The sequence below is a fragment of the Pseudomonas sp. HP_08 genome (assembly GCF_055284095.1).
The window spans coordinates 1-112,292 of the sequence record NZ_JBTOQC010000006.1 but is presented as its reverse complement, the minus strand read 5'-3'; the positions used below and the strand labels follow the sequence as shown (position 1 = coordinate 112,292).

The 112,292-nt window shown below is 62.2% G+C and carries 105 protein-coding genes, 1 tRNA gene and 1 pseudogene (1 of these 107 running past the window's edge); 36 read left to right on the top strand and 71 right to left on the bottom strand.

What is annotated here, in order from left to right:
* Positions 1–839, bottom strand: partial view of an RHS repeat-associated core domain-containing protein gene (locus tag ACYAS9_RS07490; protein WP_463567681.1) — the 5' portion only. It extends 208 nt beyond the left edge of the window; only the first 839 of its 1,047 coding nucleotides appear in the window; its start codon is at positions 837–839; the stop codon falls past the left edge of the window.
* Positions 840–999: 160 nt separating this feature from the next.
* Here ACYAS9_RS07490 and ACYAS9_RS07485 point away from each other — a divergent pair, with 160 nt between their 5' ends.
* Together ACYAS9_RS07485 and ACYAS9_RS07480 are read left to right on the top strand one after the other, a co-directional pair.
* Complete coding sequence (locus ACYAS9_RS07485) at positions 1,000–1,227, top strand: type II toxin-antitoxin system Phd/YefM family antitoxin (RefSeq protein ID WP_463567680.1); 228 nt, start codon at positions 1,000–1,002, stop codon at positions 1,225–1,227.
* A gap of 169 nt (positions 1,228–1,396) precedes the next feature.
* A complete protein-coding gene (locus tag ACYAS9_RS07480) occupies positions 1,397–1,597 on the top strand; it encodes a type II toxin-antitoxin system VapC family toxin (RefSeq protein ID WP_463567679.1) in 201 nt (66 codons plus the stop codon).
* Positions 1,598–1,673: 76 nt separating this feature from the next.
* Here ACYAS9_RS07480 and ACYAS9_RS07475 read toward each other — a convergent pair whose 3' ends face one another.
* From ACYAS9_RS07475 to ACYAS9_RS07445, 7 genes are all read right to left on the bottom strand, one after another.
* On the bottom strand, positions 1,674–2,678 hold the full coding sequence (locus ACYAS9_RS07475; RefSeq protein ID WP_463567678.1) for an ABC transporter substrate-binding protein: 1,005 nt from the start codon (positions 2,676–2,678) through the stop codon (positions 1,674–1,676).
* Positions 2,679–2,724: 46 nt separating this feature from the next.
* Positions 2,725–3,591 carry an ABC transporter permease gene (locus ACYAS9_RS07470; RefSeq protein WP_463567677.1) on the bottom strand — a complete coding sequence of 289 codons (867 nt, stop codon included), beginning with the start codon at positions 3,589–3,591 and terminating at the stop codon, positions 2,725–2,727.
* Between the two features lie 48 nt (positions 3,592–3,639).
* Entirely contained in the window at positions 3,640–4,524 is an 885-nt protein-coding gene (locus ACYAS9_RS07465) for an ABC transporter ATP-binding protein (protein WP_463567676.1), read from the bottom strand.
* Between the two features lie 16 nt (positions 4,525–4,540).
* Positions 4,541–5,437, bottom strand: coding sequence for a TauD/TfdA dioxygenase family protein (locus ACYAS9_RS07460; RefSeq protein ID WP_463567675.1), 897 nt, complete (start codon positions 5,435–5,437; stop codon positions 4,541–4,543).
* 248 nt (positions 5,438–5,685) lie between these two features.
* Positions 5,686–6,468, bottom strand: a complete 783-nt coding sequence (locus ACYAS9_RS07455) for a MetQ/NlpA family ABC transporter substrate-binding protein (protein WP_463567674.1) — start codon at positions 6,466–6,468, stop codon at positions 5,686–5,688.
* 241 nt (positions 6,469–6,709) lie between these two features.
* Positions 6,710–7,660 (bottom strand): sigma 54-interacting transcriptional regulator, encoded by a 951-nt coding sequence (locus tag ACYAS9_RS07450; protein ID WP_463567673.1) that lies wholly within the window; start codon positions 7,658–7,660, stop codon positions 6,710–6,712.
* A 70-nt stretch (positions 7,661–7,730) separates the two neighbouring features.
* On the bottom strand, positions 7,731–8,312 hold the full coding sequence (locus ACYAS9_RS07445; protein ID WP_463567672.1) for an alpha/beta hydrolase: 582 nt from the start codon (positions 8,310–8,312) through the stop codon (positions 7,731–7,733).
* 273 nt (positions 8,313–8,585) lie between these two features.
* On the opposite strand from ACYAS9_RS07445, the gene ACYAS9_RS07440 reads away from it, so the two are divergent.
* Complete coding sequence (locus tag ACYAS9_RS07440) at positions 8,586–9,560, top strand: AraC family transcriptional regulator (protein ID WP_463567671.1); 975 nt, start codon at positions 8,586–8,588, stop codon at positions 9,558–9,560.
* On the opposite strand, the gene ACYAS9_RS07435 is transcribed toward ACYAS9_RS07440, so the two are convergent.
* Positions 9,552–10,259: a Crp/Fnr family transcriptional regulator gene (locus ACYAS9_RS07435; protein ID WP_463567670.1), complete on the bottom strand. Its 708-nt coding sequence runs from the start codon at positions 10,257–10,259 to the stop codon at positions 9,552–9,554. The two genes, ACYAS9_RS07440 and ACYAS9_RS07435, sit on opposite strands and share 9 nt — an antisense overlap.
* An 85-nt stretch (positions 10,260–10,344) precedes the next feature.
* Here ACYAS9_RS07435 and ACYAS9_RS07430 point away from each other — a divergent pair, with 85 nt between their 5' ends.
* Complete coding sequence (locus tag ACYAS9_RS07430) at positions 10,345–10,839, top strand: Mpo1 family 2-hydroxy fatty acid dioxygenase (RefSeq protein WP_463567669.1); 495 nt, start codon at positions 10,345–10,347, stop codon at positions 10,837–10,839.
* A gap of 83 nt (positions 10,840–10,922) precedes the next feature.
* On the opposite strand, the gene ACYAS9_RS07425 is transcribed toward ACYAS9_RS07430, so the two are convergent.
* The 6 genes from ACYAS9_RS07425 to dibA all read right to left on the bottom strand — a co-directional run bounded on the left by ACYAS9_RS07425 (position 10,923) and on the right by dibA (position 17,194).
* Positions 10,923–11,912 carry a sulfate/molybdate ABC transporter ATP-binding protein gene (locus ACYAS9_RS07425; RefSeq protein WP_463567668.1) on the bottom strand — a complete coding sequence of 330 codons (990 nt, stop codon included), beginning with the start codon at positions 11,910–11,912 and terminating at the stop codon, positions 10,923–10,925.
* 3 nt (positions 11,913–11,915) lie between these two features.
* The gene (gene cysW / locus ACYAS9_RS07420; protein ID WP_463567667.1) at positions 11,916–12,788 is read right to left on the bottom strand and encodes a sulfate ABC transporter permease subunit CysW; all 873 of its coding nucleotides are present in this window, start codon (positions 12,786–12,788) and stop codon (positions 11,916–11,918) included.
* Positions 12,789–12,801: 13 nt separating this feature from the next.
* Positions 12,802–13,623 carry a sulfate ABC transporter permease subunit CysT gene (gene cysT, locus ACYAS9_RS07415; RefSeq protein WP_463567666.1) on the bottom strand — a complete coding sequence of 274 codons (822 nt, stop codon included), beginning with the start codon at positions 13,621–13,623 and terminating at the stop codon, positions 12,802–12,804.
* A gap of 104 nt (positions 13,624–13,727) precedes the next feature.
* The gene (locus ACYAS9_RS07410; protein ID WP_463567665.1) at positions 13,728–14,735 is read right to left on the bottom strand and encodes a sulfate ABC transporter substrate-binding protein; all 1,008 of its coding nucleotides are present in this window, start codon (positions 14,733–14,735) and stop codon (positions 13,728–13,730) included.
* Positions 14,736–14,891: 156 nt separating this feature from the next.
* Complete coding sequence (gene oscA / locus ACYAS9_RS07405; protein WP_459742630.1) at positions 14,892–15,074, bottom strand: sulfur starvation response protein OscA; 183 nt, start codon at positions 15,072–15,074, stop codon at positions 14,892–14,894.
* A 188-nt stretch (positions 15,075–15,262) separates the two neighbouring features.
* On the bottom strand, positions 15,263–17,194 hold the full coding sequence (dibA, locus tag ACYAS9_RS07400) for a phosphodiesterase DibA (protein ID WP_463567664.1): 1,932 nt from the start codon (positions 17,192–17,194) through the stop codon (positions 15,263–15,265).
* A 156-nt stretch (positions 17,195–17,350) separates the two neighbouring features.
* Between dibA and desA the strand changes: the two genes are divergently transcribed.
* Positions 17,351–18,535: a delta-9 fatty acid desaturase DesA gene (gene desA / locus ACYAS9_RS07395; RefSeq protein ID WP_463567663.1), complete on the top strand. Its 1,185-nt coding sequence runs from the start codon at positions 17,351–17,353 to the stop codon at positions 18,533–18,535.
* A 139-nt stretch (positions 18,536–18,674) separates the two neighbouring features.
* Positions 18,675–19,685 (top strand): GGDEF domain-containing protein, encoded by a 1,011-nt coding sequence (locus ACYAS9_RS07390; protein ID WP_463567662.1) that lies wholly within the window; start codon positions 18,675–18,677, stop codon positions 19,683–19,685.
* A 4-nt stretch (positions 19,686–19,689) separates the two neighbouring features.
* On the opposite strand, the gene ACYAS9_RS07385 is transcribed toward ACYAS9_RS07390, so the two are convergent.
* From ACYAS9_RS07385 to ACYAS9_RS07345, 9 genes are all read right to left on the bottom strand, one after another.
* Positions 19,690–21,060, bottom strand: coding sequence for an HDOD domain-containing protein (locus ACYAS9_RS07385; protein WP_463567661.1), 1,371 nt, complete (start codon positions 21,058–21,060; stop codon positions 19,690–19,692).
* Between the two features lie 129 nt (positions 21,061–21,189).
* Positions 21,190–22,386, bottom strand: coding sequence for a dipeptidase (locus tag ACYAS9_RS07380; protein ID WP_463567660.1), 1,197 nt, complete (start codon positions 22,384–22,386; stop codon positions 21,190–21,192).
* A gap of 50 nt (positions 22,387–22,436) precedes the next feature.
* Positions 22,437–23,828, bottom strand: coding sequence for an MmgE/PrpD family protein (locus tag ACYAS9_RS07375; RefSeq protein WP_463567659.1), 1,392 nt, complete (start codon positions 23,826–23,828; stop codon positions 22,437–22,439).
* Between the two features lie 5 nt (positions 23,829–23,833).
* The gene (locus ACYAS9_RS07370) at positions 23,834–24,556 is read right to left on the bottom strand and encodes an SDR family NAD(P)-dependent oxidoreductase (protein WP_463567658.1); all 723 of its coding nucleotides are present in this window, start codon (positions 24,554–24,556) and stop codon (positions 23,834–23,836) included.
* Positions 24,556–25,845, bottom strand: coding sequence for an FAD-dependent oxidoreductase (locus ACYAS9_RS07365; protein WP_463567657.1), 1,290 nt, complete (start codon positions 25,843–25,845; stop codon positions 24,556–24,558). The genes ACYAS9_RS07370 and ACYAS9_RS07365 overlap by 1 nt, the downstream gene beginning before the upstream one ends.
* Positions 25,842–26,591: an amino acid ABC transporter ATP-binding protein gene (locus ACYAS9_RS07360; protein WP_463567656.1), complete on the bottom strand. Its 750-nt coding sequence runs from the start codon at positions 26,589–26,591 to the stop codon at positions 25,842–25,844. Before ACYAS9_RS07360 ends, ACYAS9_RS07365 begins: the two co-directional genes overlap by 4 nt.
* A gap of 8 nt (positions 26,592–26,599) precedes the next feature.
* On the bottom strand, positions 26,600–27,277 hold the full coding sequence (locus ACYAS9_RS07355) for an amino acid ABC transporter permease (protein WP_463567655.1): 678 nt from the start codon (positions 27,275–27,277) through the stop codon (positions 26,600–26,602).
* Positions 27,274–28,872, bottom strand: a complete 1,599-nt coding sequence (locus ACYAS9_RS07350; protein ID WP_463567654.1) for an ABC transporter substrate-binding protein/permease — start codon at positions 28,870–28,872, stop codon at positions 27,274–27,276. The genes ACYAS9_RS07355 and ACYAS9_RS07350 overlap by 4 nt, the downstream gene beginning before the upstream one ends.
* Complete coding sequence (locus ACYAS9_RS07345; protein ID WP_463567653.1) at positions 28,866–31,262, bottom strand: TonB-dependent receptor plug domain-containing protein; 2,397 nt, start codon at positions 31,260–31,262, stop codon at positions 28,866–28,868. Before ACYAS9_RS07345 ends, ACYAS9_RS07350 begins: the two co-directional genes overlap by 7 nt.
* 508 nt (positions 31,263–31,770) lie before the next feature.
* Here ACYAS9_RS07345 and ACYAS9_RS07340 point away from each other — a divergent pair.
* Positions 31,771–32,661 (top strand): LysR family transcriptional regulator, encoded by an 891-nt coding sequence (locus tag ACYAS9_RS07340; protein ID WP_463567652.1) that lies wholly within the window; start codon positions 31,771–31,773, stop codon positions 32,659–32,661.
* A 67-nt stretch (positions 32,662–32,728) separates the two neighbouring features.
* Here the strand turns inward: ACYAS9_RS07340 and gabT are convergent, their stop codons facing one another.
* Both gabT and gabD read right to left on the bottom strand, forming a co-directional pair.
* Positions 32,729–34,009 (bottom strand): 4-aminobutyrate--2-oxoglutarate transaminase, encoded by a 1,281-nt coding sequence (gene gabT, locus ACYAS9_RS07335; RefSeq protein WP_459746942.1) that lies wholly within the window; start codon positions 34,007–34,009, stop codon positions 32,729–32,731.
* Positions 34,010–34,424: 415 nt separating this feature from the next.
* Positions 34,425–35,867 (bottom strand): NADP-dependent succinate-semialdehyde dehydrogenase, encoded by a 1,443-nt coding sequence (gene gabD / locus ACYAS9_RS07330; RefSeq protein ID WP_463567651.1) that lies wholly within the window; start codon positions 35,865–35,867, stop codon positions 34,425–34,427.
* Between the two features lie 337 nt (positions 35,868–36,204).
* Between gabD and ACYAS9_RS07325 the strand changes: the two genes are divergently transcribed.
* A tRNA-Arg gene (locus ACYAS9_RS07325) sits at positions 36,205–36,281 on the top strand.
* Positions 36,282–36,361: 80 nt separating this feature from the next.
* Here the strand turns inward: ACYAS9_RS07325 and ACYAS9_RS07320 are convergent.
* Positions 36,362–36,607 (bottom strand): hypothetical protein, encoded by a 246-nt coding sequence (locus ACYAS9_RS07320; RefSeq protein ID WP_459743383.1) that lies wholly within the window; start codon positions 36,605–36,607, stop codon positions 36,362–36,364.
* Positions 36,608–36,812: 205 nt separating this feature from the next.
* On the opposite strand from ACYAS9_RS07320, the gene ACYAS9_RS07315 reads away from it, so the two are divergent.
* The 3 genes from ACYAS9_RS07315 to ACYAS9_RS07305 are packed head-to-tail and all read left to right on the top strand — an operon-like array spanning position 36,813 to position 38,845.
* The gene (locus tag ACYAS9_RS07315; RefSeq protein ID WP_463567650.1) at positions 36,813–37,457 is read left to right on the top strand and encodes a hypothetical protein; all 645 of its coding nucleotides are present in this window, start codon (positions 36,813–36,815) and stop codon (positions 37,455–37,457) included.
* Positions 37,454–38,158 (top strand): hypothetical protein, encoded by a 705-nt coding sequence (locus ACYAS9_RS07310; RefSeq protein ID WP_463567649.1) that lies wholly within the window; start codon positions 37,454–37,456, stop codon positions 38,156–38,158. The genes ACYAS9_RS07315 and ACYAS9_RS07310 overlap by 4 nt, the downstream gene beginning before the upstream one ends.
* Entirely contained in the window at positions 38,159–38,845 is a 687-nt protein-coding gene (locus ACYAS9_RS07305) for a PP2C family protein-serine/threonine phosphatase (RefSeq protein ID WP_463567648.1), read from the top strand.
* A gap of 34 nt (positions 38,846–38,879) precedes the next feature.
* On the opposite strand, the gene ACYAS9_RS07300 is transcribed toward ACYAS9_RS07305, so the two are convergent.
* From ACYAS9_RS07300 to cydD, 7 genes are all read right to left on the bottom strand, one after another.
* Positions 38,880–39,203 (bottom strand): RebB family R body protein, encoded by a 324-nt coding sequence (locus tag ACYAS9_RS07300; protein ID WP_463567647.1) that lies wholly within the window; start codon positions 39,201–39,203, stop codon positions 38,880–38,882.
* Positions 39,204–39,269: 66 nt separating this feature from the next.
* The gene (locus tag ACYAS9_RS07295) at positions 39,270–40,268 is read right to left on the bottom strand and encodes a 2-hydroxyacid dehydrogenase (RefSeq protein ID WP_463567646.1); all 999 of its coding nucleotides are present in this window, start codon (positions 40,266–40,268) and stop codon (positions 39,270–39,272) included.
* A 21-nt stretch (positions 40,269–40,289) separates the two neighbouring features.
* Complete coding sequence (gene cydX / locus ACYAS9_RS07290; protein ID WP_463567645.1) at positions 40,290–40,427, bottom strand: cytochrome bd-I oxidase subunit CydX; 138 nt, start codon at positions 40,425–40,427, stop codon at positions 40,290–40,292.
* A gap of 13 nt (positions 40,428–40,440) precedes the next feature.
* Positions 40,441–41,595, bottom strand: coding sequence for a cytochrome d ubiquinol oxidase subunit II (cydB, locus tag ACYAS9_RS07285; RefSeq protein ID WP_463567644.1), 1,155 nt, complete (start codon positions 41,593–41,595; stop codon positions 40,441–40,443).
* Positions 41,596–41,599: 4 nt separating this feature from the next.
* Positions 41,600–43,204 carry a cytochrome ubiquinol oxidase subunit I gene (locus ACYAS9_RS07280; RefSeq protein ID WP_463567643.1) on the bottom strand — a complete coding sequence of 535 codons (1,605 nt, stop codon included), beginning with the start codon at positions 43,202–43,204 and terminating at the stop codon, positions 41,600–41,602.
* Positions 43,205–43,237: 33 nt separating this feature from the next.
* Complete coding sequence (gene cydC, locus ACYAS9_RS07275; RefSeq protein WP_463567642.1) at positions 43,238–44,965, bottom strand: thiol reductant ABC exporter subunit CydC; 1,728 nt, start codon at positions 44,963–44,965, stop codon at positions 43,238–43,240.
* Positions 44,962–46,596, bottom strand: coding sequence for a thiol reductant ABC exporter subunit CydD (gene cydD / locus ACYAS9_RS07270; RefSeq protein WP_463567641.1), 1,635 nt, complete (start codon positions 46,594–46,596; stop codon positions 44,962–44,964). Before cydD ends, cydC begins: the two co-directional genes overlap by 4 nt.
* Before the next feature lie 316 nt (positions 46,597–46,912).
* Between cydD and ACYAS9_RS07265 the strand changes: the two genes are divergently transcribed.
* Both ACYAS9_RS07265 and ACYAS9_RS07260 read left to right on the top strand, forming a co-directional pair.
* Positions 46,913–48,874 carry a methyl-accepting chemotaxis protein gene (locus ACYAS9_RS07265; protein WP_463567640.1) on the top strand — a complete coding sequence of 654 codons (1,962 nt, stop codon included), beginning with the start codon at positions 46,913–46,915 and terminating at the stop codon, positions 48,872–48,874.
* 85 nt (positions 48,875–48,959) lie between these two features.
* Positions 48,960–49,358 carry a DoxX family protein gene (locus ACYAS9_RS07260; RefSeq protein ID WP_463567639.1) on the top strand — a complete coding sequence of 133 codons (399 nt, stop codon included), beginning with the start codon at positions 48,960–48,962 and terminating at the stop codon, positions 49,356–49,358.
* On the opposite strand, the gene ACYAS9_RS07255 is transcribed toward ACYAS9_RS07260, so the two are convergent.
* On the bottom strand, positions 49,341–50,534 hold the full coding sequence (locus ACYAS9_RS07255) for a YbfB/YjiJ family MFS transporter (protein WP_463567638.1): 1,194 nt from the start codon (positions 50,532–50,534) through the stop codon (positions 49,341–49,343). The genes ACYAS9_RS07260 and ACYAS9_RS07255 overlap by 18 nt on opposite strands.
* A 122-nt stretch (positions 50,535–50,656) precedes the next feature.
* Here ACYAS9_RS07255 and ACYAS9_RS07250 point away from each other — a divergent pair, with 122 nt between their 5' ends.
* Positions 50,657–51,532, top strand: a complete 876-nt coding sequence (locus ACYAS9_RS07250; RefSeq protein WP_463567637.1) for a LysR family transcriptional regulator — start codon at positions 50,657–50,659, stop codon at positions 51,530–51,532.
* On the opposite strand, the gene ACYAS9_RS07245 is transcribed toward ACYAS9_RS07250, so the two are convergent.
* Positions 51,529–53,025 carry a methyl-accepting chemotaxis protein gene (locus ACYAS9_RS07245; RefSeq protein ID WP_463567636.1) on the bottom strand — a complete coding sequence of 499 codons (1,497 nt, stop codon included), beginning with the start codon at positions 53,023–53,025 and terminating at the stop codon, positions 51,529–51,531. The genes ACYAS9_RS07250 and ACYAS9_RS07245 overlap by 4 nt on opposite strands.
* A 246-nt stretch (positions 53,026–53,271) precedes the next feature.
* Here ACYAS9_RS07245 and ACYAS9_RS07240 point away from each other — a divergent pair, with 246 nt between their 5' ends.
* Positions 53,272–54,264, top strand: coding sequence for a virulence RhuM family protein (locus tag ACYAS9_RS07240; RefSeq protein WP_463567635.1), 993 nt, complete (start codon positions 53,272–53,274; stop codon positions 54,262–54,264).
* A 10-nt stretch (positions 54,265–54,274) separates the two neighbouring features.
* Here ACYAS9_RS07240 and ACYAS9_RS07235 read toward each other — a convergent pair whose 3' ends face one another.
* Complete coding sequence (locus ACYAS9_RS07235; protein ID WP_463567634.1) at positions 54,275–54,943, bottom strand: haloacid dehalogenase type II; 669 nt, start codon at positions 54,941–54,943, stop codon at positions 54,275–54,277.
* Between the two features lie 51 nt (positions 54,944–54,994).
* Here ACYAS9_RS07235 and ACYAS9_RS07230 point away from each other — a divergent pair, with 51 nt between their 5' ends.
* Positions 54,995–55,840 carry a GNAT family N-acetyltransferase gene (locus ACYAS9_RS07230; protein WP_463567633.1) on the top strand — a complete coding sequence of 282 codons (846 nt, stop codon included), beginning with the start codon at positions 54,995–54,997 and terminating at the stop codon, positions 55,838–55,840.
* A 7-nt stretch (positions 55,841–55,847) separates the two neighbouring features.
* Here the strand turns inward: ACYAS9_RS07230 and ACYAS9_RS07225 are convergent, their stop codons facing one another.
* The gene (locus tag ACYAS9_RS07225; RefSeq protein ID WP_463567632.1) at positions 55,848–56,285 is read right to left on the bottom strand and encodes a hypothetical protein; all 438 of its coding nucleotides are present in this window, start codon (positions 56,283–56,285) and stop codon (positions 55,848–55,850) included.
* A 271-nt stretch (positions 56,286–56,556) separates the two neighbouring features.
* Here ACYAS9_RS07225 and ACYAS9_RS07220 point away from each other — a divergent pair, with 271 nt between their 5' ends.
* Positions 56,557–56,877: a type II toxin-antitoxin system RelE/ParE family toxin gene (locus ACYAS9_RS07220; protein ID WP_463567631.1), complete on the top strand. Its 321-nt coding sequence runs from the start codon at positions 56,557–56,559 to the stop codon at positions 56,875–56,877.
* Positions 56,874–57,173, top strand: coding sequence for a helix-turn-helix domain-containing protein (locus ACYAS9_RS07215; RefSeq protein ID WP_463567630.1), 300 nt, complete (start codon positions 56,874–56,876; stop codon positions 57,171–57,173). The genes ACYAS9_RS07220 and ACYAS9_RS07215 overlap by 4 nt, the downstream gene beginning before the upstream one ends.
* Here the strand turns inward: ACYAS9_RS07215 and ACYAS9_RS07210 are convergent.
* The 4 genes from ACYAS9_RS07210 to ACYAS9_RS07195 form a co-directional block, all read right to left on the bottom strand.
* Entirely contained in the window at positions 57,158–57,667 is a 510-nt protein-coding gene (locus ACYAS9_RS07210) for a GNAT family N-acetyltransferase (RefSeq protein WP_463567629.1), read from the bottom strand. The two genes, ACYAS9_RS07215 and ACYAS9_RS07210, sit on opposite strands and share 16 nt — an antisense overlap.
* A gap of 205 nt (positions 57,668–57,872) precedes the next feature.
* Positions 57,873–59,417 (bottom strand): phosphoenolpyruvate carboxykinase, encoded by a 1,545-nt coding sequence (locus ACYAS9_RS07205; protein WP_463567628.1) that lies wholly within the window; start codon positions 59,415–59,417, stop codon positions 57,873–57,875.
* Positions 59,418–59,596: 179 nt separating this feature from the next.
* Positions 59,597–60,502, bottom strand: a complete 906-nt coding sequence (hslO, locus tag ACYAS9_RS07200; RefSeq protein WP_463567627.1) for an Hsp33 family molecular chaperone HslO — start codon at positions 60,500–60,502, stop codon at positions 59,597–59,599.
* 142 nt (positions 60,503–60,644) lie between these two features.
* Positions 60,645–61,052 (bottom strand): RNA-binding S4 domain-containing protein, encoded by a 408-nt coding sequence (locus ACYAS9_RS07195; RefSeq protein WP_463567626.1) that lies wholly within the window; start codon positions 61,050–61,052, stop codon positions 60,645–60,647.
* A 132-nt stretch (positions 61,053–61,184) separates the two neighbouring features.
* Here ACYAS9_RS07195 and rimA point away from each other — a divergent pair, with 132 nt between their 5' ends.
* The 3 genes from rimA to rimK are packed head-to-tail and all read left to right on the top strand — an operon-like array spanning position 61,185 to position 63,365.
* Positions 61,185–61,967 (top strand): S6 modification regulatory phosphodiesterase RimA, encoded by a 783-nt coding sequence (gene rimA, locus ACYAS9_RS07190; RefSeq protein WP_463567625.1) that lies wholly within the window; start codon positions 61,185–61,187, stop codon positions 61,965–61,967.
* A 19-nt stretch (positions 61,968–61,986) separates the two neighbouring features.
* Positions 61,987–62,463: a retropepsin-like aspartic endopeptidase RimB gene (rimB, locus tag ACYAS9_RS07185; RefSeq protein ID WP_463567624.1), complete on the top strand. Its 477-nt coding sequence runs from the start codon at positions 61,987–61,989 to the stop codon at positions 62,461–62,463.
* Positions 62,460–63,365 carry a 30S ribosomal protein S6--L-glutamate ligase gene (gene rimK / locus ACYAS9_RS07180; protein WP_056841217.1) on the top strand — a complete coding sequence of 302 codons (906 nt, stop codon included), beginning with the start codon at positions 62,460–62,462 and terminating at the stop codon, positions 63,363–63,365. The genes rimB and rimK overlap by 4 nt, the downstream gene beginning before the upstream one ends.
* Before the next feature lie 119 nt (positions 63,366–63,484).
* On the opposite strand, the gene ACYAS9_RS07175 is transcribed toward rimK, so the two are convergent.
* Entirely contained in the window at positions 63,485–64,798 is a 1,314-nt protein-coding gene (locus ACYAS9_RS07175; protein WP_463567623.1) for an ATP-binding protein, read from the bottom strand.
* 123 nt (positions 64,799–64,921) lie between these two features.
* Positions 64,922–65,662, bottom strand: a complete 741-nt coding sequence (ompR, locus tag ACYAS9_RS07170) for an osmolarity response regulator transcription factor OmpR (RefSeq protein WP_056841215.1) — start codon at positions 65,660–65,662, stop codon at positions 64,922–64,924.
* A gap of 255 nt (positions 65,663–65,917) precedes the next feature.
* Here ompR and ACYAS9_RS07165 point away from each other — a divergent pair, with 255 nt between their 5' ends.
* The 3 genes from ACYAS9_RS07165 (at position 65,918) to gshA (ending at position 70,531) form a co-directional block, all read left to right on the top strand.
* Positions 65,918–68,239 carry a Tex family protein gene (locus ACYAS9_RS07165; RefSeq protein ID WP_463567622.1) on the top strand — a complete coding sequence of 774 codons (2,322 nt, stop codon included), beginning with the start codon at positions 65,918–65,920 and terminating at the stop codon, positions 68,237–68,239.
* Positions 68,239–68,622, top strand: coding sequence for a PaaI family thioesterase (locus ACYAS9_RS07160; RefSeq protein ID WP_463567621.1), 384 nt, complete (start codon positions 68,239–68,241; stop codon positions 68,620–68,622). Before ACYAS9_RS07165 ends, ACYAS9_RS07160 begins: the two co-directional genes overlap by 1 nt.
* A 319-nt stretch (positions 68,623–68,941) precedes the next feature.
* Positions 68,942–70,531: a glutamate--cysteine ligase gene (gene gshA / locus ACYAS9_RS07155; protein WP_463567620.1), complete on the top strand. Its 1,590-nt coding sequence runs from the start codon at positions 68,942–68,944 to the stop codon at positions 70,529–70,531.
* A gap of 72 nt (positions 70,532–70,603) precedes the next feature.
* Here gshA and ACYAS9_RS07150 read toward each other — a convergent pair whose 3' ends face one another.
* From ACYAS9_RS07150 to exbB, 6 genes are all read right to left on the bottom strand, one after another.
* On the bottom strand, positions 70,604–72,001 hold the full coding sequence (locus ACYAS9_RS07150) for an aminoacyl-tRNA deacylase and HDOD domain-containing protein (RefSeq protein ID WP_463567619.1): 1,398 nt from the start codon (positions 71,999–72,001) through the stop codon (positions 70,604–70,606).
* 85 nt (positions 72,002–72,086) lie between these two features.
* Entirely contained in the window at positions 72,087–74,162 is a 2,076-nt protein-coding gene (gene recG / locus ACYAS9_RS07145) for an ATP-dependent DNA helicase RecG (protein WP_463567618.1), read from the bottom strand.
* 11 nt (positions 74,163–74,173) lie between these two features.
* Positions 74,174–75,097, bottom strand: a complete 924-nt coding sequence (locus ACYAS9_RS07140) for a hydrogen peroxide-inducible genes activator (RefSeq protein ID WP_463567617.1) — start codon at positions 75,095–75,097, stop codon at positions 74,174–74,176.
* Positions 75,098–75,191: 94 nt separating this feature from the next.
* Positions 75,192–75,938 (bottom strand): energy transducer TonB, encoded by a 747-nt coding sequence (locus tag ACYAS9_RS07135; RefSeq protein ID WP_463567616.1) that lies wholly within the window; start codon positions 75,936–75,938, stop codon positions 75,192–75,194.
* Positions 75,935–76,360 (bottom strand): TonB system transport protein ExbD, encoded by a 426-nt coding sequence (gene exbD, locus ACYAS9_RS07130; RefSeq protein WP_463567615.1) that lies wholly within the window; start codon positions 76,358–76,360, stop codon positions 75,935–75,937. Before exbD ends, ACYAS9_RS07135 begins: the two co-directional genes overlap by 4 nt.
* A 3-nt stretch (positions 76,361–76,363) precedes the next feature.
* Positions 76,364–77,347 (bottom strand): tonB-system energizer ExbB, encoded by a 984-nt coding sequence (exbB, locus tag ACYAS9_RS07125; RefSeq protein WP_463567614.1) that lies wholly within the window; start codon positions 77,345–77,347, stop codon positions 76,364–76,366.
* A 207-nt stretch (positions 77,348–77,554) separates the two neighbouring features.
* Between exbB and ACYAS9_RS07120 the strand changes: the two genes are divergently transcribed.
* Positions 77,555–78,403, top strand: a complete 849-nt coding sequence (locus ACYAS9_RS07120) for an SDR family oxidoreductase (RefSeq protein ID WP_463567613.1) — start codon at positions 77,555–77,557, stop codon at positions 78,401–78,403.
* A 12-nt stretch (positions 78,404–78,415) separates the two neighbouring features.
* Here the strand turns inward: ACYAS9_RS07120 and ACYAS9_RS07115 are convergent, their stop codons facing one another.
* The 6 genes from ACYAS9_RS07115 to ACYAS9_RS07090 form a co-directional block, all read right to left on the bottom strand.
* Positions 78,416–79,153: a hypothetical protein gene (locus ACYAS9_RS07115; RefSeq protein ID WP_463567612.1), complete on the bottom strand. Its 738-nt coding sequence runs from the start codon at positions 79,151–79,153 to the stop codon at positions 78,416–78,418.
* Positions 79,154–79,212: 59 nt separating this feature from the next.
* On the bottom strand, positions 79,213–79,593 hold the full coding sequence (locus ACYAS9_RS07110) for a RidA family protein (RefSeq protein ID WP_459746186.1): 381 nt from the start codon (positions 79,591–79,593) through the stop codon (positions 79,213–79,215).
* A gap of 26 nt (positions 79,594–79,619) precedes the next feature.
* A complete protein-coding gene (gene spoT / locus ACYAS9_RS07105; protein ID WP_463567611.1) occupies positions 79,620–81,725 on the bottom strand; it encodes a bifunctional GTP diphosphokinase/guanosine-3',5'-bis pyrophosphate 3'-pyrophosphohydrolase in 2,106 nt (701 codons plus the stop codon).
* 60 nt (positions 81,726–81,785) lie between these two features.
* Entirely contained in the window at positions 81,786–82,049 is a 264-nt protein-coding gene (gene rpoZ / locus ACYAS9_RS07100) for a DNA-directed RNA polymerase subunit omega (RefSeq protein ID WP_463567610.1), read from the bottom strand.
* A gap of 125 nt (positions 82,050–82,174) precedes the next feature.
* Entirely contained in the window at positions 82,175–82,795 is a 621-nt protein-coding gene (gene gmk / locus ACYAS9_RS07095) for a guanylate kinase (RefSeq protein ID WP_463567757.1), read from the bottom strand.
* 13 nt (positions 82,796–82,808) lie between these two features.
* A complete protein-coding gene (locus ACYAS9_RS07090) occupies positions 82,809–83,672 on the bottom strand; it encodes a YicC/YloC family endoribonuclease (RefSeq protein ID WP_463567609.1) in 864 nt (287 codons plus the stop codon).
* Between the two features lie 214 nt (positions 83,673–83,886).
* Here ACYAS9_RS07090 and rph point away from each other — a divergent pair, with 214 nt between their 5' ends.
* The gene (gene rph / locus ACYAS9_RS07085) at positions 83,887–84,609 is read left to right on the top strand and encodes a ribonuclease PH (RefSeq protein ID WP_463567608.1); all 723 of its coding nucleotides are present in this window, start codon (positions 83,887–83,889) and stop codon (positions 84,607–84,609) included.
* Between the two features lie 403 nt (positions 84,610–85,012).
* Here the strand turns inward: rph and ACYAS9_RS07080 are convergent, their stop codons facing one another.
* The gene (locus ACYAS9_RS07080) at positions 85,013–85,792 is read right to left on the bottom strand and encodes an exodeoxyribonuclease III (protein WP_463567607.1); all 780 of its coding nucleotides are present in this window, start codon (positions 85,790–85,792) and stop codon (positions 85,013–85,015) included.
* 80 nt (positions 85,793–85,872) lie between these two features.
* Here ACYAS9_RS07080 and pyrE point away from each other — a divergent pair, with 80 nt between their 5' ends.
* A complete protein-coding gene (pyrE, locus tag ACYAS9_RS07075; protein ID WP_463567606.1) occupies positions 85,873–86,514 on the top strand; it encodes an orotate phosphoribosyltransferase in 642 nt (213 codons plus the stop codon).
* A gap of 77 nt (positions 86,515–86,591) precedes the next feature.
* Entirely contained in the window at positions 86,592–87,164 is a 573-nt protein-coding gene (locus tag ACYAS9_RS07070) for a DUF4124 domain-containing protein (protein WP_463567756.1), read from the top strand.
* Positions 87,165–87,173: 9 nt separating this feature from the next.
* Here ACYAS9_RS07070 and ACYAS9_RS07065 read toward each other — a convergent pair whose 3' ends face one another.
* Together ACYAS9_RS07065 and ACYAS9_RS07060 are read right to left on the bottom strand one after the other, a co-directional pair.
* Entirely contained in the window at positions 87,174–87,896 is a 723-nt protein-coding gene (locus ACYAS9_RS07065; protein ID WP_463567755.1) for a methyl-accepting chemotaxis protein, read from the bottom strand.
* Positions 87,897–88,028: 132 nt separating this feature from the next.
* Positions 88,029–89,150, bottom strand: a pseudogene (locus ACYAS9_RS07060) (Cache 3/Cache 2 fusion domain-containing protein); the annotation flags it as partial.
* A 236-nt stretch (positions 89,151–89,386) separates the two neighbouring features.
* Between ACYAS9_RS07060 and ACYAS9_RS07055 the strand changes: the two are divergent.
* Positions 89,387–90,769, top strand: a complete 1,383-nt coding sequence (locus ACYAS9_RS07055; protein WP_463567605.1) for a NorM family multidrug efflux MATE transporter — start codon at positions 89,387–89,389, stop codon at positions 90,767–90,769.
* Here ACYAS9_RS07055 and ACYAS9_RS07050 read toward each other — a convergent pair whose 3' ends face one another.
* Positions 90,770–92,440: a putative bifunctional diguanylate cyclase/phosphodiesterase gene (locus tag ACYAS9_RS07050; RefSeq protein ID WP_463567604.1), complete on the bottom strand. Its 1,671-nt coding sequence runs from the start codon at positions 92,438–92,440 to the stop codon at positions 90,770–90,772.
* A 202-nt stretch (positions 92,441–92,642) separates the two neighbouring features.
* On the opposite strand from ACYAS9_RS07050, the gene rep reads away from it, so the two are divergent.
* Positions 92,643–94,652 (top strand): DNA helicase Rep, encoded by a 2,010-nt coding sequence (gene rep, locus ACYAS9_RS07045; RefSeq protein WP_463567603.1) that lies wholly within the window; start codon positions 92,643–92,645, stop codon positions 94,650–94,652.
* A gap of 21 nt (positions 94,653–94,673) precedes the next feature.
* On the opposite strand, the gene ACYAS9_RS07040 is transcribed toward rep, so the two are convergent.
* The 5 genes from ACYAS9_RS07040 to dadA all read right to left on the bottom strand — a co-directional run bounded on the left by ACYAS9_RS07040 (position 94,674) and on the right by dadA (position 100,244).
* Entirely contained in the window at positions 94,674–96,608 is a 1,935-nt protein-coding gene (locus tag ACYAS9_RS07040; protein WP_463567602.1) for an acetyl-CoA hydrolase/transferase C-terminal domain-containing protein, read from the bottom strand.
* Between the two features lie 89 nt (positions 96,609–96,697).
* Positions 96,698–97,114: a c-type cytochrome gene (locus ACYAS9_RS07035; RefSeq protein ID WP_463567601.1), complete on the bottom strand. Its 417-nt coding sequence runs from the start codon at positions 97,112–97,114 to the stop codon at positions 96,698–96,700.
* 89 nt (positions 97,115–97,203) lie between these two features.
* Positions 97,204–97,752, bottom strand: coding sequence for a cupin domain-containing protein (locus ACYAS9_RS07030; RefSeq protein WP_463567600.1), 549 nt, complete (start codon positions 97,750–97,752; stop codon positions 97,204–97,206).
* 88 nt (positions 97,753–97,840) lie between these two features.
* Positions 97,841–98,914 (bottom strand): alanine racemase, encoded by a 1,074-nt coding sequence (alr, locus tag ACYAS9_RS07025; protein ID WP_463567599.1) that lies wholly within the window; start codon positions 98,912–98,914, stop codon positions 97,841–97,843.
* Positions 98,915–98,942: 28 nt separating this feature from the next.
* Positions 98,943–100,244 (bottom strand): D-amino acid dehydrogenase, encoded by a 1,302-nt coding sequence (dadA, locus tag ACYAS9_RS07020; RefSeq protein WP_463567598.1) that lies wholly within the window; start codon positions 100,242–100,244, stop codon positions 98,943–98,945.
* Positions 100,245–100,400: 156 nt separating this feature from the next.
* Between dadA and ACYAS9_RS07015 the strand changes: the two genes are divergently transcribed.
* Entirely contained in the window at positions 100,401–100,889 is a 489-nt protein-coding gene (locus ACYAS9_RS07015; RefSeq protein ID WP_463567597.1) for an Lrp/AsnC ligand binding domain-containing protein, read from the top strand.
* Positions 100,890–100,999: 110 nt separating this feature from the next.
* Here ACYAS9_RS07015 and ACYAS9_RS07010 read toward each other — a convergent pair whose 3' ends face one another.
* A complete protein-coding gene (locus ACYAS9_RS07010; RefSeq protein WP_463567596.1) occupies positions 101,000–101,353 on the bottom strand; it encodes a YkgJ family cysteine cluster protein in 354 nt (117 codons plus the stop codon).
* Positions 101,354–101,470: 117 nt separating this feature from the next.
* Here ACYAS9_RS07010 and ACYAS9_RS07005 point away from each other — a divergent pair, with 117 nt between their 5' ends.
* Positions 101,471–102,754 carry an NAD(P)/FAD-dependent oxidoreductase gene (locus ACYAS9_RS07005; protein ID WP_463567595.1) on the top strand — a complete coding sequence of 428 codons (1,284 nt, stop codon included), beginning with the start codon at positions 101,471–101,473 and terminating at the stop codon, positions 102,752–102,754.
* A gap of 23 nt (positions 102,755–102,777) precedes the next feature.
* Here ACYAS9_RS07005 and ACYAS9_RS07000 read toward each other — a convergent pair whose 3' ends face one another.
* Complete coding sequence (locus ACYAS9_RS07000; RefSeq protein WP_463567594.1) at positions 102,778–103,041, bottom strand: DUF1127 domain-containing protein; 264 nt, start codon at positions 103,039–103,041, stop codon at positions 102,778–102,780.
* Positions 103,042–103,215: 174 nt separating this feature from the next.
* Here ACYAS9_RS07000 and ACYAS9_RS06995 point away from each other — a divergent pair, with 174 nt between their 5' ends.
* Positions 103,216–104,637 (top strand): aminotransferase-like domain-containing protein, encoded by a 1,422-nt coding sequence (locus ACYAS9_RS06995; RefSeq protein ID WP_463567593.1) that lies wholly within the window; start codon positions 103,216–103,218, stop codon positions 104,635–104,637.
* 102 nt (positions 104,638–104,739) lie between these two features.
* Positions 104,740–106,323 carry a phospholipase D family protein gene (locus tag ACYAS9_RS06990; RefSeq protein ID WP_463567592.1) on the top strand — a complete coding sequence of 528 codons (1,584 nt, stop codon included), beginning with the start codon at positions 104,740–104,742 and terminating at the stop codon, positions 106,321–106,323.
* Here the strand turns inward: ACYAS9_RS06990 and ACYAS9_RS06985 are convergent.
* Together ACYAS9_RS06985 and ACYAS9_RS06980 are read right to left on the bottom strand one after the other, a co-directional pair.
* Positions 106,320–107,465 carry an MFS transporter gene (locus ACYAS9_RS06985; RefSeq protein ID WP_463567591.1) on the bottom strand — a complete coding sequence of 382 codons (1,146 nt, stop codon included), beginning with the start codon at positions 107,463–107,465 and terminating at the stop codon, positions 106,320–106,322. The genes ACYAS9_RS06990 and ACYAS9_RS06985 overlap by 4 nt on opposite strands.
* A gap of 65 nt (positions 107,466–107,530) precedes the next feature.
* On the bottom strand, positions 107,531–109,024 hold the full coding sequence (locus ACYAS9_RS06980; RefSeq protein ID WP_463567590.1) for an aldehyde dehydrogenase: 1,494 nt from the start codon (positions 109,022–109,024) through the stop codon (positions 107,531–107,533).
* A gap of 225 nt (positions 109,025–109,249) precedes the next feature.
* On the opposite strand from ACYAS9_RS06980, the gene ACYAS9_RS06975 reads away from it, so the two are divergent.
* Positions 109,250–109,612 carry a cupin domain-containing protein gene (locus ACYAS9_RS06975; RefSeq protein WP_463567589.1) on the top strand — a complete coding sequence of 121 codons (363 nt, stop codon included), beginning with the start codon at positions 109,250–109,252 and terminating at the stop codon, positions 109,610–109,612.
* A 53-nt stretch (positions 109,613–109,665) separates the two neighbouring features.
* On the opposite strand, the gene rpmG is transcribed toward ACYAS9_RS06975, so the two are convergent.
* Together rpmG and rpmB are read right to left on the bottom strand one after the other, a co-directional pair.
* Positions 109,666–109,821, bottom strand: coding sequence for a 50S ribosomal protein L33 (gene rpmG, locus ACYAS9_RS06970; RefSeq protein WP_007894709.1), 156 nt, complete (start codon positions 109,819–109,821; stop codon positions 109,666–109,668).
* Positions 109,822–109,832: 11 nt separating this feature from the next.
* On the bottom strand, positions 109,833–110,066 hold the full coding sequence (gene rpmB / locus ACYAS9_RS06965; protein WP_459746230.1) for a 50S ribosomal protein L28: 234 nt from the start codon (positions 110,064–110,066) through the stop codon (positions 109,833–109,835).
* Between the two features lie 355 nt (positions 110,067–110,421).
* On the opposite strand from rpmB, the gene ACYAS9_RS06960 reads away from it, so the two are divergent.
* Positions 110,422–112,008 (top strand): ABC transporter substrate-binding protein, encoded by a 1,587-nt coding sequence (locus tag ACYAS9_RS06960; RefSeq protein WP_463567588.1) that lies wholly within the window; start codon positions 110,422–110,424, stop codon positions 112,006–112,008.
* Positions 112,009–112,292: the final 284 nt, after the last annotated feature.

Genomic DNA, 112,292 nt, shown 5'->3' with positions numbered 1-112,292 from the left:
GAAGCGGCTTGCCGAAGGACCAGAGCAGCTTCTCGTCTGCCGACATAAAACGATGAAACCCGCATACCCAACGAAGGCGCTCCAAGCGCTATTGCGCCCCACATCAGTGGCTTTGCAACAGGCGACTCAGGGTCGACAGCCACGATGACCCGGCTTGCAGTGAATGCGGAACTGGCTGCCAGTTGCCCCACTGCACCGGCGGCTGCCAGTTTGGTTGAGGCCGGAGCGCCGCCTTTGAGCACCTTGCGGATCGACGGCACAGCGAGTTTTACCCCCCAGGCGGCGCCGAAAAAACCGAGCCCGATCCAGGCAAATGAAAGCAGCAGATCCTCCACCGCATGCCCTGTCGGGTCGCTGTGATTCACCGGATCGCCAGCGCAATAGGCATACGAATTCAGTCCCCCTTCACCAAACGGACTCAGGCTGTCCGGACTGTTGAAGCGCTTCAATGCCGGGTTGTAAGCACGGTAGCCGTTGCCCAGCAGAGAGTGACCGGTCAGCGGGTCTGCTTCCTGCCCGTTAAAACCAGGCAGTAACGCTGAACTCTGACGATGGCCGTAAGGGCTATAGGCAATGTCGATTCGTTGGCCCGCACTACCGGCTGTCAGCACACTGTCCTTTTGATCGATGGCGAACAGATAACTGCGCTCGCCGGCTGCGGATACATCCTTTTGTGCCAGTAACTGCCGCTCGGTTGCCAGGATCGTTCGATGCAGATTGTCGCCAATCGCAGTCGCCAGACGGCTGGCCTGGTAGAAATGCCGGGTGGGCTCCTGCGCAGACTCCTTGCGGGCAGCCAGGCGGTCCAGCGCATCGTAGTGGTAGCGACAAGTAGGCATGACGTGCACTCCTTGCATTCATGTATGAGGCAAGGGTGCAGCATTGTGGCGGTGCGGGGTACTGGTAGAAATGACAGGGAGAGAGCAGAGCCATGGCGCACTTTACTTAGTTCACCACCAGGACCAAGGTGGTGATAAATCGACCACGGGAGGCAAGACCATGCAAACGCACAACATTCACGCGGCTAGAACTCACTTCTCGCAGCTTGTGGATGCAGCCGCAAGCGGAGAGACCATCATCATCACCAAAGCAGGAGTTCCGGTAGCCAAACTGGTTCCCATCACCTCCCCAAAGCGGCGCGGCATGCTGACCAACGTTACTTTCAATGCCGAAGCTTCTGACGCCATGGATGCTGAAATTGCAGATCTGTTTGAGGGCAAGGTTTGAAATTACTGCTCGATACTCACATTCTGATGTGGGCTGCTACTGACGACATCAGACTATCCAGAGCAGCGGCCCAGCTTATCGACGATGAAACCAACACCCTCTACTTCAGCGCAGTCAGATTTGGGGATTGACCATAAAGGGAGCCGAATGTACTGGCATCAACCCTGCCATGCTACGTAAAGAGCTGTTAGACACAGGCTACGTTGAACTACCTATCACCTCAGCCCACGGGTTGGCAGTAGGCGTTCTGCCAAACCATCATCGTGACCCGTTTGACCGCATCATGGTCGCTCAAGCAATGGCCGAGGGAATAAGCCTTGTGACACACGATAGCGCCCTGCACGCCTATCCCCACACCATCATTGTTTAACGCCATAAGCATCCATGCTTGATCTGGGCGTGTCGAAAATCGCGCTGACCGATCGGCATCAGCCCCAAGACTTCGATCAACTCCCCGGCGTGCCGTGCGCCTCTTCGAAGAAGTAATCCTTCCAGCTCGCCGCCTTGTTCTTCAACACGCCAAGCTCATTGAGTTTCTCGGCATAGATAAACGTGCGTTGCGGGGTGATCGTAAAGTCGATTTCCGGGTCAGCGACGATTTTCTCGACCAGTGCCAGCGGCAGCTTGGACTGTTCCACGCGGATGTAGGTCTGCGCCGCAGCCGGCTTGTCGGCCTTGATGATTTTCTCGGCTTCGGCCAGTGCGTCGTAGAACGCCTTGTAGGTCTTGGGGTTCTCGTCGTGGAATTTCTGCGTGGTGTACAACACATTGAATGTCGCCTGGCCACCGAGCACGTCGTACGAACTCAGCACTTTATGCACGTTGGGGTTTTCCAGCGCCTGGTACTGGAACGGCGGGCTGGAGAAGTGCGAGTTGATTTCCGAGCCGCCGGCCAGCAGCGCCGCCGTGGCGTCCGGGTGGGCGAGGCTGACGGAGATGTTGTCGAACTTCTTGTAGTTGTCGTTCCCGAATTGTCTGGCCGTTTCGATCTGCAAGGTGCGCGACTGGAAACCGACGCCGGCGGCCGGCACGGCGATGCGGTCCTTGTCGGTGAAGTCCTTGAGGGTCTTGACGTTGGGGTTGTTGGTCAGCAGGTAGTTGGGCATCGAGCCCAGCGAGGCGATGGCCTTGACGTTCTGCTTGCCCTTGGTGCGGTCCCAGACCGTCAGCATCGGCGGCACGCCGGCCGAAACCACGTCCAGAGCGCCGGCCAGCAAGCCTTCGTTCATCGCCGTGGCGCCGGAGACGCTGTTCCAGTTGACCTCGATATCGACGCCTTGCTGCTTGCCGTGTTTTTCGATCAGTTTCTGATCACGCACCACGTCCAGGATCAGGTAACCGATACCGAATTGCTGGGCGATGCTGATCTTGCCTTCGGCGTGTGCGCCGGCGCTGAACAAAAAGGTAGCCGCCAGTGCGGTGAGCGCCGGGCGCTTGAAAGAAATGCTCATGGGAATGCTCTCAAAAAGGTACAGGTCGGGATAACGCAGGCAGCGCTTAGCGCTGCATGCCCCAGCGCTTGACCGTCAGGCGCTCGATATTGGCGAACAGCAGGTTTTCGACCAGCAGGCCGATCAGGATCACCGCCGCAAGACCTGCGAAGACCTTGTCGGTGTACAGCTCGTTACGGTTCTGGAAGATGTACCAGCCCAGGCCGCCCTTGCCCGACGAGGCGCCGAATACCAGCTCGGCGGCGATCAGGGTGCGCCAGGCGAAGGCCCAGCCAATCTTCAAGCCGGCCAGAATCGACGGCAGCGCCGCCGGAATCAGGATGTGCCAGACAAAACGCAGGCCCTTGAGGCCGTAGTTGCGGCCGGCCATGCGCTGGGTTTCCGAGACGCCGAGAAAACCTGCGTAAGTGTTCAGCGCCAGCGCCCAGAGCACCGAATGCACCAGCACGAAGATCAGGCTGTTCTGGCCCAGGCCGAACCACAGCAACGCCAGCGGCAACAGCGCGATGGCTGGCAGCGGGTTGAACATCGCCGTCAGGGTACTGAGCAGGTCACGGCCCAATTGGGTCGACACCGCCAGCGTGGTCAGGCCGAACGCCAGAACGATGCCGATCACATAGCCCTGAATCAGCACGGTGAGGGAAATCCACACCTTGCCCAGCAGTTCGCCGCTGAGCAGGCCATCGTAGAAGGCCGCCGCGGTTTGCAGAAAGCTGGGCAGCAGCAGGTCGTTGTTCTGAATGCGCGCGACGATTTCCCAGAGCACGGCCAGCGCGATCATGATCACGGTCTTGCGCACCCAGCTCAGTTGCCAGATGCGTTGTGCCAGCGGAATGTCGCGGGCCAGTTCGGTTTGGGTAAAGGGTTCCAGCGTGATTTCGTACTCTTCACGCCGCACAGGAGAAAGGCTCATGGTTCGGATCTCTGCGGGCAGGCCAAGGACTGGCCTGCCGGTGAATGCTCAATACGCGATGCGTATGTCCTGGAAACCCAGCTCGCGCTCGGCCTGTTCACCACCGGATTGCTCATCGAACAGCAAGCGGTGAATGCGCTGCGCGGTGTGTTGAAAACCGACGCCGCCGAGGCTTTTCAGGTCGTACTGGTGGCTGTTGATTTCGGCACGCACCCGGCCCGGATGCGGCGACAGCAACAGAATGCGGTTGCCGACCACCAGCGCTTCTTCGATGGAGTGGGTGACGAACAACAGGGTGAAACGCACCTCTTCCCACAGCTCCAGCAGTTCTTCCTGCATCTTGCGCCGGGTCAGGGCGTCGAGGGCCGCGAACGGCTCGTCCATCAGCAGGATCTTGGGTTGCATGGCCAGTGCGCGGGCGATCGCCACGCGGGCTTTCATGCCGCCCGACAAGGTGTGCGGGTAGGCATCGGCAAAGGCGCTGAGGCCGACCTTGTCCAGGTAGTATTTGGCGCGCTCCAGCGCTTCAGGGCGCTTGAGGGTGCGCGAGGCCAGCAGCGGGAACATGACGTTCTCGATCACCGTTTTCCACGGCGGCAACTGGTCGAACTCCTGGAACACCACGATACGGTCCGGCCCCGGTTCGCTGACCTGCGTGCCGGCCAGGCGAATCTGTCCTTCGCTGGGGCGGATGAAACCGGCCACCGCCTTGAGCAACGTGGACTTGCCACAGCCCGAGGGGCCGAGCAGCACGAAGCGGTCGGAGGGATCGACCTCGAAACTCACTTGATGAGTCGCGCGCACCACGCGTTCCGGGGTGCGGTATTCGAGACTGACGTTTTGCACCTGCAACAGGGCTTCAGCAGTGGGCTGAGCGCCGGGTTGCGAGCCGCTTGTCTGGCTAGCCGTGTGGCTTTGCGCGACAGCATTCATGGGCGTGTCTCCTGAATCAAAATGGCGCATCGCCTTGAATGGTGGTGCGATGCAGACGACGGCGCAGCTCGGGCGCGCAGCCGGCAGCCAGGTGCATCAGCGAGCGGTTATCCCAGAACACCATGTCGCCGTCTTGCCACTGGTGGCGGTAGACGTTGTCGTTACCCACGCTGTGGGCGTTTATCTCGTTGAGGATCTGGCGGCTTTCGTCGTCCGGCAAACCGACGATATGGGTGGTGAAGTTCTCATTGACGAACAGCGCCTTGCGCCCGGTTTCCGGGTGGGTGCGCACCACCGGGTGGACCACCTCGACCACTTGGGCCAGTTGCTCGGGCGTCAGGGTCGGGCGCCAGTTCACAGCGTTGTGGCCATCGCGATAACGCGCGGTGTAGCTGTGTACCGCCGAACGGCCCTCGACGGCCTTGCGCAAGTGCGCAGGCAGCGTGTCCCAGGCCAGGTGCATGTCGGCAAACAGCGTGTCGCCGCCTTCGCTGGGCAATTCCTGGGCATACAGCATCGAGCCCAGGCTTGGCAGTTCCTTGTACGACAGATCGGAGTGCCAGAACTTGCCGGCATCGCCCAGGCCGATCGGCTGGCCGTCTTCAACGATGTTGGAGACGATCAGGATTTCCGGATGGTTGGCGAGCAGGAACTGCTTGAGCACATGAATCTGCAACACACCGAAACGGCGGCTGAAATCGATCTGCTGTTGCGGGGTAATGTGCTGGTCACGGAACACCACCACATGGTGGTCCAGATGCGCCTTGTGAACACGGGCGAAATCGGCGTCGTTAAGGGTTTTCGACAGATCAAGCCCGACAATCTCGGCACCGACCTTGTCGGCGAACGGACGGACATCAAAGGATTGACTGGCGGCCTGAACGGCGGATGAAGCGAGGGAGGCTGCTGGCATGAGTACTCCGTCTCCAGAAGGCTGAATGGGAGTAACTGTATAGATATAAGAAATGGAATTTAAATACCGATATTGAATATCGATATAGCCAGCATTTACACGGCCCCGTAGGAGCCCGCTTGCCGGCGACCGAGTGCAAAGCGCTCGCAATATCTCGGAAACGCCGAGAATTTACGACTGCCAACGCACACGGTCGTCGATATGCCACCCAGGGCAAGCGCGCTCCTACAGATCGCGTTTCAAATCAATCAGAACGCCGGCAATACCGCGCCGTCATACTTCTTGTTGATGTAATCCTTCACTTCCTGGCTGGTCAGCGCCTTGGACAGTTTCTGGATGGCATCGGTGTTGGCGTTGTCCTGGCGGGTGACCAGGTAGTTCACGTACGGCGAGTCGGCGCCTTCGATGATCAGTGCGTCTTTTTTCGGGCTCAGCTTGGCTTCCAGCGCGTAGTTGGTGTTAATCAGGTCCAGGTCGACCTCGTTCAGCACGCGTGGCAGCAGGGCCGATTCCAGCTCGCGGAATTTCAGTTTCTTCGGGTTGGTGGCGATGTCTTTCACGGTCGACAAGGCATTGGTCGGATCTTTCAGGGTGATCAGGCCACCTTTTTGCAACAGCAACAGGGCGCGACCGCCGTTGCTGCCTTCGTTAGGAATGGCAACGGTAGCGCCTTCAGGCAGATCGGCCAGGCTCTTGTACTTCTTCGAATAGCCGCCAAACGGTTCAACGTGTACGCCGACGCCGGTGGTCAGGGTCGCGTTCTTGCCCTTGTTGAAGCCGTCCAGGTAAGGCTTGGTCTGGAAGTAGTTGGCGTCCAGGCGTTTCTCGTTCAGTTGCACGTTCGGCTGCACGTAGTCGGTGAAGACCTTGATTTCCAGGTCCACGCCTTCTTTGGCCAGGGTCGGCTTGATTAGCTCAAGGATTTCGGCGTGCGGCACCGGGGTCGCGCCGACCACCAGTTTTTCACCGGCGTGTGCCAGGCCTACCGAGAAGGCGGCTGCGAGTGCAGCCATCAGTACTGTCTTTTTCATGAAATGCCCCTAAAGAAGATCTGTGTCGAATCGTGCTTTATCAGTATTGGGTCGCCAGCCTCGATGGCCTGCGGCGACGTGAGGCGGACATTAACGGGGTTTATTATTCCAATACAATACTTTTTAAGCAGCTTCTTATTCCATTTTTGAAATTCTCGAAACGAGCGCTCTAGCGTGCGCTTCAGACAAAAAAAGCGCCGCACCTGTCACCGGCCACGGCGCTGGAAACTTGTCTGTTCGATCAGGCCGACAGGGCTTGCAACCTTGTTGTCAGGCCTTGCAGCAGGGTTTTGAAGCTTGCCAGTTGCTCAGGGTTTGACTCGCTCAACAGCCGCTGCGCCTGGCGCTCGATCACCGACAGCGGGTCGGGGCTGCCCGGCAGGTTGAGGTGTTCGGGCTGAATCTCATCGCCGCTGCTGACCAGCAGGGCAAAGTGGATGACGTTTTCCAGCTCACGGGTATTGCCCGGCCAGTCGTGGGCCTGCAAGACCTCATGCGCGGCATCGCTGATCAGTTGCACCGGCAGGCTCAGGCGCTGGCTGTAGATGCCCACGAAATACTCGGCCAGCGGCAGGATATTGCCCGGTTGCTCGCGCAGCGCCGGCAGGTCGAGCCGGCCTTCGCCCAGATAGTGATACAAGCGCTCGTGAAACTTGCCGGCCGCCACTGCCTTGCCCAGGTCGATGCTGGTCGCTGCCACCAGGCGCACATCGACAGGACTTGGCTGTTGCGCACCGACGCGGGTGACTTCGTGGTTTTCAAGGGCCGCCAGCAGCTTGACCTGAATCGGCAGCGGCAAATCGCCGATCTCGTCCAGGTACAAGGTGCCGCCATTGGCCGAGCCGAACCAGCCGGCTCGACTGCTGACCGAGCCGCTGTGGGCGCCGGCGGCATAACCGAACAATTCGGCATCGGCGTAGGTCGGGCTGATCGCGCCGCAGTTGACCGACACGAACAAACCACCGCGATCACTGCCGCGGTGAATGTGCCGGGCCAGCAACTCTTTACCGGTGCCTGGCTCGCCGCGAATCAGGATCGGCAAGGAACCGGCGGCCAGATGCTCCATTTCGCTGCGCAACTGGCGCGAGCGCGGGTCGATGAATACCAAGGCCTTGGCACGAATGCTCAAGGGGCTTTTGTCGGCCTCGGGGAAGGTCAGCAAAGGCTGGCCTTGGGTCTCGTGAACACTCATGAAAAACTCCCGCCAGAACCTGCAAAGATCCGGGCGTTACTGAAAACGGCGAAATAAAAAAGCACAGGCCTCAGGCGCGGCGGCGCGATTGTTGCTCAAGACGATTCTGTAAACGGTACAGGTAGGCGAAACCCTGCTCCCAACGCTGGTGGCCCGACTTGACGTTGATGTGGCCGGCCTGGCTCAGAAAGCCCACTTCGGCGCCCCAATGGCGGGCCATTTCCATCGCCCGCTGGCTGCTGACCGCAGGGTCGTTGTCGGAGCTGACGATCTGGGTCGGGAACGGCAACAGGTCAGTGGGGATCGGCGCAAAATTGCGCAAGGCCGGCGAGCAATTGGGACGCTCTACATCGGCAGGCGCCACCAGCAAGGCGCCGTGTACCTGACGCAGCGATTCCAGCGGTGCCAGTTGCGCCCAGTGCGCGACGGTGATGCAGCCCAGGCTATGAGCGATCAGAATCACCGGCGAGCTGTGTGCAGCAATCATGCGCTGCAACTCGCCGACCCAGTCTTCGCGGCGTGGCTTGAGCCAGTCGGCCTGTTCCACACGCGCGCTGTTGGGCAAGCTATTCTGCCAATGAGTTTGCCAATGATCGTCAGGCGACCCTTGCCAGCCTGGCACTATCAGATAACGGATTGATTCGTTATGCATGGGGTCGCCTCCTGAAGGCTTGAGTCCATGCCGCGAGTATAGGGACGCAACATATATTCGTTAAGGAATAAGAAGCTATTTGTTAAGACCTGTATTGCATATGCCTTTGTTCTGCCCATGTGCGGCGCCGGCAAGGATTGATACCCGGAACTTGCAAATATCGGGGTCGCTTCCATGCTCTGATAACGGCGCCAGGCAATGGATCTGCCGATGTGCCTTGGCCGGATCATTTTCCGGTCCTTTTGCCCCTCGTCGACAGGAAGTAGCACGCCTATGCCAGAGCCCAGCAGCCTCACCCGATGGACCCGCGCCTTGCGCAAGCAACTCGACGCCATGGACCTGGACAGCCTCGAGCTGTGCCAGGCCGCCGGCATCGACCCGCACACGCCCCAGCCACATGAAGCGCCGGGGGCTGCCTTGCGCCTCTGGCAACTGGCCGTGCAGGCCAGCGGCGAGCCGGCGCTTGGCCTGCGGGTTTCGCGCTTTGCCAGCCCGACCAGCTTTCATGCACTGGGTTACACCCTGGTGGCCAGCGACTCGCTGCGAGAGGTCTTCGAGCGCATCGTGGGGTATCACCCCAGCAGCCCCGACGCCTTGCAACTGACCTTCCACAAGGTCGGCGAGCGCTACGAGTTCATTTTCAGCGCGCCGGCCGATTACCCGGCGCCGGTGCCGGAACTGTTCGATGCCTTTGCCGCCATCTACGTGCGCACCTGCCGCAACCGGCTCGGCCGTGGCTATGCACCGCTGGAAGTGCACCTGCAACGTCCGCGGCCCAATAATGCGCAACCCTGGCAGGAGCTGTTTCGGGCACCGCTGTTTTTTGCAGCGGCGCAGAACATGCTGGCGTTTGCCTGCGCCGACTTCGACAGCCACCTGGAAGGCGGCGCGGCGCCGTCCAGAGAGGCATCGCTGCAGGCCGGACAGCTGATCTGGGAGCCACGGGTGCGCTGCGCCATCGAGGCGCAACTGCCCGAAGGCGAACCCAGCGCCGAAAGCATTGCCCAGGCGCTCAACCTGAGCCCGCGCAGCCTGCACCGACACCTGGCCGATGAAGGCTGCCGCTATGACTTGCTGCTCAATCAGTGCCGGGAAAACCTGGCGCTGCTGCACATCAGCGACCCTGCGGCCTCGCTGAGCGAAGTCGCCTGGCTGCTGGGCTTTGCCGATGTCGACAGCTTCAGCCGTGCCTTCAAGCGCTGGACCGGCCTGACGCCTGAGCAGTACCGGTTGGGGGTATTACGCTGAAATCCGCGCCCGTGCCACGTTGGCAACCTTGCGCAACTTGTCGACGCTCAGCACCTCGATCAGGTCCGGGTCAAGGCGAATGATCTTGCGCCGCTGAAAATCCTGCAGCACCTCGACCAGCGCCTCGCGTGACAGATTCAACGTGGCGCTGGCCTCGATGGCCTCAAGGGTCAGCACGCGCCGGGCATTGCTCAGTTGGCCATAGCCCTCGCCCAGCACCAGCACGCGCCAGGCCACGCGGGCACGATCGGGCAGGCTGTGCATTTTTTCGCGGGTGGGCAGATCGAGGCCGATTTTCTGGCTGAGCAAATCGGCGAAGGCGCGTTTGTATTCGGGATGCTCTGCCAGCAGCGCGTCGATCACCGGCTGCGCAATGTGCAAGAAAATACTCTGCTGCATCGAGTAGGCGTCCAGTGTGCGTGGCAAGCCATCGAACAGCGACACCTCGCCAAACCAGAAAGGCGGCCGCACCTCAAGCGGCGCCGCCCGGCGCTGCTCATCGGCGCTGCCCATGCGCACCGCGCCCTCGACCAGGGCATACAGCCCACACGGCGCATCGCCCCTGGCAAACAGCAACTTGCCCGGCGTGATACGCCGCTGCCGCGTGGCCGCGAGCAAGGCGTCCTGCAAACCGGCCGGCAAGTTGGCGAACCAGTATTCACCCAGTAGCCGCGACCGCCATCCTGTTCCATTTGTCATGTGTGCTTCCTTGGTTTTCTATATGCAGACATCCGGCAAAGCGGCTACGTTAAACAGGCCGATCACCGAACGGACAACAATCATAATGAAAACACTGGTCGATCATCTCAGCCAATATGCTGCTTATCACCGAGATTCGCGCAATATCGTGACGCACTTCCTGGGCATACCCATGATCGTACTGGCCGTGACGATTTTTCTGTCACGTCCTGGCGTATTAGTCGATGAGACATGGTTGTCGCCAGCGACACTGGTGGCGTTGCTGTCGACACTGTTCTATCTGCGCCTGGATTACAGGCTGGGTCTGGTGATGGCGGGGTTGCTCGGGCTGTGCCTGTGGGTGAGCGCACACCTGGCGCAACAATCGACAGGAATCTGGCTGGGCTGGGGAGTCGGGCTGTTTGTGGCGGGCTGGATTATCCAGTTCATCGGCCATTATTACGAAGGCCGCAAACCGGCCTTCGTCGACGATATAACCGGGCTGATCATCGGCCCGCTGTTCGTGGTGGCGGAACTGGCGTTCCTGATCGGCCTGCGCAAACCTCTGCAACAGGCCATCGAACAGCGGTTAGCACCGTAGGACCGGCCGGGCGGCGTTGCGCTTTAGCCGGGAACGGTGGCGCCGCGGTTCCCGACTAAAGTCGGTCCTACGGTCTGCGTGTTTCAGATGCTGGGCACTTTCTGCCAGACCTTGGGCTTGAAGAACAGCACTTCGCCGCGCGCCAGGCCGGTCAGGCTGTCATGGTCCTTGACCACTTCGGCTTCGATCAGGTCGCTCTGCCCTTCGACCTTGAGGGTCACCCGGGTGGTAGCGCCCAGCGGACGGATGTCGCGCACTTCGGCGGCGTGGTGATCTTCCAGTTCATGGCGCGACAGCGACACTTCGTGCGGGCGGAACAGCAGGTGTTCACTGTCGCCCACGCTCAGCCGGTTGGAGTCGCCCAGGAAGTGGTAGACGAAATCGTTGGCCGGGTGCTCGTAGACTTCACCCGGCGAGCCGATCTGTTCGATCACGCCCTTGTTCATCACCACGATGCGGTCGGCCACTTCCATGGCTTCTTCCTGGTCGTGGGTTACGAATACCGAGGTCAGGTTGATGTCTTCGTGCAGGCGCGCCAGCCAGCGGCGCAGTTCTTTACGCACCTTGGCGTCCAGGGCACCGAACGGTTCATCGAGCAGCAGCACCTTGGGTTCTACCGCCAGGGCACGGGCCAGCGCAATACGCTGGCGCTGGCCGCCGGACAGTTGCTCCGGGTAGCGGTCGGCCAGCCAGTCGAGCTGCACCATGTTCAGCAGTTCATGGACCTTGGCCTTGATCTGGGTTTCGGTCGGGCGCTGGTTCTTGGGCTTCATGCGCAAGCCGAAGGCGACGTTGTCGAACACCGTCATGTGGCGGAACAGCGCGTAGTGCTGGAACACGAACCCGACGTTGCGATCACGCACATCGTGGCTCGACACGTCTTCGCCATGGAACACGATGCTGCCGGCATCCGGGGTTTCCAGGCCTGCAATGATGCGCAGCAGGGTGGTCTTGCCACAGCCCGACGGCCCCAGCAGGGCGACCAGTTCGCCGCTGTTGATGTCCAGGTTGATGGTGTTCAGCGCCTTGAAGGCATTGAAGTTCTTGCTGACGTTACGGACTTCGATCGACATGGCTTATTCCTCCGCCGCGTTCTGGCGCAGACGGTTAATGCGCGATTCGCTCCACTGCTTGAGCAGCAGGATGAACAGGGCGATGACCAGCAACAGGCTCGCAACCGCGAAGGCCGCGACGTGGTTATATTCGTTGTAGAGGATCTCGACGTGCAGCGGCAGCGTGTTGGTGACCCCGCGAATGTGCCCGGACACCACCGACACCGCACCGAACTCACCCATGGCGCGGGCAGTACACAGCACCACGCCGTAGATCAGACCCCATTTGATATTGGGCACGGTGACGTGCCAGAACATCTGCCAGCCGTTGGCGCCCAGCAAACGGGCGGCCTCTTCCTCTTGCGTGCCCTGCTCCTGCATCAGCGGGATCAGTTCACGGGCCACGAACGGCACGGTGACGAAGATGGTCGCCAGCACGATGCCCGGCAGGGCAAACACGATCTGGATATCACGGTCCTGCAACCACGGGCCAAAAAAGCCCTGGGCGCCGAACATCAGCACATAGACCAGACCTGCGATGACCGGCGACACCGAGAACGGCAGGTCGATCAGGGTCACCAGGATGCTCTTGCCGCGAAACGAGTATTTGCTCACGCACCAGGCGGCGCACACGCCAAAGACCAGGTTCAGCGGCACCGAGATCAAGACCGCAATGACCGTGAGCTTGAGTGCCGACAGCGCATCGGGCTCGAAAATCGCGGTAAAGAAAGCGCCCAGGCCATTTTTCAGGCCTTGGGACACCACGATGATCAACGGCAGGGCCAGAAACAGGAAAAACACCAGCCAGCCAAGGCCGATCAGCACACGGCGCGCTACAGGGCTGCCGCGCCGGGCGGCATTGGCCACGGAGGCGGCGGAAACCGACGAATGGGACATGATCGCTTGCTCCTCAGTTCGGGGTTTCGATGCGCCGCTGCAGCAGATTGATCAGCAGCAACAGGATGAAGGAAACCACCAGCATCATCACGCCGATGGCGGTGGCGCCGGTGTAGTCGTACTGGTCGAGCTTGACCATGATCAGCAGCGGCAGGATCTCGGTCTTCATCGGCATGTTGCCGGCAATGAAGATCACCGAACCGTACTCGCCCACGCCACGGGCAAAGGCCAGGGCGAAACCGGTCAGCCAGGCGGGCAGCAAGGCCGGCATCAGGATGTGCCGGAACACCTGCAAGGGACGCGCGCCCAGGCAGGCGGCGGCCTCTTCGACCTCACGCGGGATATCGGCCAGCACCGGCTGCACCGTGCGCACCACGAATGGCAGCGTCACGAAGGTCAGCGCCAGGGTGATGCCCAGCGGGGTGTAGGCGATCTTGAAGCCCAGGTCGGCGGCAAACTGGCCGACCCAGCCGTTGGGCGCGTACAGCGCCGTCAGGGCGATACCGGCCACCGCAGTGGGCAGGGCGAACGGCAGGTCGATCATCGCATCGATGATCTTGCGCCCCGGGAAGGTGTAGCGCACCAGAACCCAGGCCAGCAGCGTACCGATGATGCCGTTGATGATGGCGGCGTAGAACGCCGTGCCGAAACTCAGTTTCAGGGCCGCGATCACCCGAGGCGCGGTGATGATGGTCCAGAACTGATCCCAGGTCAGCTGGGCGGCATGCACGAACATGGCGGCCAGCGGAATTAATACAATCAAACTGAGGTACACCAAGGTGTAGCCCAGCGTCAGCCCGAAGCCGGGTATGACGGGGGAGATACGACGCGACATAAAAATCCCTGGTTTAACTTGCGCCAAACCCGGGCATGAGCCCGGGTCGTTTGATCAAACCGAAGACACCGTCAGCAATTGACGGTGCCCTCTACCGGCGCCGGTTACTGCGCCTTGTAGATCTGGTCGAATACGCCACCGTCGTTGAAGAACTTCGGCTGTGCAGTTTTCCAGCCGCCAAAGTCCTTGTCGATAGTCACCAGGTCAAGTTTCGGGAATTGCTTCTCGTACTTGGCGGCCACTTCGGCATTACGCGGGCGGTAGAAATTCTTCGCGGCAATCTCCTGGCCAGCCGGGCTGTACAGGTGCTTGAGGTATTCGGTGGCGATTTCGGTGTTGCCCTTCTTCTCGGCGTTCTTGTCGACCACGGCCACTGGCGGCTCGGCGAGGATCGACAGCGAAGGCACGATGATATCGAATTTGTCGGCACCGCCGTCCTCTTTAAGGGCCAGGAACGCTTCGTTTTCCCAGGCCAGCAACACGTCACCCTGACCGTTGTTGACGAAGGTGATGGTCGAGCCACGGGCGCCGGTGTCGAGGATCGGCACGTGCTTGAACAGTTTTTCGACGTATTCCTGCGCCTTGGCTTCGCTGCCGCCGGCTTTCAGGCCATAGGCCCAGGCCGCCAGGAAGTTCCAGCGTGCGCCACCGCTGGTTTTCGGGTTCGGGGTAATGACCGACACGCCATCCTTGATCAGGTCGTTCCAGTCCTTGATGCCTTTAGGGTTGCCCTTGCGCACCAGGAACACGATGGTCGAGGTGTACGGGGTGCTGGCATCCGGCAGGCGGGTCTGCCAGTTTTCCGGGAGGGTCTTGCCCAGTTTGGCGATTTCGTCGATGTCACCGGCCAGGGCCAGGGTCACCACGTCGGCGCGCAAGCCGTCGATCACTGCACGGCCTTGTTTGCCGGAGCCACCGTGGGACTGCTTGATTTCGACCTTGTCGTCCTTGTGAGTCGCCGTCCAGTGCTTGATGAATTCGGCGTTGTATTCCTGATACAGCTCGCGGGTCGGATCGTACGACACGTTGAGCAACTCATAATCCTTTGCAACAGCAGAACCTGCAAACACGGCGCTGGCGAGAGCGGCCAGGGCGAAACGACGAATAGACATAAATCAAGCTCCTGGAAAATCTGAGTATTGGCGTTATCGATTATTCTTGGCGCGTTAATGCCGCAAGCGGCATTGCACGTTGCTTAGAGAGGCGTATCAGGAGTCAACATGACACCCTCCGGTTGACCAGTCGGGTTAAGCAGCGCGGGGATTGATTCAGTTGGGTTTGGTGCCGGAGTTCTGCAGGCGGAACTTCTCTTTACGCTCGATCTGTACGACCTGGGCGTTGTGTACCGTGATTTCGACTGCACCAAAACGAAGATCACGCAGGGCACTCTGAATCTCACGCAGAATGGCTGCTTCGTCCTGACCGTCAACGCTACGCAGAGTGGCGCTCATATTCATAACTCCTTGGAAAGTGGCAAACCCGCCGTTACGACTGGGGGGTAACGGCTTGTGGCGTTGGGGCCATATTAGATACGCAGAGTTATTCTTAAAAAGACTATTTAAGAATGCAGATATAACCAAAAGACATTTATGGTCAGCGCAGTTGCCGGGGCGCATTGCACGCCCCGGCCTGAAGGCCGCTAAACCACTGAAAAATCGAAGCTCGGCGCTCTGGACCAGTCGATCTGAGCCGCCGGCATGGGCTTGGCAAACCAGTAGCCCTGACCCAGTTCACAGCCGCTGTCGAACAAAAAAGCCGCCTGTTCGGCGCTCTCGATGCCCTCGGCCAGCACCTTCATGCCCATGCTGCGGGCCAGCGCGATGATCGCTTGCACAATGGCGATATCGTCTTCGTCGCCGGGCAGTCCGGCGACGAAGCCCTGATCGATCTTGAGCTTCTGCACCGGCATGCGTTTGAGCCGCAGCAGGGATGAATAACCGGTGCCGAAATCATCGATGGCCAGGCTCAGGCCCAGCTCGCGCAGGCGGTGCAACTGTTCCAGCGCTTGTTCCGGGTCTTGCATCACCGCACTTTCGGTGACTTCCAGCTCCAGCAGCGCAGGGTTCAGGCCGGTGTCGCGCAAAATCGCGGCGACTTGCCGGTCCAGGTCGCCCTGAATGAACTGACGACTGGAAATGTTCACCGCGACAAAATCCAGCGGCACGCCTGCTGCCTGCCATTGGCGCATTTGCGTGCAGGCGGCGCGCAACACCCAGTCATCGATATCGCCGATCAGCCCGCTTTGCTCGGCAATCGGGATGAACTCACCGGGCGACACCATGCCGCGCACCGGATGCTCCCAGCGCACCAGCGCCTCGACCCCGCGAATACGCCGGGTCGTGAGGTCGTGCACCGGCTGGTAAAACACCCGCAGCTCGTTTTGCCTGATCGCCCGGCGCAGCTCGCTGGCCAGTTCGACCCGTTGCTGGGCGTGGGCGGTGAGCTCTTCGGTGTACAGCGCGTACGTTTCGCGCCCGCCGCGCTTGGCCTTGAATAAGGCGGCATCGGCGTTGCGCAGCAGTTGCTCGGCCGACAGCGCGTCGTTGGGGAACAGGCTGATGCCGATGCTGACGGTGATGAACAGCGCCTGGCCTTCGATCAGAAACGGCGTCTTGAACGCATCGAGCACCAGCTGCGCCAGATTCGCGGCCTGGGCCATCTGCGAGCAATCCTTGAGCAGCAGGGCAAATTCATCGCCGCCCAGGCGGGCCAGCGTCGCCTCGGCAGCGAACAGGCCTACCAGCCGCTCGGCCACCGACTTGAGCACTTGATCGCCAAGACCATGACCCAGGCTGTCATTGATGTTCTTGAAGTGATCCAGGTCCAGCAGCAACATTGCGCAGGTGCGCTTGGCCGTCCGTGCGGCGGCGACGGCCTCGGTGGCGCGGTCGGTGAACAGCAACCGGTTGGGCAAGCCGGTCAGCGCATCGTAGTGGGCCAGCTGGGCACGCTCATGCTCGGAACGCTTGATCGCCGACAGGTCGGAAAACACCGCGACAAAATGGCGGATCTGCCCGTCGGGGCCCTTGATGCCGCGAATGCTCTGCCACTGTGGATACACCTCGCCACTTTTGCGGCGGTTCCAGATCTCGCCGTTCCATTCACCTTCGCGGTGGATAGCCTGGTACATCTGCCCGTAGAAATCGGCGCCGTGGCGGCCGGATTTGAATTTGCTGGGGTTCTGGCCCAGCACCTCATCGGGCTGGTAACCGGTGATGTCGACAAAGGCGCGATTGACGTGAACGATCTGCGCCTTGTCGTTGGTCACCAGCACGCCCTCGCGGGTGCTGTCGAACACTGCCGACGCCAGCCGCAGGCGGTCATGGTCTTCACGATGCTGGCGCAACAGGTGCGCACCACCCAGCCAGCCCAGCAGGCGATGGCGGGACAAGAACAGGGTCAGGGTGCCGAGCACCACCCAGAGATAACCGCTCGTCTGCTGCCATTCGTCGAGCCGTACCGGGTCGTGAACCCATAACGGCAGTAGAGAGCGGCTTGCCAGCCACCATAGAAACGTCAGGAAGCCATAGAAAATGGCGGTCCCGAGCGCTTTTCGCGTTAAATCCGTCATGAGAAAGCACACATCCCTACGTGGACTCGCGATTATAAAACAAGAAACATCCCGAGACGCTTCTTCACAGTCGCATCTGGTTTTCTGGTGCCGCTCAGAGATAATGCGGGCTGTTCGTTTTTCACCCACCCGCCACCTGTGAGGGCCCAGCAGCCTATGTGGTACAACGGTTTACTCGATTTGTCCGTCTGGCAACTGATTGCCGTCACCCTGGTCATGACCCACGTGACCATTATTGGCGTGACTGTCTACCTGCACCGCTATTCGGCCCACCGCTCGCTGGAGATGCACGCGGGGCTGAAACACTTCTTCCGCTTCTGGCTGTGGCTGACCACGGCGCAGAACACCCGCGAGTGGACGGCCATCCACCGCAAACACCACGCCAAATGCGAAACCGTCGACGACCCGCACAGCCCGGTGATCAAGGGCCTGTCGACCGTGCTGCGCAAGGGCGCCGAGCTGTACCGCGCCGAAGCCGGCAACCCCGACACGCTGCGCATCTACGGCAAGCACTGCCCCGAAGACTGGATCGAGCGCAATCTGTACTCGCGCTACAAGCTGCTGGGCATCGCGCTGATGGCGGTGATCGATCTTGCGCTGTTCGGCGTGCTGGGCATCACCGTGTGGGCCGTGCAGATGATGTGGATTCCATTCTGGGCCGCCGGCGTGGTCAACGGCCTGGGCCATGCGGTGGGCTATCGCAACTTCGAATGCAAGGATGCGGCGACCAACCTGGTGCCGTGGGGCATCGTCATTGGTGGCGAAGAGCTGCACAACAACCACCACACCTACCCCAACTCGGCCAAGCTGTCGGTCAAGCCTTGGGAGTTCGACATGGGCTGGGCCTGGATCAAGGTGTTCAGCGCCCTGCGCCTGGCCAAGGTCCAGCGTGTGGCGCCGGTGGCCCATCGGATCGAAGGCAAGCGGCACCTGGACATGGACACCGCCATGGCGATTCTCAACAACCGTTTCCAGATCATGGCCCAGTACCGAAAACTGGTCATCGGCCCGCTGGTGACCCAGGAACTGGCGCGTGCCGATGCCTCGGTCCGCCATCAGTTCCGCCGTGCCAAACGCCTGCTCTCGCGTGAGACCAGCCTGCTCGACGACCATCACCACCGGCGCATCCAGAGCATGCTCGAACACAGCCAGGCGCTTAAAGTGATCTACGAAAAACGCCTGGCCCTGCAGCAGATCTGGCTCAAGACCAGCAGCAACAGCCAGGACCTGCTGGCGGCCATGAAAGACTGGATTCACGAGGCTGAAAGCAGTGGCATCCAGTCGCTGCGCGACTTCGCCGACCAGCTCAAAACCTACACCATGCGCCCCTCCTACGCTTGATACCGTTGATCGGTGCGCCCCATGATGGCGCACCGATATCGGAACTTCCCCGCAAAAAAGCCCTCGAATCCGTTAATCCATTGCCCTACCTATTACGTAGCGACGCGATCAAATTCGTGCCGCCCGAGAAGCCGTGCCCATGGAAAAAACGACCCCTGCTGCTGCGCCTGTGCCGCCGCACAAAGAGCCGCTGAGCAGCATGCCTGTCGCCGCCGAAACCTTGATGGCCCTGATGCATGCCCAGGCCGAAGTTGCCCGTCTAAGCGAGCGTGAGCAGTTGTTCAGTTCCTTGCTGGTCAGCGTCAACGCCGTGTTGTGGGCGTTCGACTGGGAGACCCAACGCATGATCTACGTCAGCCCCGCCTACGAGCGCGTCTTCGGGCGCTCCGTGGGCCTGGTATTGGCCGACTTTGCGCAGTGGCGCGACAGCATCTACCCCGACGACCTGAATTATGCCGAGCGCAGCCTCAGCGAAGTCATCGAGAAAGGCGCCGTCGAAGACCGCGAATACCGCATCATCCGTGCCGACGGTGAAGTGCGCTGGCTCAGCGACAAGTGCTTCGTCAGCCACCGCACCGACCCGAACCAGCGCCTGGTGGTGGTCGGCATGGCTGAAGACATCACTGAAAAGAAGCATCTGGAAGACGAGCTACAGCGCTTGGCCACCACCGACGTGCTGACCCAGAGCAGCAACCGCCGGCATTTTTTCGAGTGCGCCCAGCGCGAATTTGAACTGGCGCGCCTGCAAGGCACGCCGCTGTCGTTCCTGCTGCTGGACATCGACGACTTCAAGAAAATCAACGACACCTTCGGCCACCAGGTGGGCGATGGCGTGTTGCAGCGCATCGCCGAAAGTGGCCGCACCACGCTGCGTCGCGGCGATCTGTTCGGGCGGATCGGCGGTGAAGAGTTCGCCGCCATCTTCCCCGGCTGTGCCTCGGAGATGGCCCTGCAAATCGCCGAACGCCTGCAACGTGAAATCCAGCGCCAGCACTTCCAGAGCGATCAACAGGCGTTTGGCATTACCGCCAGCCAGGGCCTGACCTGCCTGACCGACGAAGACCAGACCCTGGAAGCCCTGTACGCCCGCGCCGACGCGGCCATGTACCAGGCCAAGCGCCAAGGCAAGAACCAGATCGTGCTGGGGTAAGCGGTTACGAGACCGGGGGCTCTGGCGCAGGCTCTTCTTCCATCGAGCGCTCGGGCTCCGGGGTCAGGTCGAGCAGGTCCGGCAGGTCATCTTCGGCCTCGGCCTCAACCGCTGGCGTCTCTTCGAGTGGCTCCCGGGTCAGCGCCATCAAGCTGGGGTCGGTCACGCCGGTGAGTTTCTTGCGCAGGCGTTGCAGGGCGTCCACGTCGAGTTTGAGCAGGCGCGCGGGTTTCGACTTGAGCAACACATTGACGCTTTGCTCATCGCTGAGCCGCGCCATTTCGCCGGCCAGGTTCATGGCCAGCACTTCGCGGGTGAAAACCCCGGTGTTGTACTGGTAGAGCGCGGCAATCAGCTCGCGCAGCTCCAGCGGCAGGCGCCAGCGGGTACGCAGGGCCGAGCCGTAGGCGGCCGAGTATTGCTCCAGCATCTGCGTGATGGTGTTGTCGTCCAGCTTGCCGCCGTTGAGCAACCACTCTTGCAGGCAACCGATCACCGCCAGATCGCCCAGCGACTGCAACAGCCCGGCGGTGAAACAGCGCTCCTGATTCAACTCAAGCATGCGCGCCAGGATGCGCGCGTAGTCGCCGGTGCGCTGCGACATCAGCCACAGCTCGCTGGCCTTGGCCAGCAAACCGTCATGGGTCAGCACGGCAATACGCTTTTTACTCAGGTTGGTGGCGATCTGCGCGCTCTGAACCGCGCCCAATGTGGCCAGCGCGCCGCCCAGGCTATGGATCGGCTTGCCCAGATGCTGGGCAGCGGTGTTGGCGGCGGCAATCAGCACCGCGGTAATGTGCGGGTCGTTGCGCAGCTCTTGCTCAAGCAAATGCACATCCAGGCCTTTTGGCCCCTGGCTAAGCCCCAGCGCCGATTCGACATCGACGAACAGCGGCGCACCATCGGCGGTGTCGCGACGGGCATCGAGAAACTTGTTCAGGGTCATGCCCGGCACCTTGACCGGGCCGTCGGTCGAGCACTCGACCAACAACGTGCGCAGCCGTTGGCGCAGGCCCTCGCTGTTGAGCGGTTTGGTCAGGTAGGCGGTGGGCGCCAGCGGCAACACTTCGCGCACACTGGCGGCGTCGTTGCGGCTGCTGAGCAGGATGAACGGGATCGGCGGCTGGCGGCGCAGCTTGCGCACCCCGCGCAACAGGCTCAGGCCGTCGATGGACGGCAGTTCACGGGCCGCAATGATCAGATCGGGCAAATGGCCTTTCATCCACTCGACGGCCTGTCGGCCATCGGTGCACATCTCCAGCTCGACATCGGCACGTACGCTCAGGACCAGATCACTGAGGGTCTCGCGAATCCAGGGGTCGGACTCTGCGATCAATACGCGCGGTACGCCAAGCAAATCTACAGCAGCCATCATCACTCTCCGACATCGATGCCTTCACCTTAGCCAATGCCATCGCCGGTATATAGCCATCAGCCGAAAAAAGACCGCCAAGGGTATGAAAAAACCCGCCGCGGCGGGTTGTTGTTCAGGCCGCCCTCTGGCTCACGGAGCGGCTTGAACGCACTGGTTATCAGCACGCGCGGCAAACGCCTGGGCCTGATCCAGCACGCGCAGCAGGTTTTCGCCCCAGATCGCCGCAATGTTCTGCTCGCTGTAACCAGCCTGTAACAGACGCTCGGTGATGCGCGGCAATTGCGCCACATCCGCAAGGTCGGCCAGCCCGCCGCCACCGTCCCAGTCGGCACCGATTCCGACATGTTCAGGCCCCACCAGTTCCAGTACATGCAACAGGTGCTGCATGAAGTCGTCGAGGCTGGCCTGCGGTTTGGGGTACTGGCGCTCGACCTCGGCGATCTGTACGGCCAGCTCACTGAACTCAGGCTGAGTCAGCGCGGCCATCTGCCGCAAACGGGTGTACAGCGGGCGCAAGGCGATGTCGCGGCGTGGGTCGGCCTTTTGCGCCGACAGGTAGCTGCTGTAGGTATTGACCTGAATGACCCCGCCGCGCGCCGCGAGTCGCAACAGCCGCTGATCGTCGATATTGCGCGGATGAGGGTTGATAGCCCGGCTGGACGAGTGCGAAAGAATGATCGGCGCCTGCGACAGTTCAAGCATCTGATCGAATGCCTGGTCCGACGCATGGGAGGCATCGAGCAGCACGCCCAGGCAGTTGGCGCGCTGCACCAGTTCGCGGCCCGTCGGGCTCAGCCCATGCCATTCGCCGATGGCGGTGGCCGAGTCGGCCAGGTCGCTGTTGCTGCTGTGCACCAGCCCGAGCATGCGCAGGCCTTGACGCTGATAGGTGGCCAGCAACGCCGGATCGGCCGCCAGTGGCTGGGCATTTTCCATGCTGATGAACACCACGCGCTTGCCGGCAGCGGCAATGCGCCGGGCATCGTCTGCGCTCAGCGCCAGGCCGAACTGGTGTGGATAACGTTCGGTCAGGTCGCGCAGGCGCAGCAATTGCGACAAGCCATAGGCGGCATCCTGCGCACGCCCTGCCACGCTGCGCTCGTTCTGCGGCGTATAGATGGCCCAGAAGCCGCCATCCAGTCCGCCTTCCAGCATGCGCGGCAAGTCGACCTGCGACAGGTCGCTGGCAACGTCATGCCGTTGCCGAATGTCCCAGCCCGGCCGCACCAGTTGCCGCGCGGTGTCCATGTGGCTGTCGAGCACCAGCAAGCGCTGATGCAACGCCAGCGCCTGTTCGGAAACCGGCGCGGCCTGTGCGTCTGCCATACCCGACAGCGCACACAACCACACCCCGGTCGCCAGCCAGGCGCGGCACCTCACAGGGCGCGCCCAAACAGCTGCGCGATAGTCTGGGGCGCGCTAAGCAGCCCAAGCAATTGCTCGCGCAACGGTGCCTCGCACAGCTGCTGCAATTTGTCTTCGAACCGCGCCTGCCGTGCCTCGGCATCCAGGCCATCGAACGGCCCGGAGCGGCTGAGCCGCGCCACTTCACGCTCGCCCTGATAAAACACCAGCACGGCCGGAAAGCCGCCGGTCGCCTGTTGCTGCGCGGTCAGTTCGGGGCTGGCGACCACCTCGATACGCGGCATGAACGCCAGCACCTGCGCGTCCTCAATCGCTGCCGGCTCGAAGTCCTCCAGCACCGAACGCTGGCGCACCAGCGCGCTGGCCACCGCGTACGGCAGGCTGAAGCGCGCCGCCAGGTGATTGCCGATGACGCGGGTCGACAGCGAACTGGCGCTGCCCTGATTGACCTCCACGCGCACGCGGGTGACTTGCGCCAGGTCCAGCGCGGCGCCGCCTTCCAGTGCGGCGCGGATCGCCGACTGGCAACCGAAGCAGGCCGGGTAGGCCTTGATCGCATAGGCCGCAAGGTCCACCGCCAACGGATCGATCAACAGTTGCTCAGGTTGCGCCGAATCGAACCCGAAGCTGGCCAGCCAGCCATGTTCGCCGGTCAACGGCGTCTTCGGCCCGGTCGCGCCGGCCTCGGCCAGCAGCACCGATTGCAGGGCATTGCGTGCGCTGAGGCCCACGGCCAGGTCCTTGTCGAGGCTGTAGCTACCGACCTTGGGCGACAGGGCCGAGAGCAATCCTGCGCTCAAGGTCGTGGCGGTGATCGCGGCGGCATGCAGGGCCAGCGCGTGATCGTCGCTGATCAAGGCCGCCGCGCCGAGGCTGGCGGCAATCGGTGCGATCAGTGAGGTGGTGCGAAAGCCGGCCTGCCCGGTGCGGTGCGAACGGCCCAGGGCCTGCGCCAGGCTGACATTGGCCGCAAAGGCGATCCACAACGCACGCAGCAAGCGCTCGCCGCCGATACCGCGCTGCTCGGCCAGGGCCAGCAGCGCCGGCACGATGACCACCGCCGCATGGCCGTTATTGCGCGGATTGATCAGCACCTCCTGAAAATCCAGCGCCTCGGCCGCGCAACCATTGAGAAACGCAGCCTCGCTGGCGCTGGCCGTAAAGTCCGCGCCCCATACCAAGCAGCCGGCGGTTTGTGCCTGCACCAGCGCCTGGTCCACCTGCGTGCCGCCCAGTTGCTTGCGCCGGGCATGGCTGGCAATCGCCACGGTGTCGGCCACCAGCAGGCCGAGAATGGCCGCCGTCTGCGCCGGCAGCGGCGCCGCCAGCAGGGCCAGATGATTGTCGGTCCACTGCTGGTCTGTCGTTTTCCGGTCTGTCGTTTGCCCATCTATCGTTGCCATCGCCATTAATCCACACCGTTTGCCATGATGCCGCCGTCGATCACAAAGTCGCTGCCGTTGGCGTATTGAAAAGCAGGATCGGCCAGGGCACGTACCGCCCGGCCGATTTCGTTCGGTTGCGCCAGGCGCCGCGCCGGAATGCGCGACAGCAGATGTTGCTCATCGAGCCGCCCGGCCTGCAGCGCCCTGTCGACCATGTCGGTGCGCGTGTAACCGGGGCTGACCGACAGGGCGCGAATGCCGGACTCGGCAAAGTCCAGCGCCAGCACCTGGGTCATCGCGACCACGCCGGCCTTGCTCGCCACATAACTGGCACGGCCAGGGCCGGCACGATGGGCGACAAACGAGCCGATATTGATGATCAGCCCGTCGCCGGACGCCTTGAGTGCGGGAAACGCGGCCTGGCAAGCGTAAAACGTGCCGCTCAGGTTGGTGTCGATCACCGCCTGCCAGTCCTCGACCGACAAGGTCGCCGCATGCCCGCGCCGGGCAATGCCGGCGCAATTGACCAATACATCAAGGCGCTCCAGCCCGACCGCAGCACGCCGCAGCGCGTCCGGGTCGCGGATATCGACGCTATGGACCGGGTATTCACTGACCGACCCGGACTCCAGGTCCCAACCGATCACCTCGCTGCCTTGTTCAAGAAACGCCAGGGCCACGGCGCGGCCAATGCCGCTGGCGGCGCCGGTGACCAGTACCCGGCGCACCGGGCTGTCGTGCGTCATCACAGGATCGCTCCTTGTTCCAGTAAGGTGGTTTTGATCGCCGCCAGCGGCGCACGCTGCGCCAGACCGCAGGACAAGGCCGCCGCGACGCCGGCCGCATGCCCGGTGGCAAAGGCGCAGCCCATGACCCGTATCGAGCCGAAAGCCTCGTCGTCGGCGCCGATGCAACTGCCGGCCAGCCACAGGTTGCAGCAGCCGTCGGGAATCAGCGCGCCGTAGGGCACGTGAAACCAGCCGTCGCCGGCAATCGGTTGGTATTCGGTGACGCCAGGGCACGGGTGCAGTTCGCAGGGCCAGCCGGAACGGGCAATGCCATCGGCGCGGCGCCGCGCTTCGAGCAGGTCGCAGGCGCGTACGTCCTGCTGCGAGCGCACACTGCGGGTGCCGCGAATGCCCAGGCGCGGGCCGCTGACTTCCAGTTGCGCCTTGGCAAAACCGGGCACTACGCGGCGCAGGGAATCAAGGTAATCGTGGGCAATCGCCCGGGCTTCGGTTTCGGCACGACTGAGGCTGGGGCTGGTGCAGTCGGGTAAATCGACATCGACCATCATTGCCCAGTAACTGTTGGACCACGGCAGGCGCACAAAGAAGCCGCCATTGGCCCGCGCCAACGGATGGCCGGTACGTTGCCGGTAATCGGCAGCCGCCGCTTGCAGGTCGCTGCGGGTCCATTGGCAGGCGGTATCGACCGAGGTGATGCGCGCGGTCAGCGTGGCGGCCTGAATGCGCGGGCGCACGCTTTGCGGGGCGATCATGGCGGCGATGTTGGCATTGCCGGTGGCATCGACCACCGAGCGCGCCTCGACCTGAAACAGCCCGTCGGGGTCGCTGCACAGCAACGTCTGGATCTTGCCGCCTTGCAAATCGGTGGCCACCACCCGGCAATGCAGCAGGCTGCGAATGCCGGCGTCTTCGACCAGACGATCCAGCACCCGCTTCAGGCGTTCGGGGTCGAGCAGGATGATCCAGTTGCCAGAGCTTTGCTGCACCGGGGCGATGTCCAGGCCCATGGCCTGCAAGCCATCGAGCACGCGCTGGCCCATGCCGGCGACCACTTGCTCGGGCGCGTCCCCGCGGGTGTAGAAGCCGCAATAGGACTGCACGCCGGCCACGGTCGCGGTGCCGCCGAGAAAACCGTAATCCTCGATCAACGCCACCGTGCGCCCGCACTCGGCGGCCGCCAATGCTGCGGCCACGCCCGCCGCGCCACCGCCGACCACCGCGACATCGACCCGCAATGCCGGTCGGCCACCGGTCTGCAAGCGCTGGCCCAGCAAGGCCTGGCTCATAGCACTTTGTCCAGAAAGGCCTGCGTGCGCGGGTCCTGCGGGCGATCAAACAGGCTTTCGGCGTCGGCATGCTCGACCACGCGGCCCTGATCCATGAAGAACACGTAATCAGCGGCCTGGCGGGCAAAGCGCATCTCGTGGGTGACCAGCAGGCAGGTCATGCCCTCGGCGGCAATCTCCTGAATCACCGTCAGCACTTCCTTGACCGTCTCCGGGTCCAGCGCGGCGGTGACTTCGTCGAACAGCATGACCTCGGGCTGCATGCACAGGCTGCGAGCAATCGCCACGCGCTGCTGCTGGCCGCCGGACAGTTCGCCGGGGTAGGCGTTCTCCTTGCCGTCCAGGCGCACCTTGGCCAGCAGCGCACGGGCCTGAACCTCGACCTCGCCGCGCTCGCGGCCCAGCACCTGAATGGGCGCCATCATCACGTTTTGCAGCACGGTGCGGTGCGGGAACAGGTTGTAGCCCTGAAACACGATGCCGACCCGACGGCGCAGCGCCTGCGCGTCCAGCCGGCGGTCGTCGACGCGCACTCCGGCCACCTGGATCGAGCCGCTGTCGAGTGCGGTCAAGGCATTGATGCAGCGCAGCACCGTGCTTTTACCGGAGCCGGACGGACCGATGATGCAGGCCACTTCGCTGCGCCCCACGGCCAGGTCCACGCCCTGCAATACCGGCGTGCGGCCAAAAGACTTGGTCACGCCCTGCAGCTTGATGAACGGGTCATTCAAGAGTCGTTTGTTCAACACGTCACCTACCAGCGGGCCCAGCGGCGCTCCAGAGCGCGCGCCAGCAACGAAAGGGGAAAGATGTAGAAAAAGAACGCGGCCAGCACCACACCGTAGACCGGCAGCAGCAAATCGGTACGCGCCTCGGCGGCGAGAATCTCGCGGGCCACCGCCAGCGCCTCGCCGACACCGACCAGGCTGGCCAGCGCGGTGGACATGGTGACCACGCAATACAGGCCCAGCGCCGGCGGCAGAATCTGTCGCAACGCTTGAGGCAAAATGACCTGACGCAAACGCGCCAGCGGTCCATAACCCAGCGCGGTAGCCGCTTCCCATTGCGCCAGCGGAATGGCCCGCAGGCCGCCGCGAACGATTTCCGCCAGGTTGCCGGTGGCCGGCAGCGCCAGCGCCACGACCGCCTTGAGCCAGCCGGGAATCGCCAGCCGCGCGTCAAACACCCGCAGCTCATACGGCAGCAGGTGCATGACAAAGAACATCACCACCAGCCACGGCGAATTGCGCAGCAACTGGGTCAGCACCCTGGCCGGTACACGCAGCCAGGCCATCGGCGCCAGTTGCGCGGCGCCCAGCGCAATACCGGCCAGGCATGCCAGCAACATCGCCGCCACGCCCATGCCCAGATTCACCACAAAGCCACGGCCGAGCATCGGCAACCACGGCAGCAGATCGGCAAACACACTCACAGGCTCACCCCCGGCAGGCGCAAGCGCCGCTCCAGGCGGTCGAGCAGCAAGGCCAGTATCGCCATCAACGCCAGGTAGGTCGCCAGCACCAGCAGCATCATTTCCACCACGTTATTGCGTTCGTTCCACAGCTCCTGCGCGCTGTAGAGCACCTCGGGCACGGCCACGGCGTAAGCAATCGAGGTGCCCTTGATCAGTTGCACCATGTTGTTGCCCAACGCCGGCAGGCTGGCGCGCAAGGCAATCGGCAACTGCACATGCCACATGCGTCCCCAGCGGCCATAACCCAGGGCCAGCGCCGCCTCGCGGGTGGTCTCGGGCACAGCCTTGAAGCCGGCGCGGAAGATTTCGACGGCAAAGGCGCCGTAATGCAGGCTGATGCACAGCACCGCCAGGCCGAATGCATCGGCGTACCAGGGCAATTGCGCGCCGGGCAGGCCGTCGCGCAGTAGCGTGCCGATGCCGAAATACAGAAAGTACAACTGCGCGAGACTCGGCGTGTTGCGCAACAGTTCGACATAGCCCTGTACCGTCCAGCGCAGCACGCGCGGGCCGCGCATGGCCAGCGCACCGAGCAGGCCGATCAGGCACGAGGTGACGATGCAGATCAGCGCCAGTTTCAGGGTCAGGCCGATGCCGTTAATGAATTGCTGCGCCGACCAGCCCTCGTAGAACACCGGAAAATTCCAGCCGGTGTCACGGTTGAGCTGGCGAAAGTCCTCGGCGATGCGCTGGAACATCAGCGGCACGCCCTGCTCGTCCAGGCCGATCGCAACCGGTGCGGCCACTGCCAGCACCGGCTTGTGCGGCAAGCCATAGCGGTTCTCCAGCGCCTCGATCAGCCCTTCTTCGCGCCAGGCGCGGGCATAGCCGTCGAGCATTGCACGAAATTCCGGGTCGCCATGGGCGATGGCCATGCTCCACGGCGACTCCAGAATGGTCGGCAGCTTGATCTCGTAATCCGCCCACTCGCGCTGATTGAGCAGCCGCAAGCGCGCCACGGCTTCGTCCATGACCTGACCGACGCAACGCTGGTCACGCAGCGCCTGGGCACTTTCGGTCAGCCCGGCAAACGCCAGAATGCGCACGCCATAACGCTCGGCCACCGCCTGGTTGTAGGTCGAGCCGTGGCTGCTGCACACCGCCTGACCGCGAAGGCTTTCCCAGCTACTGACGTTGCGGTCCTTGCGCGCCAGCAACACGGCACCAGAGCTGTAGAAGTTGGGTTCGATAAAGTCCACCAGCCGCTGCCGCGCCGGCGTCACGCTGTAGCCGGTGATGATCAGGTCGCATTTGCCCTGATCGAGAAACGGCACCCGGTTGGCACCGCTGGTCGCGACGGTCTCGCGGCGCAGCGGGCGTTGCAGATCGGCCGACAGCCGCACGCGGATGTCTTCGGCCAGATCGAGATTGAAACCTGTCGCCTGCCCCGAAGGGCTTAGATACGCGAACGGGCGGTTCTCGACGTTACTGCACACCGTCAGCACACCGCGCTCGGCGATGCGCTGCAACACCGGGCCTGCATGGGCCGGCAAACTGACGGCCAGGGCCAGCAGCACGCTGGCTGCCAGCCCGGCCAAGGTGCTTCTTACCACTGGTACGAAGCCTTCACGTAATAGAACGCCCCATTCATGCCGAAAGGCGAATACGAGATGTAGTTGACGTTCTGATGGCCCGGGTTGTTGAGGCTGTTGCGTTTGTCCGGGTAAGCGTCGGTGACGTTGTCGCCGCCCACGGTGAACAGCCAGTCCTGCATGCGGTAGCTGGTCGACAGGTCGAGCACCCACTTGGCCGCATAACGCTGGTCGAACTCAGGGCCGCTGTTGCTGACCGCCACGAAGCTGCCGTAGCGCACCAGATTGCTGTGAAAGCTCCAGTCGCCCAGGCTGTAGTCGTTGCTCAGCGACAGCTTGCTGCGCGGCGCGCTGTCGGTGAGCACGCCATAGCGGTCGCGACGGTCGATGCGCTCAAGGTTCAGGCCGTTCTGGCTGAGCACCGCCGGGTTTTCCTTGACGTCGGTGACGCGGGTCTGGCTGTAGGAATAGCCGACCGAGCTGTTCAAACGGCCGCCGTTATCGAAGCGCCAGCGGTACTGCCCGGACACATCGACACCGCGCGTGGTGGTGTCGACCGCGTTGGTGAAGTAGCGCACCGACTGATACAGGTCACGCTGCACACCGTTGGCCACCAGGAAGTTCTGCGCGGCGGCGTTCTGTACGTTGAGGTTGCTCGACAGGGTGATCCGGTCGTCGATGGCAATGTGGTAGAAGTCTACGGTCGCGGTGAAGTCATCGAACGGTTGCAGCACCAGACCGGCGCTGATGTTCTGCGACTTCTCGGGCTTGAGGTCTTCGGCCCCGAGCAGGCGCGCCACCGGGTCGTCGACCGAGGCGGTGCGCTGGTCCTGATAGGCGTTGATCGAGGTGTTCAGCGCGCTGGTGGTCGCCGAATAATGCTGCTGGGCCAGCGATGGCGCACGGTAGCCGGTGGACAGGCTGCCACGCACGGCGACTTGCGGGGTGAAGTCGTAGCGGCTCGACAGGGAGCCGGTGGTCGCGCCGCCAAAGTCATTCGAGCTGTCGTGACGCAGGGCCACCGAGGCGCGCCATTTCTCGGTCAGGTTGGTTTCCAGGTCGATGTACTGGCCGACCAGATCGCGGCGATAGCTGCCGCTGTCGGTGTCGCGGAAACCGGAAAAGCCTTCGGCGCCGGTGCCGTAATACGACGACGCTTCGCCGCTGCTTTCCTTGTAGGTCTGGTGCTGGTATTCGACACCGAACGCCACCGACAGCGGGTTGGGCAGCAGGCCGGTGTCGATTTCCTTGCTGAAGTCGAGCTGGTAGACCGCCTGGCTGCTCTTGAGCGTGCCATCGTAGAAATCGCTCTGGCGGCTGCCGGTGTCACGGAAGAGGTAACGGTTGAGGCTGTCGCGGGTATAGAACTCCATCTCGTTCTGCCCGTAGTTGACGCTGGCGTCCCAGTTCCAGCCGACCACCTGGCCTTTGAGGCCGAGCAACAGCGTCTGGTCTTCGGATTCCGAATGCAGGGTCGGGCGGTAGCCATTGGCGTAGGCCTGCGCGTCGTACACCGAGGCGCGGCCGTTGCGGTAGGCATCCCAGGTGCTGCCGTCGGCGCGGTTGTAGGACGCCACACCGTAGGCGGTCAGCTCATCGGTCAGGTTGTAATCGGCATTGATCAACAGCTTGCCGTTCTTGACCTCTGGATCGCCCAACCGATAGGTGGTGTCGCCATAACCCGGTGCGCCGGGGTTACGCAGGTCACGTCCGGCGCGGCTGGTGAAATCGTTGGAATTGCCATCGAAACTCAGGTGCAAGGCGCCCTGCTCGCCAAGGGCGAAACCGGCATCGGCGTCCAGGTGACGCTGGATACCGTCGCCCTTGGTGGTCTGGCCGAGGCTGGTGGTGGCCTGGCCGCCGTAGGCTTCGTTCTTGAGGATGATGTTGATCACACCGGCGATGGCATCGGAGCCATAACGCGCCGAGGCGCCGTCGCTGAGCACTTCGACATGATCGATGGCCGACACCGGAATGGTGTTGAGGTCCACCGGCGCCGAGCCGCGGCCCTGGGTGACGTTGGTATTAAGCAGCGCGCTGGTGTGGCGGCGCTTGCCGTTCACCAGCACCAGCACCTGATCCGGCGCCAGGCCGCGCATTTGCGCAGGCCGGGTGATGCCACTGAACCCGGAGCTGGCCGGACGCGGGAAGTTGAGCGACGGAATCAGCCGCGACAACGCCTCGCCCAGCTCGCTGCTGCCGCTGTCTTGCAGGGCCTTGGCCGAGACCACCTGAATAGGCTGCATCGACTCGGCTTCGGTGCGGTTATCGGCGCGGGTGCCGGTCACGACTACGGCACTCAGCTGGTTATCCTGATCGACAGGCTCGGCCGCGTGCACATTCAGGCTGGCAACAACGCCGAAAATAGCCACTGACAACGGGCTTACAACAAAACGGTTCTTGGTTTTCATGAAGACAGCACCTGACATGGCACGGCCTGCCCGCAGGGCTCGGCTGTGGGTGAGACACACCTGAATGAAGGTTGAAAAATGGCGAGCGGGCCAGTCCCTGGCGCCATGCGTGCGATAAATCTTCCGGATCTGTTGCAGAGCGTGCCAGCCGGGTGCGTGCAATCTACTGGCGCGCGGCCAGTCTATAAATTGAATATTTGAAGGCCACCATTAACCTTTGCTCAAGGCTATATAAAGGCATATGGATATTCTTTTTTTGCATATATGGATTTCAAGAAAACCACCACCTGTAGGAGCGCGCTTGCCCGCGACTGGGCGCGGAGCGGCCATAAAAATTGATGAACCGCCAAAAATTTACGACTGCTAACGCAGCCGGTCGCGGTGGTCCGGCATTCCGGTAAACGCGCTCCTACGCCGAGGTCGTGTTTGCATCACGGTGCATGTCGGTCAGTTGCGTTCCCGGGTAAACTCCAGCGTCGCTTGATCCCCTGTCGTCCCGGGACACCGTATGAATCTTCGTCAAATGGAAGTGTTTCGCGCCATCATGCTCACTGGCAGCATTGCAGGCGCTGCCGAGTTGCTGCATATCTCGCAATCGGCCGTGAGCAAGATGCTCAGTCATACCCAGCAGCGCACCGGTTTGAAGCTGTTCGAGCTGGTCAAGGGCCGGCTGGTCGCCACCACTGAAGCGCGGCAGTTGTATGAGGAGGTTGATCGGCTGTGGCGCAATGTCGAGAAAGTCCACGCGCTGTCCAAAGAGCTGGCCAACCCGGACAAGGGCAACCTGTACATCGCCGCCTCGCCCAGCCTGGGCATGACCGTGGTGCCGCAAAGCGTGGCCGACACGGTCAAGGAACGGCCCGAACTGCAGGTCAAGGTCATCCTGCCGCTGCCCGCCGGCATGATCGATGCGGTGGCAGAAAAGATCGTCGACATCGGCATCACCACCTTTGAGGTCAACCACCCGAGCATCACCGTGCATGCCCGTTTCAGTTGCCCGCTGGTGTGCATCATGTCGCCGTCGCACCCACTGGCCAGCCATGCCTCGATCACCCCGCACGACCTGATCGGCCACCGGCTGATTTCAGTGCCGCTACAAGAGCTGTACGGCATCAGCGAAGAAAAGGTCTATGGCGAGGCGTTGCCGCACTTGAACATCGGCCTTGAAGTGCGCTCCGGGCTGATCGCCAGCCTCTTCAGCCGTGCCAGCGGCGAAGTCGCTGTGGTCGACGCCATCGCCATCTCCGACAACCTGATCCCAGAGCTACAGGTCAGGCCGTTTGTGACCAGCGAAAGCATTGATATCGCGGTGATCCACAACAGCTACAAACCCCTGTCGCCGCAAGCCTTGCGGTTTCGGGAATTGCTGATGTGCCGGTTGCAGGCGCTGTCGGCCTGACGTGCCTGTATAGGACGCGCCTGTAAAAAAACCCGCCGAAGCGGGTTTTTTATTCAAGCGTCAGGCATCAAGCCAGTTCGTCGAAGCACTCGGCGACCAGGGCAATGCCTTTTTCCAGTTGCTCGTCAGGAATGGTGACAGGCATCAGGAAGCGGATCACGTTGTAGTACGTGCCGCACGACAGCAGGATCACGCCTTTTTCGCGCGCACGGGCCACGACCTTGCCGACCAGTTCGGCCGCCGGCTTGCTGTGGTCGCCGTTTTCGAACAGCTCGATGGCAACCATCGAACCCAGGCCACGCACATCGCCGATGACCTTGTGCTTTTCAGCGATCTGGCGCAGGCGGGCTTTCAGGGTTTCGCCGACTGCGTTGGAGCGCGCCAGCAGGTTTTCTTCGTCGAACACTTTCAGCACGGCCAGGGCCGCGGCACAGGCAATCGGGCTGCCGGCATAGGTGCCGCCCAGGCCGCCTGGAGCGATGGTGTCCATGATCTCGGCCTTGCCGCACACGCCGGAGATCGGGAAGCCACCGCCGACCGATTTGGCGAAGGTGGTCAGGTCCGGGACAACGCCCAGTTGTTCAGTGGCGAAGAAGGTACCGGTACGACCGGCGCCGGTCTGCACTTCGTCGGCGATCAACAGAATGCCGTGCTGGTCGCACAGGGCGCGCAGGCGGCCCATGAACGCTGGTGAGTTGACGTAGAAACCGCCTTCGCCCTGCACCGGCTCGATGATGATCGCAGCGATGTCTTGTGGCTGGGCATCGTTCTTGAAGATGCGCTCGATGCTGGCGATCGACTCGTCTTCACTCACGCCGTGCAGCTCGCACGGTGCCAGGGCGCGGAACACGCCAGCAGGCATCAAGCCCATGCCAGCGGAGTACGGCACGACCTTGCCGGTTAGCGACAGGGTCATCATGGTGCGGCCGTGGTAAGCGCCGGTGAACGCGATCACGCCGGTACGGCCAGTGGCAGCACGGGCGATCTTGACGGCGTTTTCAACAGCTTCCGAGCCCGAGGTCACCAGCAGGGTTTTCTTGGCGAAGTCGCCCGGCACGCGCTTGGCGATTTCTTCGCACAGCTCGATGTACGGCTCATAGGCCAGCACCTGGAAGCAGGTGTGGGTCAGCTTGGTCAGCTGTTCCTGAACGGCGGCGATCACTTTAGGGTGCAGGTGACCGGTGTTCAGCACCGCAATGCCGCCCGCGAAGTCGATGTATTCACGGCCTTCGACGTCCCATACGGTGGCGTTTTCAGCGCGCTCGGCGACGATCGGGTGGATCTGGCCTACGCCACGCGGGACAGCGGCGGCACGGCGTTGCAGCAGGGATTCGTTGGTCTTGCTCATGAGTTCCTCATTCGCCGTTCATCGTCGGCGTGGTTCAAGGATTCAGCGGCGGGAGACAACCGGGCCAGCATGCGATGATCGACTGGCGCGGCCTTCCGGCCACCATATTTAGGGTCTGTTACCGTTTCATCACAACCGCGCCGAGGCCTGCTTTGTCGAAAACAAAAGAGTAAGACTCGATAGCAGCATGCGACAAAACAGTCACGGCCCTGCGGGTTGCGCGCAAAATCGCGCCATGCTGCGTTGCAGAACTTGAAAATGGAGTGACCATTTTCTTCGTCCTGCGCCTTGCCTGACACGATTTTGCGCGGCAACGCGATCTGCGCTGAAACGGCAACAGACCCTACGTGTACAACGCAAAAACCGATGAAGCGTCGCTCTCGCGCCCCATCGGTTGTGAAGCACTCGGCCGCGGTTAAACCGACAGGCAGAGGTATTTGATTTCCAGGTAGTCTTCGATGCCGTACTTGGAGCCTTCACGGCCCAGGCCCGAGGACTTGATGCCGCCAAACGGCGCCACTTCGTTGGAGATCAGGCCGGTGTTGATACCCACCATGCCGTATTCCAGCGCTTCAGCCACACGGAACACACGGCTCATGTTCTGCGCGTAGAAGTACGACGCCAGACCGAACTCGGTGTCGTTGGCCAAGGCAATCACTTCGGCCTCGTCCTTGAAGCTGAACAGCGGCGCCAGCGGGCCGAAGGTCTCTTCTTTGGCAACCGCGGCGTTCTTCGGCACGTTGACCAGAATGGTCGGCTCAAAGAACGTGCCTTCCAGGCTGTTACCGCCCGACAGCACTTTCGCGCCTTTGCTCAGGGCATCGGCGATGTGTTCCTTGACCTTGGCCACGGCTTTTTCATCGATCAGCGGACCGGTGGTAATGCCCTCTTCCAGACCGTTACCGATCTTGAGTTTGGCCACAGCGACTTTGAGCTTCTCGGCGAACGCCTCGTACACGCCTTCCTGCACATAGATGCGGTTGGCGCAGACGCAGGTCTGACCGTTGTTGCGGTATTTGGAGATGATCGCGCCCTCAACTGCCTTGTCCAGGTCGGCATCGTCGAACACGATGAAAGGCGCGTTGCCGCCCAGCTCCAGCGACACTTTCTTGATGTCGTTGGCGCATTCGGCCATCAACTGGCGACCGATCTCGGTGGAGCCGGTGAACGACAGCTTGCGCACGATCGGGTTACCGGTCAGCTCGCTGCCCACTTCGCCCGCGCTGCCAGTGATCACGCTGAACACGCCAGCCGGAATGCCGGCACGCTCGGCCAGCTCAGCCAGGGCCAGCGCGGAATACGGAGTCTGCGAAGCAGGCTTGAGCACCATGGTGCAACCGGCGGCCAGCGCAGGACCGGCCTTGCGGGTGATCATCGCGGCAGGGAAGTTCCACGGGGTAATCGCGGCGGTGACACCGATCGGCTGCTTGAGCACGATCAGGCGCTTGTCCGGCTGGTGGCCCGGGATCACATCACCGTAGACGCGCTTGGCTTCTTCAGCGAACCACTCGATGAACGAGGCGGCATAAGCGATCTCGCCCTTGGCCTCAGCCAGCGGCTTGCCCTGCTCCAGGGTCATCAGGCGAGCCAGGTCGTCCTGGTTCTCGATCATCAGCTCGTACCAGCGACGCAGCTTGGCACCACGTTCCTTGGCGGTCAGTGCACGCCAGGCCGGCAGCGCCTTGTCGGCGGCTTCGATGGCACGACGAGTCTCGGCAGCGCCCATCTTCGGCACGGTGCCCAGCACTTCGTTGGTGGCCGGGTTGTTGACCTTGATGGTCTGGCCACCGTCTGCGTCCAGCCAGGCACCATTGATATAGGCTTGCTGGCGGAACAGTTTGGAATCCTTGAGCTGCATGTCGGCCTCCTGAATAGCACCGCGCAGACGCGGAGCGGGCTGATATAGAAATGGCGCCGTCACAGGGCACCACTAAGGTTTTTTATTCGCCGTATCCTGGCGCACGAAGCTTAACAGGCAGGAAGGCTGAACAGGAGCGTTTGAAATCTCAAACGAATCCTAGGGATTGTGGCAGTAAAGGACAATAGGGCGTTCAGAAAAAAGAACGGATTGGCAGCGATGGGCAGGCGCTTTGGGGATGAATGGCAGGTTCAGGCAAGAAAGTGTGCGAAATTGACAACGCATGCTCGCCAGCATGGACGCACGGGCCATTGATGAGTATTATGGCGCCCGCATTGCACCTGTAGCTCAGCTGGATAGAGTACTGCCCTCCGAAGGCAGGGGTCATGGGTTCGAATCCCGTCAGGTGCGCCACATATGTGAAAAAAGGCCCAGGTGAAAACCTGGGCCTTTTTTGTTTGCGTGCATTCAGAAAACGAATAAATCCATCAGACTCACGCAGCGTCCAGCTTCTTGGCCTCATCAACGCCAGCACTGGTCAGCTTGATCGGAAACTCCAGCGCCGAGGTTTTCGGATCGACCGGGGTGCCGTGAATGAAATTCTCGTGCTGGAAACGCCTGATCACTTCCACCACCGCCTTTTCGCCCCGGTAGTTATCCAGGATTTCCTTTCCCAGACCACTGGGATGGGCATGCAGCAGGCGGGTCAGTACTTCGCGTTCCAGTTCTTGATGTTCCATACGTACCTCTGAGTCTGGTGTAGGTATTCGTTGGAAATCTCACAGGCCTTCAAGTGCAGTTTGGCAGACGAACGGTCATTACAAGAGGATTGTCGTGTGGGATTGGCGCGAAATCACACTCCTGAAGTATTTGACAGATGGAGCACATACGCGCCTAGACTGTCCTCAGTCCCAGGACAGCGGACAGCGCCTAGCCGAGATAGAAATGAAGAGTCAAGACGTTCTGTTGTTGATTAAACTGATCTGCCTTGAGCAGGGCGAACGCTTGCAACGCAAACGTGACAACGAAACGCGAGAACTGCTCAAGGATAACGATCCGTATACAGCCGTAAGGTGGCAGGGCTGGGAGGATCAATCAGACCCGGATCCTCTCGTGCATCACGACAGTTATTCCGTTCGAGCGCTGCAAGCTTCACTGGGCATCAGCAAAAGCGAGATTGCCGCTGCACTCAAGCGCTGCCAGCAAATCGGCTTGCTGAGAACAGACCCGCACACCCACTTACCACGGGTCAACAGTAAAGCGCTGCTGGGCTTTATTGAGCATGGCTTGCGCTATGTATTTCCAGTCAAGCCCGCAGAAATTGTCCGCGGCATTCCGACGGGCTTTTCAGCACCGGTCCTGCAGGACAAATTGATGAGCGCCGGTGAGTTGATCCCTGTCTGGCCGGATGCCTACGGTAACCGCAAAGGCCAATCGATTGTCCCGCTGTTCAAGACCGTACCCGGTGCGGTCAAGAAAGATCCGCGACTTTATGAGTATCTGGCACTGATAGACGCGATCCGTCTGGGTAATGCCAGGGAAGCCAACCTGGCCAATAAGATTCTGCGCGAGAAGGTTTTGCAGCCATGAGCTATGCACAAAATATTCAAATGCTTGAAGTCGTTGCTCAGACACTCGGCCCGGAACTTTGCCAGGAAGTCGCCTTCGTAGGCGGCTGTACGACAGCCTTGTTGCTGACCGACGAACTCAGCCGGGAAGACGTGCGTCACACTGACGATGTCGATCTGGTCGTTCATCTGACCGGGTACCCGGAGTGGCAAAAACTGGTCGAACAACTACGACAAAAAGGCTTTCGACAATCGCCGCAGGACGATGTTATCTGCCGCATGCGTCTGGGCGAACTGAAGGTCGACTTCATGCCCGAGGATGCAGACACCGCCAATCTACTAGGCTGCAACAACCGCTGGTTCAAGGACGGACTGGCTACAGCCCAATGGCATGCCCTCCCGAATGAGTGTCGAATCCGCTTGTTCACACCCCCTTATTTCCTCGGCAGCAAGCTGGAAGCCTACAACGGGCGAGGGGCACAGAATCCCCTGGCCAGCCAGGATCTTGAAGATATCCTCAATCTGGTCAACGGCCGTGAGGAACTGCCGGAGGAAGTCGACAGCACGGCTGTCGAGCTGCGCAGCTATCTGGCCAACACATTGGCGCCTCTGCTGGACAACAATGATTTCGGCTACCTGGTGCAAGATGTTGCTCGCGGTGATCCGGAGCGTGAAGAGATTATCTGGCAGCGCTTGCGCCATATCGCCCAAGTGAAAGTCTGAATGCGTGCAGCTCTGCAATGGCATACACGCACGGGCAGCATAACGGCCGACAACCGTGATGCCTTTGCCTGTCTCGAGCTCGAACACGCCAGTCTTTATCTGATCGCCGATGGCAGCAGCAGCCATCCCCAGAGCGGCGAATTGGCTCGCGCCTTACTCGCCTGTCTCATTCAGGAATTCAGCCGATTACCCCTCGCTACTTTGGGCACAGAGCCTCTGACCGCCGCCCTCGTTGACATGATCAGTGCATGTCGGAACACATTACGTGACCAATACCCCACAGCCGCCTGCAGTTATCTGTTGCTGTGCCTGATGGGCGACACCGCTTTCAGCATTCATGAAGGCGACTGCTGTCTTGGGCTTATAACAACTGACAACACGGTCAACTGGCTCAATAACATCCACTGCGAAGCCAACTGGCAGGGCAACCTCAGTCATGCAGAAATTGTTAGGGCACCCTCACGGCACAGGCTGACACGCTGCTTTAGCGCCCGACGGTCTAGCGATCCAGAGATCAGTCACTGGCCTGTCCATCCAACTCAACAGTGGTTGCTGGCAACTGACGGGTTCTGGGCCACCCTTGACGCACAACAGCAACTGCACTTTTTACTCAACGGCGATCTGACCGATCAATACACCGATGACATTAGTTGCTTGAGCGTTATAACCCCAACCGTACAGCCTTGACCCAAGCGCGTTCATCAAATGACCGACAGCTGATTCATTTCGGCGCCTGACCAAACGCCTTGAGCACCGTCAACAAACTGGTCAGGTTATCGGCAATACCCGCTTGCGCCACTGTCTCGGTGCCCTTGGCTCCGGCGCTGGTGTCCAGGTTATAGATCTGCATCACGCCTTGATTGGCCGCGGCCTGGGCCAAGGTGTTCTGTTGCTGCTGCGCCGTGACCGCGTTCTGGAACATGATCGAGGTCGCGTGGGAAACGGACTGGTACAGCGGGCTGAGCGCCATGGCCGGGGCTTCGCTCACGACCTTGACGTTGGACTGGGTAACGGCGTCAGTGATTTGCGGATTTACAGGCTCCATGAATCAAACTCCTCGGCTGCGCAGCTCAATGGATATCCACGTTTGCAAGCGTAGACCTTTTCCCGATCAAACCAACGCGTTCTCACACGCCAGACCCTGCGCAAAACACTGCAAATTATCCAGCGTAATCCCGGCAATCTGCTCCAGTGCTTCAACGGTAAAGAACCCCTGATGCCCGGTAATCAGCACATTGGGAAATGTGGTCAGGCGCAGGAAAACCTCATCGTCAATGTGGTCGCTGGAACGGTCCTTGAAGAACAACTGGCTTTCCTGTTCATAGACGTCGATGGCCAGTGCGCCAAGTTGCCGGGACTTGAGCGCTTCGATCACCGCCAGGGTGTCGATCAGTGCGCCGCGTGAGGTGTTGACCAGCATCGCGCCGGGCTTCATTACGCCCAGGGTTTCGCTGCGAATCAGGTGGCGGGTGTTTTCGGTCAGCGGGCAATGCAGGCTGACGATGTCCGATGCAGCCAGCAAATACTCAAGCGTCACGTACTCGCCCAGTGCCTTGAAAGCCTCGGCCTCGAACGGGTCGAAACCCAGCACCCGACAGCCGAAGCCTTTGAAGATCCGCGCCGTGGCCAGGCCGATCTGGCCGGTGCCGATCAGCCCGACGATCTTGCCGTGCAGGTTGAAACCCAGCAAGCCGTCGAGCATGAAGTTGCCTTCGCGCACGCGGTTGTAGGCACGGTGGGTGTGGCGGTTGAGGGTCATCACCAGGGCCAGCGTGTGCTCGGCCACCGCTTCCGGTGAATAACCGGGCACACGGGCGACGAACAGGCCCAGGCGTCTGGCGGCGTCCAGATCGACGTTGTTGAAGCCTGCACAACGCAACAGGATCGCGCCGACGCCATAGGCCTTGAGCGCTTCGAGTACGGTGACGTCGAGCTGATCGTTGACGAACACGCAAATGGCGTCAAAGCCCTGAGCCAGGGCGACGGTGTCGGCGCACAGGCTCGGGGCGAGGTAAGCGAGCTGAAAGCCCGAGTGTGAAAAATCCCGTTGCAAGGCCTGGTCGAAAAAGCGCCGGTCGTAGGCTTGGGCACTGAACAGGGCAATTTTCATGGGGCAGCTCCGGGTATGGGTTCAACGGTCGTTGTCAGGAATATCACCCAGTAACGAACGGCGCACATCGTTATCTTCAGTCATCTCGAACCACATGCCGTTGAGCACGGCAAAGGCGGCGGCCAGCGGCAGGCCGAGTAGCCAGGCGAAATACCACATACGTCATCTCCTCTTAATAAGCGTGCTTGCTGGGGTCTTCGATACCGGCCACATCGACCTTGCCCCACAGCACTTTGTAGACCCAGGTGGTGTAGGCCACGATCAGCGGCAGGAAGATCGCAGTGCTGACCAGCATGATGAACAGGGTCATATGGCTGCTTGATGAGTCCCAGACGGTCAGGCTGAAGCGTGCATCGACGGTCGACGGCAGGATGAACGGGAACATCGAGGCGCCCACTGAAACGATGATGCCGGCAATGCCCAGGCCGCTGGCCAGGATCGTCAGGTTGTCGCGCCGCGCACGCATCAGCACGAAGGCCAGCAGCATGCCGATAAAGCCCAGCGCCGGCGCAATCAAGGTCCAGCCGTGTTGAGCATAGTTGTGAAACCACACGCCTTCGGCCACCACCGCCGTCTTGTACAGCGGGTTCGACGGGCCGGTCGGGTTGATGCTCGAGGTGATGCTGTAGCCGTCGATCCATTGCCACAACGCCAGGCCCGCCACGGCGTAAAGCACCACGGTCAGCAGCGCGCTGACGCTGCCCACGGCGCGGGCGCGGGCGGCGACGGCGCCATCGGTCTTGATCCGCAGCCAGGCAGCGCCGTGGGTCACCAGCATGCTCACCGACACCAGCCCGCACAGCACCGCAAACGGATTGAGCAGGCCGAAGAAGGTGCCGTCGTAGTGGATGTGCATTTCAGGGGTCAGACGAAACGGCACGCCGATCAGCACGTTGCCCACCGCCACGCCGCAAATCAGCGCCGGCACGAAGCCGCCGACGAACAGCGCCCAGTCCCAGGCGTTGCGCCAGGTTTTCGACTCGCGCTTGCTGCGGTATTTGAACGCGACCGGGCGCAGGATCAGCGCCACCAGAATCACGAACATCGCCAGATAAAAGCCGGAGAATGACACCGCATACAACTGCGGCCAGGCGGCGAAGATCGCGCCGCCGCCGAGCACCAGCCAGACCTGATTGCCTTCCCAGGTCGGGCCGACGGCGTTGATGATCGTGCGCCGCTCGATGTCGGTCTTGCCAATGAACGGCAGCAGCGCGCCGGTGCCCAGGTCGAAGCCGTCCATCACGGCAAAGCCGACCAGCAGCAGGCCGAGCAGCACCCACCAGATGACACGCAAGGTGTCGTAGTTCAGCAACTCATGGAGGATCATGGGTTTACTCCGCAGGCTTGAAGACAGGTTGACGGGTGGCCACCGAGGCCAGGCTCGGCCTGGCGCTGTGCAGCTGTTCCGGCTCAAGGTCCGGGCCGTGTTTGATCGCCTTGATCATCAATTTGAGCTCGATCACCAGCAGCACGCTGTAGATCGCGACAAAGCCTGCGATGGTCAGCAACAGGGTCTTGACCCCAAGATTGGAGACCGCCACGGCGGTGGGCAGCACGCCTTCGATGACCCACGGCTGACGACCGTATTCAGCCACCAGCCAGCCGGCCTCGATGGCCACCCACGGCAGCGGAATCGCGCACACCGCCAGCTTCAGCAACCAGCGATGCTGCTCCAGGCGATGACGCGCCGACAGCCAGAAGAACACCGCCGTCAGCACAATGAAAAACATGCCCAGCGCAACCATGACCCGGAACGACCAGAACAGCGGCGCCACTTGCGGCACGGTGTCCCAGGCGGCCTTGGCAATCTGTGCATCGCTGGCCTGGCGTGGATCGTCGACATAACGCTTGAGCAGCAAGGCGTAGCCCAGCTCGCTGCCGTTGGCCTCGAAGGCCTCTTTAAGCGCCGGTGAAATGGTGGTGGTCGAGCCTTCGGCGCGGATGTTTTCCAGCGCGTCGTAGGCCAGGATGCCACGACGGATACGCGCCTCGGCGCTGACCACCAGCTCCTTGATGCCCGGCATTTCAGTGTCGAGCGAACGGGTGCCGATCAGGCCCATGACCCACGGAATGTGAATCGCGTAATGGGTTTCCCGCGCGTCCTGGTCAGGGAAACCGATGGCGGTAAACGCGGCCGGCGCAGGCTCGGTTTCCCACATGGCTTCGATGGCGGCCAGCTTCATTTTCTGGTGTTCGCTGGACAGGTAGCCGCTCTCGTCACCCAGCACCACCACCGACAACGAAGCGGCCAGGCCGAAGGAGGCGGCCACGGTCATCGAGCGCTTGGCCAGATCGACGTGCCGGCCCTTGAGCAGGTACAGCGCCGAGATGCCCAGCACGAAGATCGCGCCGCAGACATAACCGGCCGACACGGTGTGGACGAACTTGGCCTGGCCGACCGGGTTGGTCAGCACGGCATAGAAATCGCTGACTTCCATGCGCATGGTCTGCGGGTTGAAGGCGGCACCCACCGGGTTCTGCATCCAGCCGTTGGCGATCAGAATCCACAGTGCCGAGAGGTTGGTACCCAGCGCCATCAGCCAGGTCACGACCAGATGCTTGACCCGGCTCAGCTTGTCCCAGCCGAAGAAAAACAGACCGATGAAGGTCGCCTCGAGAAAGAACGCCATCAGCCCTTCGATGGCCAGCGGCGCGCCGAAGATGTCGCCGACATAGTGGCTGTAATAGCTCCAGTTCATGCCGAACTGAAACTCCATGACCAGCCCGGTGGACACGCCGATGGCGAAGTTGATGCCGAACAGCGTGCCCCAGAAGCGGGTCATCTGCCGCCAGATCACCCGGCCGGTCATCACGTAGATGGTTTCCATGATCGCCAGCAGGATCGACAGCCCCAACGTCAGCGGCACGAATAAAAAGTGATAGAGCGCGGTCAGCGCGAACTGCAATCGCGACAGACTGACGATGTCCAGGTCCATGCCATTTTCCTCTAAGGGGTTACATTCAAATCATCAAAAACGGGTTGTTGAGTCGGGACACTCAGTCGGGCGTAGCCCGGCCAGTACGGCGTTGTATCCACCACTGCCGCGTGGCCACTGGGCGACGATGCGTCCGCCGTGCAGCACCAGCAGGCGGTCGGCCAGCCTGGCCTCGCGGCGCAAATGTGTGGCCAGCAACCAGGCGCGGCCCTTGCCCTGGCGGCTCAGTTGATCGAGCACCTCGCGGGCGGTGTCGGCGTCGAGCCCTTCGCTGGGTTCGTCGAGCAGCCACAGCGGTGCCTCGCGCAACAGCAGCCGCGCCAGCGCCAGACGCCGGGCCTGACCGCCGGACAGGCCAAGGCCACCCTCGCCCAGCGGCGTATCGAGGCCATCGGGCCAGGCGCGCAGGGCATCGGCCAGCCCGGCGTTGCGCAGGGCCTGCCAGAGTTGTTCATCGCAGGCATCCGGGCAGGCCAGCAGCAGGTTGTCGCGCACGCTGTCCTGAAATAATTCCGTGCGCTGGGTCAGCCAGCCGTGGGCACCGTTGACCCGCAAGGTGCCGGTACGCGGTTGCAGTTCGCCGGTCAGCAAAGCCATCAGCGATGACTTGCCCGCGCCGCTGCTGCCCACCAGCGCCACCCGCTCGCCGGCCCGAATGTGCAGATCAATGCCGTGCAGGCAGTCGTGCGCCGCGCCCGGATGGCGGACCTGAACCTGCTGCAGTTGCACCTGGCACTCGGCGGCCTGCGGCTCGCAGGGCGTTGTCGTTTGCAAGCCGGCATTCAGTTGCGGGCCGATGCGGCGGGCCGCCAGCGTGGTGCGGCCCAGTTCCAGCGCGCCACGACGCAGGGCGGCCAGCGGCTCGGTCATGGTCAGCGCGACCAGCACCGCCAACACGGCGACCGGCACCTCAATGACGTTGATCGACACCAGCCAGCCGCTGACCAGCAAGGTCAACGCCAGCAACACGTTGCCCAGCAGGCCGAAGGCGACTGCGGCGCGGTTGTCCAGGCGGTTGAGCCGGTCATCGAAGTCCGCCAGGCGCGCATCGGTGTGCTGGATCAGCTGGCACTGCGCAGCCAGTCGTCCAGCCATCAGCAAGTCGGTCTGCCCCGCCACCAGGTCGGCGGTCTGCGCGCGCAAGGTCTCAGTGGCACGCGCCCGTGCCTGCGCCGGGCGCAACGAACCCAGCCAGGTGCTGCGCAGCACGATGAATGTGGTCAGGCTCATCAACAGCAGCACGGCAAGGCCGAGCCCGGCATGGATCAGCCCCAGTGCGAGGGCCGCAGCCAGCGTCGCGGCGAGCGCCGCCAGCAGCGGCACCAGCACGCGCAAGTACAAGGCGTCCAGTGCATCGATATCGCACGTTAGCCGGAACAACAAACGCGCCGGGCGCAGGGCCAGTTCCCGCGCGGCCTGCGGCTGCGCCCAGCCCAGAAACAGCCGCACGCGCAACGCCGCCAGTACCGCCAGGGTCGCATCGTGGGTCGCCAGCCGTTCGCCGTAACGGGCGACGGTGCGCCCCAGGGTGAACAGGCGAATACCTGCCGAGGGCATGAACACATCGAACGCCAGCGCGGTGGCCACGCTCAGGCCGGCAATCGCCGTGGCGCTGATAAACCAGCCCGACAAACCCAGCAAGGCCATGCCGAACAACACCGTGACGGCGGCCAGCGCCGCACCGGCCAGCAGCAGGCCGCCGCGCTCAAGCCAGAACAGCCGCGCGATCGGCAACAACGTCTTGAGCGGGCGAAGGCTCATGGCAGCACCTCATCAAGTTGCAGAGCCGGTCGAACCGGCTGACTTAGCGCCCGCATCGACACCTGACGCTGCATCGCGGCCGTCAGCAACGGGTCGTGGGTGGCGACAATCAGCGTGCGGCCCTGCGCCAGTTGCAACAGTGCCTGAGTGACTTCAAGTGCGGTCTGGCGGTCCAGGTGCGCGGTGGGTTCATCGGCCAGGATCAGGCGGATCGACGGATCAGCCGCGACCCGCGCCAATGACAGGCGCAGCGCTTCGCCACCCGATAGGCCGAGCCCGCCCTCGCCCAGCGTCTGGCCTGCGCGGGCCTGCTCGACCTGCGCAAGACACGCCTGGGCCAGCGCGGCATCGACGGCCTCGCGCCCCACACCGGGGCGTCCCAGCGCCACGTTGTGTTGCACAGACCCTGCAAAGATATGTGGCTTCTGGCCGATCCAGCCCACGTAACCTGACGCGACGTTGAGACTCAGGCGGCCGGCCTGCAAGGGCAACAGCTCGGCCATCGCCGCCAGCAACGTCGACTTGCCACTGCCGCTGGGCCCGGTGATCGCCAGGTGTTCGCCCTTGGCCACCCGCAACGACAGATGCTCGAACGCAGGCGCCGCCGCCCCCGCATGGCTGACGCTGGCATCCTGCAAACAGACCATCAACGCAGGCGTTTGCAGGTCGGCCGGCGCGCTGGGCGGCAAGGCGGTACCGCGCTCGCTCAGCTCACGCAGTGCCTGCAAGGCGGTCTCCCCGGCGGCGCGGTCGTGCCAGACCGCCGACAGGTCGCGCAACGGCTCGAAAAAGCTCGGCGCCAGCAGCAGCACAAACAGACTCTGGCCCAGGCTCAAGGTCTGGCCCCAGGCACCGAACGGCAGATAACCCAGCAGATGAAAACCGATGTACACCGCCACCAGCGCCACGCCCAGTGCCGAGAACAGCTCCAGCACCGCCGAGGATAGAAAGGCGATGCGCAGCACGCGCATCGTGCGCTGACGCAGCGACAGCGCCGAGGCCTGCAAGCGCTCGGCGGTGGCATCGACGGCGTCGAAGGCGCGCAAGGTGGTCAGCCCGCGCAAGCGATCAAGCAGAAAAGCATTCATGCCGCCCATCTCGACCCACTGCGCCTCGCTGGCAGCCTTGGCGCGCCAGCCCACCAGGGCCATGAACAGCGGAATCAGCGGTGCGGCCAGCAGCAAGACCAATGCGGCGACCCAGCTGTACCAGGCCACGACCAGTACGATCACCAGAGGCAAGGTCATCAGCCGCTGCCGCACCGGCAGGTAGCGCAGCAGGTAAGGCAACAGCGCTTCGGCCTGCTCGGCCAGCACGCTGGCCGCCAGCCCCGACGGCGCGCGCCGGGTGTCCAGCGGCGAACGACTGGCCAGCGCAGTGACCGCCTGCTGGCGCAAGGCGCTCAGGTACCGGCGCGCGGTGCGGTACAGCAAGCGCCCGCCCCAGGCATCGCTCAGCGTGCGCAACACGCCCAGCACCAACAGCGCTGCGGCCGCCGGCCAGACCACCGCCATGCCGCGCCCGTCGAGCAACCCTTGCACCGTCCACGCCAGCACGCCGGCCTGCACCAGCCACAGCAGCCCGGCCAGGGTTTGCAAGCCCGCGCCCCAGCGGCTGGGCTGGTAATCCATCCAACTGTTGCTCGGTCGGGCGTTGGAAGTACCGCGAGGGCTGGCAGTTTTCACAAGTGGCCACTGGGTTGACTGAAGAAGGTGCAGGCGACGCCGGACAGGCCGGTCGCTGCTGCACGCATGCTAAGCCAGCGGGGTTTATCGATTACTGATCCAGGTCAATGGCGAATTGCCAGCCAGCATTGCAGACTGCGCCGCCTGTCGCGCCGGGCGGCGATCGTGCGGGCATGCTTATCGCATCCTGCAATGCAACACCCGGCAATCGTTAGATTCTCTTCAAGCACGCAATGCGTACGCACCAAAAGGCGACACACCCATGCTCAGGAATGCACCGTTACGCACCAAGCTGCTGTTGATCCTCCTTTTGCCGCTGCTGGGTTTCCTGTGGCTGGCCACGTTGTTTGTGGTCGATAACTACAAGACCCTGCGCGACATGAACAGCACCGTGACCGCCAGCACCACGGCGCATCAGATCAGCCGCCTGATCACCTCGCTGCAACGCGAGCGCGGCGCCAGCGGTGTGTACCTGAGCAGCAAGGGCCGCTCGATGGCCGACCGGCTCAAGAGCATTCGCCAGGAAACCGATCAGGCATTCAAGGCCACCCAGGCGCTGGCCAACAGCGACAGCGCAGCACTCGACAAGGCGCTGGGCGCGCTGCAAAACCTGGCCGACACGCGCCAGCAGATCGATGTACTGAGCATGACCAGCACCGATTCCGGCGCCCGTTATACCCAGACCATCCAGACCCTGGTCGGTTATACCCACTCGCTGGAAGCGAGCATCAATGAGCCGTCGATCATTCATGCCCTGAGCGCGCTCAACCAGTTCATCGAGATGAAAGAGCGCGCCGGCCGCGAGCGGGTAATCCTCGGTCTGGTGTTCAGCCAGGATCACTTCGATGCCGCGCTGCTGTCACGCTTCAGCCGCAACCTGGGCGAATTCACCGCCTACGCAGAAAACTTCCGGCGCAAATCCCCCGCCGACCTGCTGCGCCAGCTCGATGCCAGCCTGCAAGACCCCAGCGCCCTGGAAGTGGCGCGGCTGCAGCGCCTGGCCTTCGAGTTGCCGCTGGGCCAGCCCTTGGGCATCAAGGCCGAAACCTGGTTCGAAACCGCGACCAAACGCATCGACCTGATGAGTGAGGTGGAAGAAGCGCTGGGCAATAACGTCGGCGAACTGGCCGCACACGAACGCGACCAGGCCAGCCGCGCCTTGTGGCTGACGCTGGGCGCCGTGCTGTTTGCGTTGCTCGCCTTGACGGTGCTGTCGTACCTGATCATCCGCATGATCAACGTCGCCGTCAGTGACGTGAACGGCGTGCTGCTCAACCTGTCGCAACGCGACCTGACCGCACGGGCGAGTTACCAGAGCCGCGACGAATTCGGGCAGATCTGCACCAACCTCAATCGCATGGCCGAGGAAATCACCGGCATCGTTCAGGAAATCAGCAACGCCACCGCGCAAGTGGCGACGGCGGCCGAAGAGTCCTCGGCGGTCACCGTGCAGACCAGCCGCAGCGTCGAGCAACAGCGCCAGAGCACCGAACTGGTGGCCACCGCAATCACCGAAATGAGCACCACGGTGCGCGATGTGGCCCGCAGCACCGGCGATGCGGCGCAGCTGTCGCAGCAACTCAACCAGAACACCGCACAAGGCAGCAGCGAAGTGCAAAACACCATCGAACTGATTCACCAATTGTCCAGCCAGGCGCAAGACACGGCGAAGATCATCGGCGAGCTCAAGCAAGAGAGCGACTCGATTTCCTCGGTGCTGGATGTGATTCGCGGTATCGCCGAGCAGACCAACCTGCTGGCCTTGAACGCCGCCATCGAAGCCGCCCGCGCCGGCGATCACGGCCGCGGCTTTGCCGTGGTCGCCTCGGAGGTGCGCACCCTGGCGCAGAAGACCCAGGAGTCCACCGGCAATATCCAGCAGATGATCACCCGGCTGCAGACCGGCTCCGACCGCGCCACCAGCTCCATGCAGGACACCCTCGACAAGGCCCAGGCCGGCGCCCGCAACATCGGCCGCGCCGGCGACCTGCTGGCCGAAATCGCCGAAGGCGTGTCGAGCATCAGCGACCGCAACATCCAGATCGCCTCGGCCGCCGAAGAACAAAGCGCGGTGGCCGACGACATCAGCCGCAACGTCAACGAGATCAACGACCTGGTGATCCAGGTCAGCGCCGGCGCACAACAGACCGCCGTCACCAGCCAGGAACTGGCGCGCCTGGCCGAGTACCAGCAAGAGCTGGTGGGACGGTTCAAGATCGGCTGAGTCGGCTGCGACAGCACATGCGCTCAATCATTGCCCCGCCGCTCACCGCCATAGTCCAGCGCTCATTCACTCATGAGCGCCTGCCATGTTTCCCACACGATCTCTGGCCCCTGGCCTGTTGTTCATGCGCGTCAGTGCCGCGTTGCTGATGTTCAAGCTGCACGGTCTGCCGAAACTGCTCAACTGGAGCAACGAGCTGCAGAATATCGACGACCCTTTGGGCCTGGGCCCACACATCACGTTGCTGGCGGCGCTGTTCGCGCAGATTCTGTGCCCGTTGCTGATCATCCTCGGCATCGCCACGCGCCTGGCCTGTGTGCCGATTCTGTTTCTGTTGCTGGTGGCGCTGTTGGTGGTGCATCCGGACTGGAGCCTGGAGCAAGGCCAGTTCGGCTGGCTGTTCATCGTGTTGTTTGCCAGCATCGCCCTGACCGGCCCAGGCCCATGGGTGATCAAGCAGCCCGCCTCATGGCGCAGGCTTTGACAGAAAATCGATCAGCAAGGCCAGGACGATGGCAGCCGTGGCCACGCCGAACAGCGTGCTGTAGTGGCCGCCGCTGAAGGCGAACAGCGCCGAGTAGCCATACCCTGCCAGCGCCTGAAAGCTGGCGAACGACACGGTGGCACGGCTCCAGGTGGCGTTCTGTGCCTGATGGCCAGGCACCAGTTGGTGTACCCGCGCCAGGGCCAGCGGCACGATGCCCGGCGGGAACGAGCCGATCACCAGCGCCGCAGCGCCCAGCCAGTGCAACCCGGTGCTATTGAGCAAGACGCCCAGCGCGACCAGCTGCGCCAGCAACACCAGACGAATGCCCCGGCGCGCGCCGAGCCGGTCAGCCAGCAGCCCGTACAACACCGGCCCCAGAATCGCGCCGACGCCGTACAGCGACCAGATCACCGCCGCGCTGTGCGTGCCGGCACCCAGGCCACGGCTGATGTAGTCGACCAGGAACATCATCGGCGCGACCAGCGAGGCGGCCATCAGCGCGTATTGCGCGAACAGCACTTTGACGTTGGTCGGGGTGCGAGAGGCGGCCGCCGCGCTGGCAGGCCGGGCATGGGTTTCGCTGTGCGCAGGCTCTTGTGGCCAGCCGGACCAACTGCTCAGGCTCAGCAACAAGGCCACGATGCCCAGCCCGATCCAGGTCTGCGCCAAGCCAAAGGACAACAGCCACGGCACCAGCGAACCGGCGCCGGCAATGCCGACACCGATGCCGAGAAAGATCGCGCCACTGGCCAGGCCCCGGCGTTGCGGCGCCACATGCGGCAGGATGGTGCTGGCCGCCAGGACCATGATGATCCCGCCGGCAATGCCGGACATCAGCCGCCAGGCGAAGAACCAGACCACCGACAGCGGCAGCGCACAGGCAAAGAACGCCAGCGTGACCAGCACCATCATGGCCCGCAACACGGTGGTACTCGACCACCTGGCCGCCAACGGGCGACCGGCCAGCGCGCCGATCAGGTAACCGGCGAGGTTAGCGGCGCCCAGATACACCACCGCAGATGCAGAAAACCAGTGCGCCTCGATCAGCGCCGGAATCAGCGGCGTGTAGGCAAAACGGGCCAGGCCGATGCCGACCAGGCTGGCGCACAGCCCGGCCCAGATCGGTAACCATAAGGGCCCTTGTGCAGCGTGATGAGTGGTGGATGAGTGCATGACAGCCTCTTGCCCGCAGGCAACCAATTAACGTAATGAGACGATCATACCGCTGGCTTTCGATGAAATAATGCAGCGATTTTCAACGCTTTATCTGCAAATTTGCATCAGGAGAAAACCCCATGAATTGGGACGATGCGCGCATCTTTCTGGCCCTGTGCCGCGAGCACACCCTGCGGGGGGCGGCACGGGTGCTGGCGGTGGATCAGGCCACCGTCGGCCGGCGCCTGACTTCGCTGGAACAGGCACTGGGCGCCACGCTGTTTCTGCGTATCAGCGGCGGCTACAGCCTGACGCCGGCCGGCGAAGCGGCGCAGACCACGGCGCTGGCCATGGAGGCGGCCACTGCCGACCTGCAGCGGCGCATCATGGGCATGGACCAGCGCATGAGCGGCGTGGTGCGGGTAACCACCACCGACTCGTTCGCCAGCGACTTCATCATTGCCGCGCTGGCACGTTTGCATCAGGTGCATCCTGGTATCGAGGTGCAATTACAGACCTCGCCGCAAGTCATGGACCTGACCAAGCGCGAAGCCGACATTGCGGTGCGCCCGATCAAGCCGCAAAACCCCGACCTGGTGGCGCGGCGCATCGTGCGCTGGGGCAGCGCGCTGTTTGCCTCTGCCGATTACCTTCAGGCGCGGGGCACGCCGGAGCCGGGCAGCGCATTCGCCGGCCACGACCTGGTGGTGTATCAACCGTATCTGGACAGTGGCCGGGAAGTGACCTTGAGCGGCGAACCGATCACCCACGGGCGCATCGCGATGACCTGCACCTCTGGGCTGATGGTCCGCCAGGCGCTCGCCGCCGGCCTCGGTATCGGCGAGTTGCCCATGCCGCTCGCCCTTAACGCCGGGCTACAACCGGTGTGGCCTCAGCGCGAGCCGCTGCCCTACGAGGTCTGGCTGGTGACCCATCAGGACTTGCGGCACACCGCGCGGGTAAAAATGGTCATCGACGCCATGGTTGCCGCGTTCATCGACCACCCTGAAACCTAACGGTGGAAGGTCTGCCCCAGCGTCTCCAGGCGCATGGCCAATGGCGGCAGGCGCTGGCTGCTCTGGGCCAGGACTTCGATGTTGGCCGCGGTGTGTTCGGCGATGCTCTGTACCGATCCCAACTGCTCGGCGATGGTTTGATTGAGGCAGGAATGCTCATCGGTGGTCGCGGCGATGCGCCCGTTAAGCTCGGTGATCGAACCGATGCCGGTGCCCACCGCCTTGAGTGAGGCCGAGGCGCGCTGGCTGTCCTGCACGCAGCGGCCGACGCCCTCGCGGCTGTCATGCATGGCCGTGGCGGCCTGGCGACTGCCCTGTTGCAAGGCATCGATGATGGTATGGATTTCCCGGGTCGACACGGCGGTACGCTGGGCCAGGTTGCGCACCTCATCGGCGACCACGGCAAAACCCCGGCCCTGCTCGCCGGCACGCGCGGCTTCGATGGCCGCATTGAGGGCCAGCAGGTTGGTCTGGTCGGCAATGCTGCTGATCACTTCCAGCACCTTGCCGATCTGCTCGGACTGACTGGCCAGCGACTGCACGGTCTCGTCGGTGAGATTGATCGACGCCGCCAGCCGGCCGATTTCCTCTTGCGCCCGCTCGACACTGGCGCGGCCATGGGTGACCTGCTCATGGGCGGCGCTGGCCTGTTCCACGGCCTGGGCAACATGGCTGGAAATTTGCCGCATGCCCTCGCCCATCAGTTGCATGGCGTCGGTCACCTGAGCAATCTGGGCCAGTTGCTGACGGGCACCGGTTTCCAGCGTGGTACTGGCCTGGGCCAGATCGTTGCCCAGCTTGCCCAGGCCACGGGTGTCGCGCACCACGCCGTCGACCAGCCCGGTGATTTGCTGCAAGAAGCTTTCGAAACGCTGCACCAGCGGCACGTGCAGGCGGTTGCGCGACTCACCGGAATCCCCGGTGGTCAGCCGCGAGGCGGTCGCCAGCATCTTGTCGAGCATGTCCTGGTTTTCCACAGCCTCGGCCTGGTTGTGCCAGGCGAGGTACATGAGAATCGCCGTTTCGACCACGACATACAGGGCATGCACCACCACCACGCCCCAGCCGCCGCCGTGGTGCATGACGTACACCGGAAAACCGGCGTTATGCAGGGCATGGAAGGTCACGTGATGAACCGCGATCACCAGCGCCGCGATCAGGATCGGCAACCAGTCACGATAAAAGGTCAGCACCGCGAGCAGCACGAAGATGCCGAAGTGAATCTCGATCATTCCGCGCGCCTGGTTGATGTGCAACGCCGCCATGATCATCAGGCCGACAGCAAAGCCACAGCGCGTCAGGCGGCTGCCGGCACTGCTGCGGTACAACGCACTGAGCACCAGCGCCGTGCCACCGCCCACGACGATGGCCTGACCGAACGTGTCGTACCAGAAAGCCAGCCCCAACGCCGTGAGAAACGACAACCAGATCAGGCTGAGCATGATGCGGTCAGCCTTGCAGTAATGTTCGTGAAAACGTGGAGCCGAATTCATCAGTGCACTCCCTGCGATCAACCGGAAACAAGGCCTGCGTCTATTGCGCAGTGGTTCAGCGACGTAACAGCTGGAGCAGAATGGCGAGCATAGTGCATCGCGCAAGGTTGAGCATGGCAAGGTGCTATGAATTATGGAAGAGGCCATGGACAAAGACATTGCGGTACATAGCTATCGTGCTGTAGCGCATCACTGGCAGTAATATGACGATCCACAGACCGATGGCTAGGAGATCTTGACTTGAGCATGGCCAATGAACTGATTCTCTACAGCACCGAGGACGGTCTGGCGCAGCTCACCTTGCGTCAGATGCAAGGGCAGATCTGGCTGACACAGCTGGAAATGGCTGAGTTGTATCAGACCAGCAAGCAGAATATCGGCAAACACGTCCAAGCGGTGATCGCTGATGGCGAATTGATTACAGCGGCAGTTGTAAACCAGAAGTTTACAACTGCCGCTGATGGCAAGGATTATCTGACCCAACTCTACGCACTTCCCATGATTATCGCCGTCGGCTATCGGGTACGCTCCACCCGTGGCACCCAATTTCGCAAATGGGCAACGCGCACCCTCAGCGAATATTTGCACAAAGGGTTTGTGATGGACGATGCGCGACTCAAGGAACCTCGTTGGGACTACTTCGATGAGCTGCTTGAGCGTATTCGCGACATACGCGCATCGGAAAAACGCTTCTACCAGAAAGTACGTGATCTTTTGGCCCTGACCGAGGATTACCGGGCCAATGAACAGGACACCACACAACTGTTTGCCGAAGTTCAGAACAAACTGTTTTTCGCCGTTACCGGGCGTACGGCAGCCGAACTGATCGTCGAACGCAGCGATGCCAACGCACCGAACATGAATCTGCAGAGCTTCAAAGGTTCGCGTGTACGCAAGGCTGATGTGGTGGTGGCCAAGAACTATCTTAATGCCGAAGAGTTGGATCAGCTCAACCGGCTGGTCAGCTTGTTCCTGGATTTCGCCGAGTTACGCGCACGGCAACGCGAGCATTTGCAATTAAGCGACTGGAGGCAGTACATCGACAAATTCATGGCTTTCAATGAGCAGCCACTGTTGAGTTCGGCCGGCAGCATCAGTCATGAGCAAATGAAAGAACAGGCTCATGAGCGCTACGAGCAGTTCGATCGACAGCGTCGTAGCGTTGAATCCAAAGAAGCTGACCTCCATGAGCTAGCTGAGCTCGAGCGCCTGGAAAAGCGTCTGCGCGACCGTACCTGACCTCCCGTACTTACAACCCCACTAACCCCGGCAAGCCGCCGATATCGCTGATCTGCCGGTAGCCGTAAACGCTGTTGGCCGGCTGTTCATGCCCACGGGCGACGAACACCTTGTGGGTGATGTTCATGTCATGGGCCGGGAACAGGTCGTAGCGAAAGCTGGACGACACATGCAGGATGTCTTGCGGGCCGCAGCCGAGGTTGTCGAGCATGTATTCGAAGGCTGCCAGGCGCGGCTTGTAGGCGCGGGCCTGTTCGGCGGTGAAGACCTTGTGGAACGGTGCGCCGAGTTTTTCGACGTTGAACAGAATCTGGCTGTCGCTGGCGTTGGAGAAGATCACCAGCGGGATCCTGTCGGCAATCCTGGCCAGGCCCGCCGGCACATCCGGGTGCGGGCCCCACTCGGGTATGGCGTCATACAGCGCCTGGCCTTCGCCACGGTACTCGATGCCCCAGCGCTTGCAGGTGCGGGCCAGGGCTTGCTTGATGATCTGGTCGTAAGGTATCCAGTCACCCTTGACCTGATCGAGCCGGTAGGCGGCAAAATCCTTGATAAAGGCGTCCATGCGCGACACCGTTACCCGGTCGGCAAACAGCTCGCGGGTCATCGGGCTCATGTGAAAGCGGGTCAAGGTGCCGTAGCAGTCGAAGGTGATGAACTTGGGGCGTAGAACGCTCATGGCGGCTCCTGAGTCATTGAAAACAATTGCCCATGCTAGAAGAAATCAACCATGCCTGCTGCTGTAGCCGTACGTCCCATGACCCTCGCCGACCTTGAGCAAGCGCATGCGTTGTCGCAAGCATTGAACTGGCCGCACCGCCTGCAAGACTGGGCCTTGCTGCAGCGCGTGGCGCAGGGTTTTGTTGCCGAGCATGACGGCCAGGTGATCGGCAGCGCCTTTGCCTGCCATCAGGGCGATTTTTCGAGCATTGGCCTGGTGATCATTGATCCGCACTGGCAAGGCCAGGGGCTGGGCCGACGCTTGATGCAACAGGCCGTGGCCGGCGCCGCACCGCGCACGGCCATCCTCAATGCCACGCCAGAAGGCGTGCCACTGTACACGCGCATGGGCTTTACCGCGTTTGGCGAAGTGAGCCAGTTTCAGGGGCCGGCGCAGCGGCCTGCCTGGCCGGCGCTGCAAGCGAGCGAGACATGCCGCGATGTGCATGAAACGGACTGGCCCGCCGTGCTGGCGCTGGCCAATGCCGGCAGCGGCCTGGTGCGCAACGCGGTGCTTGACGCGCTAAAGCCGGATATTCGCCATGCGCTGGTGATTGAGCGCGACGCTCGATTGCAGGCTTTCGCCCTGTTGCGCACCTTTGGCCGCGGCCTGTGCCTGGGGCCTGTGATCGCGCAAAACACCGATCAGGCACGGCACCTGATTGGCCGCTTGCTGGCCAGCGTCCCGGGCGCGTTCGTGCGCATCGACATTCTCGGCGACACCGGGCTGGCCGACTGGCTGCCAAGCGCAGGCCTGAGCCAGGTCGACCACACCGTCTCGATGAGCAACGGCCGCATCCCTCAGCCGAAACCAGGTGTGCGGCCGTTTGCCGTGATCACCCAGGCGCTGGGCTAAAGCGTGGTTACTTGGCAGGCTGCTGCAAGTAATCGGTCAGAAAGTGCTGGGCATTGCCCTCGCTGGACAGCGCTTCGTCATAGCTCAGCGAAATCATCTGCGGCTCGCCGGGCACATACAGCTCGCCGTGATTGCCCTGGATGATCATCGCCACGTACGGCTTGCCGTCGACTTCGGTGGAGTAGCGGGTATCCTTGCTGGTCTTGGCGACGCTCATCTTCTGAATACGTTTGTTCCAGTCGGCATCGACGCCATTGATCTCGACCAGCGCCTGATTGGCCGAGCGCTCGTCATAACGCAGCGTCCAGACCTTCACGCCTTGCGTGCCCGAGTAAGCGACAACCCGATCGCCAACCGGCGGACGCGGCGCTTCGGTTTCGGCCAGCGCGCCGGTTGTCATGCACAGGCCCAGAATCAGCGCCGCCCAGTTCCTTTTTACCAACATCGTATGGTCCTTTTTTGATCGAAGGTGCCCGGTCAGGGTTTGAAGGAGTAGGACCGGATTGAGGAAGGAAAAATCCACCTCAAGAGGAATGCGTATCAAAAAAGAGAATTCCCCCACAGAAAGTAGCGCGTCGTCTCATTTTTACCTTGGCCGAACCCTCTTAAAGTGGCGCCCTCACTCAGGTAGTCAGTGCTTTGCAGCCAAGAAACTGAATACATCCCTCTCACTCAGACGACATTTTAAATAGTGCGTCAGAGGCGTACACTCGACCATGATTTTCATCGAGACACCAGTGTTTACCAAGCGCGTAAAAGAGCTGCTTGAAGAAGACGCCTACAGCTCCCTGCTTGAAGAGTTAGTAAAAAATCCAGCAAGGGGAGTCGTAATTGAAGGTACAGGCGGTGTCCGTAAAATTCGAATTGCATCGAGTGGTCATGGGAAACGCGGTGGCGCGAGAGTGATTTACTACCACTTCGTGTCAGCCTCGCAAATCGCGATGCTCATGATTTATCAAAAAAGTGAAAAACATGATCTGACCGCTGACGAACGCAAGTCATTGAAGGTCATGATCGAGAGATGGAGTCAACCATGAGCAAGTTTTTTGAAGATCTGATGGAGAGCGTTCAGCAGATGGATGAAATCGTTCGTGGCGAGCGTCAGCCCTCGCGCGAATTCACGGTAGATGCCCTGCAAGTAAAAGGGATCCGCCAATCGACAGGCCTGTCGCAGGCAAGATTCGCTGCGATGATTGACGTTCAGGTGGGTACGTTGCGCAACTGGGAACAAGGGCGTAGAGAACCGGCAGGCCCTGCCCGAGCACTGCTCAAAGCCATTCACAATGATCCTGAAAATGTTCTCAAAGCCTTAGCGGGTCAATCCATTGGCTGATCCAGCTGCAAAATATAGAACTTGCTGTCCACCGCCATCAGCGGAAAGCTGGCCGGCAGATCAGCCTTGGGCACTTCGATAAAGCCGTGCTTTTCATAGAAGCGATGAGCCGCGAGGAATTTGTCGGTGGTGCCGAGCAGGATCTCCCGGACGCCTTTGCTTCTGGCGTCTTCGAGCAGACGGCCCAGCAGTTGCGCGGCCACGCCATATTCGCGGCCGCGAAAGGCCGCTGCGACGAACATCTTGCGCAGCGCCGCCTGGCCGTTACCGATGTCTTTCAGGCCAATGGTGCCAACCACTGTTTTGCCCTGCCGGGCGACCCAGAAATCCCCGGTGCCGTGCTGGTAGAAATCGGGAATGGCTTTAAGGTCCGGTTGATCATCGGCGGTGATGGCGATGCCGAACTCTTCACGCTGGATCGGCACGATTACTTCGATGACGCCTGCCTGGTCGGCCGGTTCGAAGCGCTGGATGTAAATCACAGAAGTGTGCAAGAGGCTGTCCTCAGGGCTCGCTGAATGAGTGCCGGGCATTGTTCCAGACAGGTCGGGGAGTCGACAAGATGAAGCTGGCCTGCGTGTTTACAGGCCTGTCTGGCGCAGGTTGTTTAATTACAACGCCCGTTTGGCCTGCCAGGCCACCGCTGTCGCACCCAATAAAAAACCGCTCCGAAGAGCGGTTTTTTTCAGCCAGCTGAAATTACAGCTGTGGACCGGCTGCCTTGATGGCGTCGCTCACGTCGAACTTCTTGAAGTTCTCGGTGAACAGGCCAGCCAGGCCTTTGGCCGCTGCGTCGTAGGCCGCTTTGTCTTCCCAGGTGTTGCGTGGGTTGAGCAGAACGGTGTCGACGCCCGGAACGGCTTTCGGCACGTCCAGGTTGATGATGTCCAGGTGCTCGGTCTCGGCACCGATCAGCGCGCCGCTCTGGATCGCTGCGATCACGCCACGGGTGGTCGGGATGTTGAAGCGCTTGCCGACGCCGTAGCCACCGCCGGTCCAGCCGGTGTTGACCAGGTAGACCTTGGAGTTGAAGCCACGGATACGCTTGATCAGCAGTTCTGCGTAAACGCCCGCAGGACGTGGGAAGAACGGTGCGCCGAAGCAGGTGGAGAAGGTCGACTTGATGCCTGGGCCCGAGCCCATTTCAGTCGAACCGACCAGTGCGGTGTAACCCGACAGGAAGTGGTAAGCCGCTTGTTCTTCGCTGAGGATCGACACAGGCGGCAGGACGCCGGTCAGGTCGCAGGTCAGGAAGATCACAGCGTTTGGCTCGCCGCCGAGGTTTTTCGGCGCGCGTTTTTCGATCAGTTCGCGTGGGTAGGCCGCGCGGCTGTTCTGGGTCAGGCTGTCGTCGGCGTAGTCGGCTTGCTTGGTGGCCGGGTCCAGTACGACGTTTTCCAGTACGGCGCCGTGCTGGATGGCTTTCCAGATCACAGGCTCGTTCTTCTCGGACAGGTCGATGCACTTGGCATAGCAACCGCCTTCGATGTTGAACACCACGCCTTCGCCCCAGCCGTGTTCGTCATCACCGATCAGGTAACGGCTTTCATCGGCCGACAGGGTGGTCTTGCCGGTGCCCGACAGACCGAAGAACAGGGTGACGTCGCCTTCTTCGCCCATGTTGGCGGCGCAGTGCATTGGCAGCACGTCGACGGCAGGCAGCAGGAAGTTTTGTACCGAGAACATCGCTTTCTTCATTTCGCCGGCGTAACGCATGCCTGCGATCAGCACTTTCTTGGCGGCGAAGTTGATGATCACGGTGCCGTCGGAGTTGGTGCCGTCACGCTCAGGCTCGCAGACGAACCATGGCGCGTTGAAGATCTGCCACTCGTCCTTGGCGCCTTCGTTGTAGGTCTCGGGATTGATGAACAGGCAACGGCCGAACAGGTTGTGCCAGGCGGTCTCGGTGGTCATCTTGACCGGCAGGTAGTGAGCAGGGTCGGAACCGACATGCACGTGGGAGACAAAACGCTCGCGTTCGGCCAGATAGGCGCCGACGCGGTCCCACAGGGCGTCGAACTTGTCGGCCGGGAACTTGCGGTTGATCGGGCCCCAGGCGATGGCGTCCTGAGTGCCGGCTTCTTCAACAATGAAACGATCCACCGGAGAACGGCCGGTACGATGGCCGGTTCTCACCACCAGGGCGCCAGTGTCGGCAAGTTCGCCTTCGCCACGGGCAAGGGCTTCCTTGACCAGGTCGTCGATGCTCAGGTCGGTGTACACAGCGTTGTTGGTTTGCGTCATGAGGGTCCCCGTCGGCCTGAGGCCGAGTGCTCCAAACGGTTTTGTAGTAAAAAAACAACCACTACTACAGCCAAAAGTGGGCCGGATTATGCCAGAAATGCCCGGAAATGATAGAACCCTCCTGTCAGAACAGTATTACCGTAGTGCGAGGGTTCAATCAGCGGCAAAGCAATAAGGAATCAGTGGCGAGTGCTGGATGGCGTGTCGACGCCGCCGCCTGCGAACAGCTGGGCGACATCGGTGCTGTCGAACAGATAGCGCTCGTTGCAGAACTGACAATCGACTTCTACAGACCCGCCATGCTCGGCCACCAGCAGTTGGGCATCTTCCAGGCCCAGGCTGACTAGCGCGTTGCCCGAACGCTCACGCGAGCAGCTGCAACGAAAGCAGATCGGCTGAATATCGAACAGGCGCACCGGGTCCTGGTGGTAGAGGCGGTGCAGCAGGGTTTCGTTGTCCAGGCTCAGCAGTTCTTCGGTGCTCAGGGTGTCGGCCAGGGTCACCACGTGCTCCCAACTGGCGGCACGCTCGTCGGCGTCGGGAATACGCGCCACAGGCAGTTGTTGCAGCAGCAGGCCGCGCGCGCGCTGGCCGTCGGCCTTGAGCCAGAAGCGGGTACCCAGTTGCTCGGACATCACGAAGTAGTTGGACAGGCTTTCCGAGAGGTCGGCGCCGTCCAGATCAACGATGCCCTGGTAACGCTTGCCCTGGCGCGGGTCGATGGTCAGCGCCAGCGAGCCGTCGGGCATCAGTTCTTGCAGGCCGGCATTGTCGTCGCCGATCAGGTCTTCGTCGTAGCGGGCGATGCCGCGCAGCTCACGCTCGCTGGAGCACTCGACCATCAGCAACGGCACCGCACCGCTGGAGCGCGCCTGCAGGATCAGCAGGCCGTCGAACTTGAGGGTACCGACCAGCAAGGCCGCCGCCGCCATCAGCTCGCCCAGCAGGCGCGCGACCGGCGCAGGATAGGGATGGCGGGCCAGCACTTCGGCGTAGCTTTGGTCCAGGCCGACCAGTTCGCCGCGCGCATCGTTCTCGTCGAAGAGGAAACGCTGGGTGAAATCGATGTTCGGTAAATCTTGCATAAGAAAATGATCTTCGATGAAAAGAGGGAATGCCGCACGGTTCAACGCCGTCGCTGCACAATGAGGGCATTTTAGGGGCTGCGCGGCGCGGGCGTCAGCTCAATTGAATTAATGTTGTTTATCGATGCCGGCGGCGTCCGGTTCATTCGCTGGACTGACCATCGCGAAACTCGAAGAACTGACGGCGCTGCTTCTTGGTCGGACGCCCGTCGGTGGTCACGCCCTGGTGGCCGGCCTTGCGCAGCGCGGCTGCGGCCTCACGGCTGGCGATGCTCTGCGGGGTTTCGCTGTACAGCGTTTGCGCCTCCGGAGCGCCACGGCGCACTGCCGAAAGCGCCTCGACCACCACCGTACGTTCGTCAAAGCCGGTGCGGATCTTGAACTCGTCGCCGATGCGCGGTTCTTTACCGGGCTTGCAGCGTTCGCCGCGCCAGTGCACCTTGCCACTCTCGATGGCAGCTTTTGCCAGCGCCCGGGTCTTGTAGAATCGCGCTGCCCACAGCCATTTATCCAGTCTGATCTTGTCGTCTTCTTCAGGCTTTTGTGCCATATGAATTCCTTTTGTGCGTGACAGTCTGAACGCTAGAGCGTCCTGTGTTATCGGGAACATGAAGCAACCGAACACAAACTGTCAAAACCAGCCATCCGGAATTTGCCAGCCTGCCCACCCTGGAGGTGCCCCATGACCGATTTTCCAGCTTCACTGACGACCCCGAAAGCGGGCTGCCAGGGATGCACGGGTAGCCCTGCTCTGGATTTTTCATTCGAGTACGCCTACCAACCCATCGTTGATTTACGTGATAACTCGATTTTTGCCCATGAAGCGCTGGTGCGCGGCCCTCACGGCGAAGGCGCACACACGGTGCTGAGCCAGGTCAACGACCAGAACCGCTACCGCTTCGACCAGGCTTGCCGCGTGGCAGCCATCGAGGGCGCGGCGCAACTGGGCATGACCGAGCGCTTGTCGATCAACTTTTTGCCCAATGCCGTGTATCGTCCCGAGCTGTGCATCCGCAGCACGCTGGAAGCAGCCCGGCAGCATGACTTTCCGATTGAACGATTAATATTTGAAACAGTAGAGGGCGAATATCTCGCCGACGTCGGGCACTTGCAGAATATCCTGCGCCAATACCGCGAGTTCGGCTTCATGACCGCCATCGACGATTTCGGTGCCGGCTATTCCGGGCTCACGTTGCTGGCAAATTTTCAGCCGGACCTGATAAAGCTCGACATGGCGCTGATTCGCGATATCCACCGTGATCGCGCGCGTCAGGCTATCGTTCGCGCAGTGGTGCAGATGTGCAGCGACCTGGGCGTCACGGTGATTGCCGAGGGCATAGAACACAGTGAAGAACGGGATTTTCTCGCCGATTGCGGCATTTTTCTGATGCAGGGTTACTGGTTCGCCAGACCTGCATTCAAAGCCTTGGCCAAGGTTGCGCCTGGCGCCTGGCAAACGTCCTGAGCCGTACGGAATCGCGCCTTTGAAAACATTCGATCATCTGACAGTTATCGGCCTGCGCGAGTGGGTGGCGCTGCCCACATTGGGGGTCGCCGGCCTGCGGGCCAAGATCGACACCGGGGCAAGCACTTCAAGCCTGCATGCCACCGAGATCGAGCCGTTTGAACGCGACGGTGAAACGTGGGTGCGCTTCAATGCGCACTTGGGCACCGTGGTGCAGTTGCGGCACCGCCGCTGTGAAGCGCTGCTGGTGGCGCGCAAGACCATCAAAAGCTCCAACGGCCATGCGCAGGTCCGCTATGTCATACGGACTGCCCTGGCGTTGGGCGATCGCGTCTGGCCGGTGGAATTCACCCTGGCCTGCCGCAAGTCGATGCGCTATCGGCTGCTATTGGGTTCAAAAGCTCTGGTGGACGGCCAGCTGGTGGTCAATCCGGGCATTAAATACGTACAAGACAAGCCGGTGTTCCCGGCCTCTAATCCCTCAGGTGTGTCATGAAGATCGCTGTGCTTTCGCGGAATCCGCGTCTGTATTCCACCCGCCGGCTGGTCGAAGCCGGTATTGAGCGTGGCCATGAGATGGTGGTGATCGACACCTTGCGCGCCTATATGAACATCGCCAGCCACAAGCCGCAGATTCACTATCGCGGCAAACCGCTGTCGGGCTTCGATGCAGTAATTCCGCGTATTGGTGCCTCGGTGACGTTTTATGGCTGCGCGGTGCTGCGCCAGTTCGAGATGATGGGCGTGTTTCCGCTCAACGAATCGGTGGCCATTGCCCGCTCACGCGATAAATTGCGCTCGCTGCAGTTGCTGTCGCGGCGCGGCATCGGTTTGCCGGTGACCGGCTTTGCCCACTCGCCGGACGATATTCCCGACCTGATCCAGATGGTCAACGGCGCGCCTCTGGTGATCAAGGTGCTGGAAGGCACCCAGGGCATCGGTGTGGTGCTGTGCGAGACCGTCTCGGCGGCGGAATCGGTGATCGAGGCGTTCATGGGCCTCAAGCAGGACATCATGGTTCAGGAGTACATCAAGGAAGCCGGAGGCGCGGACATTCGCTGCTTTGTGGTCGGCGACAAGGTGATCGCCTCAATGATGCGCCAGGCCAAGCCGGGAGAGTTCCGCTCCAACCTGCACCGTGGCGGCACCGCCAGCCTGATCAAGATTACCCCGGAAGAGCGCATGACCGCCCTGCGCGCCGCCAAGGTCATGGGCCTTGCCGTGGCGGGCGTGGACATCCTGCGCTCCAATCACGGCCCGCTGGTGATGGAGGTCAACTCCTCGCCGGGCCTGGAAGGCATCGAGACCACCACCGGCAAGGACGTTGCGGGGATGATCATCGAGCATCTGGAAAAGAACGGCGGGCCAAACATGACCCGAACCAAAGGCAAAGGATAGAGAAGCAGCTGCAAGCTTGTAGCTTGAAGCTGCAAGGAAGATCAAAGGCAGGTCGCGGTGCTGCGGATAACGCGACCTGCCCTTGCTTGCCGCTTGAAGCTTGCAGCCTGTAACTGCTTTTAAACTGCATCGCGCGGCAGCATCAGGCCCAGTGGCAGGCGTACACGGGCTTCCAGACCGCCGCCTGAGCGGTTACGCAGTTCGACGTTGCCACCGTGCATGGCGGCGATGCGTTTGACGATCGCAAGCCCCAGCCCCGTGCCCTTGCCGCTGCGGGCGCGGTCGCCGCGGATGAAGGGGTTGAAGATCAGCTCCAGCTCGCCGGGGTCGATGCCCGCGCCCCGGTCCAGCACGCTGAGCACCACGTACGGCGCGCTGGTGTCGCCCGACACATAGGCGGCCACCTCGATGCCGGTGCCGGCATGGTAGGTGGCATTGCCGATCAGGTTGGTCAGCAGGCGCTTCATCGACACCCGGCGCAGCGGGAACGGCGGGATCGGCTCCAGGCACAGGCGGATCTGGTCCTCGGCACTGTTGAACGGTGCAACGACCTCACGAACCAGATCACCGAGGTCGACCTCTTCGATCTGCTCGTCGCGACCATCGCGAATGAACGCCAGGAACTGATCGAGAATGGCGTCCATGTCTTCGATGTCGCGCACCATGCCTTCGGTGAACTCGTTCTTGTCGCTCATCAGTTCCAGCGACAGGCGCAGGCGCGTCAGCGGCGTGCGCAGGTCGTGGGACACGCCGGCGAGCATCAGTTCGCGCTCCTGACCGGCCTGCTCGACGTCCTCGGCCATCTGGTTGAAGGCGCGGTACACCTCGGTCATTTCGCTGGGCGTGTCGCTGATCGGCAGGCGCACGCTACGCCCCTGACCCAGCTGGCGAGCGGCAAAGACCAGGCGTTTGAGCGGCTGGTTGAGCTGACTGACAAAGATCCATGCCGAGGCTGTGGATAACAGCCCGATGGCCAGGAACCAGCCCAGCACGCTCCAGATCTTCTGGCCGCGCAGCGGGTGCGGGTACAACGGCACTTTCAGCCAGCCATCGCCCAGGCTCGGGGCACGTACCCACAAGGCCGGCGGCGCATGCACACGCAGGCGCACTTCGGTGTCGGCGCCCAGCTCGGCCTGCATCTGGCGCTGATAGATCTCGCTGTACGGCCAGTGCTGCTCGCCCTCGGGCACACCGCCACCCACCACCCGAATCAGCCCGGCGGCCTCGGCGATGGTCTCACGGTCATTCTCGTTGGCTGCCCAATAGGCACGCAGGGTCAGGGCCACGCCGTGGCTGTACTGGCGGTCGACCAGCACGTCCTCGTTCATCAGCAGGTAAACCAGCGTCAGCGCCTTGGAAAACAGCACGACGATCAGCACCAGCCACAGGGTGCGCGAGAAAAAGCTTTGCGGGAACCAGAGCGGAGTCTTCATAAATGCAGCTTTTTACGCTTTGCAAGGCGAGCCGGGCTCGCGGTTTCACAACACCAAAACGCCGATAACCCCTTGCGGGACTATCGGCGCTTCAGCCGCGATGGCGGGTCCCGCGGCGAGCCGTCAGCGACCGCCGGCACCATCGGGAACGAATACATAACCCACGCCCCAGACGGTCTGGATATAACGCGGCTTGGACGGGTCGGGCTCGATCAGGCGACGCAGACGGGAAATCTGTACGTCGATGGAGCGCTCCAGCGCGTCCCACTCGCGACCACGGGCCAGGTTCATCAGCTTGTCGCGGGTCAGCGGCTCACGGGCGTGCATGACCAGCGCCTTGAGCACAGCGAATTCGCCGGTGGTCAGCATGTGGACTTCATCGCCACGCTTGAGCTCGCGAGTGGCCAGCGACAGCTCGTAGTCGCCGAAGGTGACCGACTCGTCTTCACTGCCGGGTGCGCCGGGCACCGAAGGCGCCTGACGACGCAGCACAGCCTTGACCCGGGCCATCAGTTCGTCGGGGTTGAACGGCTTGGCCAGGTAGTCATCGGCGCCCAGTTCAAGGCCCTTGATCCGGCTCAGCTCGTCGCCCTTGGCGGTCAGCATGATGATCGGCACCTGATTATTGGCCGCGCGCAGTCGGCGACAGGCCGACAGGCCGTCTTCGCCGGGCAGCATCAGGTCCAGGACCACGAGGTTGAAGACTTCGCGGGACAACAGGCGATCCATTTGCTCGACATTGGCCACCGCGCGGGCACGATAGCCCTTGCTGGTGAAAAAACGCTCAAGCAGGCTGCTCAACCCCGGGTCGTCATCGACGATCAGGATTTTTTCGCCTTCGGCATTAAGTGCAGTGCTGCTCATCAGAGGCTCCTTTATTCACGGGGCGCATTATGGCCTACCCAAGGTGATGCGCATCGTACGCATTGTTAGCAGATTTTACCGGGCACGGCACAAACCTCTGCCGCCGATCACGGCCACGGTCACGTTGCATCGCGCAAATCCCCTAACAAGGTGAGGCTGGTTATAATGCGCGACCCTTACAGTCAGGCAACGCCGGATGACGTTTTGTTTCGGCAAAACGATGGCAATTCGCTAGTTTTTTGCTCAGGTGGTTTTATGGACAGCATCAACAGCCGCATCGCCGAAGAACTCGGTGTCCGCCCGCAACAGGTCGAAGCGGCCGTCGCACTACTGGATGAAGGCTCGACCGTGCCCTTCATCGCCCGTTACCGCAAAGAAGTGACCGGCAGCCTCGATGACACCCAGTTGCGTCATCTCGAAGAGCGCCTGCGTTATCTGCGCGAGCTCGACGAGCGCCGTGTCAGCATCCTTGCCAGCATCGAAGAGCAAGGCAAGCTGACCCCGGAACTGGCCCGCGACATCAAGCTGGCCGACACCAAGACGCGCCTTGAAGACTTGTACCTGCCCTACAAGCAGAAACGCCGCACCAAGGGCCAGATCGCCCTGGAAGCCGGCTTGGGCGATCTGGCCGACGGCCTGTTCAACGACCCGGGCCTGACCCCGGAAGCCGAAGCTGCACGCTTTGTCGACGCCGAAAAAGGCGTGGCCGACACCAAGGCGGCGCTGGAAGGCGCCAAGTACATCCTCATGGAACGCTTCGCCGAAGACGCCAGCCTGCTCGACAAGCTGCGCGGCTTTCTCAAGCAAGAGTCGGTGCTCAGCGCCCGCGTGGTGCCGGGCAAGGAAGAGGAAGGCGCGAAGTTTCGCGATTACTTCGAACATGACGAGCCGCTCAAGAGCATGCCGTCGCACCGTGCCCTGGCGATTTTCCGTGGCCGTAACGAAGGCATCCTCAGCAGCGCGCTGAAGGTCGGCGAAGAACTGCCCGGCAGCCTGCACCCGTGCGAGTTGATGATCGGTGAGCGTTTCGGCCTGAGCAATCAGAACCGTCCAGCCGACAAGTGGCTGGGCGAAGTGGTGCGCTGGACCTGGAAGGTCAAGCTGTACAACCACCTCGAAACCGACCTGCTGGGCGAACTGCGCGACGCCGCCGAAGCCGAGGCGATCAACGTGTTCGCCCATAACCTGCATGACCTGCTGCTGGCCGCACCGGCCGGCCCTCGCGCCACCCTGGGCCTGGACCCGGGCCTGCGCACCGGCTGCAAGGTCGCGGTGGTCGACGCCACCGGCAAATTGCTCGACTACGCCACCGTCTACCCGCACGTGCCGAAAAACCAGTGGGACCAGACCCTCGCCGTGCTGGGCGCGCTGTGCATCAAGCATTCGGTGGACCTGATCGCCATTGGCAACGGTACCGCCAGCCGCGAAACCGACAAGCTGGCCATCGACCTGATCAAAAAGTATCCAGCCCTGAAAATGACCAAGGTCATGGTCTCCGAGGCCGGCGCTTCGGTGTATTCGGCGTCGGAACTGGCCGCACGCGAGTTCCCGGACCTGGACGTGTCGATCCGTGGCGCGGTGTCCATCGCCCGCCGCTTGCAGGACCCGCTGGCCGAACTGGTCAAGATCGACCCGAAATCCATCGGTGTCGGCCAGTACCAGCACGATGTGTCGCAGCTCAAGCTGGCGCGCGGCCTGGATGCGGTCGTGGAAGATTGCGTGAACGCCGTGGGCGTCGACGTCAATACCGCCTCGGTGGCGTTGCTGGCGCGTATCTCGGGCCTGAACAGCACGCTGGCGCAGAATATCGTGGCGCACCGCGATGCCAACGGCGCGTTCAAGACCCGTGCGGAATTGAAGAAAGTCAGCCGCCTGGGCGAAAAAACCTACGAGCAGGCCGCCGGTTTCTTGCGCGTGATGAACGGCGACAACCCGCTGGACGCCTCGGCGGTACACCCGGAAGCCTACCCGCTGGTCAAGCGCATCGCGACCCAGACCGACCGTGACATTCGCTCGCTGATCGGCGACAGCGGCTTTCTCAAGCGCCTGGACCCGAAAAAATTCACCGACGACACCTTCGGCCTGCCGACCGTGACCGACATCCTCAGCGAGCTGGACAAGCCCGGCCGCGACCCGCGCCCGGAGTTCAAGACCGCCGAGTTCCAGGAAGGTGTCGAGGACCTCAAGGACCTGCAATTGGGCATGATCCTCGAAGGCGTGGTCACCAACGTGACCAACTTCGGTGCTTTCGTCGACATTGGCGTGCATCAGGACGGTCTGGTGCACATCTCGGCGCTGTCGGAGAAGTTCATCAAGGACCCGCGTGAGGCGGTCAAGGCCGGCGATGTGGTGAAGGTCAAGGTCATGGAAGTCGACATCCCGCGCAAACGCGTCGGCCTGTCGATGCGCATGAGCGATACACCGGGCGAGAAGATCGACGGCGCCCGTGGTGCACGTCCGGGCTCATCGCCACGCCAGCAGAACAGCGCGCCGCGTAAAGAAGCCAGCACGCCAGCGCCGGCCAACAACGCCATGGCATCGCTGTTCGCCAATGCCAAACAGTTGAAGAAACGTTGATGGATATTCCTGACGCGCTGACCCAAAGCCCCTACTTCAAGATGCTGGGCTGCGAGATTCGCAGCCTGGACAACGGCGTTGCCCATGTTGCGCTGCCGCTGGAGGCGCACCTGCGCAACCGCGGCAACGTGATGCACGGCGGGGCGATCTTCAGCCTGGTCGACATCGGCATGGGCCTGGCCTGCTCCAGTGCCCATGGCTTCGACCAGCGCAGCGTGACCATCGAGTGCAAGATCAACTATGTGCGCGGCGTCAGCGATGGCGAGGTGCTGTGCATCGCCAAAGTGCTGCACGCCGGACGCCGCACGCTGGTGGTCGAAGCCGAAGTGGTCCAGGGCGACAAGCTGGTGGCCAAGGCCCAGGGCACCTTCGCGGTGCTTTGACAGGCCTTATAACGCAAGTTGTCAGACCTCACCGGCACACCCCGACAAGTGCCGGTGCAGGTATGGCAAACCGCTCCAGGCTGACGTTTTTTAGCAACCAAAGAGCGTAGCCGATCTAGCTGAACCCACCTTCTTTGCGGTATTTTCGCGCTAATCTTGTTAGAGATGCCGTCCTGTTCGGCAGTAAGGCAAGTAACCGTGAATCTTGAACCGGCGTTAAAGACCCCAACCAGGCGACAACGCCAGTTCCTTTCTTCACCCTTGTAGACCGTCAAGTCCACCCCCATATCGGGGCGACCGATGTGTGAAGGAAACCACCTTGAGCGAATTTCTCAACCGCCGCCTGTCCGTGTTCGGCGAGCGCAGCAACCTCCCGCTGCTGGCGCAGTGCCTGCACGGGATCGAGCGCGAATGCCTGCGCGTGACCGGTGATGCTCAACTGGCCCGGACACCGCACCCGCACGCGCTGGGTTCGGCACTGACCAACGAGCAGATCACCACCGACTATTCCGAGTCGCTCCTGGAGTTCATCACACCGGCGCTGAAAGACCCTGTCGACACGCTGGCCAGCCTGGAAACGATCCATCGCTTCGTCTACAGCAAGCTGGACAACGAGCTGCTGTGGAGCCCGTCGATGCCGTGCCCGCTGCCGGCCGAAGAAGACATTCCGCTGGCGTATTACGGCACCTCCAATATCGGCAAGCTCAAGTACGTGTACCGCAAGGGCCTGGCCCTGCGCTACGGGCGCACCATGCAGTGCATCGCCGGCATTCACTACAATTTCTCGCTGCCAGAGCCCGCCTGGGCGCTGCTCAAGCAGACCGAGGATTTCGACGGCGATGCCCGCGATTACCAGTCGCACTCGTACATCGCGCTGATCCGCAACTTCCGCCGCTACAGCTGGCTGCTGATGTACCTGTTCGGCGCCTCCCCGGCCCTGGACGCCGGCTTCCTGCGTGGCCGTGCCCACCAGCTGGAACAGTTCGACGCCGATACCCTGTACCTGCCCTATGCCACCAGTCTGCGCATGAGCGACCTGGGCTACCAGAGCAAGGCCCAGGCCGACCTGACCCCTTGCTACAACGACCTGCAAAGCTACACCGACAGCCTGCGCCGCGCGGTGGCCACGCCTTACGCGCCGTATGTCGAGGTCGGCACCCACAACGCCGAAGGCGAATGGGTGCAGCTCAACACCAACGTGTTGCAGATCGAAAACGAGTACTACTCCAACATTCGTCCAAAGCGGGTGACCTACACCGGCGAGCGGCCGATCCAGGCGCTGGTCGCGCGTGGCGTGCAGTACGTCGAGGTGCGCTGCCTGGACATCAACCCGTTCCTGCCGACCGGCATCGATCTGGAGCAGGCGCGTTTCATCGACGCGTTCATCCTGTATTGCGCGCTGGAAAAAAGCCCGCAACTGTCCGGCAACGAATGCAGCCATGCCGGCAGCAACTTCCTCAGCGTGGTCAAGGAAGGCCGTCGTCCGGGCCTGCAATTGCAGCGCAACGGCGAGCCGGTCGAACTCAAGGTCTGGGCCAGCGAACTGCTGGAAAAAATCGCTCCGCTGTCGCGCCTGCTCGACCAGGCCAACGGCGGCGACGAGCACACCCGCGCGCTGGCCGCTCAACAGGCCAGGGTCGACGATTCGTCACTGACCCCTTCGGCGCAGATTCTTGAGCGCATGCGCGAACACAACGAAGGCTTCACCGCGTTCTCGCTGCGTCAAAGCAAGGCTCACGCCGAATACTTCCGCCGCAATGCGCTGGATACTGAAAAGCAGGCGCGCTTTGAAGACCTGGCGCAGACCTCGCTGACCGAGCAGGCACAGCTGGAAGCCAGCGAAGAAGTGGTGGATTTCGACACCTTTGTCGGGGCCTACCAGGCGAGCATTCTGTCGATCAGTAACTGACAGGCTGCCGCAACTGAAAACGCCCCCGACAAGTGCTTGTCGGGGGCGTTTTTATTAGTGGCGGCAGGCGGATCAGTGAGCGAATTGCGAAGCCAGTTCGCGCAGCATCACTTCAGCGTCCAGAACTTTTCTGACCGCGTCCTGAGCTTTTTCGCGGCTCAGATTCAGGCGTTCAAAGAGTTCGTCCGGGATGTCCTGAGCCGGCCCCGAGCCAATACCGTTGTTGCGCAGCAGTTGCACCGCCAGATACACCAGGTTGGCGTACTCGCAATACTCGCCGGTGTAGTACGGGTCATGCTGGAAACGCAGGGCCGTGGACAGCTCGTCGGGCATATCCCAAGAGCGCATCAGCCAGGCGCCGATCTGCTCGCGGCTGATGCCCAGCAGGTGCTGCTCGACAAAGCTGTGGTGCAGGTGCGGGTTGACCTCCAGCTGGCGGCAGATCAGCGAGAAATGCGGCGGGAAGACGTGCGCCAGCAGCAGGTAGCCGAAGTTGTGCAGCAGGCCGGCCAGATAGGTCAGGCCGCCTTCGGGGCGTTTGGCGCGCGGCATGGCGCGGGTCAGGCCTTCGATGACCGCTGCGGTGTAGATCGACTGCTGCCAGTACGGCGTGGTCTGTTGCGGGTGATCCTTGGGCAGGCTCAGGGTCTTGCCCAGCGCCAGGCCCAGCGCCAGGTTGATCACCAGGTCGAAGCCCAGCACGCGCACGATGGCGTCTTCCACAGAGCGGATCTTGCCGGTCGAGGCGTAATACGGCGACGCGGCCCAGCTGACCACTTGCGCGGCCAGCGCGGGGTCGGTTTCGACCACGCCGGTGATGTCGTCGATGGTCGCGTCAGGGTCAACACGCAGCTTGATGATTTTTTGTGCCGTGCTGGCCAGCGGCGGAATTTCCAGGGTCGCTTCCAGGCGCTGCTGGATACGCCGCGCGGTGAAGGCGTGAACGGCCTGGGTGATTTCTTCGCGGTCGTCATCCGGGCGGTCGAGGTTGGGCTTGACCTGGCTGACCAGTTGGCCGAAATGCGCGGCGCTGGCCTTGCTGAGCATGCTCTTGAAGTCATCGCTGGAGATTTCCAGCAACAGGCCCGGTTCGCCGGAACCGACCAGCAGGCTCGGCTCTTTCAGCAGACGATCATCGTACAGGCACGGTGAACTGGTCAGCGCTGGCAATCCCGGCAGGCTCTGCAGATTGTGCTTGAGCAACATGCGCGACAGACGCTCGAACGACACCGCCTTGAGTTCGCGGCCGGTCAGTTCGGCGATCCGGTTCAGGTCCAGCAACTGGCTTTGCGGGAACAGAATCAGCAGAGCGCCCACGGCGTCTTCGACCAGGACGGCCTGAACCTTGCGCGCGGCCGGCAGGCTCGGGTGGTCCGAGACCTCCTGATAGCTGATAGCCAGCTTTTCAAGCAACTGCCGAATCACGGACGGGGCATGGTGAGCATCATTGAGGTGAGCTACTTCTGTCATGGTCTGAGTCCATTTCCTACAATGTGCGCAGTATAACCACCTTATTCAAATTGGGTTCCGCCAGCTTCGCAAAGCGTTGCCTGGATCACACCTGACCGTACTGCTGGCCATGGCGCAACCAGCGCTCCAGCAACGGGTTGACGTGGTGCGGCCAGCGCTCCAGCAGCGCCTGTGCGGCGTCGCGGACGGCCGGTAGCAAATCGGCGTCGCGCATCAGGTCGGCGACCTTGAATTGCAGCAGGCCCGTTTGTCGTGTGCCGAGCATTTCTCCGGGGCCGCGCAGCTCCAGGTCCTTTTCGGCGATGACAAAGCCGTCGTTGGTTTCACGCATGATGCCCAACCGTTGCCGGCCGATCTGCGACAGCGGCGGGTGGTAGAGCAGCACGCAATAACTCACCGCACTGCCGCGCCCTACCCGACCGCGCAACTGGTGCAACTGGGCCAGCCCCAGGCGCTCGGGGTTTTCGATGATCATCAGGCTGGAGTTGGGCACATCGACGCCGACCTCGATGACCGTGGTCGCGACCAGCAATTGCAAGGCACCCTGCTTGAACTCGGCCATGATCGCGGCCTTTTCTGCAGGCTTCATGCGCCCGTGGATCAGCCCGACGCGCAGCTCGCCCAGGGCCATGCTCAGCTCTTCGAACGAGGTCTCTGCGGCCTTGCAGGTCAGCTCTTCGGACTCTTCGATCAGGGTGCAGACCCAATAAGCCTGGCGCCCCTCGGCGCAGGCGGCGCGCACCCGCTCGATGACTTCGACGCGCCGGCTGTCGGCCACCAGCACGGTGCTGACCGGCGTACGTCCGGGCGGCAGTTCGTCGAGAATCGAGGTGTCGAGGTCGGCGTAGGCGCTCATCGCCAGCGTGCGCGGGATCGGCGTGGCGGTCATGATCAACTGGTGCGGGCTCATCACGCCGCCGACGCCCTTGCTGCGCAGCGCCAGGCGTTGCTGCACGCCGAAGCGATGCTGCTCGTCGATGATGGCCAGAGCCAGATTCTTGAATTTCACCTCTTCCTGAAACAACGCATGGGTACCGACCACCATGCGCGCGCCGTCGGCAATCTGTTGCAGGGCGCTGACCCGCGCCTTGCCCTTGAGCTTGCCGGCCAGCCAGGCGACTTCCACGCCCAGCGGCTCCAGCCAGCGCTGGAAGTTGATGTAATGCTGCTCGGCGAGAATCTCGGTGGGCGCCATCAAGGCCACCTGATAACCGGCCTCGATGGCCTGCAGCGCAGCCAGCGCCGCGACCACGGTCTTGCCCGCGCCGACATCGCCCTGCACCAGGCGCAGCATGGGCTCGTGCTGGCTGAGGTCGTAGGCCACCTCTTTGCCGACGCGCTGCTGGGCACCGGTCGGGGTGAAGCCTAGATTGGCCAGAAACTGCCCGGGCAGCCGTTTTGCCAGTGGCAAGGACGGCGCACGCTGGGCGCGCTGGCTTTCACGCAGGCGCTGCTGGGACAACTGATGGGTCAGCAGTTCTTCGAACGCCAGACGGTGCTGGGCCCAGTGATGCCCCAGCGCCAGTTCGTCGACATCGGCATCGGCCGGCGGGTGATGCAGATAGCGGATTGCGTCGTCGAGTGGCGCCAGCTGGTAATCGCGGATCAATTCGGCTGGCAGCCAGTCGGGCAGGCTCTTGGGGCCGAGCATGGCCAGGCTCTGCTGGCTCAACTGGCGCAGGCGTTGCTGGGTCAGGCCTTCGGTGGTCGGGTAGATGGGCGTCAGGGTCTGTTCGACCGGCGCCGGTTCATCACCGGTCAGGGCGCGGTATTCGGGGTGATAGATTTCCAGCCCCGAGGCGCCGGGCCTCGCCTCGCCAAAGCAACGCAGGTGCGTGCCGCGCTTCAGCCCGTCTTTCTGCGCGTTGCTGAAATGATAGAAACGCAAGCTGACCACACCGCTGCCATCGCCCAGCCGGACCAGCAGGCTGCGGCGCTTGCCCATCACCACATCCTGGCCGCTGACCACGCCTTCGATCACGGCATCCTGCCCCGGGCGCAATTGGCCGATGGGCACGACGCGGGTACGGTCCTGATAGCGCAGCGGCAGGTGAAACAGCACGTCCTGAAGGTTTTCAAGACCGACCTTGGCCAGCTTCTCGGCCATGGCTTCGCCAACGCCCTTGAGGGCGGTGACCGAAACGTGGGAAAGCTCGCTCATGTCACTCCTGCCTAGCTCGCCTGTACCTTGGGACGGGCTACCGAACACAAGCGTACGGAGTCAGCGAGGATCTCGATGGCCTTGGGCCGCGGAAAGCTGGCACGCCAGGCGATGGCCACGGTCCGGAACGGTGCGGGCGCCGTCAGGGGACGCACTTCGATCACACCGGGCGCGTAATGATGGCTGTCGACCGCCGAGAACGGCAGGATCGACACGCCCAGCCCCGAGGCAACCATATGTCGAATGGTCTCCAGCGAGCTGGATTCCACCGTGGTGTGCCTGGCCGCTTCGCTGCCTTTGGCCAGCGTCGGGCAGGCTTCCAGCACCTGGTCGCGGAAACAGTGACCCTCGCCGAGCAACAGCAGGCTCTTGTCGTTCAGGGCGGAGGCATCGATGGTCTGCTTGCGGGTCCAGGGATGATCGGCCGGCATCAGCACATAGAACGGTTCGTCGTACAGCGGCAGGGTCAGCACATCGGCTTCGTTGAACGGCAGCGCGATGATGATCGCATCCAGCTCACCGTTGCGCAGCTTGTCGCGCAGTACGTGGGTGAAGTTTTCTTCGATATACAACGGCATCTGCGGGGCGACCCGGTGCAGTTGTGGAATCAGGTGGGGGAACAGGTACGGGCCGACAGTGTAGATGGCACCGACTTTCAAGGGCGCGGTCAGCTGGTTCTTGCCAGCCTGGGCCAGCTCGCGGATGCCCTGGGCCTGCTCGAGGACTTTCTGCGCCTGGGCGACGATGCCTTCGCCGACCGGGGTCAGGCGTACGGCACTCTTGCTGCGCTCGAAGATCAGGACGCCCAGTTCGTCTTCAAGTTTCTTGACGCCGACCGACAGGGTCGGCTGGCTGACATGGCAGCGTTCGGCGGCGTGGCCGAAGTGTTGCTCCTGGGCGAGCGTAACGATATAGCGCAATTCTGTGAGGGTCATAACGTGCGTCCATGTAGTTGCGCCCCAGCATAGCGGCTGCAATCAATAGACGCACGTTATCAGAGGCGCACCTGCGTATCAAAAAACTGATTTATCAACGTTTATCCAGCGAATACACAAACGGCGCCAGAATTTCGATCGATCCGTTGTTCAAGACTTCGGCCGGCGGCTTGGGCACCGGCTGCGCACGACGGATCATCTCCATGGTGGCGCGGTCCAGTGACGGGCTGCCCGAGGTGCTGGCAATCGAGTAGGAAAGCACATTGCCTTCCGCGTCGACCACAAAGCGCAGTCGTGCCACGCCTTGCATGCCACGACGACGGGCATCCTCAGGGTACTTCTTGTACTTGGCCAGGTGACGCAGCAAGTCGCCTTGCCAGCTCGGCAACGCGGTGCTTGGTGGCGACGGCGGGCTTTGCGGTGCAGTCGGTGCGGCGGCCTTCTCGACCTTCGGCGCGGGCGGCGCCTCTACCGGCTTCTCGTCAACAGGCTGTTCCTTGGGCGGCTCAGGCTTCTTCTCGATCGGTTTCTTCGGTTGAGGTTTCGGCTTGGGCTTTTCGACCTTTTTGGGGACGACGATTTCCGGCTTCGGTGCTTCGGCAACCTCCGGCATGGGAATTTCTTCCTCGGGCGCAGGCGGCGTCGGCGGCTGCACGACCGCAGGTGGCGGCGGCATGGGCTCAGGCAACGGCGGCAGTTCGATCATCATGGCGGGCGGCGGCAATTCGATTGCCTGAGATGCCGGCCAGCGCAGTGCAAGCAGCACCGCGATGGCATGCACAGCCAGCACCAACAACAGACTACCGCTATAGCGCGTCAGTGTTTGGCGCATGGTGATCATTTTTTCCCAACCGTCTCAAGGCCCACCAGTCCGACTTTCAGGTAGCCGGCGGCACGCAAGGTGTTCATGACTTCCATCAGGTCGCCGTAGTCCACGCCCTTGTCGGCCTGGAAGAAGATCGTGGTGTCCTTCTTGCCGTGGGTCCGGGCATCGAGCACCTGGCCGATCTGTTCGCGGGCAACCATGTCGTTGCCCAGGTACAGGTTCTTGTCGGCCTTGACGCTGAGGAACACCGGCTTCTCGGGTCTGGGCTGCGGTTGCGCCGTGGACGCTGGCAGGTCGACCTTGATGTCGACAGTGGCCAATGGCGCGGCCACCATGAAGATGATCAGCAACACCAGCATGACGTCGATGAACGGCGTGACGTTGATTTCGTGGTTCTCGGCGAGATCGTCGCCGCCTTCGTTAAGATGCAGGCCCACGTGTTAGCCCACCTTGCCCAGATGCGGTTGTTGTTGGCTGCGCTCGCTCGGCTCTGGCAGATGGTCCAGGTCGCGGCTGACCAGCAGCAGCACTTGAGCCGAGGCGTCAGAGACCTGAGCCTTGTAGCCGGCGATGGAGCGGGCGAAGACGTTGTAGATGATCACCGCTGGAATCGCAGCCACCAGGCCCAGTGCGGTGGCCAGCAGGGCTTCGGCGATACCGGGTGCAACCACCGCCAGGTTGGTGGTCTGGGTTTTGGCGATGCCGATGAAGCTGTTCATGATGCCCCACACGGTACCGAACAGACCTACGAACGGTGCGGTCGAACCGATGGTCGCCAGCACGCCGGTGCCGATGCTCATGTTACGGCCGCTGTTGGCGACCAGGCGCTCCAGACGGAAGCTGACGCGCTCCTTGATGCCTTCACGCTCGCGGCTGTTGGCCGACAGGCGCATTTCTTCGAGTGCGTCATGCACCAGCAGGTGCGACAGGGTGCCTTCCTTGGTGTTGCTGGCACTGGCCTCGTTCAGGGTGCGGGCCTTCTTCAGGCTGGCGACTTCAGTGCGCAGACGGCGCTTGGCGCCCAGCAGCTCGAAGCCCTTGGCGATCCAGATGGTCCAGGTGATGATCGAGGCGATGGCCAGGCCGATCATGACCGCTTTGACCACCACGTCGGCGTTCTGGTACATGCCCCACGGCGACAGGTCGTGGGACGACATGCCCAGGCTGTTTTCGCCGGCCAGCGCTTCAGGGTCGGCAGGAGCGTCGGCATTCAGTGGTGCGGCAGGCGTCAGCGGCGCAGCGGCGGCAGGCGCAGGAGCCGGCACGACAGCGGCAGGTGCTGCGGTGTTGCCCGAAGCAGGCGCGGCCTGGTCGGCGAAGGCAGGGGTGAGCATCAGGCTCAGCACGATGGCGGCAACGGCGCGCCAGGCGCGAGTCAAGCTGGGGAGCGTGTTTGGCGAGGCGGGTGTTGGATTGCGAGTCATGCTGGCCGGACCTGAAGTGTATATATAAGGACAGTTGCGTCGCCGCATGGGCGCCGGACGCAGGTGCGTTAACAAAGGCGGGCATTATTGCAAATCGTTCTTGTTAACTGAAGTAATACTGTATCTTTTTTCAAAGAAATTACGTTTAAACGGTAAAGTCCCGGTAAAGATAATGGCTTTTGATTTCGTTATATGAGGAGAGACGTAATGCCTGCACCCTCGTTATTGATCGCCGGCTGCGGCGATATCGGCTCGCGTCTGGCCCTGCAATTGCTGCCTTCAGGCTGGATCGTGCACGGCCTGCGGCGCACTGTTTCAGCACTGCCGCAAGGCGTGGCCGGCATCGCGGGCGATCTGTTCGACGCGCAAAAGCCCAAGGACTGGCCGACCGGCGGTATCGATTACCTGGTGTATTGCGCCACCCCGTCCGAGCGCGACGAAGCGGGCTATCGGCAAGCGTACGTCGAGGGGCTGGAGCATGTGCTTGCCTGGCTGCGTCAGTCCGGCCAGTCGCCACGCCGGGTGATTTTCGTTTCAAGCAGCAGCGTGTATGGCCAGCAACAGGGCGAATGGGTCGATGAAACCTCCGCCACCGAGGCCAGTGGTTTCTCCGGCAAGGTACTTCTGGAAGCCGAGCAACTGGCGCTGAACAGTGGCTGGCCGGCCAGCGTGGTGCGCCTGACCGGTATCTATGGACCGGGGCGCAGCGACTTGTCCAGCCGGGTGCGCCAGGGCTATAGCGTGGCCGTCGACCCGCCGGTGTATGCCAATCGCATTCATGCCGATGATGCCGCCGGATTGCTCGCACACCTGCTCAAGGCTGATGCCGATGGCGTGGCGCTTCAGGACTGCTATCTGGGCGTCGACGATGCACCGGTGCCGCTGGCCGAGGTCGTGGCGTGGATGCGCGATTATCTGGGGGTTACCGAGTGGTCGGCGCAAGCCAGCCTGCGCCGCGCCGGCAGCAAGCGCTGCAGCAACGCCCGCGCCCGGGCACTGGGCTGGGCGCCGCGTTATGCCGATTACCGGGCGGGGTATGCAGCGCTGCTGGGGTAAACCCCGCCAGGTTTACTGCTTCTCGAGCACCCAGCGGCTTGGGCCGGGACGCAGTTGCGGCATTTCGTCGGTGGCGGCGGTATTGAGCGCCTGGAAAATTTCCAGGCGTTTGCCTTGGCGCACAAAGATCCACGGCGCGCCCTGCTCGGCCCTTTCGAGCCACATGCTGTCGTATTCGCCGCTCATGGCTGCGCAATCGCCAGCCAGACACAGCGCGTAGCGATCGTTGTCACCCAGACCCTGCACGGCGCCGTTAGGCATGAACTGCACGGTCGAACCCTGGCCTTCGCCGCTGACGATGGTCCATTTGCCCCCCATGAACGCGCCGTACAGCGCGCTTTCGAAGCTGCTGCCCGGCGGTGCGTCGGCAGGTGTCGGGCTTTTGGGCTTGACGAAGTGCTGCTCGGGGCCGGATTCGCTGAGCGCCTGGATCAGCTCACCGTCGTCGACATGCAGGTTTTCAATGAAGTTGCCGTAGAAGTCGACACGCAGCTTGCCGTCGGTGGCGCTGGTGATCTTGCCTTCACCTAGCTCGAAACCGTTGGAATAGGAGGCCTGGCTGGCCTTGGTGTTGACTTGCCATTCCAGGTTCGGACCATTGGCCAACAGAGCCTGGCGCAGGTTGCCATCCTTGACGGCGGCATCGATGGCGATCTGGTTGATCCAGGTGCCATCCGGATTACGGTCGACGTGGCTGGCGCAGCCAGTGACGAGTGCGGCCAACAGCGACAGGGCGAGCGCACGGCGCATAACAGAGTCCTTCCTTTACTGGGTGGACGCAGCGCCAGGCGCTACGCCCGGGAGAGTTTTTATTCGATGACCAGAATGGCGTCCATCTCGACCTGCGAGCCGCGTGGCAAGGCCGCAACACCAATGGCAGCACGCGCAGGATAAGGCTGCTCGAAGTAGGTGCCCATGATCTCGTTGACCTTGGCGAAGTGACCCAGGTCGGTCAGGAAGATGTTCAGCTTGACGATGTCCTTGAACGAACCGCCCGCCGCTTCAGCCACCGACTTGAGGTTCTCGAACACCTGGGTGATCTGCGCTTCGATACCGTCGACCAGTTCCATGGTCTTGGGGTCCAGCGGGATCTGCCCCGACATGTAGACGGTGTTGCCCGCCTTGATCGCCTGGGAGTAGGTGCCGATGGCGGCGGGTGCCTTGTCGCTGGTGATGACGGTCTTGGACATGAGAACTCCTGATAACGGGGTGGTGGCTAGGCGCGCATGCGGGTGATGCGGGTCACGCCCGGCAGCGCGCGCAGCTTCTTGATGACGCGGGCCAGGTGCACGCGGTCGTGTACGCTGACCACCAGTTGGACCACGCTGATACGACCATCGCGCTCATCCATGCTGATTTTCTCGATGTTGCCGTCGGCGGCGTTGACGCTGCTGGCCAGCAGCGCGATCAGGCCGCGCTGGTGCTCAAGCTCGACGCGCAGCTCGACATTGAATTCGCCGGTGACATCCTTGGCCCACGACAATTGCAGGCACTTTTCCGGGTTGTGGCGGATTTCGCTGATGTTGCGGCAGTTCTCCAGGTGCACGACCATGCCCTTGCCTGCCGACAGGTGGCCGACAATCGGGTCGCCCGGGATCGGCGTACAACACTTGGCGTAGCTGAGCACCAGACCCTCGGTGCCGCGAATCGCCAGCGGACCTTCGGCGTTGGGCAACTGCTCGCCCTCGCCCAGCAACCGGCGCGCCACGACATAGGCCATGCGGTTTCCCAGGCCGATGTCTTCGAGCAGATCTTCGAGCACCTGGGCGCGGTATTCGGTGAGTGCGGCCTGGACGCGCTCGGCGGCGATCTTGTCCAGACTGGTCTCGAAGCCGTTCAGCACCTTGTTGAGCAGGCGCTCACCGAGGCTGATCGACTCGGAACGGCGTTGCAGCTTCAAGGCATGGCGAATATGCGTGCGCGCCTTGCCGGTGACCACAAAGTTGAGCCAGGCAGGGTTGGGGCGTGCGCCCGGCGCACTGACGATCTCGACCGTCGAGCCACTTTGCAGCGGTTCGGACAGCGGCGCCAGACGGCGGTTGATGCGGCAGGCGATGCAGCTGTTACCCACGTCGGTGTGTACCGCGTAGGCAAAGTCCACGGCCGTGGAGCCTTTGGGCAACTCCATGATCCGGCCCTTGGGCGTAAAGACATAGACCTCGTCCGGGAACAGGTCGATCTTGACGCTTTCAATGAACTCCAGCGAGTTGCCGGCGCGCTGCTGCATTTCAAGCACGCCCTTGACCCATTGCCGGGCACGGGCGTGGGAGCCCTTGGGCTGCTCGTCGTCGCTGGATTTATACAGCCAGTGGGCAGCGATGCCGTTGTTGGCCATCTCTTCCATTTCGCGGGTGCGAATCTGGATTTCGATCGGCACACCATGCATGCCGAACAGCGTGGTGTGCAGCGACTGGTAGCCGTTGGCCTTGGGGATTGCGATGTAATCCTTGAAGCGCCCCGGCAGCGGCTTGTACAGGTTGTGCACCGCACCCAGCACCCGGTAACAGGTGTCGACCTTGTCGACGATGATGCGAAACGCATACACGTCCATGATCTCGTTGAAGGCGCGGCGCTTGCCGCGCATCTTCTTGTAGATGCCATAGAGGTGTTTCTGCCGTCCGCTGACATCGCCTTCGATGCCGTCCACGGCCAGGCAATGGCTCAGCGACTCTTCGATCTTGTTGACCAGCTCTTTGCGGTTGCCGCGCGCGCGCTTGACCGCCTGACCGATGCGCGAAGAACGCATGGGGTACATGGCCTTGAAGCCCAGGTCCTCGAATTCGATACGCACGCTGTGCATCCCCAGGCGATTGGCGATGGGGGCGTAGATTTCAAGGGTTTCCTTGGCGATGCGCCGGCGTTTTTCGCCGGACAGCACTTCAAGGGTGCGCATGTTGTGCAGGCGGTCGGCGAGCTTGACCAGGATCACGCGAATGTCGCGGGCCATGGCCATGGCCATTTTCTGGAAGTTTTCAGCCTGCGCTTCGGCTTTGGTCTCGAAGTTCATCTGGGTCAGTTTGCTGACCCCGTCGACCAGATCGGCCACGGTTTCACCGAACTGCGCGCTAAGCGCTTCTTTGGCAATACCGGTGTCTTCGATCACGTCATGCAGCATCGCGGCCATCAGGCTCTGATGGTCCATGTGCATGTCGGCAAGAATATTGGCAACGGCCAGAGGATGGGTAACGTAGGCTTCGCCGCTGCGCCGGCGCTGGCCGTCGTGGGCTTGCTCGGCGTAAAAGTACGCCCGGCGGACCAGATTGACCTGGTCCTTGCTGAGGTAGGCTGAGAGGCGTTCGGCGAGGGCGTCTATGCTCGGCAAAGCGCTACCTCCTGCCGATGGCCTGTGCCCTGCGCCGCACTACGTCGACCCGGCATAGGCTTATACGGCCTCGCTGGACTCGTCCTCGAACGCTGCAAACAACGGTTCGTCTTCGACGATGTCAGCTTCAGCGATAACGCTGTAGTCGATCAGGCCAGCGGCGATTTCGCGCAGGGCCAGAACGGTAGGCTTGTCGTTTTCCCAGGCGAGCTTGGGTTCTTTGCCGCCGGTGGCGAGCTGACGCGAACGCTTGGTGGCGAGCATGACCAGCTCGAAGCGGTTATCGACGTGTTCCAGGCAGTCTTCAACAGTCACGCGGGCCATGGTATTCCTCGTAGCAAATGCGTATGCGCGTTGCCCGGATGGGCGAGCGGACTTGGTAGTGTACTAGCGCGCAGGGGCAAGCTTCAAGCGTCAAGCCACACGCGTTGCCCCGACGTGCCACGGATTCAGCCCAGCAACTGGCTGAGCAGGTCCTGATGTTGTTGCTGTTGATACGTCTGGGTCAGGCGATTGGCGCGAAAGATTGCCTTGAGGTCTTTCAGGGCCTGCTCGAAATCGTCGTTGATAATCAGGTAGTCGTAGGCGGCGTAATGACTCATTTCGCTGACCGCTTCGCGCATCCGGCCTTCGATGATCTCGTCGCTGTCCTGGCCGCGGTTGTTCAGGCGGTGACGCAGCGCTTCCTGGCTCGGGGGCAGGATGAAGATCGAGCGGGCATCGGGCATCAGGTTACGAACCTGTTCGGCGCCCTGCCAGTCGATCTCCAGGATCAGGTCATGACCCTCGTCGAGAATCTGCTGCAGGCTGCTCTGCGAGGTGCCGTACAGGTTGCCGAAGACTTCGGCCTGCTCGAGAAAGTCACCTTTCTCGATCATGGCCAGAAATTCGGCGCGCTCGACGAAGTGATAGTTCACCCCGTTCACTTCGCCCGGGCGCTTGGCACGGGTGGTGTGCGAAACGGACAGCCGGATTTGCGGCCGATCCTTGATCAAGGCCGAAACCAGACTGGTCTTGCCTGCGCCAGAGGGCGCGGAAACGATATACAGGGTGCCGGTGCTGTGGGTCATGTCGGGTTCAGCCTTACTCAATGTTCTGCACTTGTTCGCGCATCTGCTCAATCAACACTTTCAGGTTGACCGCCGCTTGGGTGCTGCGTGGATCGAAGGCCTTGGAGCCCAGTGTGTTGGCTTCGCGGTTGAGTTCCTGCATCAGGAAATCCAGGCGGCGCCCGGCCTGACCGCCAGCCTTGAGCACCCGGCGCACCTCGGTAACATGGGTGCTCAGGCGGTCGAGTTCTTCGGCAACGTCGCTTTTCTGCGCCAGCAGGACCAGTTCCTGCTCCAGACGCTGCGGGTCCAGCTCGGCCTTCATGTCGGTGAAACGGTCGAGAATCTTCTGCCGCTGGGCAGCCAGCATGTGCGGCACCAGGCCGCGCAGGGTGGTGACTTCCAGGGTAATGGCGTCCAGCCGCTCGTTGAGCAGCGTGGCCAGGCCTGCGCCCTCACGACCACGGCCGGTCTTGAGCTCGTCCAGGCCCTGATTGAACAGCGCCAGCGCTTCGTTGTTCAGCGCTTGCGGGTCGCTGGCGTCGACCACCAGCACACCCGGCCAGGCCAGCACTTCCAGCGGATTGAGCGGCGCGGGCTGCTTGATCAGGCTGGCGACCTGCTCGGCGGCGGCGACCAGCTGGGCGGCGCGCTCGCGGTCGACCTGCAACGATTTGCCGGCGTTTTCTTCGACGAAGCGCAAGGTGCACTCGACCTTGCCGCGCGACAGCCCCTGGCGCAGGGCCTCACGAATGGCGCCCTCCAGATCGCGAAAAGCGTCGGGCAGGCGCAGGTGCGGCTCGAGGTAGCGATGGTTGACCGAGCGCAGTTCCCAGCTCAGGGTGCCCTGGGCACCAGCCCGTTCGACTCGGGCAAAGGCGGTCATGCTGTGCACCATGGGGTGTACCTCCTCATTAAGGCGCAGGATTGTAACCCAGTGCACGGCCGGCCCCCAAACCGCCGATGCGCCAGGCGCTGTCTGGCCTGCGCAAGGCCTGCGCCAGAGGCCTCGCGTCGCTTTGAACGGCCGGCCGGACTTTTAGGTGTGCCCTGCGCCGCCCATGGGCTTTATACTGCTGGGCAGTTTTCCGTCCCTGTACAGGTATTGCCAGATGAAACGTCCAAGTGGTCGCGCTGCCGATCAGCTGCGCCCGATCCGTATCACCCGCAACTACACCAAACATGCCGAAGGCTCTGTGCTGGTCGAGTTCGGTGACACCAAGGTCATCTGCACGGTCAGCGTCGAAAACGGCGTCCCGCGCTTTCTCAAGGGCCAGGGCCAGGGTTGGTTGACCGCCGAGTACGGCATGCTGCCGCGCGCCACCGGCGAGCGTAACCAGCGTGAAGCCAGCCGTGGCAAGCAAGGCGGCCGCACCCTGGAAATCCAGCGCCTGATCGGCCGCTCGCTGCGCGCAGCGCTGGACATGTCCAAGCTGGGCGACATCACCCTGTACGTCGATTGCGACGTGATCCAGGCCGATGGCGGCACCCGCACCGCATCGATCACAGGCTCCATGGTGGCGCTGATCGATGCGCTCAAACTGATCAAGAAGCGCGGCGGCCTGAAGGCTGGCGATCCGCTCAAGCAGATGGTCGGTGCCGTTTCGGTCGGCATCTACAAGGGCGAGCCGGTGCTGGACCTCGACTACCTCGAAGATTCCTCGGCCGAAACCGACCTGAACGTGGTGATGACCAGCGCAGGCGGCTTCATCGAGGTGCAAGGCACCGCTGAAGGTGCGCCGTTCCAGCCTGAAGAACTCACAGCGATGCTCGCCCTGGCGCGCAAGGGCATGGACGAGATCTTCGAACTGCAACGTGCGGCACTGGCCGACTGATACGCCGTATTCGGCACGCTCCCTTGCAGGAGCGCGCTTGCCCGCGATTGAGTGCGAAGCGCTCACAAGAATTTGTGAACCGCTGAAAACTTACGGCTGCTAACGCAGCCGGTCGTCCGAATGCGGCCCAGGGACAAGCGCGCTCCTACAGAGTTTGTGTCGTACTCAGTATCAAGGCCTGCCCAAAATCCGCAGGAGCGAGCGCCAGTTCGCGAAGGCGAAGGTCAGCCATCGAAAATGTGCTGATTTCACTGGCCCTTTCGCGAGCTATGCTCACTCCTACGCAATTTTTGTCGTACTCAGTATCAAGGCCGGAATGCGCGAAGCTTTGAAGGCTGATGCGCATTTGGCTTGAGAACACGTTGCTACGGGGCTTTTTGTCGAATAGCCACTGACCCCGAGGTCAGATCGTCAGTGTCCAGTCGTAATCCACGATCAACGGCGCATGCTGCGAGAAGCGCGGCTGGCGCGGCAGGCGAGCGCTGCGCACGAAGCGCCGCAGGCCAGGCGTCAGGATCTGGTAGTCGAAGCGCCAGCCCAGATTGAGCATCTCGGCCTGTTCGCTGTCCGGCCACCAGCTGTACTGGTCGCCTTCGCGATTGACTTCGCGCAGGGCATCGACATAACCCATGTTGCCGACAATCTCGTCCATCCAGGCACGTTCCGGCGCCAGGAAGCCGGGCGACTGCTGGCTGTCGCGCCAGTTCTTGATGTCCAGTTTCTGTTGCGCAACGTATAACGAACCGCAATAGATATATTCGCGACGCTTGCGGCGTTGCTTGTCCAGGTACTTGCCGAAGTCGTCCATGAGCTTGAACTTCTGATTCAAGTCTTCATCGCCGTTCATGCCCGAAGGCAACAACAGGCTGGCAATACTGACCTTGTCGAAATCGGCCTGCAGGTAACGCCCATAGCGGTCGGCTGTTTCAAAGCCCAGGCCGCTGATGACCGCCTTTGGTTGCAAGCGAGAGTAAAGCGCCACACCGCCCTGTGCGGGGACTTCGGCTTCGCATGCGTAAAGGAAGTAGCCATCCAGCTGATAGGCTGGATCATCCAGTTCAAAGGTGGAGGCGCGGGTGTCCTGTAGACAGATGACGTCGGCATTCTGGGCTTGCAGCCAACTGAGCAAACCACGCTCGACTGCAGCCTGAATGCCATTTACGTTCACACTGATGATCCGCATAAATGGCCCCAAAAATCACGTGCGTGTATGATACCCGAGGTCAAGTCAATTAGCTAAATCCGTGCTTTCGGGGCTTTTTCATGCAAGCGTATCAACGCGATTTCATTCGTTTTGCCATCGATCGCGGTGTACTGCGCTTCGGTGAGTTCACTCTCAAGTCCGGGCGTACCAGCCCATACTTCTTCAATGCCGGCCTGTTCAACAGTGGTTCGGCCCTGGCGCGCCTTGGACGTTACTACGCCGCCGCCGTGGTCGACAGCGGTTTGTCCTTCGATGTGCTGTTCGGTCCTGCGTATAAAGGCATTCCGCTGGCCGCCGCTACAGCTGTCGCGCTGGCCGAGCATCATGACCTTGACCTGCCGTGGTGCTTCAACCGCAAGGAAGCCAAGGATCACGGCGAAGGCGGCAGCCTGGTCGGCGCCCCGCTGAGCGGCAATGTGCTGATCATCGACGACGTGATCACCGCCGGCACCGCGATTCGTGAAGTCATGCAGATCATCAAGGCCCAGCAGGCCACGGCCGCGGGCGTGCTGATCGCGCTCAACCGTCAGGAACGCGGCAACGGCGAGCTGTCGGCGATCCAGGAAGTGGAACGCGACTTCGGCATTCCGGTGGTCAGCATCGTGTCGCTGAATCAGGTCCTGGAATTCCTGGCCGACGACCCGCAGCTCAAGCAATACCTGCCGGCCGTTGAAGACTATCGGGCCCAGTTCGGGATCTAAGGCGGCCTATGGCGGTGGGGGCAAGGCACTTGAAAACGACGCCGGCGCGCCACCGCAGCCTCAACGCTGCGGGCCTGCTGCTATGGCTCGGTTTGTTTGTACAGGCGCCTGCTTTCGCGGCCGATCAGCCTGAAATCCTGCTCTACCGCTATATCGACAGCCGTGGCGTGACCGTAATGGACCGCCAGGGCGTGCCGGCCGAATACATCGGCAAGGGCTATCAGGTGCTCAATTCCCGTGGCCGGGTGATACAGACCGTGCCGCCGGCGCCCACCGCACAGGAAATTCGCCAGGCCGAAGCGCTCAAGGCGCAGGCCAGTGCCGATGCACAGCTATTGCAGCAATATCGCAGCCTCGACGAGGTGGACCGTGCCAGGGCGCGCAAGCTGGCCGAGCTCGATGCGCTGATCGGCGTGGCCCAGGGCAATATCCAGGGTTTGTCTGCCCAACAGGCCAGCTTGCAAGGCCAGGCCGCCGACCAGGAACGCGCCGGCAGGCCGGTGCCGCAATCGTTGCTCGATCAGCTCAAGGACCTGCGCGACCAGCAACTGGACCTGCAGGCCACCGTCCTGCGCCACCAACAGGCCCGCCAGGAAGCCGAAACGGGCTTTGCCCAGGATCGGCTACGGGTGCAAAAGCTGTTGCAGTAATGCCGCGCCTCACCTGAACCGGTCAACCTCCGCCAGCAACTCTGCCGCCAGGGCATTGAGTTCGCGCGCCGTCACCGCCAGATTGGCAACGACTTCGCGCTGTTCGCTGTTGGTCATGGCAATGCTTTGCAGGTTGCCGCTCAATGCCGTGGCGGTGCTGCTCTGTTCCTGAGCGGCGGTGGTGATCACGGTGAACTGCTGGCCGGCCGAGCGGCTTTGTTCGTCGATCTGGGCCAGTGCCTGGGCGACCTTGGTGTTGAGCGACAGGCCTTCCTGCATCAAGGCGTTGCCCTGTTGCATGGTGCTGATCGCGTTGCCGGTTTCCTGCTGGATGCTGGCAATCATCGTCGAGATTTCGTCGGTGGCCTGACGGGTGCGCGAGGCCAGGCTGCGCACTTCGTCGGCAACCACGGCAAAGCCGCGTCCCTGCTCACCGGCACGGGCCGCTTCGATGGCGGCATTGAGTGCCAGCAGGTTGGTCTGCTCGGCAATCGAGGTAATCACGCCGACGATGCTGCCGATTTCCTGCGAACGCTGGCCCAGGGTGTCGACCACTGTGGCGGTGCTGTTCAGCGAAGCGGCGATCTGTTGCAGCGAGCTGGAGGCTTCTTCCATCGACGAACGACCGATGCGGGTCTGACGCGCATTTTCCTGCGCCAGACGCTCGGTGTCCTGCATGTTGTCGGCGATATTCATCGAGGTGGCGCTGAACTCCTCGACCGCGCCGGCCATGCTGGTGATTTCGCCGGACTGCTGTTCCATGCCGGCATGTGCACCGCTCGACAGCCCCGACAGCGCATGGGCGCGGTCGCTGACCTGGCGGGACGCGGTACGAATGTGTTCGACCATGGTCGACAAGGCTTCGCTCATGGCATTGAAGCTGCCGGCCAGCTGGCCGATCTCATCGTGGCTGGTGACCGGCAAGCGCACGCTGAGGTTACCGGCGCCCAGCGCTTCGGCCTGTTGCACCAGTTCCGACAGCGGCCGCAGCTTGCTGCGCAGCAACCAGATCGCGCCGCCCACCGCAATCAGCATCGCCAGCAGGCTGCCGATGGCCAGCTGCGTGCCGACGCTCCAGGTCACTGAGCTGATTTCTTCCTGCGGCATGCTCGCCACCACCGTCCACGGGCCACCGGCGAACGGCATGCCGACGCTGTAGAAGTTCTCGTCGCCGTCCTTCCAGAACTGGCCCTTGCCTGATTGCGCAACGGCAGCGGCCACGGCGGTGGCGGCCTGGGTGGCGTCCTTGACGCCGGCCGGAGCGACCAGCCATTTGTTCTGTTCATCGAGCAACGCCAGCGAGCCGGTCTTGCCGATGCGGAAGCTCTTGAGGTTTTCGAACTGGGCGTTCTGCGCATCGGTGTAATCAAAGCCGACGAACAGCGCGGCAATAATCTGACCGCTGGCGTCGCGCACCGGGCTGTACTGGGTCATGTAGTTGCGCTCGAACAACAGCGCCTTGCCGACGTAAGCCTGGCCCGCCATCAATTTTGCGTAAGCCTGGCCCTTGCGATCGAGCACGGTGCCGATGGCCCGCGAACCGTCCTGCTTGGTCAGCGAGGTGCTGACGCGGATGAAGTCATCGCCGCTGCGCACGAAGACCGTCGCGACGCCGGCGGTGAGATTACGGAATTCATCGACCTCGCTGAACTCGTTGTTCAGCGCCTGGCCTTCCAGAAACAGACCGGGAGTCGGCGTGCCCGCCACCGTGAAGCTGGTCCCGGTCTGCACGCTCAGGCCCGTGGCAAAGCGCTTCTCGAACAGGTTGGCCAGGCGCTGGGTACTGTCGCGCAGGGTGGTGTGAAAGGTGTTGAGCTGGTCAGCGAGCAGGCGCGCTTCGCTGGCCATGTGTTCTTCGCGGATGACCAGGTTAGCAGCATCGAGCGAGCGCAGGGCAAAAAGGGTACTGCTGCCAATCACGACCGCCAGAATGACGGCCAGAGCAATACCAAGCTGAGAGGCAATCCGGGCACGGGGCTTGGACATGACGACTCCAGGCTGGGTGGTTCGATGACCCGCCAAGGGGCTCGCCAGCCAGCAACGTTATATGTAGGGAAGTTCGAAGCGCCGCAAGGCACGATTCTATCCAGTGGAGTCGGCATGAGCGGCACATACTTGAGTGTCATGCATGGATATTGATGGCACTTATTTAACGCTTTGTATCCAGCCATCCAAATAGCCAGAATAGGCGGCTGATTTTCCCCACTTCGAGCCTTAAAAACATGCAGTCCGCCGCCCTCAAGGAACTCTGGATCATCTTGCGCCTGGCAGGGCCGCTGATCGCCTCGCAACTGGCGCATATGCTGATGGTGTTCACCGACACGGTGATGATGGGCCGGCTCGGTCCCGAGTCGCTGGCCGGCGGCGGGCTGGGGGCGGCCACGTATGGGTTTGTGTCGTTCTTCTGCATCGGCGTGATGGCGGCGGTCGGCACGCTGGTTTCGATTCGCCAGGGCGCGGGCGATACCGAGGGCGCCACGCGCCTGACCCAGGCCGGGCTATGGCTGGCGTGGGGCATGGCGATTCTGGCCGCCGCCTTGCTGTGGAGCCTTGAGCCGGTGCTGCTGCACCTGGGCCAGGACCCGCGCAACGTACACATGGCGATGCAGTTTCTCACCACCCTGCCGCTGGCCCTGCCCGGCCTGCTCACGTTCATGGCGCTGCGCGGTTTCACCAGCGCACTGGGACGCGCAACGCCGGTCATGATCATCAGTCTGGTGGGCGCGCTGGCCAACTTCATTCTTAACTATGCACTCCTCGAAGGCTGGCTGGGCTTGCCGGCGCTGGGCCTGTACGGCATCGGCCTGGTCACCGCCGTGGTCACCAACTGCATGGCCCTGGCACTGGCGCTGCACATTCGTCGCCACCCGGCGTACACCGCCTACCCGATTCGCCAGGGCCTGATGCAGCTGTCGCGCAGCCACCTGGGCGAGTTATGGCGGCTGGGCCTGCCGATCGGTGGCACCTATGCGGTGGAAGTCGGCCTGTTCACCTTTGCGGCGTTTTGCATGGGCGCGCTGGGCACCGCACAAATGGCCGCGCACCAGATCTCGCTGCAAACGGTGTCGATGGCCTTCATGATTCCGGTGGGCATTTCTTACGCGGTAACCATGCGCATCGGCCAGCATTATGGTGCCGGCAACCTGCACATGGTGCGCCTGACAGGCCGGCTCGGGATCGGTTTCGGCGGCGCGCTGATGCTGCTGTTTGCCCTGTTGTTCTGGCTGGCACCGCGGCAGATCATCAATCTGTTTCTGGACATCGACGATCCTGCGCTCAACGACATCGTGGTGCTGGCAGTCAAGCTGCTGGCCATCGCCGCCTGGTTCGAGCTGTTCGACGGCGTGCAGACCATCGCCATGGGCGCGATTCGCGGCCTGAAAGACGCCAAGATCACCTTTCTGATCGGCCTGGCCTGCTATTGGCTGGTGGCGGCGCCGGCCGCCTGGTTGCTGGCGTTCCAGACACCGGCCGCCGCGCAAGGGGTGTGGTGGGGGCTAGCGCTGGGGCTGCTGTGCGCGGCGGTGACGCTGACCTGGGCCTTCGAGCGGCGCGTGGCGCGCCTGATACGCAAGGCCGGTCAGCCGGTCACATTGCAGGCCTGATCAGCCGTCCTGAGAACTCGGCACCTGCACATTGTCCTGTGTCAGGTACTGGACCAGCTCTTTCATCGGCAAGGGCCGACGGATCAGATAACCCTGCGCCTGATCGCAACCGTATTCGCGCAGCAAGGCCAGCTGGCCCTCGGTTTCGATGCCCTCGGCCACCACTTCCAGGCCCAGGTTGTGTGCCAGGTTGATCATGGCGTGGACCAGCTGGCGGTTTTCAGGGCGCTGCTCCATCTCGCCGACAAAGCTCTTGTCGATCTTCAGCAACGCAATCGGCAGGCTGTTGAGGTGCACGAACGATGAGAAACCGGTGCCGAAGTCGTCCAGCGAGAAACGCACACCCAAGGCACGCAAGGCATCCATGGTCTGGCTCACCAGGTCGCTGCGGCGCATGACCGCGGTTTCGGTCAGTTCGAATTCCAGCCAGTTGGCGTCCACGCCCTGCTCGTTGATCAGCCGGCTGAGGGTGGCCAACAACTGGTTGTCCTGGAACTGGCGGAACGACAGGTTGATCGCCATGTGCAACGGCGCGATGCCCTGCTCGCGCAAGGCGCGCATGTCGCGCAGCGCGCGGAAAATCACCCAATAGCCCAAGGGCACGATCAGGCCGCTTTGCTCGGCCAGCGGCACGAACTCGCTGGGCGGCAGCAGGCCGCGCTCCTGATGGCGCCAGCGCACCAGCGCTTCGAGCCCGACGATGGCGCCGCTGCTCATACACAGCCGCGGCTGGTAATGCAGCTCCAGCTCATCGCGGCGCAGCGCCCGGCGCAGCTCGCCTTCAAGGTCGGCCAGGCTGCGGGCATTGCGGTTGATACGTGCATCGAACAGGTGCCAGGTGCAGCCCTGAATGCTCTTGGCCTGGCGCATGGCGATGTGCGCGTGCCACATCAATGGGTCGGCGCCGGCCTGTGCGTGAGCATGCGCGACGCCCAGGCTGCAACCGAGCAACAGGCTTTCACCGTCGATCCAGTACGCCTCGGACATCGCCTCGATGATGCGCTCGGCCACCTCGGTGGCACGCTGCGGTGCATCGCGGGTATCGATCAGCAGGGCGAATTCGTCACTGCCCAGGCGGGCGATCTGGTCGTTGACATCGAGCTGGCGCTTGAGCCGCGCCACCACTTGCAGGATCAGCCGGTCGCCGCCCTGGTGACCCAAGGCATCGTTGGCCCGGCGAAAGTTGTCCAGGTCCAGATGCCCCAACGCCAGGCCGACACCGTCGTGCTCGGCCAGGCGCGCCGCCAGCAGGGTCTGAAATCCCTGGCGATTGGCGATGCCGGTCAACGGATCCTGTTCGGCCAGGCGGTGCAGGGTGTGTTCCAGATGCCCGCGCTCGCGCACATGGCGCAGGCAGCGGCGCAGGATGTCGGGGGTCAGGCTACCGCGCACCAGCCAGTCGCTAGCACCGGCCGGGCCGGCATCGGGCTCGGCCTCCAGCAGCATCACAATCGGCAAACTGCAACTGCCGGCCTGTGGCTGCAGTTCAGGGGTGACCAACAGCACAGTGTTGCGCTCGCCGGCGTAAGGCCTGCCGTCGGTTTCCCAGTCGTTGATGCAGTGCAGCGTGATCCCTGCTGGCAGCGTCGCCATGCAGCGTTGCAGTTGCGTCAGCCATGCAGGCTCATAGGCCAGCAGCAATAACCGCGAGGCTTCGACAGGCGTTGGCAAGCTGACTCCCTAAATCCAGAGGAAAAATACAGGGCTGGTACCTCAAATGAGGTAACGAAAAAGATGTAAATGAGTACGGTGTGCAAATGTAACAAAACCAAGAAATTTAGATAGCGGTTACTGAGAAAGGGACGAAGGTCACTGCATGCTGCCGCGAGCCTGTTAAAATGCCCGCCTTCTTTCGTACACGACGCCTCTCTTCATGTCCCGACTCAATCCCCGGCAGCAGGAAGCCGTGAACTACGTCGGCGGCCCGCTCCTGGTGCTCGCCGGTGCAGGCTCCGGCAAAACCAGCGTGATCACCCGCAAGATCGCCCACCTGATCCAGAATTGCGGCATCCGCGCCCAGCACATCGTGGCCATGACCTTCACCAACAAGGCCGCCCGCGAGATGAAAGAGCGCGTCGGCAGCCTGCTGCGCGGGGCCGAAGGCCGTGGCCTGACGGTCTCGACCTTCCACAACCTTGGGCTGAACATCATCCGCAAGGAGCATGTGCGGCTGGGCTACAAGCCGGGCTTTTCGATCTTCGATGAGGGCGATATCAAGTCCCTGCTCACCGACATCATGCAAAAGGAGTACTCGGGCGACGACGGCGTCGACGAGATCAAGGGCTACATCGGCTCCTGGAAAAACGACCTTATCCTGCCCGAAGAAGCCCTGGCCAACGCGCGCGGCCCCAAAGAGCAGACCGCCGCCATCGTCTACACCCACTACCAGCGCACCCTCAAGGCCTACAACGCGCTGGACTTCGACGACCTGATCCTGCTGCCGGTCAAGCTGTTCCTTGAACACGCCGACATCCTCGAAAAGTGGCAGAACCGTGTGCGCTACCTGCTGGTCGACGAATACCAGGACACCAACGCCAGCCAGTATCTGCTGGTAAAACTGCTGATCGGCAACCGCAACCAGTTCACCGTGGTCGGCGACGATGATCAGTCGATTTATGCCTGGCGCGGCGCACGGCCGGAAAACCTGATGCTGCTCAAGGACGACTACCCGTCGCTCAAAGTGGTGATGCTGGAGCAGAACTACCGCTCCACCAGCCGCATCCTGCGCTGCGCCAACGTGCTGATCGCCAACAACCCGCACGATTTCGAAAAACAGCTGTGGTCGGAAATGGGCCACGGCGACGAGATCCGCGTGATTCGTTGCCGCAACGAAGAGGCCGAGGCCGAGCGGGTGGCGATGGAAATCCTCACCTTGCACCTGCGCACCGACCGGCCATACAGCGATTTTGCGATCCTGTATCGCGGCAACTACCAGGCCAAGCTGATCGAGCTGAAGCTGCAACATCACCAGATTCCGTATCGGCTGTCGGGCGGCACCAGCTTTTTCAGCCGTCAGGAAGTGAAGGACTTGATGTCCTACTTGCGCCTGCTGGTAAACCCGGACGACGACAACGCCTTCTTGCGGGTGATCAACGTGCCACGCCGCGAGATCGGCTCCACGACCCTCGAAAAGCTCGGTAACTATGCCTCCGAGCGCAAGGTGTCGATGTACGCCGCCAGTGAAGAACTGGGCCTGGGCGAACACCTCGACAGCCGTTACACCGAGCGCCTGCAACGCTTCAAGCGCTGGATGGACGGCGTGCGCCAGCAATGCGCGCAGAACGACCCGATTGCCGCCCTGCGCAGCATGGTCATGGACATCGACTACGAGAACTGGATTCGCACCAACAGCTCCAGCGACAAGGCCGCCGACTACCGCATGAGCAACGTCTGGTTTCTCATCGAGGCGTTGAAAAACACCCTGGAGAAAGACGAAGAAGGCGGCATGACCATCGAGGAGGCCATCGGCAAGCTGGTCTTGCGCGACATGCTCGAACGTCAGCAGGAAGAGGAAGACGGCGCCGAAGGCGTGCAGATGATGACCCTGCATGCCTCCAAGGGCCTGGAGTTTCCATACGTGTTCATCATGGGCATGGAAGAGGAAATCCTGCCGCACCGTTCCAGCATCGAAGCCGACACTATCGAAGAAGAACGCCGCCTGGCCTACGTCGGCATCACCCGCGCGCGCCAGACCCTGGCCTTCACCTTTGCCGCCAAGCGCAAGCAGTACGGCGAGATCATCGACTGCGCGCCCAGCCGCTTTCTCGATGAGCTGCCGCCCGACGACCTGGCCTGGGAAGGCAACGACGACGCCCCGGTCGAGGTCAAGGCCGCACGCGGCAACAACGCCCTGGCGGATATCAGGGCGATGCTCAAGCGTTGAGGTGAATGCGCTGCCGCTGTGTCAGGGCAAGAGCGTGGGTTGTGTCGCGTGCAACCCGGCCAGCAGCAACCGCTGATACAGCTCTTCACGCAAGCCGTCGGGCTTGTCCAGGCCCATGCGCTCAAGGTGCGCCGGATAAGCCTCGGGGTCCGGTGCGTCCATCGTCGCCTTGCCCAGTTCAAGCATCTCGGTGAGTTTGAGCTTGCTCTTGATCCAGTTCAGCGCCCGCAGCAGGTCGCGTTCTTCGCTACTGAAATCGGAACCCAGCGGGTATTCGCTGAACAGCTCCGGGTAACCGGCCACCAGCGCTTTCAGCCGGTCGGGGACGTTGTCGGTAAAACGCGGGTCCAGTTGAAAGTCGTCGGGCAGCTTGCCGGCCTTTTGCGCCTGTTCGATCAGGCCGGGCTGGAAGCGTGAGTCGCTGATATTGAGCAAACGCTCGATCACCGTCGCGTCGGTCTGGCCGCGCAGGTCGGCGATGCCGTATTCGGTCACCACGATGTCGCGCAAATGCCGGGGAATGGTGGTGTGCTCATACGACCAGACGATATTGGAGCTGATCTCGCCGCCCGACTCGCGCCAGCTGCGCAAAATCAGGATGGAGCGGGCGTCTTCCAGCGCATGCGCCTGGGCCACGAAGTTGTACTGCCCGCCGACCCCGCTGAGCACGCGCCCGTCGGCCAGCTGGTCGGAGACCGCAGCGCCGAGCAAGGTCACGGTGAACGCACTGTTGATAAAGCGCGCATCGCGGCGCTGCAGGCGCTTGAGCTGTTCATCGCCATACAGTTCGTTGATGAAACTGATGGCGGTCATGTTGAATTGCGCCAGCCGCTCGCTCGGCAGTTCGCGCAAGCGCTGGTAAAAACTGCCCGGCCCGAGAAAGAATCCGCCATGCACCACCACGCCATCGGCCTGCTGGCTCTCGTCCAGCGCATTCTGGTTGGCGAGCAATTGCAGCCCGGCGTCGGCATAGACCTTGCGCCGCACAATGCCGGCATCGGCCAGCACCAGCAGGCCGTTGACGAACATTTCGCTACAACCGTACAGGCCGCTATTGAAAGGCTCGGTGCCGCCTTCGCGGTCGATCAGGGTCTGCCAGTTGCTCATGTTCAGCTCGCCGAGCAGGCCGAGGTAATTCTGGTTATCGGCCTGACGCGCCAACAGCGCGGCGGTCAGCGCATCGCCCATCGAACCGATGCCGATCTGCAAGGTGCCGCCATCGCGCACCAGCGTACTGGTGTGCAGCCCGATCAGATGATCCTGAAAACCGACCGGCATATTGGGGGTGGAAAACAGCGTGGCGGTTTCGGGCTCATCGATCAGCAGGTCGAAGGCCACCTCATCCAGCTCACTGTCGCCCGGCATATAGGGCAATTCGGCATGCACCTGACCGAGGATCAGGATGGTTTCGCCAGCAGTGCGGCGCCTGGCGATCATCGGCAGCAGGTCAAGGGTCACATCCGGGTTGCAACTCAGGCTCAGGCGCCCCGGATACTGCGGGTCGCTGGCAACCAGTTGCGCCACCAGGTTCAGGCCCTTGGCGTTGATGTCGCGGGCGGCATGGCTGTAGTTGCTGCTGACGTAGTCCTGCTGGGCCGGCACGCTGTCGAGCAGGCTGCCGGGCTGCATGAAAAACTGCTCGACGCGGATATTGGCCGGCAACGCGTCGCGGCGCAGGTCGCGCAGGTATTCAAGCTCTTGGTAGTCGCCAAACACCCGCTCTAGAAACGGCTCGAGAAAGCGCGCCTGCAAGCCCTCGCCCGGCGTCGGGCGGCCCAGGCTCAAGGCGGTGTAGATCGTCAGCCGGCGCTCGGGCAAGTCACGAATGCGCGCATACAGCGCGTTGACGAAACGATTGGGCTTGCCCAGCCCGAGCGGCATGCCCAGATGGATGTGCTCAGGCAACTGCGCCAACACTTGCTCGACGGCGCGCTCGATGGAACAGGACTGCGGCATCCGGGCTCTCCTGAAATGTCCTGGGATGCAGGTTGGACTGTTTTCAGAAGGTAATTGCTGCATGGCCTTGTTGCGCGATGCGTCTGTGCCTACAAACCCGACATCGTCTGTATTGCGGCCTTCAATTCGTCGTCGGTGCAATCGCCGCAGGTGCCCTTGGGCGGCATGGTGTTGAGGCCGGTAATGGCCTTGGCCAGCAGGCCGTCGAGGCCGCCCTCTTTGTCGGCGCGGGTTTTCCAGGCGGCGGTGTCGCCGATTTTCGGCGCGTCCATCAGGCCAATGCTGTGACAGGCAATGCAATGCTTGTCGATGATGGCCTGCCCCGCGCGTGCTGCGCCACCGGCCACAGTGGCCACGGTCACGCCCTGGCATTCCTGGCCCTTGATGCAGACCTTGCCGACCGGCTCCAGACGCTGGGCGATTTCTTCGCTGGAAGCGGCCATCAGGCCCAAGGGCGCCAGCAGCATGGCCGCCGCCATGGCCAGGCACAGTTTTATCGGATTCACGGGTTCACCCTCGTCGAGGCTGCGGCTATTACCTTGTCATGGATCGGCGGACGGGCCAGCCTCCGGTGGTCGGGGGCTGGCGCAGTCCGTCAGAAATTGGCCGGGGTCGCGGCGCTGATCAGGCGTGCCGGCAGGTCGAAGGGGTTGCGGAAGCGGTGCGGGCGGGTGCTTTCAAAGTAATAGCTGTCGCCGGCTTCGAGCAGATAGGTGTCGGGGCCGACGATCAGTTCAAGCCGTCCCTCGATGAGGATGCCGGTCTCCTCGCCTTCGTGAACCAGCATTTCTTCGCCGGTGTCGGCGCCTGGCGGGTAGGTTTCGGTCAGAAAGGCAATCGTCCGGCCCGGGTGCGATTTGCCCACCAGCTTCATGGTCATCGCGCCGTCGGAGATATCCAGCAGCTCGTTGGCCTTGTACACCACCTGGGTGGTGTTCGCAGGCTCCAGCTCTTCGGAAAAGAACTCGACCATGGACATCGGAATGCCGCCCAGCACCTTGCGCAGTGAACTGATCGACGGGCTGACGCTGTTTTTCTCGATCATGGAGATGGTGCTGTTGGTCACGCCGGCCCGCTTGGCGAGTTCGCGCTGGGACAGCCCCTTGAGCTTACGGATGTATTGCAGTCGCTCACCGACGTCCAATGCGGCAGTCCTCCAGGTAAAGTCGAGACGCAGGCATGATGGCAACAGCGTTCGATATTTACAACAGACGGACGGACCGCTAGCGGCGTCAGTTATCGCTATACAGGCGCGGTACGCGCTTGAGATTGCAGAACAGCTGGTACGGGATGGTGCCGGCCTGGGCGGCCACTTCGCTGGCGGCGACGTTCGGTCCCCAGAACTCGACCCGGCTGCCAAGCCCGGCCTGAGGCAGGTCGGTCAAATCGATACAAAGCATGTCCATCGACACCCGACCGAGCAAACGACCCGGCTGGCCGTCGATGCTTACCGGAGTGCCGGTAGGGGCATGGCGCGGATAACCGTCGGCATAACCCATCGCGACCACGCCGATGCGGCTGGGCCGTTCGGTGATGAAGGCGGCGCCGTAGCCCACCGGCTCTCCGGCGGGCAGTTCACGCACGTTGATGACCTTCGACTCCAGGGTCATCACCGCTTGCAACTGGTCGGCCAGCGGGTGCGGCCGGTCGAACGGCGTGGCGCCGTAGAGCATGATCCCCGGCCGTACCCAGTCGCTGGTGATCTGCGGCCAGCCCAGCAGGGCCGGCGAGTTGTTCAGGCTGGTCGGCGCTTGCAGCCCCTGACGGGCGGCATTGAATACCGCCAGTTGCTCTTCACTGCGCGGGCAATCCAGCTCGTCGGCGCGGGCAAAGTGGGTCATCAGCACGATGTCGGCGACCTTGCCGCTGCCCTGCAGCCGCTGGTACGCCGCCTGGTAATCGGCCGGAAAGATCCCGACCCGGTGCATGCCGCTGTCGAGCTTGAGCCAGACATTCAGCGGCTTGCCCACCGCCGTGCGCTCGATGGCGTCCAGTTGCCACAGCGAATGCACCACGAACCACAGGTCGTGCTCGGCGATCAACTCCAGTTCCTGGGCCTCGAAAAACCCTTCAAGCAGCAGGATCGGCCCGCGAATACCGGCAGCACGCAGCTCCAGCGCTTCTTCGATGCAGGCCACGGCAAAACCGTCGGCCTCGGCTTGCAGCGCCTGCGCCACGCGCACCGCGCCATGGCCGTAGGCATCGGCCTTGATCACCGCAAGCGCTTTGGCGCCCGCGTGCTGGCGAGCCAGCCGGTAATTGTGGCGCAGGGCTTGAAGGTCAATCAGGGCACGGGCTGGACGCATGGTCGGTTATCTTTTTTGATAAAACAGGTTATTGGTGTGCGGGCGCCGTATTGACAGGTCGTGCGGACTCGCGGGTGTTGCCATAACGGGAAATATCCAGGCCAGCGGCGCTGATCTGCGGGGTCTTGCGCGCGATCAGGTCGGCCAGCAAACGGCCCGAACCACAGGCCATGGTCCAGCCCAGCGTGCCATGACCGGTATTGAGAAACAGGTTGTTGTACGCGGTGGCGCCTACGATCGGTGTTCCGTCCGGCGTGGTCGGGCGCAAACCGGTCCAGAAACTGGCCTGGCGCAGATCGCCGCCGTGAGGATAAAGATCGTTGACGATCATCTCCAGCGTTTCACGCCGACGCGGGTTGAGCGACAGGTCGAAACCTGCGATTTCAGCCATGCCGCCGACGCGGATGCGGTTGTCGAAACGGGTGATCGCGACCTTGTAGGTCTCGTCGAGAATGGTCGAGGTCGGTGCCATGTCGCCACGGGTGATCGGCACGGTCAGCGAGTAGCCCTTGAGGGGATACACCGGCGCCTTGATGCCCAGCGGCTTGAGCAATTGCGGCGAGTAGCTGCCCAGCGCCAGCACATAGCGGTCGGCGGTTTCCAGCGTGCCGTCGATCCACACGCCATTGATGCGGTCGCCGGCAAACTCCAGGCGCTCGATATTCTGCCCGTAGCGAAATTCGACGCCCAGATCGACGGCCATTTCTGCCAGGCGCGTGGTGAACAACTGGCAGTCGCCGGTCTGGTCGTTGGGCAGGCGCAGCGCACCGCTGAGAATACCGGTAACGCCCGCCAGCGCCGGCTCGACGCGGGCAATGCCGGCGCGGTCGAGCAACTCATACGGCACGCCAGATTGCTTCAAGACCGCGATGTCCTTGGCGGCGTTGTCCAGTTGCTCCTGGGTACGGAACAACTGGGTGGTGCCCAGTTGCCGCGCCTCGTAGGCAATGCCGGTTTCGGCGCGCAATTCATCGAGGCAATCGCGGCTGTACTCGGACAACCGCACCATGCGCTCTTTGTTTACCGCATAACGGCTGGCCGTGCAGTTGCGCAGCATCTGCGCTATCCACAGGTATTGGTCGAGGCTGGTGGTGGCCTTGATCGCCAGCGGCGCATGGCGCTGCAACAGCCACTTCATGGCCTTGAGCGGCACACCCGGCGCGGCCCAGGGCGAGGCATAACCGGGCGAAACCTGGCCGGCATTGGCGAAGCTGGTCTCCATGGCCGCGGCCGGCTGACGATCGACCACCGTCACCTGAAAACCTTCACGCGCCAGATAGTAGGCCGTCGTTGTACCGATGACACCACTGCCGAGAACCAGAACGCGCATATCGAGTACCTCATCGCGGATATCCGCTGACGTTGTGCAGAATGAGTAAGGAATGTGCGCAGTATAAAAAGGTTCAGGCAGTGCTTTTCACTATATAAAAAGCTATATTCGAGGCGTTTTCTCGGCAAACGGCGCTTAGACAGAGGGAGATTACCCATGCGTACCCAGCATCAGTCCCGGCGTGAACTGGACAAGATCGATCGTAATATCCTGCGCATTCTGCAAAGTGACGGGCGTATCTCGTTCACCGAGCTGGGCGAGCGGGTCGGGCTGTCGACCACGCCCTGCACCGAGCGGGTCCGGCGCCTGGAGCGCGAGGGCATCATCATGGGCTACAACGCTCGCCTCAACCCGCAGAACCTCAAGGCCAGCCTGCTGGTGTTCGTCGAAATCAGCCTGGACTACAAGTCCGGCGACACCTTCGACGAATTTCGCCGCGCCATCCTTAAACTGCCACACGTGCTGGAGTGCCATCTGGTGTCCGGCGACTTCGACTATCTGGTCAAGGCGCGGATTTCAGAGATGGCCTCGTACCGCAAACTGCTGGGCGACATCCTGCTCAAGCTGCCGCACGTGCGCGAGTCCAAGAGCTATATCGTGATGGAAGAAGTGAAAGAGAGCCTGAGCCTGCCTATAGCGGAGTGAGCTGCAAGCTGTCAGCTACAAGCGGCAAGTGGGTTGGTGCTGGAACATCAATCTCGTAACCACCACTGCTTTTTCTTGCAGCTTGCAGCTCACCACTTGCAGCTTGGTTTTTACACCAGCACCTGGCGGGTGCTGCTCATGTAGTCGTGAATCTGCGCTTCCACCCGTGGATGGATCATCTGTTCCGGGCGCCGGCCATTGGGGCACGGCAGGGTCGGCGTGGTGCCGAACAGGCGGCAGATCAGCGGGCGCTCTTCATACACCGTGCAGCCATTGGGGCCCAGGTGTACACAGTTCAGTTCTTCAAGCGCGGCCTCTTGCTCGTCGCGGCTTTTACGCGGCAGGCGCGACATTTCTTCCGGTGAGGTGGTCACCGGCCCACAACAGTCATGACAACCGGGTACACATTCGAACGAAGGAATCTGGCGCCGCAGGGTGCGGACTTTTTCTCGATTACAGCTCATTGATCTATTTACCTGACACAACGCGGCGATTGTGCCGCAGTTGGCAGGTCCGTGACAGCGGCTTATCCTCGGCGGCTGTTTGCGCATCACCTGCTTGCGGATAACCAAGGACACCTCATGAACGCCCACGCCAACTCTTACTACGCCGCCAGCAGCCATCCGCAGCCGGATCATCCGCCTCTGCAAGGCGCGCTGAAGGTTGATGTGTGCGTGGTCGGCGGCGGCTTTTCCGGGCTGAACACCGCCATCGAACTGGCCGAACGCGGCCTGAGCGTGGCCTTGCTGGAAGCCCGGCGCATCGGCTGGGGCGCCAGCGGGCGCAATGGCGGGCAACTGATTCGCGGTGTCGGCCACGGCCTGGAACAGTTTGAGCCGGTGCTTGGCCGTGAAGGCGTGCACCAGCTCAAGCTGATGGGTTTCGAGGCCGTGGAAATCGTCCGCCAGCGCATCGAGCGTCATGGCATCGACTGTGACCTGAAATGGGGCTATTGCGACCTGGCCAACAAACCCAAGGACCTGCAAGGCTTTGCCGAAGACCTCGAAGAACTGCGCAGCCTGGGTTATCGCCATGAACTGCGACTACTGCAACCCGAGCAGATGCATGAAGTCGTGGGTTCGGACCGCTATGTCGGCGGCCTGATCGACATGGGCTCGGGGCATCTGCACCCGCTGAATCTCGCTATTGGCGAGGCGGCCGTGGCCCGCACACTGGGCGTGCAGGTGTTCGAACAATCGCCGGTCACCCGTATCGAGTACGGCCCGCAGGTCAAGGTGCACACCGCTCAGGGCAGTGTGCAGGCGAACTTTCTGGTGCTGGGCTGCAATGCCTACCTCAACGACCTGAACCCGGAACTGGGCGGCAAGGTGTTGCCGGCGGGCAGTTACATCATCGCCACCGAGCCGCTGAGCGCCGAGCAGGCCAGCCAGTTGCTGCCCCGCGACATGGCGGTGTGTGACCAGCGCGTGGCGCTGGATTACTACCGGTTGTCTGCCGACCGCCGCTTGCTGTTCGGCGGCGCCTGCCATTATTCAGGCCGCGACCCGCAGGACATCGCCGCCTACATGCAGCCCAAGATGCTCAAGGTGTTCCCGCAACTGGCCGGCGTGCGCATCGATTATCAATGGGGCGGCATGATCGGCATCGGCGCCAACCGCCTGCCGCAGATCGGCCGGTTGCCCAAACAGCCCAACGTGTTTTATGCGCAGGCTTATTCCGGTCACGGCCTCAATGCCACGCACCTGGCCGGCAAGCTGCTGGCCGAAGCCATCGCCGGCCAGCACAGCGCAGGCTTCGAGCTGTTCGCCAACGTGCCGCACATGACCTTCCCCGGTGGCAAACACCTGCGCTCACCGCTGCTGGCGCTGGGCATGCTCTGGCACCGGCTGAAAGAACTGGGCTGAAAGAACTGGCCTGGACGACAGGCTCAGTCACGCCAGAACGGTTTGGCGGCCTCGCGCCGGGCCTGTGAATAATCCAGGCCGATGTCGCGCAGTTCGTCGTCGGTCAGTTCCAGCAAGGCGCGGCGCGATGTCCAGCGATGACGATACAGCGCCCAGCGCCCTGACACGGGCTGCGGCTGCGCCAGCGCGGCCGGCGGATGGTTTGCACGCTTCTCGCTGACGACCGGTTGGCGCGTATCCCGTTCGCGGCCTTGCAGCACCGATTGCACATCACTGAACCCGTTCATGCTCGCTCCCTCCTTGCAGGATTGCGTGAGGAAGATGATGGCGAAAATGCGCACGACGATACAGATGCAAAAACTTCTTATATTTTCCGTACAGAAGACTTGCCGATTGCTCTGAATGCTTTATTTTTGCGCTATCTGTATTGGAATCTGTGCGCGAGCCGCCGGGAGTATGCCGTGACCCTGTATGTCAATCTGGCCGAGCTGTTGGGCTCGCGCATTGAAAACGGTTTTTACCGCCCTGGCGACCGGCTGCCGTCGGTGCGGGCCCTGAGCCTGGAACATGGCGTCAGCCTGAGCACCGTGCAGCAGGCTTATCGGGTACTGGAAGACAACGGCCTGGCGACGCCGCGGCCCAAGTCCGGCTACTTCGTGCCCGCCAGCCGCAAGGCACCGGCGTTGCCGGGCGTGGGGCGGCCGACCCAGCGGCCGGTGGATATTTCCCAGTGGGAACAGGTGCTGGACCTGATCCGCTTTTCACCCGCCAAAGACTTTGTCCAGCTGGGCCGCGGCATGCCGGATGTCAGCAGCCCGACACTGCGCCCGCTGCTGCGCTCGTTGAGCCAGCTCAGCCGCCACCAGGACATGCCCGGCCTGTATTACGGCGATATTCATGGCGCTGAAGTCCTGCGCGAGCAAATCGCCCGCCTGCTGCTGGACTCGGGCTGCAACCTCAGTGCCCGCGACCTGATCATTACCACCGGCTGCCACGAAGCGATGTCGGCGAGCATTCGTGCGCTGTGTTCGCCAGGCGATGTCGTCGCGGTCGACTCGCCGAGCTTTTTCGGTGCCATGCAAACGCTCAAGGGCCTGGGCATGAAGGCCCTGGAAATCCCCACCGACCCGCTGACCGGCATCAGCCTCGAAGCCCTGGAACTGGCGCTGGAACAGTGGCCGATCAAGGCCATCCAGCTGACCCCCAGTTGCAACAACCCGCTGGGCTACGTGATGCCCGAGGAGCGCAAGCGCGCCTTGTTGCGCCTCGCACAGCGCTTCGATGTGCCGATCATCGAGGACGATGTGTATGGCGACCTGGCCTACAGCTACCCACGCCCGCGCACCATCAAGTCGTTCGACGAAGACGGCCGCGTGCTGCTGTGCAGCTCGTTTTCCAAGACCCTGGCGCCAGGCTTGCGCATCGGCTGGGTAGCGCCGGGACGTTATCTGGAGCAAGTGCTGCACATGAAATACATCGGCACTGGCTCCACCGCGCCGCAGCCGCAACTGGCGATTGCCGAGTTTCTGCAGGGCGGCCATTACGAACCGCACCTGCGGCGCATGCGCAGCCAGTACCAGCGTTGCCGCGACCAGATGATCGACTGGGTGATGCGCTATTTTCCCGAAGGCACCCGCGCCAGCCGCCCGCAAGGCAGCTTCATGCTGTGGGTCGAGCTGGACGAGAATTTCGACACCCTGCGCCTGAACCGCGCCCTGCTCGAACACAAGGTGCAGGTCGCTGTGGGAAGCATTTTTTCGGCCTCCGGCAAGTACCGCAATTGCCTGCGCATGAATTATTCAGCGCGCCCGACACCCGAGATCGAAGCGGCCGTGCGCACGGTGGGCGAGACGATCAAACGGTTGATGGCGCAGGACGCGTAGCGCTCCATTAAACGGCACGCATAGCGTTCGATTAAACGGCACGCGTAACTTTTACCCGTCTGTGGCGGTCATATCGCCAAATCGAGTTCGCAGGTACAGCACTTGAACAGACGATGGCTCTTGCCCTTATGCCTGTGCACCGCCCTTGGGCTGGGCGGTTGTGCGCAGCGCAGCGTGCATGATGAACCCAGCCAGGCGCTGCCGGCAGCGAAGTCGAGTTTCGGGCGTTCGATCCAGGCGCTGGCGCAGCCCCATGAAGGCCGTTCCGGCTTTCGCTTGCTGTCCAACAGCAGCGAGGCGTTCAGCGCGCGTGCAGAACTGATCCGCATGGCCCAGACCAGCCTCGACCTGCAGTACTACATCGTCCATGACGGCCTGAGTACCCGCACGCTGGTCGAAGAATTGCTCAAGGCCGCCGACCGTGGCGTGCGCGTGCGCATCCTGCTCGACGACACCACCACCGACGGCCAGGACCAGACCATCGCCACCCTGGCAGCGCACTCGCAGATCCAGATCCGGGTGTTCAATCCGCAGGAACTGGGCCGCGAAACCGGCGTGACGCGCAGTGTCGGGCGCTTGCTCAACCTGTCGCGCCAGCACCGGCGCATGCACAACAAGCTGTGGCTGGCCGACAACAGCGTCGGCATCGTTGGCGGGCGCAACCTGGGCGACGAGTACTTCGATGCCGAGCCCACCCTGAATTTCACCGACATCGACCTGCTCAGCGCGGGGCCGGTCGCCGAGCAGCTCGGGCACAGTTTCGACCAGTACTGGAACAGCCGCCTGAGCAAACCGATCGACGACTTCATGTATTTTTTGCCCAGCCATCACGACCTGAACAAGGCCCGGCGCAAGCTGGCCACCTCGCTTGCGCAGGCGCATCAACAGCACAAGCAGCTGTATGAGCGACTGATGACCTACAAGACCCAGCCTGTGTTGTCGACCTGGCTCAAGCAACTGACCTGGGCTCACAGCCAGGTGCTGTGGGATGCGCCGACCAAGGTGCTGTCACAGGGCGAGCCGGACCCGCACTTGCTGCTGACCACCCAGCTCGCCCCGGAGCTGGTCAACGTCAAACAGGAGTTGATGCTGATCTCGGCCTATTTCGTGCCGGGCCAGGAAGGCCAGAAATACCTGACCGGGCGCGCCGACGCCGGCGTGGCGGTCAGCCTGTTGACCAATTCGCTGGAAGCCACCGATGTGCCTGCCGTGCATGGCGGCTACGCGCCCTATCGCCAGGCCTTGCTGGAGCACGGTGTGAAACTGTTCGAGATGCGCCGCCAGCCTGGCGACCCGTCGTCCATGGGGCGACGCAGCTCCGATCTGTTCGCCAAGCCGTCCTTGATCAGCAGCGGCTCGGACTCCAGCCTGCACAGCAAGGCGATGATCTTCGACCGCCAGAAAATGTTCGTCGGCTCGTTCAACTTCGATCCGCGCTCGGTGCTGTGGAACACCGAAATCGGCATTCTGGTCGACAGCAAGCCGCTGGCCGAACAGCTGCGCGGGCTGACCCTGGAAGGCATGTCGCCAGAGCGCAGCTACCAGGTGCGCCTGGAAAACGGCCAGATCGTCTGGGTCACCGAAGACAACGGCCAGATGCATACCTTGCACAAGGAACCGGGCGACTGGTGGCGACGCTTCAATGCCTGGATGAGCAAGGCCATCGGCCTGGAGCGCATGCTCTAGGCGGCGGCCTTTGCATCACCAAACGCGCCCTGGCGCAGCAACAGCACCACCAGGCCAAACGCGCCGGCGGCCATCAGCCACGGCAAGGTGTGCCCGCTGACCCACTGGCTGCCCGCCCCGGCCACCAACGGCCCGAGCAGGCAGCCGATGCCCCACAGCTGCGCGACGTGGGCATTGGCGCGTACCAGCGCGTCGTCGCGAAAGCGCTCGCCGATCAGGATCAGCGACAGGGTAAACAGCCCGCCGGCACTGGCGCCGAACAGCACCCACAGCGGCCAGATCAGCACGGTGTGGATAAACACCGGCACCAGCAGGCTGGAAATCAGCAGCATCACCGCGCAGCCGGTGAACAGGGTGCGCCGTGACATGCGGTCGGCCAGCAGGCCGATCGGCAGTTGCAGCAGCGCATCGCCGACCACCACGGTGCTGACCATCAGCAAGGCGATATCGGCGCTAAAGCCCTGGCGCAGGCAGTACACCGGCAACAGGGTCAGGATCATCGCCTCAAAGGCTGCAAACAGCGAAACCGCCCAGGCAATCGCCGGAATGTTGCGGCAGAAGGCGAACAGGTCGACAAAGCTCACGTGGCAGGCTTCGGTGCTCGGCGCGCCGCTGCGGCCCAGCAACAGCAACGGCGAGCAGACCAGCAGGCCCACGCCGATCCAGAAACCGTAGTCGGCCTCGGTGCCGATCCAGCCGAGCAGCAGCGGCCCGCTGAGCTGGCTCAGGGCGTAGGTGCTGCCGTACAGCGCCACCAGCCGCCCGCGCAGGCGTTCGATCACCAACTGGTTGATCCAGCTCTCGCCCAGCACAAAGACAATGGTCAGGATCAACCCGAGCATCAGGCGCAGCACCAGCCACACCGGGTAATACGGCAGCAGCGCCAGCAAGCCGACCGACAGCGCGCCGCACCACAGGCACAGGCGCATCAGGTTCGGCGTCCCGAAGTACGCCGCCAGCCGGCTGGCCAGCCCCGCACCGACCAGTACGCCAATCGCCGGCATGGCCGCCATGACGCCGATGGCAAAGCTGCCATAGCCCCAGCTTTCCAGGCGCAGCGACACCAGCGGCATGCTCACGCCAATCGCCAGACCGACGCTCAGCACCGAGGCCAGCACGGCGAAATAGGTACCCCAACGCATTTACCGCTCCACAGACAAAAAAACGCCCGGCCCGCACAGCCTGTGCGGGCCGGGCATGGGTGAAATTACAGCTTGATCCAGGTCGCTTTCAGCTCGGTGTACTTGTCGAACGCATGCAGCGACTTGTCGCGGCCGTTGCCCGATTGCTTGAAGCCACCGAATGGCGCGGTCATGTCGCCGCCATCGTACTGGTTGACCCACACGCTGCCGGCACGCAGTGCCTTGGCGGTCAGGTGCGCCTTGGACAGGTCCGAGGTCCACACCGCCGCCGCCAGGCCGTACTGGGTGTCGTTGGCGATGCGGATGGCTTCTTCGGCACTGTCGAAGGTGATCACCGACAGGACCGGGCCGAAGATTTCTTCCTGGGCGATCTTCATGGCGTTGTTCACGCCGTCGAAGATGGTCGGCTCGACATAGGTGCCGCCGGTTTCTTCCAGGATGCGCTTGCCGCCGGCCACCAGCCTGGCGCCATCGGCATGCCCGGCTTCGATGTACGACAGCACGGTGTTCATCTGCTGGGTGTCGACCAGCGCGCCGATGGTGGTCGCAGGGTCCAGCGGGTTGCCCGGCTTCCAGCCCTGGAGCGCTTCGATCACCAGTGGCAGGAACTGGTCCTTGATCGAGCGCTCGACCAGCAGCCGCGAGCCGGCGGTGCAGACCTCGCCCTGGTTGAAGGCGATGGCGCTGGCCGCAGCTTCGGCGGCGGCCTGCAGGTTCGGCGCGTCGGCGAAGACGATGTTCGGGCTCTTGCCGCCGGCTTCCAGCCAGACCCGCTTCATGTTCGACTCGCCGGAATAGATCAGCAATTGCTTGGCGATCTTGGTCGAACCGGTGAACACCACGGTGTCGACATCGTTGTGCAGCGCCAGCGCCTTGCCCACGGTGTGGCCATGGCCGGGCAGCACGTTGAGGACGCCAGCCGGAATGCCGGCCTCGATGGCCAGTTGCGCAATGCGGATGGCGGTCAGCGGCGATTTTTCCGACGGCTTGAGGATCACCGAGTTACCGGTCGACAGCGCAGGCCCCAGCTTCCAGCAGGCCATCAGCAGCGGGAAGTTCCACGGCACGATGGCGGCCACCACACCAACCGGCTCGCGGGTTACCAGGCCCAGCTGGTTATGTGGGGTGGCGGCGACTTCGTCATACAGCTTGTCGATGGCCTCGCCGCTCCAGCTCAGCGCTTGGGCGGCGCCGGGAATGTCGATACCGGAGGAGTCGCCGATCGGCTTGCCCATGTCGAGGGTTTCAAGCAGGGCGAGTTCTTCGACATGCTGGCGGATCAGGCCGGCAAAGCGGATCATGGTGGCCTTGCGCTTGGCCGGTGCCAGGCGCGACCAGCTGCCGGACTCGAATACCTTGCGGGCACTCTCGACCGCTTGCTGCGCGTCTTCGCTGTCGCAGCTGGCGACCTTGGCCAGCAGCCGGCCGTCGACCGGGCTGATGCAATCAAAGGTGGCGCCGCCCGCGGCATCGGTATATTGGCCCTGGATGAACGCACGGCCTTCGATCTTCAGATCGCGGGCGCGCTGTTCCCAGTCAGCAAGCGTCAGGGTGGTCATACGCATGTCCTCTTACTGTTCGATGATGGTCTGGCTGTGGATCGGCAACAGCCATAAAGGTTCGCCACCCTAAACCAGCGCCCGGGAAAAAAGCCAATATATTTGACAAAAACGGTAACAAAAGCCTCATGTGTTTAATTTATTGAACGATCACATGAGCAGGCATCATCCGTTGCTTCGTAACGCATCAATCAACTGCCTGTCACTCTTGCCGAGGGAATCTGCATGACCATCAACACCATCGTCGATTTCAGTGAAGCCGGCACCGCAGCCGAGCGTTATCGCCCTGCCCCGGAAAAAATTCTAAAGGGCGACCCGCAGCAGACCGTCTACAACCATTACAACAGCCCGTGCGCGCAGTTCAGCGCCGGCGTGTGGGAAGGCGAGCCGGGCCAGTGGCAGGTGAACTACACCGAACACGAATATTGCGAGATCGTTCACGGCGTCTCGGTACTGCGCGATGAGGCGGGACAGGCCAAGACCCTGCGCGCCGGCGACCGCTTCGTGATTCCGGCAGGCTTCAAGGGCACCTGGGAGGTGCTGGAAACCTGCCGCAAGATTTATGTGGTGTTCGAAGCCAAGGCATAAAAAAAAGGCCCGTATCTCGCGATACGGGCCTTTTTTGTGAAAGCCAAAATCAATTACTTGATTTTGCCTTCCTTGTAGATCACGTGCTTGCGAACAACCGGATCAAATTTCTTGATCTCGATCTTGTCCGGAGTAGTACGCTTGTTTTTGTCGGTAGTGTAGAAGTGACCAGTACCGGCGCTCGAAATCAAACGAATCAATTCACGCATGATCAGTCTCCTTAGATCTTGCCGTCGCGACGCAGGTCAACCAGGACCGCATCGATACCGCGTTTGTCGATGATACGCATGCCCTTGGCGGAAACGCGCAGGCGAACGAAACGTTTTTCACTCTCAACCCAGAAGCGGTGATGCTGCAGGTTTGGCAGGAAACGACGACGGGTTTTGTTGTTTGCGTGGGAAATGTTATTCCCGGTTACCGGACCCTTACCGGTAACTTGACAGACTCTCGACATGCCTCAGCCCTCTAAAACCACATGCCCAACCCGGCATGGGTTGGCCGCTTAATCTCTCAGTCATTCGGCGCATGATGCGCCGCGTTTCTTCAAGGGTCTTACCGACCTCACCTACTGGGTAAGGAGCCGGGCCCTAGAAAAGAGCGCTGCTTTATACCAGAAACCCCAGCAGTCAACAACAAGCAAAGTACTTTCCGATGGACTTACAGGCGTGGCGCCCTTGCCCGCCGAGGTCATACACAGCCGACCACTCGTCGCATCGCACTGATTGTTCTGCGCTATTACATCGTCTAGGGTTACATCCCTCACCAGACTGCACCGGCAGATGGGGCCTTATCTGAACAGGAATATAGCCATGCGCTTAGCTGCACTCCCTATTTTGCTTGCCCCGTTGCTGTTTCCGGCCATCAGCCAGGCCGCCAACCTCGTCGTGTGTACCGAAGCCAGCCCCGAGGGCTTCGACGTGGTGCAATACAACTCGCTGACCACCACCAACGCCTCCGCCGATGTGCTGATGAACCGCCTGGTGGATTTCGATGCGCAAAGCGCCAAGCTGGTGCCGAGCCTGGCCGAAAGCTGGACCGTATCGGCCGATGGCCTAACCTACGACTTCAAGCTGCGCAACGGGGTCAAATTCCACAGCACCGAGTACTTCAAGCCCACGCGCGAATTGAACGCCGACGATGTGCTGTTCAGTTTCAATCGCATGCTCGATGTGCAGAACCCGTGGCACAAGATTGCCCAGAGTGGCTTCCCGCATGCGCAATCGATGCAGTTGCCCTCACTGATCAAGAAGATCGAAGCGCCTGACCCGCACACGGTACGCTTTGTCCTGAGCCGCGCCGATGCCACTTTCCTGGCAACGTTGAGCATGGGCTTTGCCTCGATCTACTCGGCTGAATACAGCGACCAGCTGCTCAAGGCCGGCACGCCGGAAAAACTCAACACCCAGCCAATCGGCACCGGGCCGTTCGTGTTCAAGCGCTTCCAGAAGGACGCCGTGGTGCGCTACAGCGGCAACCCGGATTACTTTGCCGGCAAACCGGTCATCGACACCCTGGTCTATGCCATTACCCCGGACGCCAACGTACGTCTGCAAAAGATCCGCCGCAATGAATGCCAGGTGGCCCTGTCGCCCAAGCCGCTGGACATCAAGGCCGCCAGCGAAGACTCCAACCTCAAGATCGAGAAGACCGAAGCCTTCATGACCGCTTTCGTGGCGATCAACACCCAGCATCCGCCGTTCGACAAACCCGAAGTGCGTCAGGCCGTGAACCTGGCCTTCGACAAGGCCAACTACCTCAAGGCGGTGTTCGAAGGCACGGCTGAAAGCGCGTCTGGCCCGTTTCCGGCCACCACCTGGAGTTACGCCAAAGACTTGCCGGGCTATGCCCACGATGTCGCCAAGGCCAAGGCACTGGTGGCCAAGGCTGGCGTGAAGGAAGGCACCAAGACCACGATCTGGACCCGGCCGTCGAGCAGCCTGCTCAACCCCAATCCGGGGCTGGGCGCGCAACTGCTGCAAGCCGACCTCAAGCAGATCGGTATCGATGCCGAGATCAAGGTCATCGAATGGGGCGAACTGATCCGCCGCGCCAAGGCCGGCGAGCATGACCTGCTGTTCATGGGCTGGGCTGGCGATAACGGTGACCCGGATAACTTCCTGACCCCGCAATTCTCCTGCGCGGCCGTGCAGTCGGGCACTAACTTCGCCCGCTACTGCGACAAAGGCCTGGACAAGCTGATCAGCGACGGCAAATCGACCAGCGACCAGGCCGCCCGCAGCAAGCTCTATCAGCAGGCCCAGACGCAGATTCAGCAACAGGCGCTGTGGCTGCCCCTGGCCCACCCGACCGCGGCCGTGCTGACCCGCAAGGAAGTCAGCGGCTACCAGGTCAATCCGTTCGGGCGCCAGGACTTCTACAAAGTGGATGTGAAATAACGACGACCGATCAGAACCCGGTGCGCACCGTCAGCGACAGACTACGCGGGTCGCCGCAAATGGCGCCAGCGTAGAAGCCGTAACCTGTAGGAGCCCGCTCGCCGGCGACCGGCTGCGTTAGCAGTCGTAAAATGTCAGCGTTTCATAGATTTCTGTGAGCGCTGCGCACTCAATCGCGGGCAAGCGCGCTCCTACAAGGCCAGGGTTTGCTGCGCGATAGCGCTTTGCACCAAGCGTTGTCTTCTCCGATCAGAACCCGGTGCGCACCGTCAGCGACAGGCTGC

What these genes read in the sequence shown, in the direction of transcription:
- ACYAS9_RS07485 (WP_463567680.1), top strand. Translation starts at nt 1,000, where the DNA reads ATGCAAACGCACAACATTCACGCGGCTAGAACTCACTTCTCGCAGCTT.
- ACYAS9_RS07480 (WP_463567679.1), top strand. Translation starts at nt 1,397, where the DNA reads ATGCTACGTAAAGAGCTGTTAGACACAGGCTACGTTGAACTACCTATC.
- ACYAS9_RS07475 (WP_463567678.1), bottom strand. Translation starts at nt 2,678, where the DNA reads ATGAGCATTTCTTTCAAGCGCCCGGCGCTCACCGCACTGGCGGCTACC.
- ACYAS9_RS07470 (WP_463567677.1), bottom strand. Translation starts at nt 3,591, where the DNA reads ATGAGCCTTTCTCCTGTGCGGCGTGAAGAGTACGAAATCACGCTGGAA.
- ACYAS9_RS07465 (WP_463567676.1), bottom strand. Translation starts at nt 4,524, where the DNA reads ATGAATGCTGTCGCGCAAAGCCACACGGCTAGCCAGACAAGCGGCTCG.
- ACYAS9_RS07460 (WP_463567675.1), bottom strand. Translation starts at nt 5,437, where the DNA reads ATGCCAGCAGCCTCCCTCGCTTCATCCGCCGTTCAGGCCGCCAGTCAA.
- ACYAS9_RS07455 (WP_463567674.1), bottom strand. Translation starts at nt 6,468, where the DNA reads ATGAAAAAGACAGTACTGATGGCTGCACTCGCAGCCGCCTTCTCGGTA.
- ACYAS9_RS07450 (WP_463567673.1), bottom strand. Translation starts at nt 7,660, where the DNA reads ATGAGTGTTCACGAGACCCAAGGCCAGCCTTTGCTGACCTTCCCCGAG.
- ACYAS9_RS07445 (WP_463567672.1), bottom strand. Translation starts at nt 8,312, where the DNA reads ATGCATAACGAATCAATCCGTTATCTGATAGTGCCAGGCTGGCAAGGG.
- ACYAS9_RS07440 (WP_463567671.1), top strand. Translation starts at nt 8,586, where the DNA reads ATGCCAGAGCCCAGCAGCCTCACCCGATGGACCCGCGCCTTGCGCAAG.
- ACYAS9_RS07435 (WP_463567670.1), bottom strand. Translation starts at nt 10,259, where the DNA reads ATGACAAATGGAACAGGATGGCGGTCGCGGCTACTGGGTGAATACTGG.
- ACYAS9_RS07430 (WP_463567669.1), top strand. Translation starts at nt 10,345, where the DNA reads ATGAAAACACTGGTCGATCATCTCAGCCAATATGCTGCTTATCACCGA.
- ACYAS9_RS07425 (WP_463567668.1), bottom strand. Translation starts at nt 11,912, where the DNA reads ATGTCGATCGAAGTCCGTAACGTCAGCAAGAACTTCAATGCCTTCAAG.
- cysW (WP_463567667.1), bottom strand. Translation starts at nt 12,788, where the DNA reads ATGTCCCATTCGTCGGTTTCCGCCGCCTCCGTGGCCAATGCCGCCCGG.
- cysT (WP_463567666.1), bottom strand. Translation starts at nt 13,623, where the DNA reads ATGTCGCGTCGTATCTCCCCCGTCATACCCGGCTTCGGGCTGACGCTG.
- ACYAS9_RS07410 (WP_463567665.1), bottom strand. Translation starts at nt 14,735, where the DNA reads ATGTCTATTCGTCGTTTCGCCCTGGCCGCTCTCGCCAGCGCCGTGTTT.
- oscA (WP_459742630.1), bottom strand. Translation starts at nt 15,074, where the DNA reads ATGAGCGCCACTCTGCGTAGCGTTGACGGTCAGGACGAAGCAGCCATT.
- dibA (WP_463567664.1), bottom strand. Translation starts at nt 17,194, where the DNA reads ATGACGGATTTAACGCGAAAAGCGCTCGGGACCGCCATTTTCTATGGC.
- desA (WP_463567663.1), top strand. Translation starts at nt 17,351, where the DNA reads ATGTGGTACAACGGTTTACTCGATTTGTCCGTCTGGCAACTGATTGCC.
- ACYAS9_RS07390 (WP_463567662.1), top strand. Translation starts at nt 18,675, where the DNA reads ATGGAAAAAACGACCCCTGCTGCTGCGCCTGTGCCGCCGCACAAAGAG.
- ACYAS9_RS07385 (WP_463567661.1), bottom strand. Translation starts at nt 21,060, where the DNA reads ATGATGGCTGCTGTAGATTTGCTTGGCGTACCGCGCGTATTGATCGCA.
- ACYAS9_RS07380 (WP_463567660.1), bottom strand. Translation starts at nt 22,386, where the DNA reads ATGGCAGACGCACAGGCCGCGCCGGTTTCCGAACAGGCGCTGGCGTTG.
- ACYAS9_RS07375 (WP_463567659.1), bottom strand. Translation starts at nt 23,828, where the DNA reads ATGGCAACGATAGATGGGCAAACGACAGACCGGAAAACGACAGACCAG.
- ACYAS9_RS07370 (WP_463567658.1), bottom strand. Translation starts at nt 24,556, where the DNA reads ATGACGCACGACAGCCCGGTGCGCCGGGTACTGGTCACCGGCGCCGCC.
- ACYAS9_RS07365 (WP_463567657.1), bottom strand. Translation starts at nt 25,845, where the DNA reads ATGAGCCAGGCCTTGCTGGGCCAGCGCTTGCAGACCGGTGGCCGACCG.
- ACYAS9_RS07345 (WP_463567653.1), bottom strand. Translation starts at nt 31,262, where the DNA reads ATGAAAACCAAGAACCGTTTTGTTGTAAGCCCGTTGTCAGTGGCTATT.
- ACYAS9_RS07340 (WP_463567652.1), top strand. Translation starts at nt 31,771, where the DNA reads ATGAATCTTCGTCAAATGGAAGTGTTTCGCGCCATCATGCTCACTGGC.
- gabT (WP_459746942.1), bottom strand. Translation starts at nt 34,009, where the DNA reads ATGAGCAAGACCAACGAATCCCTGCTGCAACGCCGTGCCGCCGCTGTC.
- gabD (WP_463567651.1), bottom strand. Translation starts at nt 35,867, where the DNA reads ATGCAGCTCAAGGATTCCAAACTGTTCCGCCAGCAAGCCTATATCAAT.
- ACYAS9_RS07320 (WP_459743383.1), bottom strand. Translation starts at nt 36,607, where the DNA reads ATGGAACATCAAGAACTGGAACGCGAAGTACTGACCCGCCTGCTGCAT.
- ACYAS9_RS07315 (WP_463567650.1), top strand. Translation starts at nt 36,813, where the DNA reads ATGAAGAGTCAAGACGTTCTGTTGTTGATTAAACTGATCTGCCTTGAG.
- ACYAS9_RS07310 (WP_463567649.1), top strand. Translation starts at nt 37,454, where the DNA reads ATGAGCTATGCACAAAATATTCAAATGCTTGAAGTCGTTGCTCAGACA.
- ACYAS9_RS07305 (WP_463567648.1), top strand. Translation starts at nt 38,159, where the DNA reads ATGCGTGCAGCTCTGCAATGGCATACACGCACGGGCAGCATAACGGCC.
- ACYAS9_RS07300 (WP_463567647.1), bottom strand. Translation starts at nt 39,203, where the DNA reads ATGGAGCCTGTAAATCCGCAAATCACTGACGCCGTTACCCAGTCCAAC.
- ACYAS9_RS07295 (WP_463567646.1), bottom strand. Translation starts at nt 40,268, where the DNA reads ATGAAAATTGCCCTGTTCAGTGCCCAAGCCTACGACCGGCGCTTTTTC.
- cydX (WP_463567645.1), bottom strand. Translation starts at nt 40,427, where the DNA reads ATGTGGTATTTCGCCTGGCTACTCGGCCTGCCGCTGGCCGCCGCCTTT.
- cydB (WP_463567644.1), bottom strand. Translation starts at nt 41,595, where the DNA reads ATGATCCTCCATGAGTTGCTGAACTACGACACCTTGCGTGTCATCTGG.
- ACYAS9_RS07280 (WP_463567643.1), bottom strand. Translation starts at nt 43,204, where the DNA reads ATGGACCTGGACATCGTCAGTCTGTCGCGATTGCAGTTCGCGCTGACC.
- cydC (WP_463567642.1), bottom strand. Translation starts at nt 44,965, where the DNA reads ATGAGCCTTCGCCCGCTCAAGACGTTGTTGCCGATCGCGCGGCTGTTC.
- cydD (WP_463567641.1), bottom strand. Translation starts at nt 46,596, where the DNA reads ATGGATTACCAGCCCAGCCGCTGGGGCGCGGGCTTGCAAACCCTGGCC.
- ACYAS9_RS07265 (WP_463567640.1), top strand. Translation starts at nt 46,913, where the DNA reads ATGCTCAGGAATGCACCGTTACGCACCAAGCTGCTGTTGATCCTCCTT.
- ACYAS9_RS07260 (WP_463567639.1), top strand. Translation starts at nt 48,960, where the DNA reads ATGTTTCCCACACGATCTCTGGCCCCTGGCCTGTTGTTCATGCGCGTC.
- ACYAS9_RS07255 (WP_463567638.1), bottom strand. Translation starts at nt 50,534, where the DNA reads ATGCACTCATCCACCACTCATCACGCTGCACAAGGGCCCTTATGGTTA.
- ACYAS9_RS07250 (WP_463567637.1), top strand. Translation starts at nt 50,657, where the DNA reads ATGAATTGGGACGATGCGCGCATCTTTCTGGCCCTGTGCCGCGAGCAC.
- ACYAS9_RS07245 (WP_463567636.1), bottom strand. Translation starts at nt 53,025, where the DNA reads ATGAATTCGGCTCCACGTTTTCACGAACATTACTGCAAGGCTGACCGC.
- ACYAS9_RS07240 (WP_463567635.1), top strand. Translation starts at nt 53,272, where the DNA reads ATGGCCAATGAACTGATTCTCTACAGCACCGAGGACGGTCTGGCGCAG.
- ACYAS9_RS07235 (WP_463567634.1), bottom strand. Translation starts at nt 54,943, where the DNA reads ATGAGCGTTCTACGCCCCAAGTTCATCACCTTCGACTGCTACGGCACC.
- ACYAS9_RS07230 (WP_463567633.1), top strand. Translation starts at nt 54,995, where the DNA reads ATGCCTGCTGCTGTAGCCGTACGTCCCATGACCCTCGCCGACCTTGAG.
- ACYAS9_RS07225 (WP_463567632.1), bottom strand. Translation starts at nt 56,285, where the DNA reads ATGTTGGTAAAAAGGAACTGGGCGGCGCTGATTCTGGGCCTGTGCATG.
- ACYAS9_RS07220 (WP_463567631.1), top strand. Translation starts at nt 56,557, where the DNA reads ATGATTTTCATCGAGACACCAGTGTTTACCAAGCGCGTAAAAGAGCTG.
- ACYAS9_RS07215 (WP_463567630.1), top strand. Translation starts at nt 56,874, where the DNA reads ATGAGCAAGTTTTTTGAAGATCTGATGGAGAGCGTTCAGCAGATGGAT.
- ACYAS9_RS07205 (WP_463567628.1), bottom strand. Translation starts at nt 59,417, where the DNA reads ATGACGCAAACCAACAACGCTGTGTACACCGACCTGAGCATCGACGAC.
- hslO (WP_463567627.1), bottom strand. Translation starts at nt 60,502, where the DNA reads ATGCAAGATTTACCGAACATCGATTTCACCCAGCGTTTCCTCTTCGAC.
- ACYAS9_RS07195 (WP_463567626.1), bottom strand. Translation starts at nt 61,052, where the DNA reads ATGGCACAAAAGCCTGAAGAAGACGACAAGATCAGACTGGATAAATGG.
- rimA (WP_463567625.1), top strand. Translation starts at nt 61,185, where the DNA reads ATGACCGATTTTCCAGCTTCACTGACGACCCCGAAAGCGGGCTGCCAG.
- rimK (WP_056841217.1), top strand. Translation starts at nt 62,460, where the DNA reads ATGAAGATCGCTGTGCTTTCGCGGAATCCGCGTCTGTATTCCACCCGC.
- ACYAS9_RS07175 (WP_463567623.1), bottom strand. Translation starts at nt 64,798, where the DNA reads ATGAAGACTCCGCTCTGGTTCCCGCAAAGCTTTTTCTCGCGCACCCTG.
- ompR (WP_056841215.1), bottom strand. Translation starts at nt 65,662, where the DNA reads ATGAGCAGCACTGCACTTAATGCCGAAGGCGAAAAAATCCTGATCGTC.
- ACYAS9_RS07165 (WP_463567622.1), top strand. Translation starts at nt 65,918, where the DNA reads ATGGACAGCATCAACAGCCGCATCGCCGAAGAACTCGGTGTCCGCCCG.
- ACYAS9_RS07160 (WP_463567621.1), top strand. Translation starts at nt 68,239, where the DNA reads ATGGATATTCCTGACGCGCTGACCCAAAGCCCCTACTTCAAGATGCTG.
- ACYAS9_RS07150 (WP_463567619.1), bottom strand. Translation starts at nt 72,001, where the DNA reads ATGACAGAAGTAGCTCACCTCAATGATGCTCACCATGCCCCGTCCGTG.
- recG (WP_463567618.1), bottom strand. Translation starts at nt 74,162, where the DNA reads ATGAGCGAGCTTTCCCACGTTTCGGTCACCGCCCTCAAGGGCGTTGGC.
- ACYAS9_RS07140 (WP_463567617.1), bottom strand. Translation starts at nt 75,097, where the DNA reads ATGACCCTCACAGAATTGCGCTATATCGTTACGCTCGCCCAGGAGCAA.
- ACYAS9_RS07135 (WP_463567616.1), bottom strand. Translation starts at nt 75,938, where the DNA reads ATGATCACCATGCGCCAAACACTGACGCGCTATAGCGGTAGTCTGTTG.
- exbB (WP_463567614.1), bottom strand. Translation starts at nt 77,347, where the DNA reads ATGACTCGCAATCCAACACCCGCCTCGCCAAACACGCTCCCCAGCTTG.
- ACYAS9_RS07120 (WP_463567613.1), top strand. Translation starts at nt 77,555, where the DNA reads ATGCCTGCACCCTCGTTATTGATCGCCGGCTGCGGCGATATCGGCTCG.
- ACYAS9_RS07115 (WP_463567612.1), bottom strand. Translation starts at nt 79,153, where the DNA reads ATGCGCCGTGCGCTCGCCCTGTCGCTGTTGGCCGCACTCGTCACTGGC.
- ACYAS9_RS07110 (WP_459746186.1), bottom strand. Translation starts at nt 79,593, where the DNA reads ATGTCCAAGACCGTCATCACCAGCGACAAGGCACCCGCCGCCATCGGC.
- rpoZ (WP_463567610.1), bottom strand. Translation starts at nt 82,049, where the DNA reads ATGGCCCGCGTGACTGTTGAAGACTGCCTGGAACACGTCGATAACCGC.
- gmk (WP_463567757.1), bottom strand. Translation starts at nt 82,795, where the DNA reads ATGACCCACAGCACCGGCACCCTGTATATCGTTTCCGCGCCCTCTGGC.
- ACYAS9_RS07090 (WP_463567609.1), bottom strand. Translation starts at nt 83,672, where the DNA reads ATGGTGCACAGCATGACCGCCTTTGCCCGAGTCGAACGGGCTGGTGCC.
- rph (WP_463567608.1), top strand. Translation starts at nt 83,887, where the DNA reads ATGAAACGTCCAAGTGGTCGCGCTGCCGATCAGCTGCGCCCGATCCGT.
- ACYAS9_RS07080 (WP_463567607.1), bottom strand. Translation starts at nt 85,792, where the DNA reads ATGCGGATCATCAGTGTGAACGTAAATGGCATTCAGGCTGCAGTCGAG.
- pyrE (WP_463567606.1), top strand. Translation starts at nt 85,873, where the DNA reads ATGCAAGCGTATCAACGCGATTTCATTCGTTTTGCCATCGATCGCGGT.
- ACYAS9_RS07065 (WP_463567755.1), bottom strand. Translation starts at nt 87,896, where the DNA reads ATGGCCGGCGCGGTCGAGGAGTTCAGCGCCACCTCGATGAATATCGCC.
- ACYAS9_RS07055 (WP_463567605.1), top strand. Translation starts at nt 89,387, where the DNA reads ATGCAGTCCGCCGCCCTCAAGGAACTCTGGATCATCTTGCGCCTGGCA.
- rep (WP_463567603.1), top strand. Translation starts at nt 92,643, where the DNA reads ATGTCCCGACTCAATCCCCGGCAGCAGGAAGCCGTGAACTACGTCGGC.
- ACYAS9_RS07040 (WP_463567602.1), bottom strand. Translation starts at nt 96,608, where the DNA reads ATGCCGCAGTCCTGTTCCATCGAGCGCGCCGTCGAGCAAGTGTTGGCG.
- alr (WP_463567599.1), bottom strand. Translation starts at nt 98,914, where the DNA reads ATGCGTCCAGCCCGTGCCCTGATTGACCTTCAAGCCCTGCGCCACAAT.
- dadA (WP_463567598.1), bottom strand. Translation starts at nt 100,244, where the DNA reads ATGCGCGTTCTGGTTCTCGGCAGTGGTGTCATCGGTACAACGACGGCC.
- ACYAS9_RS07015 (WP_463567597.1), top strand. Translation starts at nt 100,401, where the DNA reads ATGCGTACCCAGCATCAGTCCCGGCGTGAACTGGACAAGATCGATCGT.
- ACYAS9_RS07010 (WP_463567596.1), bottom strand. Translation starts at nt 101,353, where the DNA reads ATGAGCTGTAATCGAGAAAAAGTCCGCACCCTGCGGCGCCAGATTCCT.
- ACYAS9_RS07005 (WP_463567595.1), top strand. Translation starts at nt 101,471, where the DNA reads ATGAACGCCCACGCCAACTCTTACTACGCCGCCAGCAGCCATCCGCAG.
- ACYAS9_RS07000 (WP_463567594.1), bottom strand. Translation starts at nt 103,041, where the DNA reads ATGAACGGGTTCAGTGATGTGCAATCGGTGCTGCAAGGCCGCGAACGG.
- ACYAS9_RS06985 (WP_463567591.1), bottom strand. Translation starts at nt 107,465, where the DNA reads ATGCGTTGGGGTACCTATTTCGCCGTGCTGGCCTCGGTGCTGAGCGTC.
- ACYAS9_RS06980 (WP_463567590.1), bottom strand. Translation starts at nt 109,024, where the DNA reads ATGACCACCCTGACGCTTGCTGACTGGGAACAGCGCGCCCGCGATCTG.
- ACYAS9_RS06975 (WP_463567589.1), top strand. Translation starts at nt 109,250, where the DNA reads ATGACCATCAACACCATCGTCGATTTCAGTGAAGCCGGCACCGCAGCC.
- rpmG (WP_007894709.1), bottom strand. Translation starts at nt 109,821, where the DNA reads ATGCGTGAATTGATTCGTTTGATTTCGAGCGCCGGTACTGGTCACTTC.
- rpmB (WP_459746230.1), bottom strand. Translation starts at nt 110,066, where the DNA reads ATGTCGAGAGTCTGTCAAGTTACCGGTAAGGGTCCGGTAACCGGGAAT.
- ACYAS9_RS06960 (WP_463567588.1), top strand. Translation starts at nt 110,422, where the DNA reads ATGCGCTTAGCTGCACTCCCTATTTTGCTTGCCCCGTTGCTGTTTCCG.